The 111,807-nt window shown below is 55.0% G+C and carries 119 protein-coding genes, 1 tRNA gene and 2 pseudogenes (1 of these 122 only partly in view); 68 read left to right on the forward strand and 54 right to left on the reverse strand.

The genetic code is table 11. The features are described from left to right. Positions 1 to 422 precede the first annotated feature (422 nt). From ACR0CR_RS12615 to rplB, 12 genes are all read right to left on the reverse strand, one after another. A complete protein-coding gene (locus ACR0CR_RS12615; protein ID WP_480599587.1) occupies positions 423 to 1,913 on the reverse strand; it encodes a mannitol dehydrogenase family protein in 1,491 nt (496 codons plus the stop codon). Next, positions 1,913 to 2,686, reverse strand: a complete 774-nt coding sequence (locus ACR0CR_RS12620) for an L-iditol 2-dehydrogenase (protein ID WP_480599589.1) — start codon at positions 2,684 to 2,686, stop codon at positions 1,913 to 1,915. Before ACR0CR_RS12620 ends, ACR0CR_RS12615 begins: the two co-directional genes overlap by 1 nt. Continuing rightward, positions 2,683 to 3,687, reverse strand: coding sequence for an ABC transporter ATP-binding protein (locus ACR0CR_RS12625; protein ID WP_480599591.1), 1,005 nt, complete (start codon positions 3,685 to 3,687; stop codon positions 2,683 to 2,685). The genes ACR0CR_RS12620 and ACR0CR_RS12625 overlap by 4 nt, the downstream gene beginning before the upstream one ends. Before the next feature lie 12 nt (positions 3,688 to 3,699). Next, complete coding sequence (locus tag ACR0CR_RS12630; RefSeq protein ID WP_480599593.1) at positions 3,700 to 4,530, reverse strand: carbohydrate ABC transporter permease; 831 nt, start codon at positions 4,528 to 4,530, stop codon at positions 3,700 to 3,702. A gap of 12 nt (positions 4,531 to 4,542) precedes the next feature. Next, entirely contained in the window at positions 4,543 to 5,409 is an 867-nt protein-coding gene (locus ACR0CR_RS12635; protein WP_480599595.1) for a carbohydrate ABC transporter permease, read from the reverse strand. Positions 5,410 to 5,514: 105 nt separating this feature from the next. Beyond that, entirely contained in the window at positions 5,515 to 6,816 is a 1,302-nt protein-coding gene (locus tag ACR0CR_RS12640; RefSeq protein WP_480599597.1) for an ABC transporter substrate-binding protein, read from the reverse strand. A gap of 94 nt (positions 6,817 to 6,910) precedes the next feature. Then, complete coding sequence (locus ACR0CR_RS12645) at positions 6,911 to 7,936, reverse strand: LacI family DNA-binding transcriptional regulator (RefSeq protein WP_480599599.1); 1,026 nt, start codon at positions 7,934 to 7,936, stop codon at positions 6,911 to 6,913. 219 nt (positions 7,937 to 8,155) lie between these two features. Further along, positions 8,156 to 8,569 (reverse strand): 50S ribosomal protein L16, encoded by a 414-nt coding sequence (gene rplP / locus ACR0CR_RS12650; protein WP_058283513.1) that lies wholly within the window; start codon positions 8,567 to 8,569, stop codon positions 8,156 to 8,158. A 12-nt stretch (positions 8,570 to 8,581) separates the two neighbouring features. Then, positions 8,582 to 9,292: a 30S ribosomal protein S3 gene (gene rpsC / locus ACR0CR_RS12655; protein WP_170356687.1), complete on the reverse strand. Its 711-nt coding sequence runs from the start codon at positions 9,290 to 9,292 to the stop codon at positions 8,582 to 8,584. Continuing rightward, positions 9,292 to 9,672, reverse strand: coding sequence for a 50S ribosomal protein L22 (gene rplV, locus ACR0CR_RS12660; RefSeq protein WP_321249184.1), 381 nt, complete (start codon positions 9,670 to 9,672; stop codon positions 9,292 to 9,294). Before rplV ends, rpsC begins: the two co-directional genes overlap by 1 nt. Before the next feature lie 3 nt (positions 9,673 to 9,675). Continuing rightward, a complete protein-coding gene (gene rpsS / locus ACR0CR_RS12665) occupies positions 9,676 to 9,954 on the reverse strand; it encodes a 30S ribosomal protein S19 (protein ID WP_005980699.1) in 279 nt (92 codons plus the stop codon). Positions 9,955 to 9,957: 3 nt separating this feature from the next. Beyond that, entirely contained in the window at positions 9,958 to 10,800 is an 843-nt protein-coding gene (rplB, locus tag ACR0CR_RS12670; RefSeq protein ID WP_008757664.1) for a 50S ribosomal protein L2, read from the reverse strand. 288 nt (positions 10,801 to 11,088) lie between these two features. On the opposite strand from rplB, the gene ACR0CR_RS12675 reads away from it, so the two are divergent. The 3 genes from ACR0CR_RS12675 (at position 11,089) to ACR0CR_RS12685 (ending at position 13,539) form a co-directional block, all read left to right on the forward strand. Further along, the gene (locus ACR0CR_RS12675; RefSeq protein WP_480599601.1) at positions 11,089 to 11,853 is read left to right on the forward strand and encodes a phage minor head protein; all 765 of its coding nucleotides are present in this window, start codon (positions 11,089 to 11,091) and stop codon (positions 11,851 to 11,853) included. Between the two features lie 136 nt (positions 11,854 to 11,989). Further along, positions 11,990 to 12,385 carry a hypothetical protein gene (locus ACR0CR_RS12680; protein WP_480599603.1) on the forward strand — a complete coding sequence of 132 codons (396 nt, stop codon included), beginning with the start codon at positions 11,990 to 11,992 and terminating at the stop codon, positions 12,383 to 12,385. 533 nt (positions 12,386 to 12,918) lie between these two features. Beyond that, positions 12,919 to 13,539 (forward strand): 2OG-Fe(II) oxygenase family protein, encoded by a 621-nt coding sequence (locus ACR0CR_RS12685; RefSeq protein ID WP_480599605.1) that lies wholly within the window; start codon positions 12,919 to 12,921, stop codon positions 13,537 to 13,539. Positions 13,540 to 13,578: 39 nt separating this feature from the next. On the opposite strand, the gene ACR0CR_RS12690 is transcribed toward ACR0CR_RS12685, so the two are convergent. Next, positions 13,579 to 14,628 (reverse strand): cytochrome-c peroxidase, encoded by a 1,050-nt coding sequence (locus ACR0CR_RS12690; RefSeq protein WP_480599607.1) that lies wholly within the window; start codon positions 14,626 to 14,628, stop codon positions 13,579 to 13,581. Between the two features lie 373 nt (positions 14,629 to 15,001). Between ACR0CR_RS12690 and rpmC the strand changes: the two genes are divergently transcribed. From rpmC to rpmD, 11 genes are all read left to right on the forward strand, one after another. Next, positions 15,002 to 15,208, forward strand: a complete 207-nt coding sequence (gene rpmC, locus ACR0CR_RS12695; protein ID WP_037311745.1) for a 50S ribosomal protein L29 — start codon at positions 15,002 to 15,004, stop codon at positions 15,206 to 15,208. A 4-nt stretch (positions 15,209 to 15,212) separates the two neighbouring features. Beyond that, entirely contained in the window at positions 15,213 to 15,443 is a 231-nt protein-coding gene (gene rpsQ, locus ACR0CR_RS12700; protein ID WP_008757253.1) for a 30S ribosomal protein S17, read from the forward strand. Positions 15,444 to 15,519: 76 nt separating this feature from the next. Next, the gene (gene rplN / locus ACR0CR_RS12705; protein ID WP_039523372.1) at positions 15,520 to 15,888 is read left to right on the forward strand and encodes a 50S ribosomal protein L14; all 369 of its coding nucleotides are present in this window, start codon (positions 15,520 to 15,522) and stop codon (positions 15,886 to 15,888) included. Positions 15,889 to 15,890: 2 nt separating this feature from the next. Then, complete coding sequence (rplX, locus tag ACR0CR_RS12710) at positions 15,891 to 16,202, forward strand: 50S ribosomal protein L24 (protein ID WP_170419374.1); 312 nt, start codon at positions 15,891 to 15,893, stop codon at positions 16,200 to 16,202. Continuing rightward, positions 16,195 to 16,755 carry a 50S ribosomal protein L5 gene (rplE, locus tag ACR0CR_RS12715; RefSeq protein WP_480599609.1) on the forward strand — a complete coding sequence of 187 codons (561 nt, stop codon included), beginning with the start codon at positions 16,195 to 16,197 and terminating at the stop codon, positions 16,753 to 16,755. The genes rplX and rplE overlap by 8 nt, the downstream gene beginning before the upstream one ends. 19 nt (positions 16,756 to 16,774) lie before the next feature. Next, positions 16,775 to 17,080 (forward strand): 30S ribosomal protein S14, encoded by a 306-nt coding sequence (rpsN, locus tag ACR0CR_RS12720; RefSeq protein WP_010437098.1) that lies wholly within the window; start codon positions 16,775 to 16,777, stop codon positions 17,078 to 17,080. 13 nt (positions 17,081 to 17,093) lie between these two features. Beyond that, on the forward strand, positions 17,094 to 17,486 hold the full coding sequence (rpsH, locus tag ACR0CR_RS12725; RefSeq protein ID WP_010437099.1) for a 30S ribosomal protein S8: 393 nt from the start codon (positions 17,094 to 17,096) through the stop codon (positions 17,484 to 17,486). Positions 17,487 to 17,497: 11 nt separating this feature from the next. After that, positions 17,498 to 18,031, forward strand: a complete 534-nt coding sequence (gene rplF, locus ACR0CR_RS12730; RefSeq protein WP_480599611.1) for a 50S ribosomal protein L6 — start codon at positions 17,498 to 17,500, stop codon at positions 18,029 to 18,031. A gap of 11 nt (positions 18,032 to 18,042) precedes the next feature. Continuing rightward, entirely contained in the window at positions 18,043 to 18,402 is a 360-nt protein-coding gene (gene rplR / locus ACR0CR_RS12735) for a 50S ribosomal protein L18 (protein WP_170663171.1), read from the forward strand. 116 nt (positions 18,403 to 18,518) lie between these two features. After that, a complete protein-coding gene (gene rpsE / locus ACR0CR_RS12740; RefSeq protein ID WP_170419378.1) occupies positions 18,519 to 19,088 on the forward strand; it encodes a 30S ribosomal protein S5 in 570 nt (189 codons plus the stop codon). Between the two features lie 12 nt (positions 19,089 to 19,100). Next, a complete protein-coding gene (rpmD, locus tag ACR0CR_RS12745; protein WP_008757946.1) occupies positions 19,101 to 19,289 on the forward strand; it encodes a 50S ribosomal protein L30 in 189 nt (62 codons plus the stop codon). 92 nt (positions 19,290 to 19,381) lie between these two features. On the opposite strand, the gene ACR0CR_RS12750 is transcribed toward rpmD, so the two are convergent. Then, positions 19,382 to 20,185, reverse strand: a complete 804-nt coding sequence (locus ACR0CR_RS12750) for a class I SAM-dependent methyltransferase (protein ID WP_480599613.1) — start codon at positions 20,183 to 20,185, stop codon at positions 19,382 to 19,384. A 264-nt stretch (positions 20,186 to 20,449) separates the two neighbouring features. On the opposite strand from ACR0CR_RS12750, the gene ACR0CR_RS12755 reads away from it, so the two are divergent. The 17 genes from ACR0CR_RS12755 to ACR0CR_RS12835 all read left to right on the forward strand — a co-directional run bounded on the left by ACR0CR_RS12755 (position 20,450) and on the right by ACR0CR_RS12835 (position 36,230). Continuing rightward, entirely contained in the window at positions 20,450 to 20,665 is a 216-nt protein-coding gene (locus tag ACR0CR_RS12755) for a DUF1127 domain-containing protein (protein WP_480599615.1), read from the forward strand. Positions 20,666 to 20,877: 212 nt separating this feature from the next. Further along, positions 20,878 to 21,351, forward strand: a complete 474-nt coding sequence (gene rplO, locus ACR0CR_RS12760) for a 50S ribosomal protein L15 (RefSeq protein WP_480599617.1) — start codon at positions 20,878 to 20,880, stop codon at positions 21,349 to 21,351. A 109-nt stretch (positions 21,352 to 21,460) separates the two neighbouring features. Further along, positions 21,461 to 22,825, forward strand: a complete 1,365-nt coding sequence (gene secY / locus ACR0CR_RS12765; RefSeq protein WP_480599619.1) for a preprotein translocase subunit SecY — start codon at positions 21,461 to 21,463, stop codon at positions 22,823 to 22,825. After that, entirely contained in the window at positions 22,822 to 23,469 is a 648-nt protein-coding gene (locus ACR0CR_RS12770) for an adenylate kinase (protein WP_480599621.1), read from the forward strand. Before secY ends, ACR0CR_RS12770 begins: the two co-directional genes overlap by 4 nt. Before the next feature lie 210 nt (positions 23,470 to 23,679). Continuing rightward, entirely contained in the window at positions 23,680 to 24,048 is a 369-nt protein-coding gene (gene rpsM / locus ACR0CR_RS12775) for a 30S ribosomal protein S13 (RefSeq protein ID WP_008757392.1), read from the forward strand. A gap of 15 nt (positions 24,049 to 24,063) precedes the next feature. Then, positions 24,064 to 24,453: a 30S ribosomal protein S11 gene (gene rpsK, locus ACR0CR_RS12780; protein ID WP_008757289.1), complete on the forward strand. Its 390-nt coding sequence runs from the start codon at positions 24,064 to 24,066 to the stop codon at positions 24,451 to 24,453. A 114-nt stretch (positions 24,454 to 24,567) separates the two neighbouring features. Next, positions 24,568 to 25,584, forward strand: coding sequence for a DNA-directed RNA polymerase subunit alpha (locus ACR0CR_RS12785; protein ID WP_170377644.1), 1,017 nt, complete (start codon positions 24,568 to 24,570; stop codon positions 25,582 to 25,584). A gap of 118 nt (positions 25,585 to 25,702) precedes the next feature. Then, on the forward strand, positions 25,703 to 26,125 hold the full coding sequence (gene rplQ / locus ACR0CR_RS12790; protein WP_170654553.1) for a 50S ribosomal protein L17: 423 nt from the start codon (positions 25,703 to 25,705) through the stop codon (positions 26,123 to 26,125). A 189-nt stretch (positions 26,126 to 26,314) separates the two neighbouring features. Further along, positions 26,315 to 27,703: a trypsin-like peptidase domain-containing protein gene (locus tag ACR0CR_RS12795; protein WP_480599623.1), complete on the forward strand. Its 1,389-nt coding sequence runs from the start codon at positions 26,315 to 26,317 to the stop codon at positions 27,701 to 27,703. After that, positions 27,700 to 29,010: a replication-associated recombination protein A gene (locus tag ACR0CR_RS12800; RefSeq protein ID WP_480599625.1), complete on the forward strand. Its 1,311-nt coding sequence runs from the start codon at positions 27,700 to 27,702 to the stop codon at positions 29,008 to 29,010. The genes ACR0CR_RS12795 and ACR0CR_RS12800 overlap by 4 nt, the downstream gene beginning before the upstream one ends. Before the next feature lie 107 nt (positions 29,011 to 29,117). Then, positions 29,118 to 30,161: an RluA family pseudouridine synthase gene (locus tag ACR0CR_RS12805; protein WP_480599627.1), complete on the forward strand. Its 1,044-nt coding sequence runs from the start codon at positions 29,118 to 29,120 to the stop codon at positions 30,159 to 30,161. Further along, positions 30,158 to 30,829, forward strand: a complete 672-nt coding sequence (locus ACR0CR_RS12810; protein WP_480599629.1) for an HAD-IA family hydrolase — start codon at positions 30,158 to 30,160, stop codon at positions 30,827 to 30,829. The genes ACR0CR_RS12805 and ACR0CR_RS12810 overlap by 4 nt, the downstream gene beginning before the upstream one ends. A gap of 4 nt (positions 30,830 to 30,833) precedes the next feature. After that, on the forward strand, positions 30,834 to 31,541 hold the full coding sequence (locus tag ACR0CR_RS12815; RefSeq protein ID WP_480599631.1) for an ATP12 family chaperone protein: 708 nt from the start codon (positions 30,834 to 30,836) through the stop codon (positions 31,539 to 31,541). 209 nt (positions 31,542 to 31,750) lie between these two features. After that, the gene (locus ACR0CR_RS12820) at positions 31,751 to 32,767 is read left to right on the forward strand and encodes an amino acid ABC transporter substrate-binding protein (RefSeq protein WP_480599633.1); all 1,017 of its coding nucleotides are present in this window, start codon (positions 31,751 to 31,753) and stop codon (positions 32,765 to 32,767) included. A 124-nt stretch (positions 32,768 to 32,891) separates the two neighbouring features. After that, positions 32,892 to 34,124 carry an amino acid ABC transporter permease gene (locus tag ACR0CR_RS12825; RefSeq protein WP_480599635.1) on the forward strand — a complete coding sequence of 411 codons (1,233 nt, stop codon included), beginning with the start codon at positions 32,892 to 32,894 and terminating at the stop codon, positions 34,122 to 34,124. 3 nt (positions 34,125 to 34,127) lie between these two features. Then, positions 34,128 to 35,426 carry an amino acid ABC transporter permease gene (locus ACR0CR_RS12830; RefSeq protein WP_480599637.1) on the forward strand — a complete coding sequence of 433 codons (1,299 nt, stop codon included), beginning with the start codon at positions 34,128 to 34,130 and terminating at the stop codon, positions 35,424 to 35,426. Positions 35,427 to 35,438: 12 nt separating this feature from the next. Next, positions 35,439 to 36,230 (forward strand): amino acid ABC transporter ATP-binding protein, encoded by a 792-nt coding sequence (locus ACR0CR_RS12835; RefSeq protein WP_480599639.1) that lies wholly within the window; start codon positions 35,439 to 35,441, stop codon positions 36,228 to 36,230. A 45-nt stretch (positions 36,231 to 36,275) separates the two neighbouring features. Here the strand turns inward: ACR0CR_RS12835 and ACR0CR_RS12840 are convergent, their stop codons facing one another. From ACR0CR_RS12840 to ttcA, 8 genes are all read right to left on the reverse strand, one after another. After that, on the reverse strand, positions 36,276 to 36,773 hold the full coding sequence (locus tag ACR0CR_RS12840; protein ID WP_480599641.1) for a SixA phosphatase family protein: 498 nt from the start codon (positions 36,771 to 36,773) through the stop codon (positions 36,276 to 36,278). Further along, positions 36,770 to 37,447: a ferredoxin gene (locus ACR0CR_RS12845; protein WP_480599643.1), complete on the reverse strand. Its 678-nt coding sequence runs from the start codon at positions 37,445 to 37,447 to the stop codon at positions 36,770 to 36,772. The genes ACR0CR_RS12840 and ACR0CR_RS12845 overlap by 4 nt, the downstream gene beginning before the upstream one ends. Positions 37,448 to 37,465: 18 nt before the next feature. Beyond that, on the reverse strand, positions 37,466 to 38,329 hold the full coding sequence (gene argB / locus ACR0CR_RS12850) for an acetylglutamate kinase (RefSeq protein WP_480599645.1): 864 nt from the start codon (positions 38,327 to 38,329) through the stop codon (positions 37,466 to 37,468). Between the two features lie 60 nt (positions 38,330 to 38,389). Next, complete coding sequence (yihA, locus tag ACR0CR_RS12855; protein WP_480599647.1) at positions 38,390 to 39,043, reverse strand: ribosome biogenesis GTP-binding protein YihA/YsxC; 654 nt, start codon at positions 39,041 to 39,043, stop codon at positions 38,390 to 38,392. After that, on the reverse strand, positions 39,040 to 39,777 hold the full coding sequence (locus ACR0CR_RS12860) for an MOSC domain-containing protein (protein ID WP_480599648.1): 738 nt from the start codon (positions 39,775 to 39,777) through the stop codon (positions 39,040 to 39,042). The genes yihA and ACR0CR_RS12860 overlap by 4 nt, the downstream gene beginning before the upstream one ends. Next, entirely contained in the window at positions 39,774 to 41,603 is a 1,830-nt protein-coding gene (gene yidC, locus ACR0CR_RS12865; RefSeq protein ID WP_480599650.1) for a membrane protein insertase YidC, read from the reverse strand. The genes ACR0CR_RS12860 and yidC overlap by 4 nt, the downstream gene beginning before the upstream one ends. A gap of 123 nt (positions 41,604 to 41,726) precedes the next feature. Next, complete coding sequence (locus tag ACR0CR_RS12870) at positions 41,727 to 43,268, reverse strand: putative bifunctional diguanylate cyclase/phosphodiesterase (protein WP_480599652.1); 1,542 nt, start codon at positions 43,266 to 43,268, stop codon at positions 41,727 to 41,729. A 71-nt stretch (positions 43,269 to 43,339) separates the two neighbouring features. Continuing rightward, on the reverse strand, positions 43,340 to 44,233 hold the full coding sequence (gene ttcA, locus ACR0CR_RS12875) for a tRNA 2-thiocytidine(32) synthetase TtcA (RefSeq protein ID WP_480599653.1): 894 nt from the start codon (positions 44,231 to 44,233) through the stop codon (positions 43,340 to 43,342). 105 nt (positions 44,234 to 44,338) lie between these two features. Between ttcA and ACR0CR_RS12880 the strand changes: the two genes are divergently transcribed. Further along, positions 44,339 to 45,283, forward strand: coding sequence for an alpha/beta hydrolase (locus ACR0CR_RS12880; RefSeq protein ID WP_480599654.1), 945 nt, complete (start codon positions 44,339 to 44,341; stop codon positions 45,281 to 45,283). A gap of 7 nt (positions 45,284 to 45,290) precedes the next feature. Here the strand turns inward: ACR0CR_RS12880 and yidD are convergent, their stop codons facing one another. Genes yidD through rpmH form a run of 3 tightly spaced genes read right to left on the reverse strand, consistent with a single transcriptional unit; the run spans position 45,291 to position 46,128 of the window. Then, on the reverse strand, positions 45,291 to 45,545 hold the full coding sequence (gene yidD / locus ACR0CR_RS12885; protein ID WP_480599656.1) for a membrane protein insertion efficiency factor YidD: 255 nt from the start codon (positions 45,543 to 45,545) through the stop codon (positions 45,291 to 45,293). After that, on the reverse strand, positions 45,542 to 45,967 hold the full coding sequence (gene rnpA, locus ACR0CR_RS12890; RefSeq protein WP_480599658.1) for a ribonuclease P protein component: 426 nt from the start codon (positions 45,965 to 45,967) through the stop codon (positions 45,542 to 45,544). Before rnpA ends, yidD begins: the two co-directional genes overlap by 4 nt. Positions 45,968 to 45,993: 26 nt before the next feature. Then, entirely contained in the window at positions 45,994 to 46,128 is a 135-nt protein-coding gene (gene rpmH, locus ACR0CR_RS12895) for a 50S ribosomal protein L34 (protein ID WP_005980833.1), read from the reverse strand. 297 nt (positions 46,129 to 46,425) lie between these two features. On the opposite strand from rpmH, the gene ACR0CR_RS12900 reads away from it, so the two are divergent. From ACR0CR_RS12900 to ACR0CR_RS12935, 8 genes are all read left to right on the forward strand, one after another. Next, a complete protein-coding gene (locus ACR0CR_RS12900; protein ID WP_480599660.1) occupies positions 46,426 to 47,157 on the forward strand; it encodes a TVP38/TMEM64 family protein in 732 nt (243 codons plus the stop codon). A gap of 4 nt (positions 47,158 to 47,161) precedes the next feature. Then, positions 47,162 to 48,580: a dihydrolipoyl dehydrogenase family protein gene (locus tag ACR0CR_RS12905; RefSeq protein ID WP_480599662.1), complete on the forward strand. Its 1,419-nt coding sequence runs from the start codon at positions 47,162 to 47,164 to the stop codon at positions 48,578 to 48,580. Between the two features lie 18 nt (positions 48,581 to 48,598). After that, positions 48,599 to 49,981, forward strand: a complete 1,383-nt coding sequence (locus ACR0CR_RS12910) for a sensor histidine kinase (RefSeq protein ID WP_480599664.1) — start codon at positions 48,599 to 48,601, stop codon at positions 49,979 to 49,981. Positions 49,982 to 50,045: 64 nt separating this feature from the next. Next, positions 50,046 to 50,122, forward strand: a tRNA-Arg gene (locus ACR0CR_RS12915). Between the two features lie 491 nt (positions 50,123 to 50,613). Beyond that, positions 50,614 to 51,465 carry a hypothetical protein gene (locus tag ACR0CR_RS12920; protein WP_480599666.1) on the forward strand — a complete coding sequence of 284 codons (852 nt, stop codon included), beginning with the start codon at positions 50,614 to 50,616 and terminating at the stop codon, positions 51,463 to 51,465. A 254-nt stretch (positions 51,466 to 51,719) separates the two neighbouring features. After that, positions 51,720 to 52,325 (forward strand): hypothetical protein, encoded by a 606-nt coding sequence (locus tag ACR0CR_RS12925; protein WP_480599668.1) that lies wholly within the window; start codon positions 51,720 to 51,722, stop codon positions 52,323 to 52,325. A 177-nt stretch (positions 52,326 to 52,502) separates the two neighbouring features. Then, positions 52,503 to 52,874, forward strand: coding sequence for a hypothetical protein (locus ACR0CR_RS12930; RefSeq protein WP_480599670.1), 372 nt, complete (start codon positions 52,503 to 52,505; stop codon positions 52,872 to 52,874). Positions 52,875 to 53,151: 277 nt separating this feature from the next. Further along, positions 53,152 to 54,903, forward strand: a complete 1,752-nt coding sequence (locus tag ACR0CR_RS12935) for an AAA family ATPase (RefSeq protein ID WP_480599672.1) — start codon at positions 53,152 to 53,154, stop codon at positions 54,901 to 54,903. A gap of 31 nt (positions 54,904 to 54,934) precedes the next feature. Here the strand turns inward: ACR0CR_RS12935 and ACR0CR_RS12940 are convergent, their stop codons facing one another. Beyond that, positions 54,935 to 56,245, reverse strand: a complete 1,311-nt coding sequence (locus ACR0CR_RS12940; protein ID WP_480599674.1) for a hypothetical protein — start codon at positions 56,243 to 56,245, stop codon at positions 54,935 to 54,937. Between the two features lie 136 nt (positions 56,246 to 56,381). On the opposite strand from ACR0CR_RS12940, the gene ACR0CR_RS12945 reads away from it, so the two are divergent. After that, positions 56,382 to 57,290: a hypothetical protein gene (locus tag ACR0CR_RS12945; RefSeq protein WP_480599676.1), complete on the forward strand. Its 909-nt coding sequence runs from the start codon at positions 56,382 to 56,384 to the stop codon at positions 57,288 to 57,290. A gap of 53 nt (positions 57,291 to 57,343) precedes the next feature. Here the strand turns inward: ACR0CR_RS12945 and ACR0CR_RS12950 are convergent, their stop codons facing one another. The 7 genes from ACR0CR_RS12950 to ACR0CR_RS12980 all read right to left on the reverse strand — a co-directional run bounded on the left by ACR0CR_RS12950 (position 57,344) and on the right by ACR0CR_RS12980 (position 63,013). After that, on the reverse strand, positions 57,344 to 57,877 hold the full coding sequence (locus tag ACR0CR_RS12950; RefSeq protein ID WP_480599677.1) for a hypothetical protein: 534 nt from the start codon (positions 57,875 to 57,877) through the stop codon (positions 57,344 to 57,346). 455 nt (positions 57,878 to 58,332) lie between these two features. Beyond that, a complete protein-coding gene (locus tag ACR0CR_RS12955) occupies positions 58,333 to 59,505 on the reverse strand; it encodes an AAA family ATPase (RefSeq protein WP_480599870.1) in 1,173 nt (390 codons plus the stop codon). After that, positions 59,506 to 60,090 carry a hypothetical protein gene (locus ACR0CR_RS12960; RefSeq protein WP_480599678.1) on the reverse strand — a complete coding sequence of 195 codons (585 nt, stop codon included), beginning with the start codon at positions 60,088 to 60,090 and terminating at the stop codon, positions 59,506 to 59,508. It abuts the gene before it with no gap. Then, positions 60,087 to 60,911 carry a hypothetical protein gene (locus ACR0CR_RS12965; RefSeq protein WP_480599679.1) on the reverse strand — a complete coding sequence of 275 codons (825 nt, stop codon included), beginning with the start codon at positions 60,909 to 60,911 and terminating at the stop codon, positions 60,087 to 60,089. The genes ACR0CR_RS12960 and ACR0CR_RS12965 overlap by 4 nt, the downstream gene beginning before the upstream one ends. 70 nt (positions 60,912 to 60,981) lie before the next feature. Further along, complete coding sequence (locus tag ACR0CR_RS12970) at positions 60,982 to 61,215, reverse strand: helix-turn-helix transcriptional regulator (RefSeq protein ID WP_480599681.1); 234 nt, start codon at positions 61,213 to 61,215, stop codon at positions 60,982 to 60,984. A 221-nt stretch (positions 61,216 to 61,436) separates the two neighbouring features. Then, a complete protein-coding gene (locus ACR0CR_RS12975) occupies positions 61,437 to 62,741 on the reverse strand; it encodes a tyrosine-type recombinase/integrase (RefSeq protein WP_480599683.1) in 1,305 nt (434 codons plus the stop codon). Between the two features lie 11 nt (positions 62,742 to 62,752). Then, entirely contained in the window at positions 62,753 to 63,013 is a 261-nt protein-coding gene (locus ACR0CR_RS12980) for a hypothetical protein (RefSeq protein WP_480599684.1), read from the reverse strand. A gap of 675 nt (positions 63,014 to 63,688) precedes the next feature. Between ACR0CR_RS12980 and ACR0CR_RS12985 the strand changes: the two genes are divergently transcribed. Together ACR0CR_RS12985 and ACR0CR_RS12990 are read left to right on the forward strand one after the other, a co-directional pair. Continuing rightward, on the forward strand, positions 63,689 to 64,093 hold the full coding sequence (locus ACR0CR_RS12985; RefSeq protein WP_480599686.1) for a GFA family protein: 405 nt from the start codon (positions 63,689 to 63,691) through the stop codon (positions 64,091 to 64,093). Between the two features lie 187 nt (positions 64,094 to 64,280). Next, positions 64,281 to 65,228, forward strand: a complete 948-nt coding sequence (locus ACR0CR_RS12990; protein WP_480599688.1) for an ornithine cyclodeaminase family protein — start codon at positions 64,281 to 64,283, stop codon at positions 65,226 to 65,228. 241 nt (positions 65,229 to 65,469) lie between these two features. Here the strand turns inward: ACR0CR_RS12990 and ACR0CR_RS12995 are convergent, their stop codons facing one another. Beyond that, entirely contained in the window at positions 65,470 to 66,462 is a 993-nt protein-coding gene (locus ACR0CR_RS12995; RefSeq protein WP_480599690.1) for an NADPH:quinone reductase, read from the reverse strand. 162 nt (positions 66,463 to 66,624) lie between these two features. Beyond that, a complete protein-coding gene (locus ACR0CR_RS13000) occupies positions 66,625 to 67,350 on the reverse strand; it encodes an SDR family NAD(P)-dependent oxidoreductase (protein WP_480599692.1) in 726 nt (241 codons plus the stop codon). 481 nt (positions 67,351 to 67,831) lie between these two features. On the opposite strand from ACR0CR_RS13000, the gene ACR0CR_RS13005 reads away from it, so the two are divergent. The 3 genes and pseudogenes from ACR0CR_RS13005 to ACR0CR_RS13015 all read left to right on the forward strand — a co-directional run. Continuing rightward, the gene (locus tag ACR0CR_RS13005) at positions 67,832 to 68,869 is read left to right on the forward strand and encodes a hypothetical protein (RefSeq protein WP_480599694.1); all 1,038 of its coding nucleotides are present in this window, start codon (positions 67,832 to 67,834) and stop codon (positions 68,867 to 68,869) included. Positions 68,870 to 69,087: 218 nt separating this feature from the next. After that, positions 69,088 to 70,008, forward strand: a complete 921-nt coding sequence (locus tag ACR0CR_RS13010) for a hypothetical protein (protein WP_480599696.1) — start codon at positions 69,088 to 69,090, stop codon at positions 70,006 to 70,008. Positions 70,009 to 70,176: 168 nt separating this feature from the next. After that, positions 70,177 to 70,587 (forward strand): annotated as a pseudogene (locus ACR0CR_RS13015) (IS110 family RNA-guided transposase); the annotation flags it as partial. A 136-nt stretch (positions 70,588 to 70,723) separates the two neighbouring features. Here the strand turns inward: ACR0CR_RS13015 and ACR0CR_RS13020 are convergent. The 4 genes from ACR0CR_RS13020 to ACR0CR_RS13035 form a co-directional block, all read right to left on the reverse strand. Then, positions 70,724 to 72,028: a competence protein CoiA family protein gene (locus ACR0CR_RS13020; protein WP_480599698.1), complete on the reverse strand. Its 1,305-nt coding sequence runs from the start codon at positions 72,026 to 72,028 to the stop codon at positions 70,724 to 70,726. Between the two features lie 166 nt (positions 72,029 to 72,194). Further along, positions 72,195 to 73,523 carry a hypothetical protein gene (locus ACR0CR_RS13025; protein ID WP_480599700.1) on the reverse strand — a complete coding sequence of 443 codons (1,329 nt, stop codon included), beginning with the start codon at positions 73,521 to 73,523 and terminating at the stop codon, positions 72,195 to 72,197. Between the two features lie 455 nt (positions 73,524 to 73,978). Continuing rightward, positions 73,979 to 76,606, reverse strand: coding sequence for an AAA family ATPase (locus ACR0CR_RS13030; RefSeq protein WP_480599702.1), 2,628 nt, complete (start codon positions 76,604 to 76,606; stop codon positions 73,979 to 73,981). Between the two features lie 206 nt (positions 76,607 to 76,812). Next, positions 76,813 to 77,412 carry a hypothetical protein gene (locus ACR0CR_RS13035; protein ID WP_480599704.1) on the reverse strand — a complete coding sequence of 200 codons (600 nt, stop codon included), beginning with the start codon at positions 77,410 to 77,412 and terminating at the stop codon, positions 76,813 to 76,815. A gap of 291 nt (positions 77,413 to 77,703) precedes the next feature. Between ACR0CR_RS13035 and ACR0CR_RS13040 the strand changes: the two genes are divergently transcribed. The 7 genes from ACR0CR_RS13040 to ACR0CR_RS13070 all read left to right on the forward strand — a co-directional run bounded on the left by ACR0CR_RS13040 (position 77,704) and on the right by ACR0CR_RS13070 (position 86,042). Then, positions 77,704 to 77,943 carry a helix-turn-helix domain-containing protein gene (locus ACR0CR_RS13040; protein ID WP_480599706.1) on the forward strand — a complete coding sequence of 80 codons (240 nt, stop codon included), beginning with the start codon at positions 77,704 to 77,706 and terminating at the stop codon, positions 77,941 to 77,943. A 206-nt stretch (positions 77,944 to 78,149) separates the two neighbouring features. Further along, entirely contained in the window at positions 78,150 to 78,848 is a 699-nt protein-coding gene (locus ACR0CR_RS13045) for a hypothetical protein (protein WP_480599708.1), read from the forward strand. Continuing rightward, the gene (locus ACR0CR_RS13050) at positions 78,845 to 81,040 is read left to right on the forward strand and encodes a DDE-type integrase/transposase/recombinase (protein WP_480599710.1); all 2,196 of its coding nucleotides are present in this window, start codon (positions 78,845 to 78,847) and stop codon (positions 81,038 to 81,040) included. Before ACR0CR_RS13045 ends, ACR0CR_RS13050 begins: the two co-directional genes overlap by 4 nt. Beyond that, positions 81,033 to 82,028, forward strand: a complete 996-nt coding sequence (locus tag ACR0CR_RS13055) for a TniB family NTP-binding protein (protein ID WP_480599712.1) — start codon at positions 81,033 to 81,035, stop codon at positions 82,026 to 82,028. The genes ACR0CR_RS13050 and ACR0CR_RS13055 overlap by 8 nt, the downstream gene beginning before the upstream one ends. Beyond that, positions 82,025 to 83,872 (forward strand): TniQ family protein, encoded by a 1,848-nt coding sequence (locus tag ACR0CR_RS13060; protein WP_480599714.1) that lies wholly within the window; start codon positions 82,025 to 82,027, stop codon positions 83,870 to 83,872. The genes ACR0CR_RS13055 and ACR0CR_RS13060 overlap by 4 nt, the downstream gene beginning before the upstream one ends. Then, positions 83,869 to 85,545: a TniQ family protein gene (locus ACR0CR_RS13065; RefSeq protein WP_480599716.1), complete on the forward strand. Its 1,677-nt coding sequence runs from the start codon at positions 83,869 to 83,871 to the stop codon at positions 85,543 to 85,545. Before ACR0CR_RS13060 ends, ACR0CR_RS13065 begins: the two co-directional genes overlap by 4 nt. A gap of 143 nt (positions 85,546 to 85,688) precedes the next feature. Further along, positions 85,689 to 86,042 (forward strand): hypothetical protein, encoded by a 354-nt coding sequence (locus ACR0CR_RS13070; protein ID WP_480599718.1) that lies wholly within the window; start codon positions 85,689 to 85,691, stop codon positions 86,040 to 86,042. A 185-nt stretch (positions 86,043 to 86,227) separates the two neighbouring features. Here the strand turns inward: ACR0CR_RS13070 and ACR0CR_RS13075 are convergent, their stop codons facing one another. The 5 genes from ACR0CR_RS13075 to ACR0CR_RS13095 form a co-directional block, all read right to left on the reverse strand. After that, a complete protein-coding gene (locus ACR0CR_RS13075) occupies positions 86,228 to 86,749 on the reverse strand; it encodes a GNAT family N-acetyltransferase (RefSeq protein WP_480599720.1) in 522 nt (173 codons plus the stop codon). A 112-nt stretch (positions 86,750 to 86,861) separates the two neighbouring features. Beyond that, positions 86,862 to 87,368 (reverse strand): GNAT family N-acetyltransferase, encoded by a 507-nt coding sequence (locus ACR0CR_RS13080; RefSeq protein WP_480599722.1) that lies wholly within the window; start codon positions 87,366 to 87,368, stop codon positions 86,862 to 86,864. Positions 87,369 to 87,392: 24 nt separating this feature from the next. Beyond that, entirely contained in the window at positions 87,393 to 87,650 is a 258-nt protein-coding gene (locus ACR0CR_RS13085) for a YjhX family toxin (protein ID WP_480599724.1), read from the reverse strand. A gap of 351 nt (positions 87,651 to 88,001) precedes the next feature. Then, positions 88,002 to 88,391, reverse strand: coding sequence for a VOC family protein (locus ACR0CR_RS13090; protein ID WP_480599726.1), 390 nt, complete (start codon positions 88,389 to 88,391; stop codon positions 88,002 to 88,004). Between the two features lie 615 nt (positions 88,392 to 89,006). After that, on the reverse strand, positions 89,007 to 89,939 hold the full coding sequence (locus tag ACR0CR_RS13095) for a DMT family transporter (RefSeq protein ID WP_480599728.1): 933 nt from the start codon (positions 89,937 to 89,939) through the stop codon (positions 89,007 to 89,009). A 174-nt stretch (positions 89,940 to 90,113) separates the two neighbouring features. On the opposite strand from ACR0CR_RS13095, the gene ACR0CR_RS13100 reads away from it, so the two are divergent. The 5 genes from ACR0CR_RS13100 (at position 90,114) to ACR0CR_RS13120 (ending at position 93,695) form a co-directional block, all read left to right on the forward strand. Further along, complete coding sequence (locus ACR0CR_RS13100; protein WP_480599730.1) at positions 90,114 to 90,485, forward strand: PadR family transcriptional regulator; 372 nt, start codon at positions 90,114 to 90,116, stop codon at positions 90,483 to 90,485. A 51-nt stretch (positions 90,486 to 90,536) separates the two neighbouring features. Further along, positions 90,537 to 91,202: a glutathione S-transferase family protein gene (locus ACR0CR_RS13105; protein WP_480599732.1), complete on the forward strand. Its 666-nt coding sequence runs from the start codon at positions 90,537 to 90,539 to the stop codon at positions 91,200 to 91,202. Positions 91,203 to 91,214: 12 nt separating this feature from the next. Then, entirely contained in the window at positions 91,215 to 92,432 is a 1,218-nt protein-coding gene (locus ACR0CR_RS13110; protein ID WP_480599734.1) for a MalY/PatB family protein, read from the forward strand. Next, the gene (locus ACR0CR_RS13115; RefSeq protein ID WP_480599736.1) at positions 92,374 to 93,279 is read left to right on the forward strand and encodes an SDR family oxidoreductase; all 906 of its coding nucleotides are present in this window, start codon (positions 92,374 to 92,376) and stop codon (positions 93,277 to 93,279) included. Before ACR0CR_RS13110 ends, ACR0CR_RS13115 begins: the two co-directional genes overlap by 59 nt. A 62-nt stretch (positions 93,280 to 93,341) precedes the next feature. Next, positions 93,342 to 93,695: a DUF3088 family protein gene (locus tag ACR0CR_RS13120; protein WP_480599738.1), complete on the forward strand. Its 354-nt coding sequence runs from the start codon at positions 93,342 to 93,344 to the stop codon at positions 93,693 to 93,695. A gap of 76 nt (positions 93,696 to 93,771) precedes the next feature. On the opposite strand, the gene ACR0CR_RS13125 is transcribed toward ACR0CR_RS13120, so the two are convergent. Further along, positions 93,772 to 94,551, reverse strand: coding sequence for a hypothetical protein (locus ACR0CR_RS13125; protein ID WP_480599740.1), 780 nt, complete (start codon positions 94,549 to 94,551; stop codon positions 93,772 to 93,774). Positions 94,552 to 94,647: 96 nt separating this feature from the next. On the opposite strand from ACR0CR_RS13125, the gene ACR0CR_RS13130 reads away from it, so the two are divergent. Further along, a complete protein-coding gene (locus ACR0CR_RS13130; protein ID WP_480599742.1) occupies positions 94,648 to 95,115 on the forward strand; it encodes an Ohr family peroxiredoxin in 468 nt (155 codons plus the stop codon). 307 nt (positions 95,116 to 95,422) lie between these two features. On the opposite strand, the gene ACR0CR_RS13135 is transcribed toward ACR0CR_RS13130, so the two are convergent. Then, positions 95,423 to 95,935, reverse strand: coding sequence for a redoxin domain-containing protein (locus tag ACR0CR_RS13135; RefSeq protein ID WP_480599744.1), 513 nt, complete (start codon positions 95,933 to 95,935; stop codon positions 95,423 to 95,425). Between the two features lie 58 nt (positions 95,936 to 95,993). After that, on the reverse strand, positions 95,994 to 96,743 hold the full coding sequence (locus ACR0CR_RS13140; RefSeq protein ID WP_480599746.1) for a hypothetical protein: 750 nt from the start codon (positions 96,741 to 96,743) through the stop codon (positions 95,994 to 95,996). A gap of 114 nt (positions 96,744 to 96,857) precedes the next feature. Here ACR0CR_RS13140 and ACR0CR_RS13145 point away from each other — a divergent pair, with 114 nt between their 5' ends. Then, complete coding sequence (locus ACR0CR_RS13145) at positions 96,858 to 97,376, forward strand: MarR family winged helix-turn-helix transcriptional regulator (RefSeq protein WP_480599748.1); 519 nt, start codon at positions 96,858 to 96,860, stop codon at positions 97,374 to 97,376. Continuing rightward, complete coding sequence (locus ACR0CR_RS13150) at positions 97,373 to 98,071, forward strand: MOSC domain-containing protein (protein ID WP_480599749.1); 699 nt, start codon at positions 97,373 to 97,375, stop codon at positions 98,069 to 98,071. Before ACR0CR_RS13145 ends, ACR0CR_RS13150 begins: the two co-directional genes overlap by 4 nt. 701 nt (positions 98,072 to 98,772) lie before the next feature. Here ACR0CR_RS13150 and ACR0CR_RS13155 read toward each other — a convergent pair. The 7 genes from ACR0CR_RS13155 to ACR0CR_RS13185 form a co-directional block, all read right to left on the reverse strand. Continuing rightward, positions 98,773 to 99,963, reverse strand: coding sequence for a DUF3644 domain-containing protein (locus tag ACR0CR_RS13155; protein WP_480599751.1), 1,191 nt, complete (start codon positions 99,961 to 99,963; stop codon positions 98,773 to 98,775). A 36-nt stretch (positions 99,964 to 99,999) separates the two neighbouring features. Further along, positions 100,000 to 100,896: an HNH endonuclease gene (locus ACR0CR_RS13160; protein ID WP_480599753.1), complete on the reverse strand. Its 897-nt coding sequence runs from the start codon at positions 100,894 to 100,896 to the stop codon at positions 100,000 to 100,002. A gap of 280 nt (positions 100,897 to 101,176) precedes the next feature. Continuing rightward, complete coding sequence (locus tag ACR0CR_RS13165) at positions 101,177 to 101,857, reverse strand: HhH-GDP family DNA glycosylase (protein WP_480599755.1); 681 nt, start codon at positions 101,855 to 101,857, stop codon at positions 101,177 to 101,179. A gap of 13 nt (positions 101,858 to 101,870) precedes the next feature. Beyond that, positions 101,871 to 102,491 (reverse strand): 7-cyano-7-deazaguanine synthase, encoded by a 621-nt coding sequence (locus tag ACR0CR_RS13170; RefSeq protein ID WP_480599756.1) that lies wholly within the window; start codon positions 102,489 to 102,491, stop codon positions 101,871 to 101,873. Then, on the reverse strand, positions 102,488 to 103,819 hold the full coding sequence (locus ACR0CR_RS13175; protein WP_480599758.1) for a nucleoside 2-deoxyribosyltransferase: 1,332 nt from the start codon (positions 103,817 to 103,819) through the stop codon (positions 102,488 to 102,490). The genes ACR0CR_RS13170 and ACR0CR_RS13175 overlap by 4 nt, the downstream gene beginning before the upstream one ends. Beyond that, entirely contained in the window at positions 103,816 to 104,190 is a 375-nt protein-coding gene (locus ACR0CR_RS13180; protein WP_480599760.1) for a hypothetical protein, read from the reverse strand. Before ACR0CR_RS13180 ends, ACR0CR_RS13175 begins: the two co-directional genes overlap by 4 nt. 238 nt (positions 104,191 to 104,428) lie before the next feature. After that, positions 104,429 to 104,953, reverse strand: a complete 525-nt coding sequence (locus ACR0CR_RS13185; RefSeq protein ID WP_480599761.1) for a hypothetical protein — start codon at positions 104,951 to 104,953, stop codon at positions 104,429 to 104,431. A 385-nt stretch (positions 104,954 to 105,338) separates the two neighbouring features. On the opposite strand from ACR0CR_RS13185, the gene ACR0CR_RS13190 reads away from it, so the two are divergent. From ACR0CR_RS13190 to ACR0CR_RS13220, 7 genes and pseudogenes are all read left to right on the forward strand, one after another. Next, positions 105,339 to 105,419, forward strand: a complete 81-nt coding sequence (locus ACR0CR_RS13190; RefSeq protein ID WP_480599871.1) for a helix-turn-helix domain-containing protein — start codon at positions 105,339 to 105,341, stop codon at positions 105,417 to 105,419. A gap of 471 nt (positions 105,420 to 105,890) precedes the next feature. Beyond that, positions 105,891 to 106,040 (forward strand): annotated as a pseudogene (locus ACR0CR_RS13195) (Tn7 transposase TnsA N-terminal domain-containing protein); the annotation flags it as partial. Between the two features lie 33 nt (positions 106,041 to 106,073). After that, on the forward strand, positions 106,074 to 106,382 hold the full coding sequence (locus ACR0CR_RS13200; RefSeq protein WP_480599879.1) for a hypothetical protein: 309 nt from the start codon (positions 106,074 to 106,076) through the stop codon (positions 106,380 to 106,382). Continuing rightward, positions 106,379 to 108,517: a transposase gene (locus ACR0CR_RS13205; RefSeq protein WP_480599763.1), complete on the forward strand. Its 2,139-nt coding sequence runs from the start codon at positions 106,379 to 106,381 to the stop codon at positions 108,515 to 108,517. Before ACR0CR_RS13200 ends, ACR0CR_RS13205 begins: the two co-directional genes overlap by 4 nt. Next, entirely contained in the window at positions 108,456 to 109,505 is a 1,050-nt protein-coding gene (locus ACR0CR_RS13210) for a TniB family NTP-binding protein (RefSeq protein ID WP_480599764.1), read from the forward strand. The genes ACR0CR_RS13205 and ACR0CR_RS13210 overlap by 62 nt, the downstream gene beginning before the upstream one ends. Continuing rightward, complete coding sequence (locus ACR0CR_RS13215; protein WP_480599766.1) at positions 109,495 to 111,369, forward strand: TniQ family protein; 1,875 nt, start codon at positions 109,495 to 109,497, stop codon at positions 111,367 to 111,369. The genes ACR0CR_RS13210 and ACR0CR_RS13215 overlap by 11 nt, the downstream gene beginning before the upstream one ends. A gap of 182 nt (positions 111,370 to 111,551) precedes the next feature. Next, on the forward strand, positions 111,552 to 111,807 hold the 5' portion of the coding sequence (locus tag ACR0CR_RS13220; protein ID WP_480599767.1) for a hypothetical protein. The gene runs 5 nt beyond the window's last position; only the first 256 of its 261 coding nucleotides appear in the window; its start codon is at positions 111,552 to 111,554; its stop codon lies beyond the right edge, outside the window.

Raw genomic sequence — 111,807 nt, forward strand, 5'->3', positions numbered from 1 at the left:
ACCAGGTCGGAAACCTTCAAAGCAGCCCGTTCAGACTACAATTGATCCACTGGATCAATCGCCCGACAAACGCGCAACGCGCCGGACCGTAGGTTCAAATCCTCTCCCCGCAACCAAACTTCTAAATCGGATACCAAACGCATAGCGCCCATTGGGGCGCTTCATGCGTTCTAAGCCCAAGCGGTTGGTGCTACACTGAAAGCGTTGCAACTGACCCCCGCAGACATGCCTATCCTCCGAGAACGAAACACCCCATATTGGCGCTACGCGCCAATATAGAAACGGCTTCCTTTGCACCTTGCATTTTGGGGGCGCTCTGTCTCCTACGTCATTTTCTAATGAACCACACGCCTACAGTGTTTTGCCATTTATGAGATTTTGCATACTGTCCGAATGACTTGGTGTCGCGATGCAGACCATTTTTATTGTTGGGTGAAACGTGCGATCGCGGCTCGGGTTCCTTGGCTCCAGATGAAATCGAACCAATTTGAGAACTTCTCGGCAAAGTGAGGGGAACCGGACAGTCGCCCGTAAATGCCCTTGTTCCTGATCCACGCCTCTGGGTTTTCTTTGGCGACAAGCGCAGTGGCGTGTAGCTCGTTCCAAATCGGATCATTGGGTTCGATCTCTGTCCCGTCTTCGCGAATACCGGCGCACATTCGGGCCCAAAGGGCTTCGGCAAGTGCAAGGCCGTCAATGGCAGAGCCCGACTGAAGTGCATCCTGCAGTGTCGGTAACAGGAAGCCTGGGTGTCGAGACGAGCCGTCGAAGGCAACACGGCGTGTCGTGTCGTGTATTGCGGTGTTGGCAAAGCGTCGCTCGACCAGCTCAAGGTATTGCGTTGGGCTGGTTCCGGGCACTGCAGCAACAAGCGGGATGATTTCGTCAATCTGAACACGTCTAAAAAACGCTGATATGTCAGGATCTTGCATGCAATCCGAAATGGATGGAACGCTCAAAATCTCGCCGGCATTTGCCAGCAGCTGGTGACCTCCGTTCAGGATGCGCAGCTTCATCATTTCGTAAGAATGGACGTCGTTTGTAAATGTGACGCCCACGTCTTCCAATGATGGGCGCCCGTCGCAGAAATCGTCTTCGATCACCCATTGGCGGAAATTTTCATGTGTCACGGGGACTTGATCTTCGATCCCCAATGCGTGGGCGCGCGCGAACACCTCTTGCGTGGTCGCAGGAACGATGCAATCGACCATGGAATTCGGAAATGCACCGTTTTGGCCGATCCAACCAGCCAGATCTCGGTCTGACAACTGTGCCAATTCAACGACGCAACGCCGCAAGATGGATCCATTGCCTTGCAGGTTGTCGCAACTCAGAGCGGTAAAGGGCTTTGTCCCGGTTGCGCGGCGGATCTTCAAGGCCGCAACGATGGCTCCGAATACTGTACGCGGGGTTTCGGGGTTTTGTGCGTCATGGCGGATGTCCTCGTGATCCAGGTCAAATTCGCCGCTGTTTGCATCAAGGAAATAGCCGCCTTCGGTAACCGTAAGCGAGACAATGCGAATTCCGGGCTGTGCCATTTGGCGAATCAGCGAGGCATTGTCCGGTTCAATGGGCAGGTAGTCGACCATGGCACCGGTGATTTCCCCGGACGCACCTGACGGGTCGAGTTCGATCAGGGTTGTGAGGCAGTCCTGATCCAGCAGCTTTGTGCGCATCTTGGCGTCATAGGGGCGCACACCTGCACCAATGATTGCCCAGTCCAACGCCTTGCCTTGTTGCATCAATCGATGAATATACCAGGCTTGATGGGCCCGGTGAAAATTACCCAATCCGATGTGGACGATCCCAGGGCTCAGAGACTCTGACCGGTAGTTCGGGCGCTTGATATCGCGGGGCAAGCCGGCAAGGTTCGCGTGCCTGAGCCTGATCGGTGCGTTCGCCAGAGGTTCCATCAGCTCATCCAGTTTCCGCCGTCAACATTATATGTCTGCGCCACGACATAAGCGGCTTCGTCGGATGCAAGGAAAACTGCCATGCCGGTCAGGTCTTCGGCACGACCCATGCGCCCGAACGGGACGGATGCCGCCACTTCGCGCTTTTTCTGCCCGGGTTCTTTGCCTTCATATTTTGCGAAAAAGGCGTCGACACCGTCCCAATGCTCGCCGTCCACGACACCTGGGGCAATCGCGTTCACGTTGATGCCGTGTTCGATCAGGTTCAGCCCGGCAGATTGCGTGATTGAAATGATTGCGGCCTTGCTGGCACAATAGACGGCCACCAGCGGCTCACCGCGCCGCCCAGCCTGCGAAGCCATGTTGATGATGCGGCCCTTGGTCCCCTGTTTGATCATATGCTGCGCGACGGCCTGCAGAGTGAATAAAGTACCCCCGACATTGATGTTGAAAACCCGTTCATAGTCGGCGCGCTCAATTTCGGTGATCGGCGCGGCGGTAAAGATGGCGGCATTGTTGATCAGGATATCGATGGGCCCGAACTGCGCCGCGATTTGGGTAACGGCGTCGTTGATGCTCTGCTGATCGGTCACGTCCATCGAAACGGCCATGGCGGCATCGCCGAGTTCCGCTGCGGCTTCTCGCGCTCGGGGGACGTCAATGTCAGCGATGGCAACACGGGCACCTTCGGCGACATATGCTTTGGCAAAGGCCAGTCCAATGCCTCGGGCGGCTCCGGTGATCAGAGCCGTTTTGCCGGCCAACCGCTTCATTCGATCCGCAGCCCCTTTTCATTGAAACGATGAATGACGTCAGCGCGGGGTGTCAGGTGAATGCGATCGCCGTGGCGAAAGCCCACCTCTCCGTCCGCGCGGACCGTTATGGTTTCGGCTAGCCCGGTTTGCTGCACATGAAAGAATGTGTCTGACCCCAGATGCTCGGACACGCTGACAACACCGGACCAGTGGCCTTCGGATTCTGAAACGGAAATATGCTCTGGGCGTATCCCAATTGTATGAGCGCCATGTTTTGCGGCCTCTTCGCCGCCAATTAAGTTCATTTTGGGCGAACCAATGAACCCGGCAACAAACAAGTTGCTTGGTGTGCGGTAGAGGTCCAGCGGGGTACCGACCTGTTCGATCATACCGGCTTGAAGGACCACGATTTTATCGGCCATGGTCATGGCCTCGACCTGATCGTGGGTCACGTAAATCATTGTGGTCGCCAGACGTTCATGCAGTTCACTGATTTCCAGTCGCATACCGACCCGCAGGGCGGCATCAAGATTGGACAGTGGTTCATCGAACAGAAACGCCGCTGGCTCTCGGACAATGGCACGGCCAATGGCGACCCGCTGGCGTTGACCACCTGACAGTTGGCCAGGGCGGCGATCCAGATAGTCGGTCAGGTTCAAAACGCTGGCCGCGCCTTCCACCCGTTTGTCGATCTCGGCCCGATCCAGCTTGGCCATGCGCAACGGAAAGGCGATGTTCTTGCGCACTGTCATGTGCGGGTACAGCGCATATGATTGGAACACCATCGCCAGCCCGCGTTTTGCGGGTGGCACATCGGTGGCATCCGCCCCGTCGATCTCGATATGACCGCCTGTGATGTCTTCCAATCCGGCGATCAACCGCAACAGCGTGGATTTTCCGCAGCCCGATGGGCCGACAAAGACGGTGAACTCGCCATCTTCTATGGTCAGGTCCAGCGGGGGAATGACCTGCACATCGCCAAAGCTTTTGGTCACGGACTTGAGTTGGATGCGTCCCATGAATGGTCTTCCTTATTTCACAGCGCCGAAGGTGAGGCCGCGGACAAGTTGTTTCTGGCTGAACCAGCCAAGGATCAGGATTGGCGCAATCGCCATGGTCGAGGCCGCGCTGAGCTTGGCAAAGAACAAACCTTCCGGGCTGGAATAGCTGGCGATGAACGCCGTTAGCGGTGCCGCGTCGACGGCCGTGAGGTTGAGCGTCCAGAACGCCTCGTTCCACGCAAGGATAAAGTTCAGCAGCACGGTCGAGGCGATGCCTGGGATGGCCATAGGGGTGAGGACATATAGAATTTCCTCTTTCAACGTAGCGCCATCCATCCGTGCGGCTTCCAGGATCTCACCGGGAATTTCGCGGAAATAGGTGTAGAGCATCCAGACAATGATCGGCAGGTTGATCAGCATCAGGACGACGACCAACCCTCCGCGCGTGTCCAGCAGGCCCAGCCGAATGAACAGCAGATAGATCGGGTAGAGCACGCCGACCGCTGGCAACATCTTTGTGGACAGCATCCAAAGAAGAATGTCCTTAGTGCGTTTGGACGGAACGAAAGCCATGGCCCAGGCAGCAGGGACGGCGATGATGACGCCCAGAATGGTTGAGCCACCGGCGATGATGACCGAGTTCCAAAGGAACCGCATATAGTCGGACCGTTCCTGCACGATGGCGTAGTTTTCCAGCGTCCAGTCGAAGTTCAGGAACAAAGGCGGGCTGGCGATTGCCTGCGCTTCGGTTTTGAAGCTGGTCAGGATGGTCCAGAGGATCGGGAAAAAGATCAGCAACCCAACGGCCCAGGCAAGGGCGGTGTTCAGCGATTTGCGGCGGGGTGTGACAGCGCGGGCCATGGTCTTACCTCCTCACGCGTCCAGATTCTTGCCGACGATGCGCATCAGAAAGATCGCAACGATATTGGCAAGGATGATGGCGTAGACACCTCCGGCCGATCCCAGGCCAACATTCTGGCTTTCCAGCACGCGCTGGAAGATCAGGTAGGTGAGTGTACGGGTTCCGAACGCACCGCCGGTGGTCACGAAAATCTCGGCGAAGATTGACAAAAGGAAGATCGTCTGGATCAGGATCACGATGGTGATCGCGCGGCTCAGATGCGGCAGGACGATGTGGTAGAAGCGCTTCAGAACAGGCGCGCCGTCCATCTCGGCGGCTTCCAACTGTTCACTGTCCAGCGATTGGATTGCGGTCAGAAGGATGAGGGTCGCAAAAGGCAGCCACTGCCATGAGACGATCATGATGATCGAGGTCATCGACGCCTCGGACAGCCACGAGATCGGCTCGGCGCCGAAAAAGCGCCACAGATGGGCCAGCAGACCGTTGACCGGGTCCATGAACATGTTCTTCCAGACCAGTGCGGATACAGTAGGCATGACGAAGAAGGGTGCGATCACCAGGATGCGGACCACGCCCTGGCCCCACATCGGTTGATCCAACAGCATTGCCAGCACAACACCCAGAATGACCGTGATGACAAGAACGCCTCCGACGATCACAAGAGTCGCCTGAACAGCAGGCCAGAATGAGCTGGAGGAAACGAACCGCACGTAGTTGTCGAACCCGACCCAGCCCAGATCACCGCCACGCAAGGGCAGGTATTTCTTGAAGGAAAAATACAGTGTCATGGTCAGGGGCACCAGCATCCAGCCAAGCAGCAGGACAACTGCAGGAGCCATCATCATGCGGGCAACGGAACGGGAATGTTGGGTGGCCATGACGCAAACCTTCTCTGTTCAGACAATTCTAGCCTGCGAGAAAAACGAAGATTGTGGAAGTGGGGAGCGGGGGACAGTTGCCTGTCCCCCACCAGGAAGGATGCCTCAGTACCCTGCGGCTTCCATTTCTTCTGCGGTGAAAGCTTGCGCTTTGGCAAGTGCCTCTTCCACGGTTTGTTGCCCGGCATAGACCGCCGAGAACTCCTGGCTCACCTGGGTAGCGATACCCGCGAATTCCGGGATCGCGGCGAACTGGATGCCGACATAGGGCACCGGCTTCACGGTCGGATTGTTCGGATCAGCAGACAGGATCGAGTCCAACGTCATCTTGGCGAACGGAACCTTCTGATATTCGGGGTTCTCATACAGTGACGTTCGCGCACCCGGCGGAACATTTGCCCAGCCTTCGTTCTCGGCGACCAATTCGATGTAGTCCTTGGATGTTGCCCATTCAATGAACTGTTTGGCAGCAGCTTCCTGCTGTGTGCCCGCTGGAACAGCCAGAGCCCAGGCCCAAAGCCAGTTAGACCGTTTGCCCAGCCCAGTATCTGGAGCCAGAGCAAAACCGACCTGATCAGCTACTGTCGAGTCGTTGGGATTGGTCACAAAAGACGCAGCAACGGTCGCGTCGATCCACATGCCGCATTTGCCTTGTTGGAACAGCGACAAGTTTTCGTTGAAGCCGTTGGTGGCATACCCTGCCGGACCGGACTCGTTCATCATTTCGACGTAGAAATTCAGCGTATCTGCCCATTCAGGCTGATCGAACTGAGGCTTCCAGTCTTCATCGAACCAGCGCGCGCCGAACGAGTTGGACATTGCTGTGATGAATGCTCCGCCCTCACCCCAGCCGGCCTTGCCGCGCAGGCAGATTCCGTTGATGTCGGCATCGCGGTCAGTCATTGCAGCCGCCGCTTCCTTGATGAATTGCCAGCTTGGCGCCTCGGGCATTTCCATGCCCGCTTTTTCCATCAAGTCCGTGCGGTACATAATCATCGAGCTTTCGCCGTAGAACGGTGCCGCGTACAGCGTTCCGTCATGGCTCAGGCCGCCAGCCATCGCAGGCAGAATATCGCCAACGTCATAGTCGGCCGACATACCGTCCAGCGGAACCAACCAGCCGTTTGCGCCCCAGATCGGCGTCTCGTACATGCCGATGGTCATGATGTCGAACTGACCACCCTTGGTAGTGATATCGGTGGTCACGCGCTGGCGTAGCACGTTTTCTTCCAGCGTCACCCATTCAACCTCGATGCCGGTCGCTTCAGTGAATGTGTCAGTATAGCCCTGCATACGGATCATGTCGCCGTTGTTCACGGTAGCGATCGTTATGGTGTCCGCTTGGGCCGCTGCCGTGGCGACGAATGTCAAAGCAGTCGCCGCACGAAGTGCGTGTTTCAGATACATCCCTGTCCTCCCTGAGCTTGGATGTCGTACAGAGAGCGTAGTTGGAAACTTGTCGCGACGTCAATAAAAACTTTACGCGCGCAAAATTAAGAAGTCATGCAGATTCACGAAGCACCAGCCGCGCAGGGAAAAGCGTTTCCGACCTTGTGCCGAATTCCCCTCCGCTTTCAATGAGTTCAAACAGAGTCTCGACACTGCGACCTGCCACGTTGTCATAGTCATGCGCAGCAGTCGTCAAAGCAGGACATGTGAATTTTGAGAACGGATGATCGTCGTTCGAGGCGACTCGCAAGCTGCAATCATCCCTGCGTCCAACGCGAATCTCCATCTCGTAACAGGCGGCCAGAAAGCCAATCGCCAGCCTGTCGTTGCTGCACAGCACCGTGTCCGTTTTCAGTTTTTTCTGTTCAAGAACCTTGAGAGCGCCGCGATGGCCGATTTCTTCAAAAGCCCAACCCTCACCGTCGATCTTGATCACATGAGGCTCAAAACCCAATCGTTCCATCACGGAAATGTAGGCATTGCGCCTCTTGTTGGCGTTTGGGTTGGCCGGGGTTCGCATCTCAAAAAACGCGGGCGGTTCTCCGGTGCGCGTCAAATACTCGACCGTTTGCGAAACAAAGCTGAAATTGTCCGAACCAATGAAAGCTGCGCCCAAACCGTCCAGGTTACTGTCGAACAAGACGGTCGGGACATTTTTGCAGAACGCTTCGATTTGCGACTGATCAGAGGCGCGACCCAAAGGCGCAAGCAAAACACCCGCCGGTTTCAAGGAGCGCAGGCTATCCAGGATTTCATTCTCCAGCTTTTGTTCGCCGTGCGAACTGAACAGAGACGGGCGATAGCCAGCTGCGATGCAGCTTTGTTCAAGATATCTTGCGATTTCGGCAAAGAATGGATCGGCCAGATACGGGACAACGATACCGATATTCTTGGTCAGCTTTCGGTTCTGATTGATGGCGTAGATGTTTGGGCGATAATCAAAACGCTCCAGTGCTTCCTCAATCCGTGCGCGCGTGCTGGCACGGACGCTGTTAGGGTTGTGAAAGTATTTTGAGACAGTCGGGCGGGAAATTCCGCTGACCGCAGCAAACTCCTCCATGTTCCTAATTTTGGTCATGTCTTTTTGCCTGACAGGCCCTCAGATCGTGATCTTGTCATTCTTTACATTTTCTTTGCGCGCGGAAAAAATTCAATACCTGAAGGTAAACATTCTCGTCAGCGTGTCGCTGGGCAGACGGCCAATGGACGTGGCGGACATCGCGAATTCGCAAAAGAAAGCCCTCCACCAGACATCTGGTGGAGGGCTGATTTTTCGACCTGGAAGAAAGTCGCTTTCTTACCAGTCTTCGCGAACCACGACGCGGGTCTTGATCGGCAGCTTCATCGCGGCCAGGCGCAGGGCCTCGCGGGCGATGTCGTCATTGACGCCGTCGATCTCGAACATCACGCGGCCAGGCTTGACTTTGCAGGCCCAGCGGTCGACCGAACCTTTACCTTTACCCATACGAACTTCGATCGGCTTGGCAGTGACCGGAGTGTCGGGGAAGATGCGGATCCAGACACGGCCCTGACGCTTCATGTGACGCGTCATGGCACGACGTGCAGCTTCGATCTGGCGTGCAGTTACACGCTCAGGCTCAAGAGCTTTCAGGCCGTAGGTGCCAAAGTTCAGATCAGAGCCGCCCTTGGCGAGACCCTTGATCCGGCCTTTGTGCATCTTGCGGAATTTAGTACGCTTTGGTTGAAGCATATCTTTCCCTCCTTAGCGACGACCGCCACCAGCACCACGAGGTGCAGGGCCGTCCTGGAGTTCCTGTGCTTTACGGTCACGTGCCTGCGGATCGTGCTCCATGATCTCACCTTTGAAGATCCAGACCTTGATCCCGATGATCCCGTAGGGGGTCATCGCTTCGGCATGTGCGTAATCGATGTCGGCACGCAGGGTGTGCAGAGGCACGCGGCCTTCGCGGTACCACTCGGTCCGTGCGATTTCGGCGCCGCCCAGACGACCCGCGACGTTCACCCGGATACCCAGAGCGCCCATGCGCATGGCGTTCTGAACCGAGCGCTTCATTGCGCGACGGAACGAAACACGACGTTCCAGCTGCTGAGCGATGGACTCGGCAACCAGCTGCGCGTCAAGCTCGGGCTTGCGCACTTCGACGATGTTCAGGTGCAGTTCGCTGTCTGTCATCAGGGCGATCTTCTTGCGCAGAACTTCAATGTCCGCGCCTTTCTTGCCGATGATGACACCCGGGCGAGCCGTGTGGATCGTAACGCGGCACTTTTTGTGCGGACGTTCGATGATCACACGGGCGATACCGGCCTGCTTGCACTCTTTGTTGATGAACTCACGGATTTTGAGGTCTTCCAGCAGAAGATCACCGTAGTCCTTGGTGTCGGCGTACCAGCGGCTGTCCCAGGTGCGGTTGACCTGCAGGCGCATGCCGATCGGATTTACTTTATGACCCATTAGGCTTGCTCCTCAACTTGACGCACCTTGATGGTGATCTCCGAGAACGGCTTCATGATCTTGCCGAAACGGCCACGGGCACGCGGACGACCGCGCTTCATGACCAGGTTCTTGCCAACCCATGCTTCGGCGACGATCAGCTCGTCAACGTCCAGGTTGTGGTTGTTTTCGGCATTCGCGATTGCGGACTGCAGGCACTTTTTGACGTCCTGCGCGACACGCTTGTTGCTGAAAGTCAGGTCGATCAGAGCCTTCTCAACTTTCTTGCCGCGGATCATTTGCGCAACCAGGTTCAGTTTCTGCGGGCTGGTGCGAAGCATGCGGGTTTTCGCCATTGCTTCGTTTTCAGCCACGCGGCGGGGGTTCTTTTCCTTGCCCATGACTTACTTCCGCTTCGCTTTTTTGTCTGCGGCGTGGCCATAATAGGTACGGGTCGGCGAGTATTCACCGAACTTCTGACCAATCATGTCTTCCGAGACGTTTACGGGGATGTGTTTCTGGCCGTTATACACACCAAAGGTCAGACCCACGAACTGGGGCAGAATGGTGGAACGACGCGACCAGATTTTGATGACTTCGTTGCGGCCCGACTCGCGCGCTGCTTCGGCTTTTTTCAGCACGTAAGCATCGACGAAAGGCCCCTTCCAAACAGAGCGAGACATGGATTAACGTCCCTTCTTCTTGGCGTGCCGCGAGCGGATGATCAGCTTCTGGGACGCTTTGTTCTTGTTGCGGGTACGCTTACCCTTGGTGTCCTTACCCCACGGAGTAACCGGCGTACGGCCACCCGAGGTACGACCTTCACCACCACCGTGCGGGTGATCGATCGGGTTCATTGCAACACCACGAACCGACGGACGAACGCCTTTGTGGCGCATACGACCGGCTTTACCGAGGTTCTGGTTCGAGTTGTCGGGGTTGGACACGGCACCAACGGTGGCCATGCATTCCTGACGGACCATGCGCAGCTCGCCCGAGCTCAGACGGATCTGAGCGTAGCCGCCATCGCGACCAACGAACTGAGCGTAAGTACCGGCCGCACGTGCGATCTGACCGCCTTTGCCAGGCTTCATTTCGATGTTGTGGACGATGGTACCAATGGGCATGCCCGAGAACGGCATTGCGTTGCCCGGCTTGATGTCGGCCTTGGCGGATGCCACGACTTTGTCACCAACAGCCAGACGCTGCGGAGCCAGGATATATGCCTGTTCGCCGTCTTCGTATTTTACCAGTGCGATGAATGCGGTCCGGTTCGGGTCATATTCGATCCGCTCGACGGTTGCCGCGACATCAAATTTGTTTCGTTTGAAGTCAACGATCCGGTAGAGACGCTTTGCGCCACCGCCGCGGCGGCGTGAAGTGATCCGTCCGGTGTTGTTCCGGCCGCCCGATTTGGTCAAACCCTCAGTGAGAGACTTGACCGGACGTCCTTTCCAAAGCTCCGAACGGTCGATCAGCACCAGCCCGCGCTGGCCCGGCGTCGTCGGCTTGTACGACTTGAGTGCCATGCTTTCTGTCTTCCGTTTAGCAAGTGCGGGGATTTCCCCGCTATGTGATAGGCCCCCGTAGGTGCCAAGGGTATAGGGCCCCGAAGGTCCCCGGTTACAAATATCAGAGGCCCCGGAACGAATCCGAGGCCGCAAGATTGGGTGCGTTTAGCAGTGTTGGGGGTGGGTGTCTATAGGGTGGAGCACCTATTTTGATCAACCGAGCAAAAAGCGCATCGCCCGCACCGTTTCAGATTTCTTAACCAACCACTCACAACTTCTTGGCAAACTTTCGCCGGGACATATGCAATGATCATCGACCAAAACACCTACCGGAAAGCCTTCGATGCCTACCTGAGAAAAGGCACACCAATTGAGCTTTCGATTAAACAAAACCAATCGACGGGGTTCTATATCTGGCGAACCCGCGGCGACAACAAAGTACGATCATCTCATGCCGCCCACGATGGTAAGGTTTTTGCTTGGGACAACCGGCCCTCTACAGGTCATCCTGGTGAAGGATTTGGATGTCGGTGCAAAGCTGAACCATATGTTCCAGCAATAAGTGAATCCCTGAACGTGCAAATGATAAGTGTGACCGACACTGGCAGACCATGGACCAACCGCGACTTCATCAATCACTATCGGCGCGGCAACGGTGCGCCCGTAAGGGTGCGAGATATTGGCCACCTCCGAAAAATTGTTGACGAGTATTGGAGCACCGTCTCTAACCGACTGCTTGGCCAAATCGCAGATGCCGCTCGAATACAGACATCTGGTCAATTCTCTTACCCGTTCACAAATATCTACCAGATGCAGCATATTGTATTCAGTATTGGACACACGACAATCGAAGGGGAAGCAAAGGGTAGCGTCACCTTCCAGAAGGACGGGACCCTGCGCATAAGCGGCGACTGCGAATTTGCACTTGTCGACGAATTTGCCGATCCGTTGGATATAGGAATTGAACTGCCGGGAGGTGCCCCATATCCAATTCTAGACAACTGGTCGGCGCGCATGTCAGGCACAATCGTCGCGGACAGAAACAAAAGCTGGATTCGTTTCGATGGCTAATATGAGTATAGTCATTTCACGGATGGCTACGGGTGCAAGGTACCTCCTTCTAACGATCAGTGCGCTTTTCATCTTTTTGGTGTTGGCTTATTCGGTTCTGTTTCTGCGTCACCGAATTGGAGAATTTGGAACTTGTGTGCGCTTGCCTAACGGCGTGATTGTTTCCTATCAAGCTCTGTTTGACCTCTCTCAGCCCTTTGGAACTCCGGTTCCGGTCGTCCGGGACCCGGACTTTCAAATTTTGTCCGTCGGCAACGATGAGAGACTCCTTTTTTCACAGACAACGGCTTTTTGGGTCGATATCGACGAACGTCAGGGCTCAGCGACCGGCCTAGTCTTCCAACCGAATGTCGGTCTCGTTACCCGCGCCGGGAACCCGGCTTTGTATTCTGATATGATCGGCGACGCCGGGGAATGGCTTGAACAAGGCAAACGGCTAAACAACACCAATGTTCTAGGTGTGCTTTATGCACTTAAGAATGACCCCGAGTACCGAGCGCCTTCCTGCCCAGTGCCATTGGTCATCTGGTAAAAACGAACAAAAAAACCCGCTTTCGCGGGGGCCTTTATCTCTCTTTAATGACGGGCTCGATTAGAGGCCGGTGGATACGTCAATGGGGGTCCCCTCATCCGGGGTCACATATGCTTTTTGAGGTCTTTTCGCTTGTTCGCTTAAGCGCGGGACAAGGCCGAAGGCCGCCGCGCCAGCGACTGCCCGTCCCGGCGGGCTGGCGCTTTGGGGACGTTTGCGCCTCGGCATGAGTTCGGATGTATCTGGCACCATAAAACGCGCTGATCAGGCGTCGCGGCGTCATCCCACGGGCAGTCGCTGGCGCGGCTTGCGTTCTTGTCCGCGGGATCGCCTGCGGCAAGGGGGAACGGACGCTACCGCAATCCTGTGCCCGAGCGTGATATGCCCCACACCCTCGGAAAACCCGGTCAAATTATCGTCGGTCTTGCCTATGCTGGCTCTGGTCGTCCGCTCTTTCGCTGAGCAAGAGATTGATCAAAAGCTGAGGTGAACAGGGTCTGGCTAAGGCTCTGCGCTTGGGCTATGCCCGGCCCATGGCACAGATTGAATCACTCTTCGTAACCCGTCTTTATCGCGCGTCCCTGTCCGAGTTCGATCCCAAGATCGACGCGGAGGAACTGGAAAGCTCCTGCCTTGTCATCGCCGAGGATGATGAGGCCGGGCAAGAATGGTGTGAAGAGAACGGATATCCCGGCTATACCAGCTATGCCTCGCTAACCGATCTGCCGTGGCGGTTTCCGATCTTTGCCGATCTGGTCTCGGCGCTCGACCAGCACGTCGCTGCCTTCGCCAAGGATCTGGAGTTCGATCTGGGCGAGGGGGAGTTGAAGCTTGAGGATCTGTGGATCAACATTTTGCCCGAAGGCGGGATGCACTCCAGCCACCTGCACCCGCACAGCGTGATCTCAGGCACCACATATGTGGCGATGCCCGAAGGCGCGAGCGCATTGAAGCTGGAAGACCCGCGTTCCGGCCGCATGATGGCCGCGCCGACGCGCCTGAAAGGCGGGCGGCGGGACCTGCAGCCATTCATCTATGTGAAACCGCAGGTCGGGGATGTTCTGTTGTGGGAAAGCTGGCTGCGCCATGAGGTGCCAATGAACATGGCCGAAGATGAGCGGATTTCGGTGAGTTTCAACTACAAGTGGGAATAAGGAAAGGCGGGCTCAATGACCCGCCTTCGTGTTTCGCACTTATTCGGCGATGATCTCACCCGAGGGCCGCGGTGTGCTCGCGGTTTCGGCGGGCAGAATCGGATAGGTGACTTCTGGCAAAGTGCCGGTCAGGCTGTCGAGGAAAGCCACGATCTGATTGGCCTCATCATCGCCGAGTTCTTCACCCAACTGCGATTCAGCCATGATCTGAACGGCAACCTTCAGGTCCCAGACCTTGCCCGAGTGGAAATATGGTGCTGTGACAGCCACGTTCCGCAGAGGCGCTGCACGGAAGACGTATTCATCATCCACGGTCTCTGTAACCGCAAAGCGGCCCTTATCACCGACCGGCAGGATGTCGGCGCCGGGCTTTTCGATCAGGCCGAAGGGATAATACCCGCTACCACCGACATTGACGCCCGAGTGGCACGCGGCGCAGCCCAGGTCGATGAATTGCGACATACCGGCCAGTTGCTCTTCGGTCATGGCATTGTCGTCACCGTTCAACCATGCGTCGAACGGGGCGGGGGTGATCAGAGTCGCTTCGAATGCCTCGATGGCTTTGGCGAAATTGTCGAAGGTCACGGGATCTTCTTCACCTTCAAACGACTGACCGAACCATTCGACGTATTGCGGCATCGAATTCAGGGTCTGCAGCAGGTTATCCTGCGTGTTGGCCATTTCGACACCTGCTTGTACCGGGCCTTTGGCCTGTTCCGCCAGATCCTCAGCGCGGCCATCCCAGAACTGGGCCTCATTGAAGACCGAGTTTAAAGCGGTCGGCGCGTTGCGCGGGCCGCGCTGCCAGCCGTGACCGATTGAGGTTTCCAGGTTGTCGTCCCCGCCGGTTGCCAGGTTGTGGCAAGAGTTGCACGAGAACACACCGGATGCCGACATGCGCGGATCAAAGAACAAGGCTTTGCCCAATTCGATCTTTTCGGGCGTGATCGGGTTGTCGTTCACGGCCGGGACAGTCGAGGGCAGGGGTTCGAATATATCTAGGGCTTCTTCACGCAATTCATTGGCCTGAGCACCTGCGGCCAGGACCGCGATCATCGCTGCGTGGGCGAGACTGGATTTCAGTTTCATCGTTGGCTCCAATAGCTGTTCGCTCCCCGTTGTACCACATAGGCAACTTGGCAGGAGATATGTTGATTTAGATCAATTCTAAAAACTATTTTTACAAAACTTGTTCTTTTCGTAATTTTCCTTGCGAAATCGTCAAAAGGACGTAAGCAATGGATGCAGGGCAAGCACCGTGATCCCTTGACGCGCGCGCCAATCAATAGGCTAAACGAGCTCTAAAACTTTCGCTTGCCACCTACATCCCAAACCCTTATACGGCGGCATCCTGCGATCTCCCGGCGTTGTCGGGCGATTCGTATGTCTATCATTCATCCACCAGGTCAAAGGTGACCCTGCTAAGGGGGCCTTCTGGTGTTTTGAGCAAAGGAAAAAGGCGATGAACGCCCAAGAACTGCGTGACAAGACCCCGGACCAGCTCCGCGAGGAACTGGCCAACCTGAAGAAAGAAAGCTTTAACCTTCGCTTTCAACAGGCAACCGGTCAGCTGGAAAGCACTGCTGGTATCAAAGCGGCCCGCCGCAATGCCGCTCGTGTAAAAACCATTCTGAACGAAAAGGCCGCTGCTGCGGCATCGGAGGAGTAATCCTATGCCCAAGCGTATCCTGTCCGGCACCGTAACAAGCGATGCCAACGAACAGACCGTAACCGTTTCCGTCGAGCGCCGCTTTACGCATCCGGTTCTGAAGAAAACCATCCGTAAGTCCAAGAAATACCGGGCTCACGATGAAAAGAACGCCTTCAAGGTCGGTGACACCGTTCGCATCATCGAATGCGCACCGAAATCGAAGACGAAACGTTGGGAGGTTCTGGAGGCGTAAGCCTCCGGGATTTTCCCATTTGTCGAAACCCTGGGGGATCTAACGAGACCAGCCCCCACAGGTCGGGAGAAACCACATGATCCAGATGCAGACCAATCTGGATGTCGCTGACAACTCCGGCGCCCGCCGAGTTCAGTGCATCAAGGTCCTGGGTGGTTCCAAGCGTAAATACGCCTCCGTTGGCGACATCATTGTCGTCTCGGTGAAGGAAGCCATCCCGCGCGGCCGCGTAAAGAAAGGGGACGTCCGCAAGGCCGTCGTCGTACGCACCGCCAAGGAAGTCCGTCGCGAAGACGGCACCGCGATCCGCTTCGATCGCAACGCCGCCGTCATCCTGAACAACAACAACGAGCCGATCGGTACCCGTATCTTTGGCCCCGTTGTTCGCGAACTGCGCGGCAAGAACTTCATGAAAATCATCTCGCTGGCCCCGGAGGTGCTGTAATCATGGCTGCTAAACTCCGCAAAGGCGACAAGGTCGTCGTGCTGGCCGGCAAGGACAAGGGCAAAGAGGGGACTATCACCTCGGTTGACCCGAAAGCCGGTAAAGCTGTTGTTGATGGCATCAACATCGCCATCCGTCACACCCGCCAGACCCAGAACAGCCAAGGTGGCCGTTTGCCTCAGGCAAACCCCGTTGAGCTGTCGAACCTGGCGCTGCTGGACAAGAATGGCAAAGCAACTCGTGTTGGCTTCCGCATGGAAGGTGACAAGAAGGTTCGCTTCGCCAAGACCACGGGGGACGTGATCGATGCTTGATACTGCAAACTACACCCCGCGTCTGAAAGCTCAGTACGCTGAAACCATCCGGGCCGCTCTGAAAGAAGAGTTCGGCTATAAGAACGACATGCAGCTGCCCAAGCTGGACAAAATCGTTCTGAACATCGGTTGTGGTTCTGAGGCTGTCAAAGACTCGAAGAAAGCGAAAGCTGCTGTCGAGGATCTGACAGCGATTGCTGGTCAACAGGCTGTTGCAACCAAGGCGAAGAAGTCGATCGCGGGTTTCCGCGTCCGTGAAGACATGCCGCTGGGTGCGAAAGTGACCCTGCGCGGTGACCGGATGTACGAATTCCTGGATCGTCTGATCACAATCGCGATGCCGCGTGTTCGTGACTTCCGCGGTGTGAAGCCGTCTTTCGATGGTCAGGGCAACTTTGCCATGGGCATGAAAGAGCACATCGTGTTCCCGGAAATCGACTTCGACAAGGTCGACGAAGTCTGGGGCCTGGATATCGTAATTGCCACCACAGCGAAAACCGACGCTGAAGCAAAGGCACTGTTGAAAGCGTTCAACATGCCGTTCAACGCATAAGCGCCGGGAGGATTGAGACATGGCTAAAAAAGCAATGATCGAACGCGAGAAGAAGCGCGAACGCCTGGTGGCCAAATATGCCGCAAAGCGTGCCGAGCTGAAAGAAATCGCGAATGACGAGAGCAAGCCGATGGAAGAGCGTTTCAAAGCGCGTCTGAAACTGGCGAAACTGCCGCGCAACAGCTCGGCTACTCGTTTGCACAACCGCTGTCAGCTGACCGGTCGTCCCCACGCTTACTACCGTAAGCTGAAGGTCAGCCGTATCGCGCTGCGCGAGCTGGGTTCTGCTGGTCAGATCCCCGGCATGGTGAAATCGAGCTGGTAAGGGAGACATAGATATGAATGATCCTATCGGCGATATGCTCACCCGTATCCGCAACGCGCAAATGCGCGGCAAGTCCACCGTTTCCACCCCGGCTTCCAAGCTGCGCGGTTGGGTTCTGGACGTGCTGGCGGACGAAGGTTACATCCGTGGCTACGAGGCGACGACCGGTGAAAACGGTCATCCGGCCATCGAAATCAGCCTGAAATACTACGAAGGCACCCCTGTCATTCGCGAACTGAAGCGGGTTTCCAAGCCTGGTCGTCGCGTCTACATGGGCGTCAATGACATCCCACAGGTCCGTCAGGGTCTGGGTGTGTCGATTGTCAGCACTCCGAAAGGTGTGATGTCGGACGCAAACGCTCGCTCCAACAATGTTGGCGGCGAAGTGCTCTGCACCGTCTTCTAAGGAGGTCTGCAATGTCTCGTATTGGTAAAAAACCGGTCGAGCTGCCCAGCGGCGTTTCCGCCTCTGTGTCGGGTCAGACCATCGAAGTCAAAGGTCCGAAAGGCACCCGCAGCTTCACCGCCACCGACGACGTGACGCTGTCGGTTGAAGACAACGTGGTCAAGATCGACCCCCGTGGCATGTCCAAGCGTGCCCGCCAGCAGTGGGGCATGAGCCGCACCATGGTTGCCAACCTGGTTACCGGCGTGACCGAAGGCTTCAAAAAAGAGCTGGAGATCCAGGGTGTTGGTTACCGGGCGCAGATGCAGGGCAACACCCTGAAGCTGAACCTGGGCTACAGCCACGATGTTGATTTCACGGCTCCGGAAGGTGTCACCATCACTGCACCGAAGCAGACCGTGATCATTGTGGAAGGTAACGACCAGCAGCAGGTTGGCGAAGTCGCGGCGAAAATCCGCGAATGGCGCCGTCCCGAGCCGTACAAGGGCAAGGGCATCCGCTACAAGGGCGAGTTCATCTTCCGCAAGGAAGGCAAGAAGAAGTAAGGACGCAGACAATGGCAAACAGCAAAAGAACCCTGTTTCTGAAGCGCCGCCTGCGCGTTCGGAACAAACTTCGCAAAGTCAACGCCGGCCGTGTACGCCTGTCGGTTCACCGTTCGAACAAGAACATCAGCGTTCAGCTGATCGACGACGTTCGTGGCGTGACCCTGGCTTCGGCCTCGACCCTGGAAAAAGATCTGGGTGTTGTTGGCAAGAACAACGTCGAAGCGGCCACCAAAGTGGGCGCGGCCATCGCCGAGCGTGCCAAGAAGGCAGGCGTCGAAGAGGCCTATTTCGATCGTGGCGGCTTCCTGTTCCACGGCAAAGTGAAGGCTCTGGCCGACGCTGCGCGTGAAGGTGGTCTGAAGATATAAGACTTGCGGGCAGCTTTGCGGCTGCCCCGATGATCCGGGGGCCTCGGCACTAGTCGGGGCTCACTTGGATTGAACAAACGGCGCCGAGAAGCGCCACATGAGAAAAGGGATGCCAAATGGCAGAACGTGAAAACCGTCGGGGCCGTGGCCGCGACCGTGAAGAAGCACCGGAATTTGCAGATCGTCTGGTTGCGATCAACCGTGTGTCGAAAACCGTAAAAGGTGGTAAGCGCTTTGGCTTCGCCGCTCTGGTGGTTGTCGGCGATCAGAAAGGCCGCGTCGGCTTTGGTAAAGGGAAAGCGAAAGAAGTACCTGAAGCCATCCGTAAGGCGACTGAGCAAGCCAAGCGCCAGATGATCCGCGTGCAACTGCGCGAAGGTCGTACTCTGCACCACGACATCGAAGGCCGTCACGGCGCTGGTAAAGTGGTTATGCGTACCGCACCTGAAGGTACTGGTATCATCGCCGGTGGTCCGATGCGTGCCGTGTTCGAAATGCTGGGTGTTAAGGACGTTGTGTCCAAGTCGCTGGGCTCGCAGAACCCGTACAACATGATCCGCGCCACCATCAACGGCCTGCAGAAAGAGCAGAGCCCGCGTTCGGTCGCACAGCGTCGTGGCAAAAAGGTTGCTGACATCCTGCCCAAGCGGGACGAAGCACCAGCTGCTGCTGAAGCAGAAGCGTAAGGAGAGCGAACCATGGCAAAAACCATCGTCGTCAAGCAGATCGGTTCCCCGATCCGCCGCCCCGCCGAACAGCGCGCAACCCTGATCGGTCTGGGCCTGAACAAGATGCACAAGACCCGCGAACTGGAAGATACCCCTTCGGTCCGCGGCATGGTCAACAAGATCCCGCATCTGGTTGAGATCATCGAAGAGCGCGGCTAAGCGTAGCTTCTGTGAAGGCTTAGAAACGCCTCCGACCTTGGTCGGGGGCGTTATTTTTATGTCATTGGGCCTGAAAAGATTGAAACCAAGCGTTAGGATTTATAGGCGATTTGACTGACATATGACATGTAGCCAAAGAAAGTATTGGCAGCGATACGTGACTTCGCTTCGGCTTTCAAAGCTTCTGCGGTATCGGGAAACAAGACCCCTGTTTCGACCATCCTATCCGCACCTCTTTCGATCACCGTCAGAAAATAGGCCGCATCGCCTTCGGCGACATAGCCATGCCCTTTTCGTGGTCCCAATACGAACCCCTCGTTGGTCAGGATGCCCGAAATCTGACGCATGACCCAAAGGTTTGTGGTGTTTTGGTTTACCATGAACCGCACGAGTTGATCGAGCGGGTCATAGTCGGCGATTTGCGTCGTCGCAGTATCGTAATCCCCATCGCATATCGCCAGGATGCCACCCCGTTTCAGAATTCGGAACGCTTCCCGCACCACATCCTCTGGTCCGGGGACGTGGCAAAGCAACGTATGTAGCAAAACCAGATCGACCGAGTTGGCATCCCATCCTGTGTCCCGCGCATCGCCGACTTCAAAGGTCAGCCGAGGATCATCGGAAAAACGCATCCGAGCACGTTCGACCATTACGGGGGACGGCTCAATGCCATGGGCTGTCGCTGCCCCGGCCATTGCGAGCAGATCATTGGTCACGTGACCCGTTCCCGACCCCAGTTCCAGCGCCTTGGCACCATCGGGCAGGTCGAGTGGTTCCAGATAGGCCCGTCTGATCGCCGTCTGCGAAGCGTCCAGACACCGTGCCTCCATTGCGTCAGCGATGCGCTCCTGCAAGGCCGTATCTTGCGTGCCGAGGTCGGAATAAGGATCAGACAAAGCAAATACTCCCCTCAATACAAGGGTAAAGCATAGCAAGACTTGAACGATTCTTCATCTTAACGGCGACGCAAGGATTGGCTTATGGATGGGGCGGCGCGGTAAGAAGCCATAGCGTCCCATTCGCCATTCCGCTAACGCATACCGGCTAGACCGAAACTTCCGTTGTTAGCGGTACCCACCACCCTTATCTGAGCCCTGTCCCAAAAAGGAACGCAATCAATACCCGAGGAATGCGCCTCGGGCTCAGAAAGGAATAGAACCATGGCAAACACAGCTACATTTTCCCGCGAAGGTCTTGGCCTGAGCGACCGCATCGCAACCCTGTTCGCTCGCGCCAAAGAGGCATACGCCCTGCGCGCAGATTACAACCGGACCTATTCGGAACTGCAGGGTCTGAGTGATCGTGAACTGAACGACATCGGAGTACGTCGGTGTGACATCGCCGATATTGCCCGCGATCACGTTTACTGCTCGTAAGTTCTGGTCATCGGAACTTCCCGTGTGAGGCACCAAACGGTGCCTCTTTTGGGTTTTGGGGCTGAGCAATAGAAACGCGATCATTGCTTGCAAACAGCTCGTCAACGCTGTACGTCGCCCCGGTGGCATTGTGGCCACGAGAATCAAAACCAAGAAATGCCGTGGTTGGCCCATCACGCTTCGGGGGTCACATCCGGCTTAGGAGAAGCGAAATGAAACTGCACGAATTGCGCGACAATCCTGGCGCCGCACCGAAACGCACTCGCGTTGGCCGTGGTCCCGGTTCCGGCAAAGGTAAAATGGGTGGCCGTGGTATCAAAGGCCAGAAATCCCGTTCGGGTGTGGCCATCAATGGCTACGAAGGCGGCCAGATGCCGCTGTACCAACGCCTGCCCAAGCGTGGCTTCAACAAGCCGAACCGCAAGGCATTCGCCGTTATCAACCTGGGCCTGATCCAGAAATTCGTCGACGCCGGCAAGCTGGACGCCAAGGCTGCGATCACCGAAGATGCGCTGGTTGCATCCGGTCTGGTCCGTCGCAAGCTGGATGGTATCCGCGTACTGGCCAAAGGCGAGATCAGCGCCAAAGTGAACCTGGAAGTGACAGGTGCTTCGAAAGCTGCCGTTGAGGCAGTTGAGAAAGCGGGCGGTTCATTGACGGTCACAAAACCTGCTGCGGCAGAGTAAGCGCTTGTGAGCGGGCCAAGACCCGCTTACATAGACCTCAGAGTTTTCCAAGACGCCGCCCGAGCCGGAAAACGGTTCCGGGCGGTGTTTGCATAAGAGAGACCGATTTATGGTATCAGCAGCAGAACAAATGGCAGCCAACACAAGCTGGGCTGCTTTGGGCAAAGCCACCGATCTGCGCAACCGCATCCTGTTCACGCTGGGTTTGTTGATCGTCTATCGCCTGGGCACCTTTATTCCGGTGCCAGGGATCGACGGGCAGGCCCTGCGCGAGTTCATGGAACAGGCGGGGCAAGGCATCGGCGGCATGGTTTCGATGTTCACCGGCGGGGCGCTGGGACGGATGGGTATCTTTGCCCTCGGCATCATGCCCTACATCTCGGCCTCGATCATCGTGCAGCTGCTGACATCGATGGTTCCAGCGCTTGAGCAACTCAAGAAAGAGGGCGAGCAGGGCCGCAAGAAGATCAACCAATACACCCGTTTCGGCACCGTGGCACTGGCCACCGTTCAAGCCTATGGTCTGGCCGTTTCGCTGGAATCGGGTGATCTGGCCACCGATCCGGGCCTGTTCTTCCGCATGTCGACCATGATTACGCTGGTTGGCGGAACCATGTTCCTGATGTGGCTGGGTGAACAGATCACCGCGCGCGGCATCGGCAACGGTATCTCTCTGATCATCTTCGTTGGCATCATTGCCGAGGTTCCGGCTGCGCTGGCGCAGTTCTTCGCGTCGGGTCGTTCGGGTGCGATCAGCCCGGCCGTGATCGTCGGTGTGATCGTGATGGTCATCGCCGTGATTACCTTTGTGGTCTTCATGGAGCGCGCCCTGCGCAAGATCCACATTCAGTATCCGCGCCGTCAGGCCGGTATGAAGATCTATGAAGGCGGCTCCAGCCACCTGCCGGTCAAAGTGAACCCGGCCGGCGTTATCCCGGCAATCTTTGCGAGCTCGCTGCTGTTGCTGCCGGTGACGATCTCGACCTTCTCATCAGGTGCCACAAACGGTCCGGTTATGTCGTGGCTGCTGGCCAACTTCGGACCCGGACAGCCTCTGTACCTGCTGTTCTTCGCGTCGATGATCGTATTCTTTGCCTATTTCTATACGTTCAATGTGTCATTCAAGCCGGACGATGTGGCGGACAACCTGAAAAAGCAGAACGGCTTTGTGCCGGGTATCCGTCCGGGCAAGAAAACCGCTGAATATCTGGAATACGTGGTCAACCGCGTGTTGGTTCTGGGCTCGGCCTATCTGGCGGCGGTCTGTCTGCTGCCTGAAATTCTGCGGGGCCAATTTGCCATTCCGTTCTATTTCGGCGGCACCTCGGTTCTGATTATCGTCTCTGTGACCATGGACACGATCCAACAGGTTCAGAGTCACTTGCTGGCGCACCAATACGAAGGGCTGATCGAAAAGTCCCAATTGCGCGGCAAAGGTAAGAAACGCGGCAGGAAGGGATCCGCTCGTCGATGAATATCATTCTTTTGGGCCCCCCAGGCGCCGGTAAAGGGACGCAGGCGCGTCATTTGGTGGAAACTCGGGGCATGGTGCAACTGAGCACCGGAGACATGCTGCGTGAAGCCAAGGACAGCGGCACCGAAATGGGCAACCGCGTGGCCGAAGTGATGGCCAGGGGTGAGTTGGTCACGGACGAGATCGTAATCGGCCTGATCCGCGAAAAGCTGGAAGCGGGTGCCGAGGGTGGTTTCATCTTCGACGGCTTTCCGCGCACTCTGGCCCAGGCTGATGCGCTGGGCGAATTGCTGAACAGCACCGGCGAGACGCTGGATGCTGTCATCGCGATGGAGGTCAACGACGATGCTCTGGTCGCGCGGATCACGGCCCGGTCGACCTGTGGCGGCTGCGGCGAGGTCTATAATGACATCACCAAGCCTATTCCTGCAGACGGCAAGTGCACCAATTGCGGCAAAGAGAACGACTTCAAACGTCGCGCGGACGACAATGAGGAAAGCCTCAAGACCCGTCTGATGGAATACTACAAGAAAACCTCGATGCTGATCGGCTATTACCATGCCAAGGGCAACCTGTCCTGGGTCGATGGTCTGGGCGAAATCGAAGAGGTTCAGGGCGCGATTGCGGCTGTTCTGGACGCCTGAGCAATCGGCATTTGAATATGGGCTTGACGACACGTTCAAAAGCCCATATCGACCCCCATCCCCAAAGGGAATCAAGACCGCGCGCGGGATTCGTCCCAACCGCCCCGACCACCTCGAATAATACTGGACCCTCTGGCGTCACTGCCACGGTCAGGTGTTGTGAAAAAAGGTTCCGGAGCTACGGAACCGCAACAAAAAGGAAAGTGACACGTGGCACGTATTGCCGGCGTAAACATCCCGACTGCAAAGCGGGTACCAATCGCCCTCACATATATCACCGGTATCGGCAACACCTCGGCCAAAGCGATCTGCGAAGCCGTGGGCATTGAAGCGCACCGTCGCGTCAACGAACTGTCCGACGCCGAAGTTCTGGCCATCCGCGAGCACATCGACGCAAACTTCACCGTCGAAGGTGACCTGCGTCGTGAAGTTCAGATGAACGTCAAGCGCCTGATGGACCTGGGCTGCTACCGCGGTCTGCGTCACCGCCGCAACCTGCCGGTTCGCGGTCAGCGCACCCACACCAATGCTCGTACCCGCAAAGGCCCCGCAAAGGCCATTGCCGGTAAGAAGAAATAAGGGAGGGTCTGACCGATGGCACGTGACAAGACTCGCGTTAAGCGCAAAGAGCGTAAGAACATCGCATCGGGCGTCGCCCATGTGAACTCGACCTTCAACAACACCAAGATCCTGATCTCGGACGTACAAGGCAACGCCATCTCGTGGTCGTCTGCCGGTACCATGGGCTTCAAAGGGTCGCGTAAATCGACACCTTACGCCGCTCAGATGGCTGCAGAAGACGCAGGCAAAAAGGCGCAGGAACATGGCGTCAAGACGCTGGAAGTCGAAGTTCAGGGCCCCGGTTCGGGTCGTGAATCGGCTCTGCGTGCGCTGGCTGCCGTGGGCTTCAACATCACGTCGATCCGCGACGTGACTCCGATCGCTCACAACGGTTGCCGCCCGCCGAAGCGCCGCCGCGTCTAAGCGATTTTGAATTCAGCTGGGGCTGCGTTTTTGCGCGGCCCCAGCACGTCATTTTGAACCTCGGGCGTCTGCACCTTGTTGGTCATGGGGCGCGGACAGGAATGGAGGGATTACATGATCCACAAGAATTGGGCAGAATTGATCAAGCCGACCCAGCTTGACGGCAAGCCGGGCAACGACCCTGCACGTCAGGCAACCCTGGTTGCTGAACCGCTGGAGCGTGGCTTTGGTCTAACCCTGGGCAACGCCCTGCGCCGCGTTCTGATGAGCTCGCTGCAAGGCGCGGCCATCACCAGCGTTCAGATCGACAACGTCCTGCACGAGTTCTCTAGCGTGGCGGGCGTGCGTGAAGACGTCACCGACATCATCCTGAACCTCAAAGGCGTGTCGCTGCGCATGGAAGTCGAAGGGCCCAAACGCCTGTCGATCAATGCCAAAGGCCCCGCCGTTGTCACCGCTGGCGACATCAGCGAAAGCGCCGGTATCGAGGTTCTGAACCGCGATCACGTCATCTGCCACCTGGATGATGGCGCCGACCTGTTCATGGAACTGACCGTCAACACCGGCAAAGGTTATGTCTCGGCTGAAAAGAACAAGCCCGAAGACGCACCCATTGGCCTGATCCCGATCGACGCGATCTATTCGCCGGTCAAAAAGGTTGCCTATGACGTTCAGCCGACCCGTGAAGGTCAGGTTCTGGACTATGACAAGCTGACCCTGAAGATCGAAACTGATGGTTCGATCACGCCGGAAGACGCGCTGGCCTATGCCGCTCGTATCCTGCAGGATCAGTTGTCGATCTTCGTCAACTTCGACGAGCCGGAATCGGCTGGCCGTCAGGACGAAGACGATGGTCTGGAGTTCAACCCGCTGCTGCTGAAGAAAGTAGACGAGCTGGAGCTGTCGGTCCGTTCGGCAAACTGCCTGAAGAACGACAACATCGTTTACATCGGCGACCTGATCCAGAAGACCGAAGCCGAGATGCTGCGCACCCCGAACTTCGGCCGCAAGTCGCTGAACGAGATCAAAGAAGTGCTGTCCGGCATGGGTCTGCACCTCGGCATGGATGTCGAGGACTGGCCGCCCGACAACATCGAAGATCTGGCGAAGAAATTCGAAGACGCGTTCTAAACGCGTCTTCCCAAATGCCCGGGCGTCCGGGGACAAAATGGGCACTTCCGCCCCAAGGAGAGCCGGTGACACGCATCGCCGGCCAGACAAAGCAAAACGCGAAAGAAGGAACTAGAAAATGCGTCACGCACGTGGTTACCGCCGCCTGAACCGTACTCATGAGCACCGTAAGGCTCTGTTTGCGAACATGGCTGGCTCGCTCATCGAGCATGAGCAAATCAAAACAACTCTGCCCAAGGCAAAAGAACTGCGCCCGATCATCGAAAAGCTGGTCACTCTGGGCAAGCGCGGCGACCTGCACGCCCGCCGTCAGGCCGCATCGCAGCTGAAAGAAGACAAAGACGTCGCCAAGCTGTTCGAAGTTCTGGGCCCCCGCTACGCCGAGCGTCAGGGCGGTTATGTCCGCATCCTGAAAGCTGGCTTCCGCTATGGCGACATGGCCCCGATGGCGATCATCGAATTCGTGGATCGTGACGTCGACGCCAAAGGCGCGGCTGACAAGGCCCGCGTTGCTGCCGAAGAGGCTGCCGACGACGAATAAGCGTCATCGATACCTGATCAGAAACCCTCGCTTTTCAGAAGCGGGGGTTTTTCTTTTTTGGCATCCGATTTTGCCCATTTACATTCTGACCTATTCCCAAGCTTACGATCGTGGATCGCCAACCGACAGCGATCTTGCAAACGGTCCTTCTTGCGGACATATCAGTCGGTGAACATAAACGAGGGTCTCATGTTCCGCACGCTTCTGCTTTGCTTGTCCATTGTATGTCTGAACGGGCCCGCAATGGCCCAGACAAAGGTGCCGCAATCCCAGGCCGAGATTTCGCTGGGTTTTGCACCGGTGGTCAAAGAGGCCTCACCAGCGGTCGTTAATATCTATGCCAAGATCGTGCGTCAGGGTCGGGCGAACCCGTTTTTCTCGGACCCGTTCTTTCAGGACTTCTTTGGCCGCGGATTTGGCGAGCCGCGTCAAAGGGTTCAAAACTCGCTGGGATCAGGGGTGATCCTGTCGGCGGATGGCTACGTAGTCTCGAATTACCACGTGGTCGGAACGGCAACGGAAATACGTGTGGTGACCACAGATCGGCGCGAGTTTTCGGCTGAGGTCGTACTCGGCGACAAGGAAAGCGATATCGCAATTCTGCGGCTGCAAGAGGCCGAGGACCTACCTTACCTGCAAATGCGCGACTCTGATCACGTTGAGGTCGGGGAACTGACCCTTGCCATTGGTAACCCGTTCGGGGTGGGGCAAACGGTGTCTTCGGGCATTGTCTCGGGCTTGGCGCGTACCGGAACGGCCACCGGCAATGCGCGGGGTTACTTCATTCAAACAGACGCTGCGATCAACCCCGGCAACTCGGGCGGAGCGTTGATCGATGTGAACGGGAACCTGATAGGGATCAATACGTCAATCCTGACGCGGTCGGGCGGGTCTAACGGGATTGGTTTTGCCATTCCCGCCAACTTGGTGGCCGAATTCCTGCGTCAGGCGCAGGCGGGCAACGAAAGTTTCGTCAGTCCGTGGGCCGGAATGGCGGGCCAGCACATGAGCGCCGACATCGCCGAGTCGTTGGGGATGGTAATCCCGCTGGGTGTCGTGATTTCTGACCTGCACCCACTTAGCCCTTTGGCTGAGGCCGGGTTGCGTGTGGGCGATGTTGTGACCCATGTGGATGGGGATGAGGTGAATTCTCCTGCCGAGATGAAATTCCGCATGTCCGTGGCTGGTGTTGGCGGTACATCCGTAGTCACTCGCCTGCGCGGCGGAGATCAAACGGATGTCGAAATCGCCCTTGTCCGCGCACCCGAGACCCCGGCTGCAGAGGAAACAACCCTCGACGAGGGCACGGTTATGCCAGGACTGATTGTCTCGCGTGTGAACCCAGCGGTGATTTCGCGCCTAGGGTTGTTGCTGTCGCAAACCGGTGTGGTCGTGGTTGATGCTGGTCGGTATGGCGGGCGGTCGGGGCTGCGCGCGGGCGATGTGCTCAGCAGCATTAATGGCGAGAGCATTGCACATCCTACCGATGTTGTTGAAGCGCTGACTGATCCGGGCCGCAGGCTGACCTTTGATATCTTGCGCGGAGGGCGGTCTGTATCGCTGCGGTTCCGTCTGTGAGCGACCTTTTCGACACCGGGGCTCCACCGCCTGAATCTTCGGCGCACCGTCCATTGGCGGATCGATTGCGACCGCAGTCCTTGTCTGAGGTCATCGGACAAGAACAGGTCTTGGGACCGGACGCGCCCTTGGGTGTAATGCTGGCGTCTGGCAGCTTGTCCAGTCTGGTTTTCTGGGGCCCGCCGGGGGTGGGCAAGACAACGATCGCTCGGCTGTTGGCGCAAGAGACGGATTTGCATTTCGTACAGATCAGCGCAATTTTCACCGGTGTGCCGGACCTGAAGAAAGTGTTCGAAGCGGCCAAGATCCGACGCCAGAACGGGCAGGGGACGCTGCTGTTCGTCGATGAGATTCACCGCTTTAACAAGGCCCAGCAAGACGGGTTCCTGCCGCATATGGAGGACGGGACGATCCTGTTGGTGGGCGCCACGACCGAAAACCCCTCGTTCGAACTGAACGCGGCTGTTCTTAGCCGGGCGCAGGTTTTGGTGTTGGAACGGCTCAGCCTGTCTGATCTGGAGCGGTTGACCCAACGTGCCGAGAAGGAACTGAATCTGGCGTTGCCGTTGACCGGAGCGGCGCGGGAAGCCTTGCAAGAGATGGCGGATGGGGACGGTCGAGCGCTGTTGAATCTGATCGAACAGGTTGCGGCTTGGAAGGTCGATGCGCCCTTGGACCCCGACGCTCTGTCGACGCGGTTGATGCGCCGTGCGGCAAAGTACGACAAATCGGGGGACGAGCATTACAACCTGATTTCGGCCCTGCACAAATCAGTGCGCGGGTCGGACCCGGACGCGGCGCTGTATTGGTTCGCCCGGATGTTGAATGGTGGCGAAGACCCAAGGTATCTGGCCCGCCGGATCACCCGGATGGCGGTTGAGGATATCGGTCTGGCCGACCCGCAGGCACAGGCGATCTGCCTGCAATCCTGGCAAACCTATGAACGGCTTGGCAGCCCCGAGGGCGAATTGGCGCTGGCGCAGGCATTGGTCTATTTGGCTTTGGCGCCCAAATCCAACGGGGCCTATATGGGCTACAAAGCGGCGATGCGGTTGGCCAAGCAATCGGGCAGTGAACCGCCGCCCAAGCATATCCTGAACGCGCCGACCTCGTTGATGAAAGATCATGGCTATGGCGCGGGCTATGCCTATGACCACGATGCCGAGGATGGCTTTTCAGGTCAGAACTACTTCCCGGACGGAATGGAAAGGCCCGAGCTTTATCAACCGGTCGAACGCGGGTTCGAACGCGAGTTGAAAAAGCGGCTGGATTACTTCGCCAAGCTGCGCGCGCAACGGAACGCTTAGCTGTCTTGACTCTTGCAGTGCGGCACGCCACAGACGCGCATGTTTTCTAAGGCACTGACAGACACGCAATCCGTGCGGATCACCTGCGCGGCGCAGAGGGTATCGCTATGAGCGGCGTACAAATGATCACCGTGGCAGAAGGTGACGGCGACCAAAGGGTCGACCGATGGCTGCGCCGTTTGTTCCCGCATGTCAGTCAGGGGCGCATCGAAAAGATGTGCCGCAAGGGCGAGCTGAGGGTCGAGGGCGGACGGGTCAAAGCTTCGACCAGGCTTGAAGTCGGTCAGGTCGTGCGCGTACCGCCATTGCCCGACGCCGATCACAAACCGGTCGAGGTCACGCGGCGGGTCTCGGATGCCGATGCAAAGATGATCCAGTCCTGCGTGATCTACCGCGACGATCACGTTTTGGCGCTGAACAAACCTCATGGGTTGCCAGTTCAGGGTGGCAGCGGTCAGACACGGCACGTGGACAGCCTGTCCGAGGCGCTGCGCTTTGGCTACGAGGAAAACCCTCGGTTGGTGCACCGGCTCGACAAAGATACCTCGGGCGTATTGCTCATGGCTCGCACCCGTGAAGCCGCCAAGGGTTTGACCGCTGCATTCCGGCATCGGGATACACGAAAGATCTACTGGGCTTTGGTGGCCGGTGTTCCGACACCCTATTTGGGCGAGATCAAGACCGGGCTGGTCAAGGCTACAGGTCACGGCAAGCACGGTGAGGGCGAAAAGATGATCCCCGTCCACCTGAACGAGATCAACGACACACCCGGCGCGAAACGGGCGCATACGCTCTATGCCACGCTCTACCGTGTGGCCGGGCGCGCGGCCTGGGTGGCGATGGAGCCGATCACCGGCCGAACCCATCAATTGCGGGCGCATATGGCGGCGATTGGGCATCCGATCATTGGCGATGGCAAATATGGTGGATCAGGGCAAGAGAACCTTGGCGATGGCTGGGGTGCGCAGCTGGGCGGTGTCATCAGCAAGAAGCTGCACCTTCATGCACGGCAAGCTTCGTTTCAACACCCAGTGACGCGCAAGACCGTGACAATCACCGCGCCCTTGCCCGATCACATGAAACACAGTTGGGACACGTTCGGCTGGACCGAAGACTTGGCCGCAGACGACCCGTTTGAGGAATTGCAATGAGCGCGCCATTGCGGCTGGTGTTGTTCGACGTGGATGGAACTCTGGTTGACAGTCAGGGCAGCATCGTTGCGGCCATGACCGCCAGTTTCCAGGCCCTGTCCCTGCCGGTGCCTGATCGTAAAGCAATCCTGTCCATCGTGGGTTTGTCCTTGCCGAAGGCTTTGGCACAATTGGCTCCTGAGCACTCGGAAAGGGATCAAGGCCGATTGGTCGAGGGGTACAAACAGGCGTATCACGCCAACAGGCTTTCGCAGGGCGTTACCAACTCTCCGCTTTATCCGGGTGCGCGTGAGATTATCGAGCGTCTGCACGCCATTCCTGAAATTCTGTTGGGCGTCGCGACCGGAAAATCTCAGCGCGGTTTGGATGCTCTGATCGAAGGGCATGGGTTGGACGGGTTTTTTGTGACGCGTCAGGTCGCGGACCATCATCCGTCAAAGCCGCATCCGTCGATGATCGACACAGCGCGGGGCGAGACAGGCGTTGACGCAGCCAACACCGTGATGATCGGAGACACGCGGTTTGACATGGAGATGGCTGCCGCTGCGGGGGTTCCGAGCGTCGGGGTGACATGGGGCTATCACGCCCGACCTGCGTTGCAATCCGCGACGACAATTATCGAAACATTCGACCAGTTGCCCGGAGCACTGGATCATATCTGGGCTTAAAAACATGAGCGACTGGAAACCGAAAAGATTCTGGACCGACTGCGCGGTTGTTGAAGCCGACGGAGGCTATACGGTCGAATTGGACGGACGGCGGGTCAAGACTCCGGCCAAGGCCGCTTTGATCCTGCCAACCCGCGCCATGGCCCAGGAAGTTGCCGCTGAATGGGACGGACAAGAAAAAGAGGTCGACCCGAGCGTAATGCCGTTCACTCGCTCAGCAAATGCAGCGATCGACAAAGTGCGCCACCAGCACGCCGAGGTTGCTGACATGTTGGCCGACTATGGCGATTCGGATTTGCTGTGTTATCGGGCGACGCACCCCCAAGCGTTGCAGCAAAGGCAGGCCGAACAATGGGATCCGGCCCTTGACTGGGCGGCTGAGGCGCTGTCGGCCAGACTGTTGCCGATTGCAGGGGTGTCGCATCAACCGCAACCCGCCCCATCGCTGGACGCGCTCAGAAAACGTGTGCATGCGTTCAACGACTTTCAGATGGCTGCCTTTCACGATCTGGTCAGCCTTTCAGGATCATTGATCCTGGGTTTCGCCGCTGCCCAAAACTGGCGCAAAGCCGATGAAATTTGGACTTTTTCCAGACTTGATGAGCTTTGGCAGATCGAGCAATGGGGGCACGACGACGAGGCCCACGCTGCAGCCGAAACCAAAAAAGCGGCGTTTCTGCACGCAAAGAGGTTCTTTGATCTCTCCGTTTGAGCCTTTGCAGCCAGAAATTCGGATTGCCGGGCAAAAATTGCCAAAACGGACCTATCGATTTCCCTGATCCGACCCTTGACGTTTGTTTATGAATGCGACCAAACTCAAGCCCACTAAAGGGGAGACACCTTTGGGGAAACCTTTCTGGTGCCAAAGGTGCCGGACAGAGCCGTCCCATGAGCGGGGCGGAAAAACAGGAAGAGGTAAAAATGAAAAAATCCGTAATCTTCGGCGCGGCTACAGTTGCCGCTCTGGCCGCAGGTGCTGCCATGGCGGGCACAGTGGACGACGTCAAAGCCCGCGGTAAGCTGAACTGCGGTGTGACTACCGGTCTGGTTGGCTTTGCCGCACCCGACGCGAATGGCGAATGGCAAGGCTTTGATGTCTCGCTGTGCCGTGCTGTCGCTGCCGCCGTTCTGGGCGATGCAAGCGCTGTTGAATTTGTTCCGACCACCGGTAAGACACGCTTTACCGCGCTGGCCTCGGGCGAGATCGACATGCTGGCCCGGAACACCACCTGGACCTTCAGCCGCGACGTCGACCTGAAATTCGAATTTGTCGGCGTGAACTACTATGACGGTCAAGGCTTTATGGTTCCCAAGGCACTGGGCGTAAGCTCGGCCAAGGAACTGGACGGCGCGACTGTCTGCATCCAAACCGGAACCACCACCGAGCTGAACCTGGCGGATTTCTTCCGCTCGAACAACATCAGCTACGAGCCGGTTCCGATCGAAACCAACGCCGAAGCGCAGCAGCAGTATCTGGCTGGCGCATGTGACGTTTATACCACCGACGCATCGGGCCTGGCCGCAACGCGCGCCACGTTCGAAGATCCGTCGGCACACGTCCTGCTGCCCGAAATCATCTCGAAAGAGCCGCTGGGCCCGCTGGTCCGTCATGGCGATCACGAGTGGGGCGACGTTGTCCGTTGGACTCTGAACGCACTGGTTTCAGCTGAAGAGCTGGGCGTGACCTCGGCGAATATCGACGAGATGTCCGCTGGCACCAACAACCCAGAAGTCAACCGCCTGCTGGGTACCGAAGGTACTCTGGGTGAGATGCTGGGTCTGGATGCTGACTGGGCCATGAAGGCGATCAAGGCCGGTGGTAACTATGGCGAAGTCTTTGCCAAGAACATCGGTGAGGAAACTCCGATCGGTCTGGCGCGCGGTCTGAACGCACAGTGGACCGAAGGTGGTCTGCTGTACTCACCGCCGTTCCGCTAAAATCACGGAAAAGGGCGCAGGATAACCTGCGCCCTTTTTTCCATCAAAATGCTAAGGGCGGCTCGAGAGTGGGGAAAACCCTGCCGGTTTACGAAGCGCCTGAAATGCACGGGGATTCCAAAATATGTCGACTATGACTGACCCGCCGAAAGCTGACTTTCGGTTGTCTATGCTCATAAACGATACCCGCTATCGCTCACTGACGTTTCAGGTGATCGCGGCCGTCGTTATTGCGCTTTCAATCTGGTATCTGGGTAACAACCTGATCCAGAACCTCCGGGCCGCTGGCCTCAATATTTCTTATTCCTTCCTTGGCGACCCGTCGGGGTACGATATCAACCAGCGTTTGATTGACTATGACAGCCAGTCCTCGCATGGTCGGGCGGCGGTTGTAGGCATCCTCAACACCTTGCTGGTTGCGTTTCTGGCCTGCATTACCGCAACAGTCTTTGGTGTAATCGCCGGGGTTTTGCGCCTGTCGAACAACTGGCTCGTTTCAAAACTGATGGCGGTCTATGTCGAGATTTTCCGGAATATTCCGGTCCTGATCTGGATCATTATCATTTTCACCATCATGACGGCCGTGCTGCCGGGCCCGCGTGAGTTCCGGGGGGATAATCCAACCTCAAGCATGGTTCTGGATCTCTTCGCGTTTACCAACCGTGGCGTTTACGTCCCGCGCCCGGACTTCTCCAACGGGTTGTTCAGTTCGACATTCCTGAACTGGATCGTGGTACTTGCAGTTCTTGCCGGGTCCTGGTTCGTCTCGAAAGAGATCGAAAAACGAGCCACGCATAGGCAGGAGGAAACGGGTGAACGTCCGAAGACCTTGCTGCCCAAACTGGCGGTTTGGCTAGGTCCTCTTGTCATCCTGATGTTCCTTATGGGGCTGACTTGGAATGTCCCCGAACTGAAGGGCTTTAACTTTAGCGGTGGTATCAAGGTTGGTGGTCCGCTGATTGCACTGTGGTTTGCGTTGTCGATCTATACCGGCGCGTTTATCGCGGAAAACGTGCGGGCGGGTATTCAGGCGATCAGCAAGGGTCAGACCGAGGCCGCCGCAGCGCTGGGCCTTCGTCCCGGTCGGATCATGAACCTTGTGATCCTGCCTCAGGCCCTGCGGGTGATCATCCCGCCGTTGATCTCGCAATATCTGAACATCACCAAGAACTCGTCTCTGGCAATCGCGGTCGGCTATGCGGATATCACCGCAACGCTAGGTGGCATCACGCTGAACCAGACCGGACGTGCAATCGAATGTGTTCTGTTGCTGATGCTGTTCTATCTGACAGCCTCGCTACTGATCTCGATGGTGATGAACGTCTATAACGCGTCCGTCAAGTTGAAGGAGCGCTAAGCCATGGCTGATCAAACAACCAATCCGATCGCCTTCGTGGCCGAGGGCACCATCCCGCCGTCTCCGCCACCCGCAAATGAAACGGGTGTCGTCAAATGGCTGCGCCAGAATCTGTTCTCGGGCGTGACAAACACGATCCTGACACTTGTCTCGCTGGTGCTGATCTACCTGATCCTTCAGAACACGTTGCCGTGGATTTTGAACGGGGTCTGGAACGCGAACTCTCTGGCGGAATGCCGTGAGATTCTTGCTGGCAAGACGGGCGCCTGTTTCGCGGTTCTGACGGAACGCTGGCCCCAGCTGATCTATGGCTTCAAATACCCGGATGAAGCCTACTGGCGCCCGAATCTGGCCTTTGTACTGATGCTGGTGGCGTTGGCGCCGGTTCTGTTCTTTGACCTGCCGCGCAAACTGCTGGTGTTCACAGCGCTTTACCCTTTCATTGCCTTTTGGCTGATCTGGGGTGGCACCATTCTGGTTCCGATCGTGGCGCTGGTTGGCTGCGTGGCCGGCGGTGCCGTATTCCAGAAATTCGGCAAGAACAGCTTTGCGGCTGGCTTCTTCGGCGCCATCATCGTTGCGCTGGTCGTTTGGAAGGTTGGTGGCGCGCTGATCCCGGAAGGGGCGTCAGAGAATGCAATGCTCTCTGCCGTTCCCAGCCGTGATCTGGGTGGTTTCATGCTGAACATGATGCTTGGGCTAACCTGTGTGTCTTTGTCGGTCCCTCTGGGGATCGCGTTGGCCTTGGGTCGTCAATCGACCATGCCGCTGATCAAATGGGTCTGTGTCATCTTCATCGAATTCATCCGTGGCGTGCCTCTGATCACGCTGCTGTTCGTGGCTTCGGTGATGCTGTCGTATTTCTTCCCGCCTGAAAGCACGGTCGACCTGTTCCTGCGCGTTGTGATCATGATCACCATGTTCTCAGCCGCCTATATCGCCGAGGTGATCCGCGGCGGTCTGGCAGCGCTTCCACGTGGACAGTACGAAGCGGCAGACAGCCTTGGTCTGGATTACCCGCAGGCGATGCGTCTGATCATCCTGCCGCAGGCTCTGAAGATCTCGATCCCCGGTATCGTGAACGTGGCCGTTGGCCTGTTCAAGGACACCACACTGGTTTCGGTCATTTCGATGTTCGATCTGGTGGGCATGATCCGGGGGCCCATCCTGGCGTCGACCGAATGGAACGGCGTCTATTGGGAGCTTCTGGGCTTTGCCGCGCTTCTGTTCTTCGTCGTCTGCTACGGCATCTCTCAATATTCTCAGTGGCTCGAGCGTCGCCTTGCCACCGATCATCATTAAGGAGTTCAACACATGTCTGAACTTGCAATCGAACGCGAAATCGACCGCTCGAAGATGCAGGTGAGCGACGAGGTCGCCATCGACATCAACGCAATGAACAAGTGGTACGGGTCCTTCCACGTGCTGCGTGACATCAATCTGACCGTCAATCAGGGCGAGCGGATTGTTATTGCCGGCCCATCGGGCTCGGGCAAGTCCACCCTGATCCGCTGCCTGAACGCGCTGGAAGAACACCAGCAGGGCAAGATCGTGGTGGACGGGATTGAACTGTCGAATGACCTGAAAAACATCGACAAAATCCGGTCCGAGGTTGGCATGGTGTTCCAGCACTTCAACCTGTTCCCGCATCTGACCATTCTGGAGAACTGCACGCTGGCCCCGATCTGGGTGCGTAAGACGCCCAAGAAAGAGGCCGAAGAGCGCGCGATGCATTTCCTGGAAAAGGTGAAGATCCCCGAGCAGGCGGACAAGTACCCCGGTCAACTTTCAGGCGGTCAGCAGCAGCGTGTGGCGATTGCGCGATCCTTGTGCATGATGCCGCGGATCATGTTGTTCGATGAACCGACCTCGGCGCTGGACCCCGAGATGATCAAAGAGGTGCTCGACACCATGATCGAACTGGCCGAGGAAGGCATGACCATGCTGTGCGTGACCCACGAGATGGGCTTTGCCCGTCAGGTCGCCAACCGCGTGATCTTTATGGATGCCGGTCAGATTGTGGAACAGAACGAACCCGAAGAGTTCTTCAACAACCCAAAAAGCGAGCGGACCAAGCTGTTCCTCAGCCAGATTCTGGGGCACTGATTTCGGTACGATTTTGGAAAGGCGGGGCTGTGGCCTCGCCTTTTTCTATGGCGTCAACTCGCGTGGAATGGCGAAGCCCAAAACCTCGCCACTGCCCCATTGAATATCGGCCCAATCGGTGATCGGAAACCGGATCACCGTTGTTGCGCAAGTGGGGTAGTCGTGAAAACGGGCGTGGTTGGGGGTGTCGCGTAGGATGCGGTTGGCAAACCCGGCAATGCCGGGATTGTGGCCCAGCATAAGCACAGTGGGTTCCGTGGCCCCCGACAGCTCGATCAGCATGTCTTCGGGTGCCGCATGATACAGGCAGCGATGAAAGCAGATTTTCTCGGCCTTCAGCCCCATACGGTCCCAAGTCTCACGGGTCCGGGCCGAGGTTGAACTCAGCACCTCATCCGGTAGCCAGCCGTTGTCCTGCAGCCAACCGGAAATCGCCTGTGCCGATCTGCGCCCGCGTTTGGTCAGGGGGCGGTCGTGATCCTCGAGCATCGGATCGTCCCAACTGGATTTGGCGTGGCGGGTCAGGATCAGGGTCAGGCTCATGAAGGGTGAAAGGCTTTCATATGATGGGCGGATTGCTCTGGGTCGCGACCAGCGCCCGCGCTAAGCGGACAGGATAGGCGGGCGAGGCAGCCACCGGTCATGCAGGTTTGTCCTTGCTCGGTCGACAGGTGGTCATGGCAGATCGCGACGTCGTAGAAACTCTGACTGTTCAGCGCGCCGACCGGACAAGCCGTCGTGCATGGGGCAGGGCAGCTCGTACAGGGAGACAGAGCCGTTGCTTCCGGGATGGTGAACTCTTCGCAGAAATGTAGCGCGCCGCGGAGTGAGATCATCATACCAACGGTGTCATGTACCAACGCGCCGACCGGGCTGCTGAATGTGCGCCCAGACTTTAAGGCCCAGTCTATAAAGGGCGCATAGGGCGGCCCGCCGAACGGGAAGTGCGCCTGCGCACCGAGGTCTTGCGCCAATTGCCCGACAACCCGGCTGGACCAACGGTCCACAGGGTCAGCGCCCGACCATTCTGTTGAGGCCTTCAATACTGGCCAGAACCCCGGACCTGCACCCAAAAGGATCAACGTACCGCCGTCCAGTTGCTGCGCCTCCACCACGCGAGGATGCAGCGCTCCCATGACAATAAGCCCGGCATCATGCGCCGCGCGTTCGACGATGTCATAGGTGTCACAAGAGGAGGGCAGGGTGTGTCCGGTCATGTCTCCTCGGGTCTTGGGTCAATCTGGGCGGATCAGGGACCCGGCCCCGTGTTCGGTGAACAGCTCTAGCAATACTGCGTTGGGCGCGCGCCCGTCCAGGATCACGACCGCCCGCACGCCGCTGTGCAAAGCGTCCAGCGCTGTTTCGGTTTTGGGGATCATACCGCCCGCAATCGTGCCTTCCAACGTCATCTCGCGGATCTGACCGGCTTTCAACTCGGTCACCACCTCTCCGGCGGCATTCTTGACGCCTGAGACATCGGTCAGCAGCAGCAGGCGATCGGCTTTCAGCGCCGAGGCAATCGCGCCGGCTGCCGTGTCGCCGTTGACGTTGAAGGTCTCGCCTTCGCGGCCCGCCCCCAAAGGAGCAATCACCGGAATCACGTCATGCGCAAACAGATCGTGCAGGATTTTTGGGTTCATTTTTGAGGGCGATCCCACAAATCCCAATGACGCATCCGTCTGATCGCAAATCATCAGGTTCGCGTCCTTGCCAGACAAGCCCACGGCCGAGCCGCCCTGACCATTGATGGCCTGCACGATGCGCTTGTTGACCACGCCAGACAATACCATCTCGACCACTTCGACGGTGGCTTTGTCGGTGACACGCTTGCCGCCGACAAAATCGGATTGAATATCCAGCTTGTCCAGCATCGCGTTGATCATCGGCCCGCCGCCATGCACAACTACCGGGTTCACGCCAACCTGGCGCATCAACACGACATCGCGCGCAAAGCTCTCCATCGCTTCGTCGCTGCCCATGGCGTGCCCGCCCAGCTTGATGACGACGATTGCGCCGTCATACCGCTGCAGGTAGGGCAGTGCGCTGTTCAGTGTGGCGGCGGTGGCGATCCAGTCCCGGTTCATGTCTCGTGTCTTCATGGCTTAGGTCCCTCTGACGTTCCGTGTTAGGGCCTTTGCGTGGTGCTGCCAAGGGTGAAGCTATTCCAGATGCGCAATGATCGAGCGCAGGGTCGGAATACCGTCGCCCTTTTCGGACGAAGTCAGCACGATTTCCGGGAAGGCGGCGGGGTGCTTGGACAAAGCGCCGCGCACCTGATCCAGAACCTTTTCGCGCTCGTTGGCTTTGACCTTGTCGGCCTTGGTCAGCACGCATTGGAACGTCACGGCGCTGGTGTCCAACAGCTTCATGATCTCGGCATCCACCGGCTTGACCCCGTGGCGCGCGTCGATCAGCACGAAAGCTCGGCGCAGGGTTTGACGACCGCTCAGATACTGTTTCAGCAGCCGCTGCCACTTCTCGACGACCTTGACCGGTGCATTGGCATAGCCATAGCCGGGCAGGTCGACCAGATAGAGGTCCGGGCCTTGGGTGAAGAAGTTGATTTCTTGTGTGCGGCCCGGTGTGTTCGAGGCGCGCGCCAGCCCCTTGGTGCCGGTCAGAGCATTGATCAGGCTTGATTTGCCAACGTTCGAACGGCCCGCAAAGCAGACCTCAAGCCGGTCGGGGGGTGGCAGGCCATCCATGGCGACAACGCCTTTGACGAATTCGGACTGCCCGGCAAAGAGTTTTCGACCGGTTTCCGCCGACAAATCATCGGGATCTGGCACCAAGGGAAAGGGCAGGGCCGTCATAGCACTTGGACCTTGTCACCGGGCTTGACTTCGCCCGCGCGGATGACTTCGGCATAGACACCGAAATCCTGGTGACCCCAATGGCTCAACGCCCCCAGCGTATCTGCGTCGCGGATGCCAGTATCGGGGTTCGCTGTCGTAGCCAGACAGCGTGTGATCCGTTCACGTACGTGCAGAATTGCCTCACCGATCTGGACGTCGCGCCCAAGCCATTCGAACTCTTCCCACAGCGGAAGGCCATCGAACCAGATGTTGCCGCGCCAGCGATAGGTTGAAAGGTCCTGACCAAGCCTTTGTTCTACCGCGCGATGCGACGCCATGTTGTTCAGGCTGATCGATGGAAAATCGCTGTCGGTCATGCCGCGCCCCGGCACCCGAACGATCCGGGCCGAGGCCGCCCGATCCGTGGGCATCAGCGGTTTGACCCAGTCCAGAAATGCCTGCTGTTCGCTGTCAGGGGCAAAGGTCAGGTCCGGCCTCTCCGGATGCGACAGTGTCAGCGTTTCGCCGGCCGATTGCGCCGAAATTGCCATCAGCTTCGGGGCTTTGGCAACACGGCTGAAATTGGCACAGGGCACCCATTCCGAGCCATCAGCCTTGGAGGCTTCGTGCGCGACCGCCCATACGCGATCCCCGGGCATGGTCTGCCCGGGGTTTAACATGATGGTCTGCACGATCTCGCGACCATGGCTCTTGATCGGGTGCCGACACAGGCTGATGACTTCACCGGTCATTTGTCATCCGTCTTGGGCGTGCGCTTGAACCCGGATTTTATGTTGCCGAACACGTCAGGCTTATACCCCTGGCTGCGCATGATCAGATATTGCTGCGTGAACGTGATTGTGTTGTTCGCGATCCAGTAGACGACCAGACCACTTGCAAACCCACCCAGCATGAACATGAAGACCCATGGCATCCAGGCAAAGATCATCGCTTGCGTGGCGTCGGTTGGGGCTGGGTTCAACTTTTGTTGCAGCCACATCGAAATCCCAAGCAGCAGCGGCAGGATTCCGATAAAGACCAACGCCAGCAGCGTATCCGGTTGCGGACCGGCCCATGGTAACCAGCCAAAAAAGTTCAGGATCGAGGTCGGATCCGGCGCGCTGAGGTCCTGGAACGGGCCAAACCAAGGGGCCTGTCGCAGTTCGATTGTGACGAAAATCACCTTATACAGCGAGAAGAAGATCGGAATCTGCATCAAGATTGGCAAACAGCCCGCAGCGGGGTTCACCTTTTCTTTCTTGTACAGCTCCATCATGCCTTGCTGCATCTTCTGACGGTCGTCGCCCGCAGCCTCTTTCAGGGCCTCCATCTGCGGTTGAAGCTCTTTCATCTTCGCCATCGAGACGTAGGATTTGAAGGCCAACGGGAACAGGATTGCCTTGATGATCAGGGTCAGGCCGATGATCGACCAGCCCATGTTGCCGATCAGAACGTTGATGTTATGCAGCAGCCAGAAAATCGGCTTGGTCAGGAAGAAGAACCAGCCCCAATCGATGCTGTCGATGAATTTCTGAACACCCTCGGCCTGGTACTCGCGAATGGCCTCCCATTCTTTCGCACCAGCAAACAGTCGTGTTGTGACCTGTTCGGTCGCCCCCGGCGCTACGGTCAGCGTCGGCAGAACGGTCTCGGTCTGATAGATTTTGCGACGCGCGTCGTATTTCGCGGCAGCCTTGAACGCGGACCCCGGCTCGGGGATCAGCGTGGTCATCCAATAGTGGTCGGTGAACCCGATCCAGCCGTCCTGCTTGACCTGATAGACCTCGGCCTGGGCGCGCTCATTCGGGTCGATGTCGAAATCGCGCACATCGCCATAGTCGACCTCGGCCAGAGTGCCGTCGGCCATGCCGATGACACCTTCGTGCAGGATGAAAAAGTTCTTCAGTCCGGGCAGGTCCCCATCTTCGCCGATACCGTGGCGGGCAAGGATGCCATAGGGGGCCATGCTGACTTCGGACCCGGTGGTGTTTTCGACCGATTGCGTGACCGTGAACATGTAATCGGCGTCAATGGCGATGGTGCGGCGGAAAGTCAGGCCTTTGCCATTGTCCCAGGCCAGGGTCACAGGGGTGTCCACCCCGAGCGTTTCACCCTGTTGCAGCGACCAGATGGTGTTTGGTCCGGGAACATCCTCACCCGCGACACCCGCACCGGGGGCCCAGCCGTACAAGGCATAGTAGGCAGAATCGGACCCGACCGGCGACAGCAATTCCACAATGGGCGCGCCTTCATCGATCGATACCTTGTAGTCTTTCAGGAACAGCTCATCGATGCGGCCTCCGGACAATGACAGGCTGCCGGACAGGCGCGGCGTGTCGATCGGCACGCGCGGTGCTTCTGCTTCGGTCTGAACCTCGTCGGCGGCCACCGTTGCCTCACCCACGGTGCCGGAATCAGCGGCGCTTGGCGTTTGCAGCGCTTCGCCTTCGGCGGCTGCAATTTCGGCTTGTTCCGACACGGTTGTTTGCTCCGGCGGAGGGAACAAAACGAACCACACGAGGATCACCAAAAAGCTGAGCGCGGTTGCGAGGATGAGGTTCTTGTTCTGATCGTCCATCTGGGACAGCTACCTTGAGCAGTGAAACACACCCGCTGGGTTCAACAGAGTGCAGCCCCAAAGGTCAAGTGGATTCGCCCAGAATTAACCTCGACACTGCGACAGGCATGCTGAAACCACAGTTTATCCCGCTTTGCCTCCGATTTTAGGGGCACCCTTCATCTTCGCGCGATGCGATGCGATCCAGGCGGACGTCTTTTCGAAGGGCATTGGTTTGCCAATACCGAAACCTTGAACATGGTTGCTGCCCAACTGTGCCATCAGCGCATGTTCGCCGGGGGTTTCAACGCCTTCGGCCAGTGTTTCAACATTCAGCCGTTCAGCCATGGTCAGGATGGCGCTGACCAACTGTTGTTGGCTTGGGTCCTTATCCGCCTTCGCGACAAAGGTCCTGTCGATTTTAATCCGAGACACGTTAAACCGCTTGATCGAGGCAATTGACGCATGCCCGGTGCCGAAATCATCCAGATCAATGCAGCATCCCATTTCGGCCATGGTTGTGACATTGCGGGTGACGACATCTTCCGGCCCACGGGCAAAAACAGTCTCCAGAATTTCGATGGCAAGCCGATCTGGTGTAAGGTCGAACTGATCCAGTTCCCATTTCAGTCGATCCGTCAGGCCGGGGTTGCGCAGCTCATCCGGCGAGAAATTCACCCCAACCCGAGGAACCACGAGCCCGGCGCGATCCCACGCGCGCATCGCCTCAAATGCGCGGTGCCGCATGGTTTGGCCCAGCCGTTCCATAAGCTCTGCCTGTTCCGCGAAGGGCAGGAAGATCTGGGGGCCAAGGACGCCCTTGGTCGGATGCTCCCACCGGGCTAGCGCCTCGAAACCTGTGATCTCCCCCGTATCCGTGGATTGCTGTGGCTGAAACCAGGGGCGAATTTCACCATTCTCCAGCGCAGCCTCAAAATCCTTGCGCAGATTGGCGCGGACCAGCGATCTGCGCCTTGTGTCGGAAGAAAAGGCGCGGATCGTCGAAGGTCCGGTTCTTTGCGCCTCTGCCAAAGCGGCTGTGGCCGCTTCGATCCAGTCCGGAGCATCAGCATCCGGCAGGTTTGACAACTGGCAGAACCCGACCGAGCAAGACAGATAGACGCTTGCCCCGTTCAGCGTGATCGGCTCCTCAATCGCGCCTTGAATGCGACCGGACATCTGAATGCAGGCCTCAAGATCCAGATTGGCCGAGGGTGCCATCCCGATCAAAAATCTGTTCTGGCCCAATTGGGTAAAAAGGTCCTGGCTGCGGATGATCCCCAGGATGCGTTCGCTGAATTGAATCGAGAGGTGACTGGCGGCCACCTGCCCGTGCAGATCCAGCATGCCAATAAAATCATCCAGCGATACCGCGATGCAGGCCGCGTGTTCGCCGGACCGGCGCGCCGCGTCCTGCAGCGCTTGCAATTCCGTTTTGAAGACATCGTTGGGCACTGCCCCGCTGGGTCTGACCCCTTTGCTTGTTGCTGTATAGGACCGGCTGCCCAGAAGACCGGTGGCCGCAAAGGCATGCGGAAGGCCTAGCGCGGCGCCAGCCAACGCAGTTTCTCCACCCAGCCAAAACGAAGCCAGGCAGACCGCCGGTACAAATGCCAATGCCTGAGGGCCGGTCAAAGCAGTGCGTGACGTGTTGAGAATACGTTCGACAGAAAAGTGTTTCCGCATCGGTTCCTACGGCCTTTGACTTGGGCGGGGATCGCTCAACCCGACCCTAGGGAACCATTCTGAGTCAGTCGTTAACGCAACTGCGGAATTTCGTCTGAATTTTCATCTATTTGACTCGGCTTTAACGCCAATCCAGCGAAATCGAACAATTTCGGATCCAGCAGATGTGAAGGCCTTGCATTGGTCAAAGCCCGGAACATGACCTGCCGCCGGCCCGGCGCGTTCTTTTCCCACTGGTCCAGAATTTGCTTGACCTGTTGGCGTTGCAGCCCGTCCTGACTGCCACACAGATCGCACGGGATGATCGGATAGTTCATCGCCTTGGCAAATTTCTCGCAATCTGCTTCGGCCACATGAGCCAGCGGGCGGAAGACGAACAGATCGCCTTCTTCGTTTACCAGTTTCGGCGGCATCGTCGCCAGACGTCCGCCGTGGAACAGGTTCATGAAGAAGGTTTCGAGGATATCGTCGCGGTGATGGCCCAGAACCACGGCCGAACAGCCTTCTTCGCGGGCTATTCGGTACAGGTTCCCCCGCCGCAGCCGCGAACACAGCGCGCAATACGTCCGGCCCTGAGGCACCTTGTCCATGACGACGGAATAGGTGTCCTGATATTCGATGCGGTGGGGCACCTCCATGCGCTGCAGAAACTCAGGCAGAACCGTTGCGGGAAAGCCCGGCTGTCCCTGATCCAGATTGCAGGCCAGAAGGTCGACGGGCAACAGGCCGCGCCACTTCAATTCGTACAGCACAGCCAACAGCGTGTAGCTGTCCTTGCCACCCGACAAGCAGATAAGCCAGCGCGGGGGGGTGCCATCCTTGGCATGGGCAGAAGGGTCCACCATCCCGTATTGCTCGATCGCTTCGCGGGCCTGGCGCACGATGCGTTTGCGCAGCTTCTTGAACTCGGTGGTCGAAGGCGCGCCAGCAAAAAGCGGGTGGATATCGTTGGCTTCATCAAACATGCGCCGTGGTTACAGCCGATCGGGAAGCCGGGCAAGCGCGTTGAGGCGGATTTTGGGGCTGCGATGTCCTGTGCTAAAAGGACGTCATTCATCGAGGAGAGTATTATGGACTATGCCTTTGTTGCCCGCGGCAAAAGCGGAGACGGATTTTCGAACGAACCGGCGGCCAGCCACTTCCTGGAAATCCCGGTAGGCGACGACGATATGAAATTGTCGCACAAGATCACAAAGCGAGAGTGGCGCGACAAGGTCATGCTGGCCGCGCAGGGTGGAACGCCAAATCCCAATACCGAAGGGGACATCGTGTTCTACGTGCACGGGTTCAACAACTCACAGGCCGAGGTTCTGTCGCGGCACCGCAAGATCAAATCGGGATTGCAGGCGCACGGGTTCAATGGGGTTGTTGTCAGTTTTGACTGGCCCAGCGCGGATTCGGCGCTGAATTATCTGGAAGACCGGATGGACGCCAAGCAATCCGCCTTTCGTCTTGTTAAGGATGGTGTCGCGATGTTTTCCGAGATGCAAAGGCCCGAGTGCCGGGTTGACCTGCACGTTCTAGCGCATTCGATGGGCAGTTACGTCGTACGCGAAGCCTTTGATGACGCCGATGACCGGGCCCGGATCGCCAGCAAAAGCTGGTCGGTCAGTCAGGTCATGCTGGTTGCGGGGGATTTGTCTGTGGGCTCGCTTGACCCGGATAGCTCAAAATCGTCTTCGCTGTACCGGCACTGTGTGCGATTGACGAACTACTACAACACCATGGATGACGTGCTGTCGATCTCGGCGGTGAAACGGATCGGGGTCGCGCCACGCGTCGGGCGGAACGGGATGAACAAGCCGTTTCACAGCAAGGGCGCAAATGTCTATTGCGGAGCGCGGTTCAAGCAGGGTGGGTTCGATGACGGTATCAACTCTGGTCACACGTTCTATTTCGACGATCCGTTGTTCCTTGAAGACGTGTTTCACACCATTTCCGGAAAACTGGATCGAGAAGAAATCCCTACCAGAACGCACACGACGCAGGGCAACCTAGCCTTACGGCCCGGCTGAGTCGCTCTTAGGCATCGGAACCGGTTTTTGACTTAGGCGACTCGCCTGGTACGGGATCATACCCGTCTCCGCCCCAGGGATGGCAGCGACCAATTCGGCGCGCTGCCAGCCACGCCCCTTTGATGGCTCCGTGTTTTTCCAAAGCTTCCAACGCGTAGGCCGAACAGGTGGGTTGATACCGGCAATTGAACCCAACCCAGGGGCTGAAGATCAGGCGATATGCCCGCACGGGCAGGGCAAACACGTGAGACAGCAGGGTCATGTCCGCTCACCATGCAGTTTGCGCAACGCATGGCGCAGATCGTCCAGCAGCGCCTCGAACGGACGCTCTGCGGTCACATTGGCGCGTCCAATCAGCACATAATCCCAACCTGCACGTCCCATCTGGGGCAATACGGCGCGCGCGGCCTCGCGCAGCCTGCGCTTGGCCCGATTGCGCGCAACGGCGTTGCCGACCTTTTTCGAGCAGGTGAAGCCAACCCTGATGCCCGGCGCTTCGTCAGGCGCGCGTTTGCGGGCCTGAACCATCACGGACGGTGTGCCTTGCCTGCGGGCGCGGGCGGCTTTCAGAAAATCGGATCGCTTTTTGAGGACGTTCAGAGTACCGGTCGCACAAACAGAAACCGCCGGGGGCGTTCCCCGGGGGTGGTTCTTACCATCCTCAGGGGCCTCCGGCGGCGTCATGTTCATAACCTGACTGGTCGAGCGGTTTACGCGCTCAACGATTTGCGGCCACGAGCGCGGCGCGCGTTCAGGATTTTGCGGCCGGCCTTGGTGGCCATGCGCGCGCGGAAACCGTGGCGGCGTTTGCGAACCAGGTTCGAAGGCTGATAGGTGCGTTTCATCGCTCCGTCTCCAATCTATTGCGGTCGGGTGCGGCGCGGATTCGCCTAGCCCTAGTGTTCGAAGCCCGTCCTCTACTGGGTCGTCGGGCCTAAGTCAAACCCCTAGGTGGGTGTTTTGCCGCCTTTTGCAACAATTCTGTAGCAGCATCTCGCAAAAGGTTTCAAAAAGGCGGCATTCCGGCCCCGAACCCTCACATTACCTGCCGTAAATATCAACGCAGCGTGATGACCCTGTTGCCGGAGCGTCTGGCAGCGCATGTTATGGGCAGAATGAAACAAAGAAAACCGGACAGCCCCATGAGCGATACAACTCAGGCCCCGCGCAGCGGGTTTGCGCGACATATTCCTTTGCTGGTGATCCTCACCGTCGCTGCGGCAGGGTTCTTTACGCTGGGTGATTACCTGACGTTTGAGACCTTGCGCGACAATCGCGAGTCGCTGCTGGCTTGGCGTGATGCGAATTACTGGGCCATGGCGGGTGCGTTTGTGGCGATCTATATCGTCATCGTGGCATTCTCGCTGCCCGGCGCCGCCGTCGCCTCGATGACCGGAGGGTTTCTGTTCGGTCTGTTCGCAGGCACGGTATTCAACGTCGTCGCAGCTACTATTGGTGCCTCGGCAATCTTTCTGGCGGCCCGTTGGGGTTTGGGTGAGTCGTTGACGGCCAAGCTGGAATCATCCGAAGGCACGGTTAAGAAGCTCAAGGACGGGCTGCGTGAGAATGAAATCTCGGTCCTCTTCCTGCTGCGGCTCGTGCCCGTCGTGCCGTTCTTTGTGGCCAACCTTGTACCCGCGCTTGTGGGCGTGAAATTCCGCAACTTCCTGTTTACAACCGCGCTTGGCATCATCCCTGGCGGCATCGTCTACACCTGGATCGGGGTTGGATTGGGCGGCGTGTTCGACCGGGGCGAAACCCCAGACGTCTCGCTGCTGTGGGAGCCGTTTGTGATCGGCCCGATCATTGGCTTGTGTGTGCTGGCGGCGTTGCCGATAGTCATCAAAGCCGTGCGCGGTAAAAAGGACGCCTGATCTCATGCAAAACGTGAAAACAGATATCCTGGTGATCGGGGCCGGGTCGGGTGGCCTGTCTGTTGCAGCCGGTGCCAGCCAGATGGGCGCAGATGTGATCCTGCTGGAAGGCCACAAGATGGGTGGCGATTGCCTGAACTTTGGCTGCGTGCCGTCGAAGGCTCTGATCGCCAGCGGCAAAGCAGCGTATGGGCAGGCGCATTCATCCGCGCTGGGTGTGGCAGATGTGGTGCCTCAGGTTGACTACGCCGCCGCCAAGGACCACGTCCGCGACGTAATCGCGCAAATTGAGCCAATGGACAGCCAAGAGCGGTTCGAAGGGTTCGGCGTCAAAGTCATCCGCGAATTTGGTCACTTCGTTTCGCCCACTCAGGTACAGGCGGGCGACACCCTTATCACCGCGCGGCGCGTCGTGATCGCGACAGGCTCATCCCCGTTGGTTCCGCCGATCCCAGGTTTGGATCAGGTGCCATATTACACCAACGAAACGATCTTTGACCTGCGGGACAAGCCCGAACATTTGCTGATCATCGGCGGTGGCCCCATCGGGATGGAGATGGCACAGGCCCATATCCGTCTGGGCAGCAAAGTCACCGTGATCGAAGGTATGCAGGCGCTGGGCAAGGACGACCCCGAGGCGGCTGCGATTGTGCTGGACAGCCTGAAGGCAGAAGGCGTGGATATCCACGAACAAGCCATGGTGGCCCAGATCCGCGGGGTTGAAGGCAAGGTCGAGGTTGTGACTGAAACCGGAGAGATTTTCTCGGGCTCGCATCTGCTGCTTGCAGCGGGGCGCAAGGCCAATACCGACCGGCTGAACCTTGAGGCCGCGGGGATCGAACCCACGCGCACCGGGATCAAGGTCGATGATGCTCTGCGCACGACCAACAAGAAAGTCTATGCCATCGGTGATGTCGCGGGTGGAATGCAATTTACCCATGTCGCGGGGTATCACGCAGGGATCATCATTCGATCCGCCCTGTTTGGTCTGCCGTCCAAGGCAAAAACCGCGCATATCCCCTGGGCGACATATACCGACCCCGAATTGGCTCAGGTCGGTCTGACCGAGGCGCAAGCGCGCACCCAACATGGCGACAAGATGGAGGTCGCTCGGTTTGACTACCACCACAACGACCGCGCCATCGCCGAGCGGAAGACCAAAGGCTTTATCAAGGTCATGGTGGTCAAGGGCCGTCCGGTCGGTGCCACAATCGTAGGCCATCAGGCCGGAGAACTGATCAACTTGTGGTCGCTTGCGCTGGCCAATAACCTGAAGATGGGACAGATCGCCGCGATGGTTTCCCCCTATCCGACGATCGGAGAGCTTAACAAACGGGTGGCGGGCGCTTATTTCTCGCCAAGGCTGTTTGAGAATCAAACGGTTAAACGGGTGGTTGGGTTTGTCCAACGGTGGATTCCCTGACCTGAGGAGGAGCGCAACGTGAACTCGCTGTCGGGCCGATTTCTGATCCTGACCACGGTCTTCGTCATGTTGGCCGAGATTTTGATCTTTGTCCCCTCGATCGCGCGGTTTCGCGAGGATTTTCTTCTGAACCGACTGGAACGGGCGCAGATCGCCTCTCTGGCGCTGCTGGCTGATGATATGCTGGCCGATGATCTTGAGGCCGAGCTGCTGGCCAACGCGGGTGTCTACAACGTCGTGCTGCGCCGCGATGAGGTCCGTCAGCTGATGCTGTCGTCGCCCATTCCCGATCAGATTACCAAAACCTACGATCTGAGGGAGGCCAGCGCCTGGGTTCTGATCCGCGATGCCACGATCCGCCTCTTTACACCGGGAAATGAGATCATTCGCGTCATTGGCGCTCCGGTCAAGGAGGCTGGATTGCTGATCGAAGTTACCACAGACAGTGACCCGTTGCGCATGGCGATGACCGACTATGGCCTTCGCATTCTCGGCCTGTCCTTTGTCATTTCGATTATCACTGCTTCATTCCTGTTTCTGGCGGTTCGGGTTGTGCTGGTGCGTCCGATCAAAGGTGTCGTTGGCTACATGCAGCGCTATGCAAGCGCACCGGAAGACGCGCGCGGCATTATTTCGCCCAACTCGAAGGTGACCGAATTGCGCGAAGCGGAAGAGGCGCTGCAGATGCTACAGACCGATCTGACGCAAGCCTTGAAACAACGAGAGCGATTGGCGCAACTTGGCGGTGCGGTCGCAAAGGTCAGCCACGACTTGCGCAATATCCTGACCTCAGCCCAACTGTTTACCGATCGAATTGAAGCAAGCGACGATCCACTGGTGCGCAGGATGGCCCCGAAGCTTGTCAATTCAATTACCCGCGCCGTGTCTTTATGCGAAAGCACTCTGGCCTTCGGCCGGGCAGAAGAACCCGCACCGACGCTTACCATGGTTCTGGTTCGCGATGTGGTGTCCGACGTGGTGGCAAGCGAACGACTGGCGATTGCTGATGCCTGTTTCGAGATTGTTAACGAAGTCCCTGAGGGCCTTGTGGCGCGGGCGGACCCTGAACAGTTGTTCCGCGTGATCATGAACCTTGTGCGAAACGCGCGACAGGCGCTCGTTACATCGGGAAAGCCCGGCCAGATCACCGTGTCGGCCTCAGAACACGAGGCGGACTGGCGGATCGAGATCAGCGATACTGGTCCGGGTCTGCCCCCCAAGGCGCGCGAGAATCTGTTCACTCCGTTTCAGGGCGGCGTCCGCAAAGGGGGTTCGGGTCTTGGGCTCGCAATCTCTCAGGAACTGGTGCGCGGCCATGGTGGGGATCTGCTGCTGAAAGACACCGGTCCCAAGGGAACCACCTTTGAAATAAGGCTGCCACGCGGCGACGGGACTTTTTGAGAAAATTTTGCAGAATCCGCTTGCACGCGCGGAAAGCCGGGTCTACATAGCGCCTCACCAACGCGGACCGATAGCTCAGCTGGATAGAGTACTTGACTACGAATCAAGGGGTCGGGGGTTCGAATCCTCCTCGGTCCGCCACTTGGTGCTGAAAACATTGAATAAATTCCCATCAGTGTATTCCTGCCCCTGATCTGCCACTAAAATCAAATCGCTTGCCGGTTCTGCGGCCCGATACCCGATTGAGTCGGAATGTCGCACCCCACCCCACGGCCTCACCCGGACGCAGCGCAGTTTTGTTTATACCCCATGCTTACCAAGCGCGGGGTATTTGGACTTTTTGACTAGTGTGTCAGACGAAACGAGGGCAGATGTTCTGCGAGGCTATTTGGACGTGTGTAAGATAGCACGGCAAACAGGCAAAGGTGGCGAATTCTGCATCTTACTCAAATGAGGTATGGTTAAGAGCCGAAGTCTACCAATAGCTCTGGACGCAGTGCCCCGGCACGTCCGAACAGACTATTGCCAGACCGAAAATCCGCAGTCCTCGGAAACTAACGCTGAAACATGCCTTCAATTGAAAGCTATTCTTGGTCAATATCGATACCCATGAACGCTCGCGTGGGGACTAGATGATCAATTTGAAACCAACAATTTTACAGATTGAGAAACTCCTCGAAGAAAATACTGAAGCGAGTGTGACTTATGCCGCCCTTGAGTGCCGTCTGGCTATCGAAAGAATTTGCTATGAACGTCTCCGTTTAGCGCATGACTACATTTCACACGATGATCTGAAGAAATGGCAGCCGAGTGATATTGTGAAGACGCTCATTCAAGAGGTTGACGCCAATGCCGCCGAGACCTTTACGTTATCTATCGCGCGGGAACCCATGCCAGAAGGTTCCCCTCCGCCAACTCTCGAGGATTACAAGGCGATGGAGTGGCTTCCCGTCGGCACCCAAGTCGGCTTTGCACCCAACAAACTTGGAAAGCTATGGAACGGACTTGCAAAACTCGCGCTGCATGTCAAAACCCCAACCTCGAAAGATGCGACCGTTAGACAATACGGCGACATTCAAGCGATTGCGTCCAAGGTCAAACAGGCACTTGCGGAAATAAACCGAGTTTCCGAAGGCACATTGATGTCTTCTGGCATGGGCGAGACAGTTTCTTTTCAATGTCGCTGTGGTTCAAAGAACAAACGACGGCTTGAGTTGTTGACTGACGGGCAGACCATCAATTGCATAAATCCTGATTGTGATGAAAGCTATAGCTTCGTGCAGTCTGACATGTCTTTCGGGCGCAGAACCTTTGAGATTGTCTGTCGCACCTGTGGAACATCCTGCGACATTCCTAAGCGGGTGGTTGAAAAGCTCAGGACTGATCAACACATTCACTTCGATTGTGACGGCTGCGGCGAGACCATTTATGTGTCGTGGCGTCCCATGCAAGCGCAGCGAACAAAGCCGCCCGAAAATGGTTGAAGTGGCTGTCTGATCGACCGCCCGTTGAATGCCCAATTTAGGCTTGCAGCCGACATTGAAAAGGGAAAAACAAGCGGCAGAAAAATCTGCTCAGCGAACCTTGGGCCAGCTTGTTGCTTCGTCCGAAAACATAATTGATGTATGATATTTGTGTGCACCTATGCCGTTGGATTGGGCTCGCTTTTAGCTTTCCCGCTATGGGTCGATTTCGGTAAATACAACCTTTGTTCTAGTAGACCGCCAGAAATAGACCTGTGCTGAATACGGCGACGTCCGCAGCTGGTGCGGCTGTGCTTGGCGGCGGCACACTGGCGCAGGAATTCGGGTCCAGCGTGAACGAATTCTTTGCTGAACAAGGCGTGTCGCCCCGGACGCCAGAGGAAGCCGAAGCCCTGATCCGCAATCCGGAATTCATGGCGGCTGCATCCCGGCGCGGCCTCGGACGTGGCGTCGTGATCGCGCTTGCGGAAATGGCCGGGCAAGGTGCAGCTGCAACCCAGCTGTTCAAAGGCCCGGTCAAGGAAGCGGGCAAAGACGTGACCGCGCAAATGGCGGCGGGTGCTGGTGGCGAAGCTACAGCCCGAGCGGCCACCGGCCAAGAAATGTCCGCCCGCGAAATCGTAACCGAGGCGTTGGCTGAGGGCGTCGGAACGCCCGTCGAAGTCGGCGCTACCGTCTATCAATCGCGGAAGAACGCACGGCAAGCTAATCAAATCCCTGCATTGCCGCCGGTCTATGTTTTGGACGGCGAAAGTGCCGGTCAGGTTGGGAGTTCGAACGACGAACCTGTAAGTGCACCAACGGGGTTTCCTGACGCAACCCGTCCAGCGCAAACTATGAGGCATGGGGCCGGTATTTAAGGGAATCTAAGCGCCGGGCAACTGCGGACGTCTGACGTGCAGCCTCTTGAAGCGTCAACGAAAGTTCCTGACACCACCCGGCTTTGACAAACTACGTTTGAGGCCGACGCTTCGCAACCAGCAACTGCACGCTTGGGGCATGAAGGTCGGTTGCCTTTGCGTGAGCGGATCAATTCGGTGAGTGATCCAGCAGACCGTTTAGCGTTGCATCAACAATGGTTCAACGATGTACAGACTGACGTGTTAAAGCGGGTGTCTCACCCTCAGTTGAGAACGCATGAACGACGAACCAGCACCAAGCGGATGCAAGAGGTATTGAACGAGTTGCAGGCCGCAATGCGCGCGCCGGTGCCTGATACAATGCTGATTGAAGACCGCATGAACTGGTTGGAGATGAAATTAACGAACGACCGCCGTGCGACTGCTTTGGATCGGATGGAACGCCATACATCGCTTCTGCTACCTCACGCTGCTACAAAACGCTTGCTTGAACATCGACTTAACAACCCTGCTTTCGGTTCGCCGGACGAACAAGCGAACCTAACGTGAAACCTGCGGGTGATTGAGGCACTCGATCGGGCTGACGAGACCCCAAAAAGTACGCTGCATCAGACCAAATCAACGCCAAGTTAAAGTGTGATTTGGGTGCGCTTGATGAGGAGTTCGCCGTCAAGCGAAAGCCGCGCAACTGATTGTTGTGGAATAGCATTTGACTGACGCTAGGAATTGAGTTGGTGTGTGGTGATAGCCCACGACGCACTGATGGTCCTGTTAAGCTATGTTGGCGAGCGGATAGGGCGAAGCACAAATTGTACTTGAGGTTTTGATGCCCGTTTTTCTTCACGGCTTAGCGCTACAGTATTACCGGGGCATTGGCCCCGAAATGCAATACATCGCGCCTTTCAGCGATATGAACATCTTTGTTGGAGCTAACAACGCAGGTAAGTCAACTGTATTGAACTTTATCGCTGAGCAGCTAGTTTCACGCGATCATGGCGGGAGGTATAGCTCAAAGCTGTCTCCTGTTGAAGCTTATCAAGGCAAACCTAGCGGGAACTTGGCGTTCGCTCTGGGCATTCCGAAAAAGAAAGTTGTAGAGGCTGCGATTGCGACCTGCGAGAGTGAATCGGTTGGGTCCGGTGGCATAAAGGTGATCCGACAGGTTGTGGATGCGCTTTCCGAGAGTGAGGCTTTTTGGTTTGTGCCGCCCACTTCGGCTGATAGAGATGCCAAACCGTTGCGCACAAAAATCCCAGAAGAAAAGTACAAAGGACTTCACACGGGGTCGTTGCAGCGGGTCGGCTGGGCTTTGACAAAAGCTCGCCGATCTAACCCCGATGATATGGTATATGCGCTCGCGTATCACTTCCACGCGATGTCAGAACCTGTCGATGCGACCATCAGCCTAATCCCGGCAAAGAGAGTGCTAGGCCCCAAGACAGATGAATTTGAAGGCTTTGGAGGCAAAGGGCTGATCAATCGTCTAGCTGAACTTCAAAACCCCAGCTTGCACAAGTTGGACGACAGAAAACGCTTTAGGAAAATCAACGACTTCCTGCGCGATGTGACGGATAAGCCAGATGCACAGATAGAAATCCCGCACGACAAAGAACACGTGCATGTTCATATGGACGACAAAATCTTGCCTCTGTCGTCACTGGGTACCGGCATCCATGAGGTCGTTCTGATTGCTTCGTACTGCACGCTTCAAGAAAACGCGATTGTTTGTATTGAAGAACCAGAAATCCACCTACATCCACTGCTGCAAAGAAAGTTGATCGAATACCTAAAAGAAAACACTGAGAACCAGTATTTCATAGCCACGCATTCTGCTGCGTTTATCGACAGCGCAGACGCCTCAGTGTTCTACGTTGCCAATGACGGCAGCCAAACCCGTGTGCGAAACGTCAGCCTGAAAAAGGAAAGACGTCAGCTTTGCAGCGACCTCGGTTACAAGGCGTCGGACATAGTGCAGGCGAATGCTGTGATCTGGGTGGAGGGGCCGTCAGATCGCATCTATCTGCGCCATTGGATAAGCGCGGTCGATAGCTCTTTGAAGGAAGGCACGCACTATTCCATCATGTTCTATGGTGGACGCCTACTAAGCCATCTAAGCGCGGATGAGGAAGGCGTTGAGGGTTTGATAGATTTGCGCGCGCTGAACAGGCACAGCGCTGTTGTGATCGACAGCGATCTAGCGAATTCCGCAGGAACAATCCGGGAAACCAAACAGCGTCTTGTGGAAGAATTCGCGGACGCAGAGGGTTTGGCGTGGGTGTCGGACGGGCGAGAGATTGAAAACTACGTTGATCATGAAGTTTTGCAGGCAGCCGTTCAGCAAGTTCACGCAACTCGGTACTCTAAACCTCACAGAGGTGGGAAGTTCGACCATGCTCTGCATTTCCTACGCAAACGTACAAGAGGCGACACAGGCAAGGCGGATAATGAGCTTATCTTCAAGGACGCGGACAAGGTAAAAGTTGCGCGGCTGGTGTGTAAATCACCAGCCAACCTGGGCGTGCTTGATCTCAAAGAGCGAATGAGCGAGTTGGTAGAGTTCATTCGCGAAGCGAACTGATTTCAAGCTAGGTAGAAACTGCAAACTTCGCCTAGCCGTCATTTTCTTCGAGCGGCACGTAGTGCTCCAAATTGTGTTCGTTCATTAGCTCAATAACTCGTGCTCTTTTTCCCGGGTCACTATCGAACAATGCTTCTAAGAATTCTTCAAACCCGATACTGCCTTGAAGGTCTGCATCACGACTGTCTGCCGCCAAGAAAACCGTTTTTAGGTCGTCTTCCGAAAGGCTTAGTGCGAGTTTTACAGCGAATTGTTCGGCAAATTGGTTGGCTTGCGCCCAGTTCTTTGCTGACGCGAATGTTGTAGCCGCGTGGGTCAAAACTTGAGGTGGAATTTCAGGGACAGAAATCTTACCAAGTTCTTTTGGATCAAGTTTCGAAAGAACATTTTGCAATGTCTCGCTGAGCCAGCTTACCGAAAAACCGCGACAAATCATGTTCCCGATATTGGTGTCAGGTGAGGACTTCACCCACGCCTTGACGACTGCTCGTTCCGATTCATCTAGTTTTTCAGCAACTTCGGTAGTTCGGAAGGCAAACACGCATGCCACGTAAATCGCATCGGGTTCACTGGTTTTTAATAGCTTCCCTACATTTTTTGCTAGTCTCGGCAAAGCAATTGCTCTGTACATGTCCACGGCTGCTTCGACTGCAATTTGGGCAGAACGTTTCCTAAACAGTGGATCACCTTTTGTTGCCGCGCCAAAACAAAACCGGTCCATATATGCGTGTATCAAGGCTGGACGAGCGTTCTTGAACTCGGAACCGTTCAACCGTTTTATGGCTTCGCTAGTCTCCGAAGGAAAGTGCTTTGAAGTTATTAGTGTTTCGAGACTATTAAGCGCGGCTTTTCCCTGTCTTGGATGTTGGGTCAGTACGTGCACAAGTGCGTTTCGTAGGTGCAAACGCGCCAACTCAGCCGAAGGAGCAAAGGGTAGGGATGATTTGGAGAAGGTTGGGTGTGCGCACCGGTTACGATCTTCTTTCAATCGGTTCAATTCATCAAACTCATTTATTCCGAAGAATTCGAACTCGGTACGAAAAAGCTCCAAAAGGTTTCGCTCAAACTTAAGTAAACCTGTGATCGCGCCTGAATTCCCTTCATCGTTTTGTTTTTGTAGTCGGTTTAATTCATCCTCTGCTGATTTTGCTGCGCCGTCCCCAGCCGCAGCCAGAATTCTTAGTTTTTCGATAAGGTCGAAGCAAACAGCAACATACGCGTTAACGATTGCTGAACGATACGCGCCGCTTTGATAGCATTTGATCGCTTCATTTATGTTGGCGCGTGCGCTTTCATCTGTGCATCCGAGGGCGAGTTCGTCTAAATCTGCAATCATGTTCATGCCTCAAATTTCTTTGATGCATCAGCTATAAGTTGATTGCGACGAGGGCAACGCAATTTAGCGAGCTCTTGAGGCTGCAATACCCGATAGAGTGTTATAAGGTAACATCCCATGCGTGCAGTCAGAGCAATCGTCCATGCCCAAGCAGAAACACACCGGGTTCGTTTCGTCCGAACATAGGATTGAATTCCTAGAAAAGGCGCAAACCTTTCAGCGTGGGTCGCCTGCGGCCCGGATTTGCGGTGCCAAGAGCCGATCAGGTGCGTCCTGCCTGCACGCACCGATCAAGGAAAGCAAACAAGGCCGATGCCTTAGCCATTGCGGACCCCATGCCGCGCAGGCCTATCGTGCGCGCCAGAAACGCCGGTTTGAATCGGGCAGTTTGTCTGCCGAGGAATGGAACCGCGCCGAGGCCCGCCGCGCGGCGAACCGGCTAGGGGATCAGTGGAAGAAAAACCCGTGGTTGCCGGGAAGCACGATTGATCTGGGCGAACATGAATGCGTGTTTCGTGGTGCGCTGGGCGAGGTGGACGCAGACGCTTTGCCTCCTGCGGTCGCGGATTGGCTTCGGTGGCGGTATCGGCGGACACAAATCGACCGGCAGAACGGGGCGGCTTGGCACCAAGCGTTAACACAAGACTTGCCCCGTCGGGTTTCTACGGCTGGCCCACGTCCGGTAGAGGTTCGCGGACGTGACTCAAAACCCGATGCTACGCCCCGGACGTGGAAAGTGGATCATGGGCAAGACACTCCACACTCAAAGCGCACCATGCCGGACAAACCCAAGGCCCCAAAAGCCTCGCGCGGGAAAGGTTTCGGACGTCGAGGACGTCCAAGGACGCAGCCTGCCGGTGAGGATGAACTGGCACAGTTGTCGCGGGTGTATCGTGAGAATGCAGCCGTTCTGGAACCGATCATGGCGGCGGCACAAAACGAAACGAAGCAACTGGCGGTGCTACGGACTCTGCGGGGCTATCTGGCCCGTCCTACGGACGCAGAGGCGTGCAAATGTTGGCTGGCGCTAGTCCACGGCGCACAGACCTAATGGTGTATCAGCGGCGCTGCGAGCGCCGCTGACGTGTTTGTTGTCCGCTTCAGCTAGGCGAAATCAAGGCTGAGTTCTTCGGTCAGCGTGCAGGTTTCGGGGACAACCAGCTTTTTCAGCAGAACGCCGACCTGCGAATGGATTTCTGCCTCGCACCAAAGCAAGCCCAAAGCACAGTCATTCACCCAGCGGGCGCTTTTCATGCCTTTCTTGTCGGGCCAGCCGACTGCGGTAGTTTGAAACGATGCGGGTTCGCCTTTGTGGAATTCCACGATCCCAACACGCCATGCCCCTTTCTTCTTATGGTCAGTGACGCGAATGACAGCCGCATGGCCGTCTACTGTGAAACCACGCCACCGCACCGGCAGGCGAAGCAAGTGGGCGGCGAACTTTGTGTTTTTCTCCAACCATTCTTGTTCGGCGTCGAGGTCGATCCGACGAGCTAGGTCCGGTGAACACCACGCGTAATTCGCCGGTGCTTTAGTTTTGGCAGGGATTTCGCGGGGTAGTTCGCCGCAATATTTCAGGAATTTGCGGGCGCGTGCTTGTTTGTTTCGTGCGCTGGGCGCTGTGCGGGTATGAGACATTTGATTTCCTTTTCCATATCTCATTTCCTCATCCACAGACCGGAACGTCGTCTGAGGGTGCGCGTCGTGCGCACTTTTGCGAATTGTCGTTCCTGCGGGACAGCGGCCCCCGCGTGCTTATCGCTGCGATACGGTCTGACTGTTCGTAACGTTTGCAGTCAGATTGAATGACGGTTCTGTGTTTCACCTTTCAACAGTGGTCCCATCAGGGGCAAAAAATCGAAGTCATTTCCACAGTTCGGCAGAGGCTTTGTGTGGTTCACCCAGCACGGGTGAATTCTTCCACCACAGTAGTTGTTCCCTAAGTAAAACAACTGTGGTGGTGGGGCGCTTCTTGAAAGCGCGCCCCACTACCTCGTGCAGTTTTACGCACAGTCCCACAGTTCCCCACAGTCCAACTGTGGAACTGTGGAAGCCCACCGTCTGTGCAGTCAAAGAGGGGTTCAACGTGCTCATTACGTAGTGCCTTCGGCGTCATTTCGAACCACTGCCGGTTCGCCTGCGGCGATGCAGTTTACATCGCGACCAGTGCGCTGGTCGCGTTCTGCCTCTGCCCGCAGACCACCGTCCGCTAGCCACCCTTCCAGCATGTCGGAAACCGCGCTGTAAGCCCGTGCCTGTTCCGGCGTTCGATCCGCTGCTTTGGTGCCGGGCGCACCGACGTCCATGCCCAGCGCATCCGCCACCAGATAACCCACCCAAGACGGCGACCGCTTGTCCGCGCGGGGTTTAGCTACGGCAGAATGAATGGCGGCTTGGACGCGGTGAAGGTCGCTGGGTGTTCCGACCGTAGGGCCGGGGGGCATCCAATCTTCCACGACCGCGACCGTATCCCCTGCCGGGTACTCCGACGTCCCGTTGTGCAGCTTTACCGAGACCAAACGCCCCCAGCGCGCTTTCATGGCTGGGGCCAAATTACCCTTACCGTTGGCAATGCGGACGTATTGGTAGCGTTCATCGTCTGCGATACCGAGTTTGCGGCCTTCGGCCTCGGTCATACGCATCAACTGGCGAACAACGCGCGCACCGTCGACGATGGCAGATGCCCCGCGCGCAGCACTTGCTCCTGCCGAACCCATATCAGCGCCCGCTGCTTTCCCTACGTGGTGAACCAAAACGATAGCAGCGCCCGTGCGGTCCGCGACTTGGCGCAATGCACTCATCAACGTGTTGATTGCCTGATTGTCATTCTCCGGCAGGCTGTGGATAGCGCCCAGAGGGTCCAAAACCAGCACGTCAACGTTCGCGCCCAGCATCATGTTTACTAAAGCGTCCACGACGCCCGGCACGACTTCTGGCCCATCGCGCCCCATCCGCGCCAGACACAGTTGCAAGTCGCGTCCAGAAGTCATGAACAGCCGTCCGCCAATATCTGCGCCCGTGATGCTGTAGTGCGCTTGGGCGGCTGCAAGACGTCGCAATTGCTCATCCTGCGGGTCTTCGGCGTTGTGGCTCCATACATTCAACGGGCGGATCGGTTCGTCACCCTTGAACAGTGTTTTGCCGGTCGCCATAGCCAGCGTTTCAGCCGTGGTCAGCGCGCTTTTGCCCGTACCGCCGGGTGCGACCAGTACGGACACGAAGCCAGCGATTACGCTGCGCCCATACAGCCAGCGGCGCGGCGGGATTTATCCCGGTGCTGGTGCATTTACAGGTGTCAGAGAAAACGCAGCCAAAGCCCGTGCAATCGCGCTACCTGCAGCGACGTGTGCCGAAAGAGAGTCCACGTCCGCCGATTTCACAGGGCTTGCACCGAAAACGGCTTGTGCTTCGGCGTGGGCTACGCGCTCGCCTAGGCCCGGGTCCAATCGCCCTGCGAAGCCGCGCAACCAAGTCCAACCCGTCCGGGTATCGCGGATTGTATCGTAAAGCTGCGCGTCGTGCGCTGCATCGCCGCCCCAAGCCCAGCGCGCAGACCAATCAAGAAACAGGGCGCGACCTTCGGCCTCAAACCCCGTGCCGTCAACTGCGCCGTGGACAGCATGGGCAACGGAAACTTGTTCGTCCCGGCCAATGCGGTCTGTGTTCGGCAAACCTTCCATGAGCAACTTGAACGGTTCAAGGAAAGCAACCTTATCCGGCGCTGCGTCCGCGCTAGGCGACGCGTCTGCGGACGTGGACGCGCGGCTGTGTCCGGGCAATCCCAGCTGGTCGGCAATTCCTATCAGAGAGTTTCGGAGTTCTTCGGGGGTTGGTGCCGGTGTGTGGATCATGCGGCAAGTTCCTGTTGGTTGGCGGGTTGCTCTACGGGCATTGCAAGGCGCAGAATGGCCCCCCGTCGCCGCTTGCGTTCGTTTGGAATATTGAGGGTGTAAGGCAGCCGCATAATCCGGGCCGGGTCAGCAACCGCGTCCGAACCAAGCGCGGCAAGCGCATCGGCTAATGGACCGGCTGACGATGCGCGCAGGGCCGCACCCGTTTGTTCATTTATCCGCAACCAGACTTGGTAGCCGTTGCCGCTGTGGACAGTCAAATCGGGGTTCAAATCGCCCAGCGCAGAAACAGTCCGAGTCCAAGTCGGGTCCACTTCCGGGGCGTCCTTAATGTCCAAGTCCGCAACCAGATGGCGGCGGCGAGCTACGTCCTCCGCTTTTGCGCGACGGCGCTCACCGGCCATGTGTTCTTTGCGCGGGCAGACGCCCAAGTACAGGTTACGGAACCCGAACTGTGCGTTGATGAATTCAAGCAGAGCGTCGTAGCCCTTGGCGTTATCCAGCTTTTCACAGAGCGCGACAACGCCGCCGTCTGTGCCGATTGCGCAGAGTTCGATCACGTCCCCCGCTACGAATAGTAAGGCAACCGCATCGAGTGCGCGCTTCGCGATGCCGCCAGCAATCAATGCGTCGCGGGCCGTCGAGAGTGCGTCGTCATAAGTAAGCCCGCCGAAAGCGAATTGCGCGGCCAACCGATCAAGCGCGGTATCACGACTATGCAAAAGGTTCAGCTTCTTCGCGCTTACCAACATACGTGTGACTTCTTCTGGCGAAGGCAATTCTTGCCCCCCGGTGGTGCGTTCGGTAGACGTTTTCTGCAAGATAAAGTTCCTCAATTGGCCCTGTTGTCGCGCTCTATCTTGGCGCGGGGTTTTATTTTAGGGGTGTGAGTTAAGCAGCTTTGCGAACGGCTTTGCGTTCTTCAATCCACTCGGCTAACTCTGTTTGGCTCCATCGCGAGGCCCGACCAATCTTAATGGGTTTGGGAAATTCACCGTTGTTCATCATTTCGTAGATTTTGGTTCGTTTGAAACCCACAACTTTCACGACTTCGGGGTAGGCCAGCAGTCGTTCTCCTGCGGGCTTGTCGTCACCAATCTGGTTCGGTTCGGGGGTGTTTTGCATAAGTGCCTCCATAGAAACTCGTCAAATAAGAACTATGGCGGTATTGAGCGAAATGCTACGGAAGAATTTGCCTAATATACTGATAAATATACATTTTCTGACTGCCTTGTCAGAGTAGAGGTCTATCTTTGTCTGGTATGTCAAAGGTTGTTGAGGCTTGCTGACGTGAAAGCCCGGCCAAAATGGCCGCGCTTGCTAATATTTCGAATCAAGTGGCTCTCCTAAGCCCGATCACGAAACGGAATGACGTGGGTGTCGTCTTGGGCTTTGCCGTCCACAAAGTCTTGCCACGCCAGCATTAAGGCGCGGCGACGTTCTACAGCTTGTTCGCGCCGGTAGGCTCTTTCGACGTCGTTCAACTGGTGCGCCAAAGCCTCCTCGGCCAATTCGCGCGGGAACTCGGTGTCGTTGGCAGCCCAGTCCTTGAACGCACTACGGAACCCGTGTGGGACATACTCGCCCAAATTCATCCGACGCATTACCGCACGAATGGTCATGTCGGACATCGGTCTGCCGGGTTTGGCACCTTCAAACACATAGTCGCCCGGCATTACGTCCGTGATCCGCATGGCCTTAACTTCCGAAAGAATTGCCAATGCTCTTGGGCACAAGGGTACCACATGAATTCTTCGTGCCTTCATGCGTTCCGCCGGAATGACCCAGAGTGCATTTTCCTCGTCAACTTCACTCCAAAGCGCCAGACGCACCTCACCTGAACGCGACGCGGTGAGGATTAGAAATTCCAAAGCAAGCGCACCCACGGACTTGTTTTTCCGAAGCTGTTGGACGAACGACGGGACGTCTTTTCTTGGCATTGCAGGGCGGTGCCCGCCGGTCAGTTTTCGGGGCGCTGACAGGGTGGCGTTAAACAGTTCCCAGCGGGCAGGGTTGTCCCGGTGGTACGCATCGTTTTGTATTGCGTGATCGAACAAGTCTTCAATCCGTGCCCGCAAGCGTGTAGCTGAAACATGCAACGCCTCCCACATTGGTTCGTCTACCGTTGTGCCGTCAGGCTGTTTAGTGGAGACAGGCTGATTTAGTACGTCATAGATATCTTGCCGCGTAATTTCGACCAACGGCTTGTCAGCAAGTGGTGCGGCGTATTTCCGCAGCGACATACCCCATTGAGCTATGTGCTTTGGATTTGAGAACCGCTTTGCTTTGATCTTCCGAGGTAGAAATATCTCGACATAGTCAGAGAAAGTAACGGTCGCAGCTTCGGCTTCCTCAGCAGCGATGCGTTTGGCTGAGGCTTCTTTGTCAGCTTCAACAATCGGGTCAAGTCCGCTTGCAATCAAGTCGCGCGCTGCCGTGGCTTTCTGGCGTGCCTGCGCGAGGGTGGTGCCCGGGAAGCCGCCCAAACCCATTTCCCGCTGTTTCTGCCCCTTGAGGGTGAAGCGAAACACCCAACGCTTTGTCCCGTTGGTTGTACAGCGCAAAGACAAACCGCCCCCATCATTGAGGGCGGTGCCGGGCGCGGCGTTTTCAACTTGTTTGACTGTTAGTCGGTGCATACCCCGCGCCATGTCTGTTCTCCTTAAGCTTGGATTGCCGCGCGGCAGCGCGTTGCAACACAGCACGGTACGTCCGCGATATTGGCGGCTTCTAGATCAGTCAGCTTCTCATCTTCCAAGAGCGTAACCATGAGAGAAGCCAAGTTGCGGAGCGGTTCTGGGCGTTTGAAGTATTCATCGTCTGAAAGGCTATACATCTCTACTACAGCCCTAGACAATTGGACGCCATCGGTACCGATCATGGCTGGGTTGTTGTGAAGCTTGGTTCGATTGGTGCGTTTCATTTGGGTTCTCTCTATTTGTCCGGGGCAATGAGTGCGGCCCCTAATCGCGCCCCTTGTGTGCCCCTAAATTTTAGGGGCAGTCAACGGAAAACAGCGGACGTGAGCGGACGAAAGAGCCAGTGCTTTCCACAAAGTATTTGAAAAATTATGAGTTTTAGGACTCCTGCGGATGTTGGCGAACACACGATGGCGGCTCCTCGGTCCGCCACTTGGTGCTGATGAACGTCACACGAACCTGACCCAACCGTCACAGTTGGACCAGAAACAAGGTGAATGTTCGACACTGGAAGGCACCCCAAAAATTTTCCTGTTGAAAACGAAAACAGAGCTTGAGCTGCAGAGCAGTTGCTGGAGCTAGAAATTAGTTCCAATTTCTTGGGTATTGGTTAGCTGTTACTCGCGGCCCAAACCGGAATTTCGCCCTATCATCAAGATGCTGCAGCCGCAGCCCGCATTGCTGCCGTTCGCTGCTGACGCAAAATTCGATTGCGCGTAGACTTACACTCTGCGGGACTAAACGGACATTCCTAGTACTCGCATCAATTTCCGCTTAGAGCCAAACTCAGGTAGTTGGGCCAATCCATCCAAAAGGCTCATCGGATAGACAAAGGTCCCTCATGATGTTTGTCTGGGACAAAGAAGCGACCTTTCAATTGTCAGAGCTGGAACGAAAATTTGCCATTCCGAGCACAATGCGCTTGCAAAGATGTATCGATAGATCTGGCCAACGAGCCGATCCAATGTTTTGTGTGCCACTGCGACTACTGTCAGCGGATGACCGGTTCAGTTGGAAATGCTGTCGCCCTCTTTCGAGAAGATGACGTGGTGGCAATGACAGATACGCACGAACTCGACCCGGAGATGGAGAATTGGCCAGGGCTCAAGCGATACGTTTGCACCAAGTGCTATTCGAACGTGCATTGGGTGAACCCCAAGGCGTTCCCGGGGATACGTCTTGTCTCCCTCGGGTGCCTCGACGATCCTTCGGCGTTCAAGGTTTCAAACACGGTGCAAAACCAGTATCGACCAACGTGGTGTCCTCAGCTCGACACGGATAACGCATATGATGGGTATCCGTGATTGAACTTCTCTCCCTGGCCATACGTTTCGCTCGCCTCTAAGGTTTGCGTCGCGGGACAACGCGGTCACTAAGTTCAAGTCGCGTGTCCAAGATTGCGGAGCCATACTTCTTTGCCTCGCATTGGATCGAGGGGTTTAGTGTTTCAGTTGTGCTAAATTGGAGAGGGTAACCCGGCAGGACGCAATCATGACTTCTGAAAGCAAACCAATTTATCTATCCGACAGAGATTTGGAAGCTTTAGGCATCCAAACTTCCGAAGTTACCGAAGCCATTGAGGCTGCCCTGATCGCCAAGGCAAGGGGGAAGCTTCATACGTCACCCAAGACGGCCATCCTGCCTGGGGATGGACGGTATGCGATGTCAACTTTGGCAGTGGGCGATGATGGATTCATCGTGACGAAACAGGTGACTGTGTGTCCTGAAAACCCCGCAAGAGGACTCCCCGCGATTAACGGCGCGATTATGGTTATGGACGCTCAAACCGGGCTTCTCAGAGCTGTCTTGGGGGCGAACTGGATAACGGCAATCAGAACAGCGGCTTTATCAATGGTGGCAGCGCGTCGACTTGCTGAACCTAATGCTGAGACGGTGGCATTTGTGGGTGCGGGTGTGCAGGCTCACTCCCATTTGAATGCGTTATCAGAGTTGTTTCCGCTGAAAAGAATCCGTGTATTTGGACGTGGCAAGAAGAATGCCGATAAGCTCTGTCTCCACGCACGGGATATGGGTCTCGAGGCCGAAACGGCCGCCAATGCCAGAGATACCTTGCGCGATGCCGATCTGGTGGTGACATCAGTGACACTGGACTACTCGATCAAACCCTTCCTGGATGCCCGATGGCTTAAACCGACCGCCTTTGCCACAATTACAGATGCCTGCATTCCGTGGGTTCCAGAGAGCATGACCGCTTTCAAAACTGTTATTGTTGACGATCGAAAACAGGAGTTTGAAAGCGACAAGCCGATGCTGCCGTATCAGCAAGTCGCCGGTGATTTGATGGAACTTGTCTCGGGGAAAGTCGACACTGCGGTACGCAAAACGCCGGCTGCCTTTGCTTTCAGAGGGATTTCATTGGGAGACTACGCTGCAGCGGTTCTTGCTGTTCGTAGGGCCTCTGAAATACGAAGGCAGTGAGGTTTGGGAATAGGACACGTTTTAGCAATTTCGTTAACCGCTCTGGGTTCGCTACTGACGTCCGACTGGTTGGTCGGATGGGCGGGGCCAACCCAAACCAGTCATTGAATACCAGCCCACGCTGGTCATCACGCGGACTTTGACGTCTTTCAGCCTCGGAACGACTTGCTCGATGGCGACGGCGAAGAAAGGGCCGGGATGCGACAGACGCGGCCACCACGACACGTTTTGATGCCGTGCGTCAGACCGTTAAAACAAGCTTGCCATAAGCTCCAGGCTCCATAACTCGCACATAGGCCGCGGCAGCTTCGGCGAGAGGCATTTCGGCGCCAATAGTCGGATTGAGTGACCCGTCCGCAAGCCCTGCAATAAGATCGTCCATGATTGCTTCTGACTGCGGACGACTCAAGTTGAACAACGCAAGCCCCCGAACGTCCAGCTCTTTTATCATCATGACGCGGGGGTTTATCGACACCTCTTCGCGCGCACCAATGATGACGACGCGCCCATATTTCGCAACCAACTCCAGATCAGTTGCGAGATTCACGTTGGCCAGCACCTCAATTATCAGCTGTGGACCGCCGTTGCTTGCTTCGCGCACTTGGTCGACATACCCCGCAACGCTATGATTGACCACGAGATCTGCACCGAGCTCTCGCACAAGTGCAATGCCCTTCTCGCTTCCAGCAGAGCCGATCACCTTCAAACCAGCTCTCTTAGCAAGTTGAACTCCTGCCGTGCCGACGGCACCCGAGGCTCCATGTATGAATACGGTTTCACCAGCCTTTCCACCGCCACGCAGAAATAGTGCTTGGTGGGCAGTCGTGTAAGGCACGCCAATCGAAGCGCCTTGTCCAAAACTAGCATTATCTGGCAGCCGTCGGATGTCGGCGGCTTTTCGTGCGACTTTTTCGGCAAAACACCCTGTGATACCAAGGTCGGGCAGGTCGTCCTGTTGGCCAAGAGCTGGGCACGTCAACACTCGGTCGCCAACAGCAAAGTCATCCACGCCGCCCCCCACCTCCGAGACGACCCCGGCGGCGTCGTAGCCTGGCACATAGGGTAAATTCGGAACCAGTACGTAGTTGCCACTCAGCATATAGACGTCTGACGGATTTACGCCTGCGGCTTTGACATCAACTACGACTTCTCCGCGGCCCGCGATGGGGTCGTCGATCACTTCCTCTTTCAACTGCTCTGGGCCGCCAAACTTGTGGGCGCGAATTGACTTCATCTGTCTTTTTTCTCACCCCCTAGTTCAGCGGCAAGGTAGCGCCTCAAAAGGCTCAAATCCATTTAAATTACCAAAACGCACGCGTCAGCATTGAGCAATCTGGCAAGTCTGCACCACAGACAAAGCCGCGGTTCAAGCTCTATGCGATCTACTTAGTACCACTTAATAGACCGCGCGTCCGCCAGATGCATCGAAGACCGCACCGGTGTTGAGTGTATTGTCATCCGCCGCGAGAAAAAGGACGATGCGCACAAGTTCCTCGACAGTCCCGGCCCTTTTCATCGGCGACTTGGCGAGCATCACTTCGAGGTCTTTGCTGTCCAATTGCTTCAAAAGCTCGGTCTCGATCGGGCCCGGTGCGATGCAGTTAACACGGATGCCGGTCAGGGCAAGTTCTTTCCCGAGTGATTTTGTCAAAGCAATTACCCCGGCTTTTGCGGCTGAATAGGCGGAGAGGTTGGGTGTGCCTTCTTTGCCAGCCAAAGATGCCATGTTCACAATGCGGCCGAAATCCTGGTTGATCATAAATGGTAAGATCTGTCGTGTTACTTCAAAAACACTCACCAGATTGATATCGATCAGTTTTCTCCATTGATCAGGATCCGTCTCGAGCACGGACTTGCTGCCTGCCCCCGACCCGGCGTTGTTGATGAGCACGTCAACATTTTGGTCTGATGAAACAACGGCTTGAATGGCACGGGTAATCGATTGGGTATCTGTCACGTCGCAAACATGTGACTGAATGCCGTCTACTTCTAACGCCTCGATATCAAGGACATGGACACTTGCTCCGGCACTTTGCAGGCTCAAAGAAATTCCATGGCCGATACCTTTCGCTCCACCGGTTACAACCGCCGTCTTGCCGTGAAAGTCAAAAGTTGTTGCCATGTTTCGTATCCACCCAGTCTCAACCTTCGGAAAGACTACAAGCTCATCAGAACTTTGAAAACCAGACCCCAGGCAAGTCTGTCAGCACTACATAGCACCCTCTTCGGTTCCCGAAGAGGCAAAGACGCTCATGTTATCTTGGCCTCACTGCTGCCCTCGGAGCCCATGCAGCATTGACGGATTAGGTCGTGCTGAAGGTTTCGAGGACGGCCCATACCGGAAGTTCGCCACGTTTGGAGTTGCTGCAACGCGTCATCCCCGAAGCAGACGTCCTTGAACGCGGTTAAAGCCAATATTCGGAAGGTACGGTCAACCGATCTTCGAGATTTCTTACTTCTGTTTTCCCGCTTGTGTAGGAGGTCAAAAACAGGGGAAGCTAGGATAGCCAGTGCGCCAACATCTCGCTTCGAATGTCTTACGCACGACTGCGGCAGTTATTTGATCCATCCTAGATAAGCCTCTTAGAATTCGAGAAAATACAATGATCCTATACAAAACGATCGCACTTAAGTTCGGTCACCATCTCGAAAACGAGAAACCTTTGGACATACGCGGCCCTGATGGGAAATGGGTCTCGTCCGAGGAAATCCGTCAGCACTGGCAAAGAGTTCTTAGCGATCTCTCCGCGGCAAGGATCTATTTGCTGGACCACAATGCGGCGATTTATCTCGACTCGTTGAGAATGGATGTCCAAGGAATGCCATGGGAGGATCGTCCTGAGTCTGACATTCAAGCCTATGTGCGCGATGTCGAGCTCCCGCGTGACCTCATTTGGATCGAATACGACGACCGCAACCTGTGGGAAGATCGTTGTGCGCGAGGAATAACGACTCTGGATGAAGAAGATCTGAGCAATCGGCACCAGCGGGGGTTCCTCTTTGACAATCGTTCTCCCGACAAACTGAGCGTGCGCCTTTTTTCAGCAGTGACGGACACCATTTTCTTTGATGCGCCATTTGTATTGGAGATATCCAAATCACCCGAAGGTCGAACTGATTTTAGCGGTGTCAGTTGGCAACCTCAGCGGGTCGTACTTGCTGGGCTTATGAGGGCAGGACTATTGCCCAATGAAACTTCATTGAGGGAACACTTCGAGGAACATAGAGGTCACCTAACTTACGAGATGGTGATCGGTTTCATGCTCTTCGCTGCTCTCGCAGCGCGTGAGGATGATTTAATGTCGCAAGAGGTTGCAAGCCTATCGACATCTCAGGCCAAAACAGCGCGGAAGTTTGGCAAGACTTGGATGACCGAAGTGCTCAAGTCTCACGTTACCATTCGAATTGGACCGGCAGGTGAGCGACATTTGACTGAGCAACGGGCAAGGCTTCGCTTTGAGCGAACACAGACCGCAAGCCGAGCCACGCCAACTGAGCATTGGGTGGCCGAACATGAAAGGCGGTACTCCAACGGGAAAGTAGTACGGGTTCGGGCGCACAAGCGTGGACAACCAGCAAGTAGGGATATGCCTACGCGCGTCGTGGGCCCAAGAATGAAGGGTGAGTTCTCTGAGAGTTAGTCAAGCTGCGCTGCCTAACTGGGCGGCCCAAAGGAGACGTCTGTACATTCACCAGGCGCTGCGGTGCAGCTCTCGCGTTGCTGCCATTCACGTTTCTTGCAGCATCTCTACAATTCAACAATGCCTGCCCTGAACTACCTTTGGGCTGGACCGAGTGTACCGTACATGTTTTCTGGCTGTGCTGAGCGTCAGATTAGCGCCTCATTGGGAGCGAGATTTTGTTAGATATTAACTCTTTAGCCGGAACAAGCTGGAGTTACGATTTCCATGAACTACCCAGCATAGATCGAAATACTGCAATCAGCCGTCCCGGTTTACCTGGATATGCCGAAAGAACTAAGCCTTTGTTCGCGAAGCTGTCTGAACGCTGGTCACCAGAATTGCATGCTGAGTGGCTCCAGCGTCAGTATATCGCTCTCAAGCTCATCATGGGTGCAACTTTGCAATTTGGATCCGCGGATCACGCCTATGATCAAAATCTTCAAATGGTTGTCCCATACCTTTCATACTATGGAATGTTCAACGCAGTGCGCGCCAACTTACTCACGTCCCCTCGATCGGGTTGGGGCAAGAAAAGTCTAACTATTGGCCACGAGAAGGCAATTGAACAGTACAAAACAGAGATTGAACTCTTGCTCTCGGCTGATGAAGTTGAAAGCGAAATTGATCTGTTTGTGGAAGCTAAGCGAGGTAGGGAGCTTTTTTCTTATAGGTTTCCAAGTGAGGGAGCGCCTGGGCGAGGTGGCTTCTTTGTCTACCGAGATCAAGCCGAACGCTTCGCGCGGGTCGCGGCAGAGCTTGCTTTGTTTAACTCATTTTGCCTCAGCGCTGCGATCGAGAAGAAGTTTGGCTCAATTGACGAATGGCCGGGTTTCCGAGCAGACAAGCGGCAGCTGTCGCAGCTTTGGAAACATGTTTTGCAAGGAGTACTCGGGGATGACGACTACATCCATGTAGACAAGGAAGATAAGTACAGGGTTGAACGAATGGCTAGCAATCTCAGTCGGCCATTGCCGTTTGTTTGGATGATAGGCGAAGGGGGAATTGAAGATTTTTTCGGTGCTTTTGTGTCTACTGTCGACGACCCTATCGGCTTTGACCCAGACGAGCATTGGAATCGGCTTCTTGAATTACCCTGATCAAGCAGCCGCTATTCCCAGCGCACGGCCCTAGGCTACCGCTGGCTGACAAATGGTTACGCTGCGACGCAGCCCGCCAAGCCTGATGGGGTGGATGGCTTCTGCTCCAACCGGCGTCGCAATGCGCCATAGTGCAGTTGCCATGACTGCTATGAGAGGAGCCACCCAATGCAGGTCACAACAATTGGCATAGATCTCGCCAAGAACATCTTGCAAGTCCATGGCATCGCTGAAAACGGCGATGTTGTTTTCAATCGCGCGATAAGGTGGGCGCAGCTTTTGGCTTTCTTTGAAGACCTTCCAGCTTGCTTGGTCGGAATGGAAGCTTGCAGTTCGAGCCACTACTGGGCGCGCCAATTGAGCGCTCTCGGACATGATGTCCGTTTGATCCCGGCCAATTACGTGAAGCCTTACGTCAAGCGTGGCAAATCTGATGCCGCCGATGCCGAAGCGATCTGCGAAGCCGTGACACGCCCGACCATGCGGTTTGTTGCAACCAAAACGGAAGAACAACAAAGCGTCCTGTTCCTTCATCGCGCTCGTGATCTTATCGTTCGCCAGCGCACTCAGATCGGCAACCGGCCATTGATCACGCTCTAGCACACCGCAATGGGGTTAACTGAATCGGCCATTCGTCGAACAAGCGAGACAAGCAGCCTTTGACGTAACTAAACAATAGAGATCTCGGACCCAAAGCCAGACAACCGTCGACGTGTCAGTCTGAAATGGCGCAATGTACGACCGCCCATGACGGCAGAGCGTCTAAGTAAAGCAATTCATCTCTCAGCAATGGATCTAGAGCCTCAGGCAATAGCTTTCTTAGCAACTGCCATTCGGGAGAGGACTCGTCCTTTTGCTCCGCCGTCGCGCGACGTAAATGCTGACCAACTGCTGTATCTAGAAGAGTATGCATCGCTGTGTTTCTTAGAAGGTGCGATAGGAGATCAGCGTATTGCGAAATGACGCCACCACGTCCACTAGGGCCCTCATTAAGTTGGCTATTTAGCATTGCCACAAGGTTTTGGCGGGTCTTTAGGTAGTTTTCTTCGCGGCCGTTTGCATGAGCGACGATTGAGAAAGCCGCCGCAACAAGAACGCTTGCGTCCCGGTCCAATCCGTTCAAAGGCGAGTACCGTTCCCAGTCATTCAGCGCGAGAAACCAAGGTCGGCGCAGCTGTTCAATGTCCCGAAGACGTGGCCCCACCAATTGGTCTTTAAAATAGGGCAGCTTGGACCGCGGAAAGATCAACTCATCGAACCGAACTAGCTCGGGACCAGAAAGATCAGCGCCCTCTGATATGTGGCAGCTCAAGACAAATGTGCCTTGCTCTCGCGACGCTTCAATGGCCGGAACATCCACTACAAATGCGTTTCCGCGATGCCTACGAATTACATCCCTAAAGCTCTGTGGCAGTGATGAGGCGGTATCCAACCCGAACAGCACCCAAATTAGCGGGATACCCTCTCTTTCATAGTGTTTGCATCTCGCAGAAACTTCGGTCTGAAATGTTCCTGACATCTGAAACTCTACAGCAAAAGGCCCAAAGTCCTCCCATTCAACGTATATGTCCGGAAACCGTCCGTGCTGGCTCTCGGTTGGCGCTAGGTATTCCGCGATCGTGTGGCCAATGTACCGTGAGTCCAGCTGAACAAGCTCCGCGATCTGTTCACACATAAGCCGATGGAACCGAGATTCTTGTCTACCTTGGTACTGAGAAGCTCTAACCATATCAGGATCTGAGTTTTTGCCATTGTACCAAGGGCAATTGGGATCGCTGTCACTGTAGTGTTGGAACAAGGGTTGGGGAACGCCGCCGCGCCGCGCACTGCGAATAAAAACACTGCTGTTGCACGCCATACAATGAGCCGACAGTCCCTCGGCTCCACCACGAGCATCGGTTATCCTGTCTCGCAACATCCCCCAGCGATCTTCAGCCATAGCTAAAAGATCCGAAGCGGTCGCGATACCAATGCCATCGATTATTGCCGCCTCAACTATTCGTTTTGGTTTGCCCGCCATGAGGCCGTCCGCCCGCTCTTTTTATTCATTACACATTTGTCCAACTTGCTTCAGTATCGTGCCCCGCGATATGGTGCGGGGCAATCTCTAGCAAGTTGGCTTCATACACCGGTGACAGGACCTAGCGAACCGCATTCCATGCGAGGAGCTGTCCTGCCGAGCCCAACTAGGTGATGCTGTCCATGATTGCTCGTACTTCATCCAAATGATGGGAAGCCCGCCTTGCATCTCGCAAAATCAAAGCCTCAACTGCCTGCTTAGGCCTTTCCGTTTCAACAGAGTATCCTGAGTTTTTCGCCCAACCATGCAGTCCAGCCGCAAACCGTTTTTCAGTTTCTTCGTCCAGCGACAATATCATTGGAGCTAACCCCGGTTCCATTTTTAGGACACGCCACCCCTTCACCATCCCGCCTCTCCAACCTGGCTCAATCCGGGCGTTTTTTGCGCGCTTAGGCTCTGACGTGAGATGAACATGCAAATAAACCTCTGGATCATCCACGTCGATGAGCGTGAGCGCCAGATCCAATGCCTCGCCAAGCTTCCCGTACTCACTGACACGCCTCTTCCACATGAAGTCACCGCCATGAGACCAATCACTCCGAGAGTTTGGCCTGAACAAATCTCTCCCGTCCAGCAGTTCTGGGGTCGGAAAATCTGCAGCCGTCCACACATTCATTCTTGGTTGTGATATCCGGAATTGGATTGGATCGGCCGAGGAAAATGCCTCGAGTTCAAGTCCTGGCAAGCTGGAGGACGCTAATCTCAGGCACGTGTCTATATCTTCGAGGCTGGGTAGCTCATTTGGATCGAATAGCAGACGCAGGCCTTGCGACTCTAAATCTACGCTCGCACGGCGATATCCACTACCGGGGAGAGCTGCGGCCCCATAGAACGGGCCAACCAAAATGCAAAGATGAGTACAATCCAATTGCGCATAAGTGGGATACAGGTTGGTCCATTGCAGGTTCTGAACCGCTTGAAGAACCAGATGTCCAACATTAGCAGACATCTCCCAAGCATGGGCGGTCTCAACTACAATTTCCCCGTCTTTCACCAACACAAATCGCGTGAAGATAGAAATGTCACAACTTCCATTTCCATCCCATGCGCTTAGCACGAGACCCACGATTGGATGCCCTCTGTGTGTCATCTCGAAAAGAGGTTTAACATCTTCGGACAACTCAAAGATGCTTGAACCGTAGTCCATTGCATCAATAGGGAACATCCGAGCCGGAAGCGTCCGCGCCTCCCGTCCAGGCCTTGGTATAAAGGCCATGTTGTTCTGTCTCGCCGGCTGAACTTCGCGTTGTTGCGATTTCAAGGCACCCCAATTCGCGCCCGGGCGAATGACCTGAGCGAGGTCGTTGAGTAACGATAGTTTGGACGGTTTATTGGGTTCCGGCCAACGCTTCAGAATTCTGTCGATCCCCTTGGACAGGGACTCGAGCGTTGTAGTGACGGGGTGTTTATGTGAACTATCACGGTCGTACGTCATTGATCTCTTTCCTGGCGCGCCTCGCAAGGATTCAGTGTTAGCCGTGAGCCCTTTGGCGAATCCAGCATGCGCAAGTCAGAGAGCAATTATTGGATCGGAACAGCCTGCATCACCAAGATCCAGTGGGCTCGGATCAGGTGATTTTGGGTTGGCTCCCGCCCGCTACGCCGACCTGTCAAAAACAGCGCGCCCGCCCCAGAAATTTGGCTTCTGGAAGGCTACCGCATGTAGATTCTGCTTTCAACCTGGCAAATGGTTGTTTCACCGGTTTGCCGCGCGCCGAGCGCGAAAAACAGTCCGATTTTCTCGCGATAGGCGAGAGAAGCTGCCTCGATAGGACACTGCAGTATACTCCGACGATGCATCGCAATCTGCCGGAGGAGACAATTACTTCGAAAGCAATGGGGTAAGGCGCTTGAGCTGAACTGTTGCAAAGAACTTCGATGAACAGCACCTCATTCCAGCGGTAGCCTTATCTTTGGCTGTGCTGGTTTAGGGCGAGATGTGAGATCTTGAATAAATTCATGAATGCAATCGACTTCCTTACTCAGTTGGATATGAGTGACTTCTTCAGGGTTCAAGGCACCTGCAACGTTGTGGAGGTCTTCCGACAAACGTCCTCGCGCTGCGTTCATGATCTCAACGTCGGCTTCAGTCAGGGCTAACAACTTGAACATGCTATTGCCTTTGATCTTGTTGTCGAAGCGGCCAAGCACCGGCTCGATGAAATCTGCAATGACCTGATCCCAAGCTTCTCGCAGCTGCTCAATGATCCCTTTGGTCCATGCCACACGCCGCATCTCCGAAACTGTATCGAATTGCCCTTTGAACGCTTTAAGCTCGCCACGAAGCGCATGAACACGTGCAGGTGCCAGTTTGGCCTTCAACGGCAAATCAGGTTCGATATGACCGGGCTTCTCTCCTCTCTTGCGAACATGCTGATAGTGAAGCGGCACATTGCGGGCTTCAGCCTCGCGCTTCACCTCAAACAGAAACCCAATATCGTGGGTAAAGATGACGACCTGACGGTGCTCCGCCTCTTCGGCCAATCGCCTGGCGACCCGGACCCGATACATGTGATCGAGTGAAGACATCGGATCGTCAAAGACAATTCCGGAATACTCTTTTGAGGTAACCAACTCCGCGAGAAACGCAGCAAGGGCCACACAACGGTGTTCGCCTTCGCTCAAGATGTCGCCCAAAGGTTCCCCAGGGAATTTGACAAACTCGACCTGAAAATAGGACTGACCCCTGCTGTCGCGTGTTTTGCGCAACTCGAGCGGATTTGAGTTCAGCCGCAGCTTTTGGATTTCCCGCGCAAATCGATCCCGTAGCGCGCCAGTGACCAGCTTCTCTGACAACTCTTTGTTCTTATTGGTCGACGGCCGGCGCGCTGTCGTCTTGATAACTTTTTTGAGTGCCGCGAGAGTTTTCAATCGCTCGATCTGAGCTACGACATCTTCCTTGATGTCAGCAAGTTTCAGGCGTTCATCCAGCTCGAGTTTTTCATGTACAAGTTTTGCTCGCCCTTCGGGATCCTTCATCGCGATTAGCTGTTCGATGCGAATTTGGAATTCTGTTTTTAGGTCACTAAGGGCCTTTGATGGTGACGGAGCATCAACTGCAATAATTGAACTTGTCTCTAGCGCAGCAGACAGGCGGTTCCGCATCTGCTCGATCCACGTACTTACTGCTGTTGCAACTTCCTCCAGAGCAAGCTCTTCCTTTAGAAAAGCAACCGCGGCGGCATGGGTTTCATCGGTGAACTTCACGCTCTCCACTGTCTGCACTCTGTCGTCGAAGCGACGCTTGCAGGCAGCTTCCGTGGTTTTGGTCGTACCTTGGACGAAGGCTTCAAAGGTTTTTTGGCGTTCGACAGCTTCTGCACTCAACGGTTGCTGACATAGGACGCATAAATCGGTCTGACTGGATAGATCTGGGAAGGTCTTATCCCTGTACACCCGCTCGTCTGAGTAGGCTCTTGCAGCCTCCCACAGAATTTTCCAAGCATCAGACCCAATGTCGGGCAGCGGAGATGCTTTAAACAGTTCTTGCGATGCCGATCTGGAAGCCTCCTGTGCAGCAGTCCACTCTGCCTTCAACCTCGATAGCTCGTTCAGCGATATCTCCGAACCTACGTCATCCATCTTGGTAAGCGACGCGATGATCTTTTCAACGCGTTCTTGCTGAGCGCGAAGTCTGCGAATGACCTGATCTGGATTTTCCGATAGATCCGCTCGAAGGGTTTCCAAACGCCGCGTCTCATCTTCTGACAACGTGGAGAGCATATCGAGAATGCTTATGTCAGACTTTGCTGTCAGACCGCCCAAATACTTACCTGCTGCAGTTTCTGCACTCAACGAATGATTGGAAATGATCTGCGGGGTTTGTGCTTCTATTGCCTGCGACTTTGCTTCCAAACGCAGTTTCAATTGATCACACAGGTCGCCCAAGCCCTCCAAAATCCGCATTGGCAATGGTGTGTAGGCAACCGCGTTTTCAGATTGGACGTGGGTATTTGCGCTTCTAGAATCGAAGATGCTCACAAGACCCAGATTGTCGTCGTCCGAACCATCTGGTGACCATGTCGCGGACCGGTTTTTACCACCCGACAAATAAGAGATCACTGCCGATTGTGGCGCATCGGAAGGTTCGTTGATGTCCCGATGGATCAGGAACTTTTCATCTCGTGACCGGCAGGCGTGTTTTAGAACCCGGCAATAGCCAGACTTTCCGGACCCATTGTCTCCGTAGATGATTGTGATGCCACTCGCACCAAAGGTAAGTTCTTGATCGCCGACAAGAGCATTTACTCCTGTGATATCGCTGACACTTGAAAGCGAGACGGCCTGTTCAATTGTCGTTTCGACGCCAAGGTGGTCACTAGTAAGCGGCTGCGCGTCTGTCTGTTCTCCCGCGCAAAGTGCCTCCAGTCGATCAAGGTCAATCTCAGCTATTGGTGTGCCTTGCATCAACTGACGCAGCGCGTCGCGTTGCCATACATTGCGGCTCTCGGACCATATGAGGATGTCGCGCAGCGCGTCACTATGACGATAATGCTCCGCTGTTTCGGGTTCAATCATATCGATCTAACTCCAAATATTGTACTAAAACCCAAAAATGTGCGCTCTTCCAAGTGAGCTGCAAATACACTGCATCACACGATTCTAGTATTAGCTAAAACTGCGTGCTTCCAACACTATGTCCCGACAGTTGCGTCCTTGGAATGTCTGCTTTCGCGACAATGAATTTGCCACGCTGCCCAAGCAGCGAACTTCCGCTTTCCGCCCTACATCTCAAGGCGTTTTGGTTTTGTACCCCAAGAAGTTGTCAACCAGGCGGGTATCACCAGGAGAAATGCGGTTATCAGAGAACCTGCAAGCAACAAGTCGTGGTACAATTGGTGCGTGTGCCACCCACCGATTGAGCGTTGAAACAGTTCGATTGCGATCACAGCTGCTGCGGTTAAATAGGCGGTAAAGATCGTGTTCTCAACTGCTCGCCGTGCAGGCGTAAGCTCATTCTTTAGCCTGTTTCGGCTGGAAACTCGAAAGCGCTTTATTCTAGCCAGCAGGTTTTCTTGCGCCGGAGTTTGATCGGGGGTCTCAGTCGGCTTTTTCGCCTTTTGCATTTCGCGGTATTGGACCAAAACTAAGTAAGGGTCTTCTTCCGGATCAAGTGGTTGAATATCAACGCCGGTCATCTTTCCAATTACTCTACGCCCCTGCAACGACACCTTCGTAACCCCGTTCTCGTTGTTTCGTATAGTTCTGTCAGTACATCCAATAATGCTCGCCAATTCGGTTTGTTTAAGGCCCATGACAGTTCTTACATTGAACAGTCGTTCGCCGTCCTTTGTGCGCGCTTTCGAATCGTCGTTGTCTGTCATGTAAGCCCTGATTTCTATGCCGGTAGGTGGAACCCGCTCATCGTGCATTAAGATACAGGTTCTCACAAAAAAAGATTTCGGACGGCGGCACGAACGTGGCGACAAATTTGCGTCATTGAATCCAAACGAATAATTACCCCTAACCGGAAAGAGCTTTCCTCCCAAATTTCCAGGGATGTTGAAGCTCGGCAATAAGGCATACTTCTCAGAGGCTTGCGAGGTCGCTCGGTTTACATGCAAAGTCCGATAAAGTTCGCATCCAAAAGCGAACGATGATGAGAGGGCATGTGAGTGACAGAAGAAGAACGAAAGAGGCTAGAAGCCCACGAGCGCCTTAAAATGTCACTTAGGCTGAACGGAACGAGCTTGGCGGCCGAAGCCCGCAAGCTCAATGTTTCCCGCACGACGCTGTCTCTTGTCGGTCTCCGCAAACTGAAAAATGCGCGGATCGAGCAGGCTCTGGCGGATGCCATTGGTGTGCCTGTCTCCGAGCTGTTCGAAACAACTCAAACAGAGGAGAGCATTAAATGAGCCCGTAGAATAGGCAAAGCCCCCGAGAGTTGCAGCTCTCAAAGGGCTTCGTGCAAATGATTTGAACCTGTTTGCACCTCATTCATGACCCAATTCTGGCGACCCGTCAACCGCGCTGATCACTTTAGCGGGCGGGTCACCTTTTGCCTTGATCAATGAAGAGGAGCCGAACGGCGCGGGCAACAACCGCAGCCACGGCTAGAGATATGTCTAAAGATGATGACGACGACGATTTCTATCGTCCCCCCGCACCCACCACGGCGGGGCTGATGTTTCCTGCGCGCTCAAAATTCACAGTGCGCGGATTTACCTTGGCCATGACGCCCGCCGAAATGAACTGGCGGCAGTTCATTTCAGCCAGTCAGCTTGAACGGGTAACCTGCCTACTCGCTCTCGCGGATCCAAATCTTTGGAACCTGCACGATCAGCCGCGTCCCGTTAGCTATATTGATGCCTCGGGGCGTCAGCGCACGCATCGCTTTGATTGGCTGGCGGAGTACCGAGATGGATCACGTGTTGCGATGGCCGTCAAACCTGGCGAACGGGTCGAGCGGCTGAACTTCCGGAGCACACTCGCGGCAATTCGACGTGATCTGCCCAAAGGATTTGCCGACAAAGTCTGCCTTATCACAGAGCGCAACCACCACCCGAAAGAAGTGCAAAACGCAGAGCTTTTGAATTTCTTTCGACGCTGCCCGGACGAAGAGGCCGATCTTCTCGTTGTTGAATCCATCGCAGGTCTCACAGACGAGTTTTCCATCGGTGATCTTATCAAACCTCTGGGCTTGGGTGCGCGCGGCTTCCGCGCTGCCTTCAGAGCTATTTACGCGGGGCTTCTGCAAGCCAACACGCGTGAACGCATTTCCACCAACACAATCGTCGCCCCCCGAAAGGACAGGTCATGAAAGATATCCAGTTTCAGCTCAACATCAGCCTCGAAGATGCGGTGATTGGGAAAGGTGAGATACACTTTGTTCAAAAGGTCACGGAAGACACGGTTGCACTGCTCGCAAAACAGGCTGGCGCTGTTCCCCTGACGTTCACCCATGAAGAACTCGCCATACTGCTCGAAGGCGGGCATTTCTCGATCGAGTATGGCTATTTCTCGGATCGTCAGGCCGCGCGTCGTGCGCGGGCAGGGCGGGCGTTGCTCTCGCGCTTATCTCTCAAAACCCAGCTACTGGCTTTCCAAGGCGAAGCCTGGTGTGACGCGATGCGCGAAGGGGAAGAAGAAGGGTGGTTCAATCGATCTTCAAAGCGGTGGTTTGAATTTCTGCCGCAACTGCATGAGCGCGTGAAGCAGAAACTTCAGGATGGGGTTCTCAAAGCCATGAATGGTGAGCTGGTTCCCCCAGACCTCCTTTCACATGTTCCCGGACGCAGCACAATCATGCAAAAGTACCGGATCTGGGTAGAGACCCGGGACCCAATGATCTTTGTCAAAAGATCTATTTTCAACGGTCAGAACGGCAAGAGGGTACATCCGCATGTCGAAGCGATCATTCAGATCGAACTTGCGAACTATCTACATCCCAACGAGATTTACCCCTCGCAAGTATTGGATGCCGTAAACAGCGAGGTGCGCCGAAAGAACATTACCCTTGGGATCGCTGGTGAGGATCTTCTTCCGGAAGTCTCGCTGAGCACGATCGAGCGCCGCATCAATGAGCTGGATCGGTTTGAGGTGTTGGCTGCGCGCAAGGGTGTCGCATATGCCAAGAACAAGCTAGGTGCCCATGTCGGAGGCATTAGGCTCCAAGCCCCTTTGTTTCGCGTGGAAATGGACGAATGGGAAATCGACCTCATTTCGATCCTGAAGAGCGCAGGGATCGACATCACGCATACTAGCCTGCGTGATCTTGAACTTGGGCGGTACTGGGTATGCGTGGCAATGGACACCGCCAGCCGTTCAATTTTGGGTCTCAAGCTTTCGACTGCGCCAAGTGCAGAAGATGCGAAAGCAGTTATCTGGATGGCAATGCGGAACAAGACTGCGCTTGCATCCGAGCTGGGATGTGAAACGCCCTGGTCGCAACACGGGCATGTCTATCATGTTGTGGTCGATAACGGCCCGGCTTTTGTCAACGCTGACTTCAAGGCTGTTCTGTCCGATCTGGCGATTGACTATTCGGTTTTGCCCGCCGGTGTTCCCAGATTGAGAGGGATCATCGAGCGCGTATTCCGCACGATAGCGACCTTGTTGATGCCCTATCTGACAGGTCGTACGTTTTCTAACCCGCAGCAAAGAGGCGACTATCCGTCGGAAAAATATGCGGTGCATACCGCAGAGAGCATCTTGGAGCTGCTGGTCCGGTTCACAGTTGACGTTTACCATAATCGCAAGCATCGCGGCCTGGAATACGCGACACCCAACAACATGTGGGACAAGCTCGTCTCCGAGTTTGGTTGGTCTCCTCCAATGAGTGCGCACAAGCTGCGTCACATCCTGGGACTGAAATTCAAACGCCAGACGGGCCCGCATGGCGTGGTGATGAACGGTGTAAACTATCATTCCAAACGCCTCGCCAGGCACTTTCAGAAATACGGTCAGCAGACTGTCGAAGTCAGTATCGATCCCGAAGATATGGGTCATATCTCAGTTTGGTTGGAACGTGGAAATAACAGCGGGTGGTCAACGCTGGAGGCAAAGGTCGAAGGGCTCGAAGGGGTATCGTTCGCCTCCTGGGAGCGGTCGGTCTTTGAACTGCGCCAGAACAATCGTGCGGCCGCCAGCCTGACGCAGGGTGTCGTAGACCGTGCAATTCGTCGGATTAAGGAAATTGACGCTGAGCAACGCGCGGCGCGACAGCTTGGCCCGATCAAACTTACCAGCGATCAGATCAAACGTGCACAGAAAGAAACGTTCTGGGGCCTTTCTCTCGGGTCCGATCCGGACAGTACCACCGACACAAACGCTCCGAACCCGGATCAGGACATGGGATTCCTTTCGGATGAAATTCCCTACCTTCCCGGCCCGCTGCCCGAAGAAGAACCAATACTGCCAGAGGAGAGCGAAAGCGAGTGGCTCTTCAGTGACGAGTTGGACGACGGCGATCAGAGCAGATCTGACGAAACCGAGGAGACGGACGATGAATAAGCACGCCAAGAAGTTTTGGACTGACAAGGACATCCGCAAAATGGTGCAGAGTCTGAGGAAGCTTTACATCCCGCGGCCAGAATTTAACAAACTTGATGCGCGCTTTGGCTCCCTCCTTGAGCAGCGCCGCGCAGACGATGCGGACGGTGTGATGTTCACGGCCAGAAGCATCATGCTGGTGGGGCCGTCGGGGAGCGGGAAAACCACTGCCGTGCGGCATCTCAAGCAAAAGTACAGGCACGCAATGGCGACGAACCCAGAGGAGGAAATCTGCGAGTTTATTGGGCTTCAGGTGCCCAGCCCGGCCACGATGAAGTTTGTTGGTGCGGCTACGCTGCGGGCGCTGGGATACCCGTATTCTGGTAATAAACAGGGCCCGGCAATCTGGGATCAGGTCAAAGAGCAACTCCGGCTGCGTCGAACGCTCTTTCTTGGCTTCGACGAGGCGCAGGATTTGGCTCGTTTCCAAACTGACAAGGAACGGCAATCAGTGGTCAACACCCTAAAATCTCTGATGGAAAACTCCGTCTGGCCAGTGGGGCTGTTGCTGTCCGGAATGCCTGACCTCAAGAAGATTGTAAATCAGGACGCGCAGCTGGCACGTCGAGTTGATCCGATTGAAATCGGGCGGCTGCACGCGGTGCGCGATGTCGAGCAGGTCATCAAGATCGTTCAAAGGTATGCTGATCGGGCGCAGATTGATGTTGATGCCTCGGTGAAGAATGAAGCCTTTGCCATGAGGCTGATGCATGCAGCGGACTATCAGTTTGGACTGATGGCCGAGATCGTGGTCCTGGCGGTGTCGCATGCGCTGTTTACCCAAGGGTTCGAAGCCAATCTAAGTATCCGGCATTTTGCTGAGGTCTATAGCGAGCGTAACGGAGCTGAAGCGTGGATGAACGTCTTCGTTGCCGAAGACTATGGGCGCCTCAACCCCAGAAAGCTCCTGGACGATGGGGAAGACCCTGACGACGGAGAAGATGCATGAGATCCGCCCTGAACCCCATTCTCCCCCTTATCGAGGGGGAGACACCCTCAGGTTACGTCAGTCGAGTGGCGCGGCTCTATCGAACCACGCCGCGAGACCTGTGCTCTGATCTTGGAATGCGGTGGCCATTTCTCTGCTCCGGGCATGAGGATCAATTGGAGCATCTTGCATGGCTGTCAGGACAGGATTATTCGGCGTTGAAACTGTGGTCAGCGACAAAGCTCGCGGCTGGCCGATATCGCGTGGGGCATACACATTCCTCAACTGGCGTATTTCGCAGGACGGCTTCTCGGTTTTGTCCTCTCTGCGTGTCGGAAGCGCGGACACAGACAGGCGAACACGGCATTTATGAGCTGTTGGAATGGAAGGTCCTAAGCCTGCATCGCTGCGAAAAGCACGGGATAGGGCTGCGAACACTGCCCGCTGCGGGTCACTCCCACGAAGCCTATGATTTTGCAACACAGGCGATCAGGCACTGGGACGTGATTGCGAAGGCCGCTACCGAAGCAACCATTCTGCTGCCGACCAAGTTCGAAAACTATGTCCGCGAACGCATCCGAACTGGCCCTCAAGCAGACTGGCTCCACACGTTGGATCTAACCAGCCTGCATGCGGCTTGCGTTTCTCTTGGAGCAGCGTTGGAACGGGGTGGCGTTACGAAAATTGCAAAGAACCTTGGTGGGTCAGATATGCCTCGACTGGCTGAGCTGGGGCATTCCTACCTGTCAGATGGGCCAGAAGGATTGTCACGAGCGCTCGACCTGCTGCATAAAAACCGCCGGAGTGAGCGCCCGTATTTCAGTTCCGATCTGGGGCCGTTTTATGAGTGGCTTCATCACGCCCAGGACGAACCAACGCTGCACGATGTGCGGACGAAAACGCGCGAGCACATCTTTGAGACTTATCCAGTTCCTTTGGACAAGGAGGTTCTGGGGCAGAAACCACAACGTGAAATCTGGCTCACGATGGAAGAGGCCCGCAAGCGTTCGGGTTTTGGCGCAGTCTTTTTGAAAAAGTTGTTGGGGCATCTCGATGGCATCAACCCAGATGAGGCCTTGAAACGCACGGATGTGCGCGTATCAGAGCTTGCCAAAGTTCAAGCGTTTTGGGCGGATCTCGTCAACCTGTCACAAGCCGCAAGTCTTTTGTCGATTCGGACTGAGCAAGTCAAAGCTCTCATGTGTTTGGGGGTTCTTACTGAGGTCCAAATAACGTCAGCCTTGCGATATGCGCGGCGTCAGGAAATCCAGTGTCTTCTGCGGCGCATTGAGAGCCTGCCTCATGTTTCCAACGAGGTCGGTTACCTACCACTTAGAGCGTTTTGCCGTTCAAGGGGCATTCCTCTGGCCCGGGTTGTTGCGGCTTTTGGGTCGGGTGAATTGGAGGGGCACTTGCGGCAAGGGACGGGCGCCGGTGTTCATGCGATTGAGGTTGCTGAGCGGGCTTTCGCTTCAAAGGATACCATCGGCCTAGAACGCGATTTGACCCTCGCTGAGGCGGCAAAGTTCCTCAAGATCAGTGTCATCTCAATCCGCAAACTTCGCGATGCAGGCTATTTGGCTGTTGTCAACAAGCTCAACCCGGATACCAACCACATCAAGACTTACATCTCGTGCGACAGTATTAGCGTCTTCCAGGCTCAGTATGCCACGTTGGGCCAGATAGCGATGCATCGCAATGTAGCCCCGATCCACCTCGCACGGCAACTCGATCGCGAAGAGGTTTTGCCCATTTCTTGTAATGGGAGTCTGGTGCGTGTCTATGACAGGGAGGCCGTATTGCCGGATGGAAATTGGCTTTCCAATTCCGCAGTTGATCGGCGGGCGCCGGAAGAAGACCAATGAGCAAGCTTGCGCTTTCTCTGCGTCCCGAAGCGCTGGAAACTCCCACATCCTTTCTGTCACGATTGGCTGCGCGAAACGGTTGCCCAGATGTAGTGTCCTTTTGCGCTGATGTCGGGTTGGATCTGCTTGCAATATCGAACGGAGAGGGGGATGCTCTAAAGAATCTGTATCTCCTTGCTGGTTTGCCGAAAGATTCATTTATCAAGACGGCCGTAATCAAAACGGCGAGGAATGGGTGTCGGATCGGACAAGAGACGTTTGAACCCCTGACTTTCAATTGGGCTCAGGTTAGGGTCTGTCCAAAATGCCTTTTAGAGCCGCATCAGCTGTTGCCAGAAATCTGGGAAAAGACACATCAGTTTCACTGGCAGATACGCCAAATTGAATGCTGTTATCTGCACAATGAGAGGCTGCTTACCATATCGCGCAAATCTTTGCGTTTGAGGCGCTTTGATACCAGCCTGGCAATCAAAAAAACGTGGAATGAAATTCAATCTGCGGACAATCCCACGATCGCGGATAGCTTTGATCGCTATCTTTCCGAGCGGTTGATCAGAAGACGCGGCCGGTCTTTGTGTGACCAAATGAGTATTCCGCTGCTTTGCAGAATTGCGGAGGCCCTTGGCATCACTCTGGCCTATGGCAGGTTGCAACGTCGGGGCGATCTCGATTCCCATGCAAAACGGCAGGCTCTTTTGAAAGGATTTGAGCTCCTGATGGAAGGAGAAAATGCTATATTTGGTGCCTTGACGGAATTCGCTGAAAAAACAGCGCGAAATTCAAATCGCTACAGCTGGCCACATTTCGGCGCATTACGCAACTTTCTATATAGAGACCTGAGTTACTGCGAAGGTCTGGATGCCTTTCGAGAATTGATGCACCGCTACGTCGTAGATCGGTACCCCATTTGGCCGGGTACGGTGGTCTTCGGAATAAAAGTAAAAAAGCGTCGGGTTCACACTCTCACATCCGCGAGAAAATACCTGCACGTTCGTCGGGACTTATTCGAAGAGATTCTGATCGATAGCAGTCTCGGTCATCGGGATGGGAACGGTACGCTAGTGCTTGATGGCATCCTGACTGTTGAGATTGTCGAAGGTTTGAAAGAGGTAACGTCCAAGTTTCTCTCCAAGAAAGACGTCGCAGGATTTCTTGGTATTTCGGAAAAGGTGGTCAAAGAGCTTCAAAAACGCAGAATCTTGCGACCTAGAACCGGTCAGGATCAATGGGAGCGCAAAGGATATGATGCCGAGTACCTGCAAGAGATGCTGGACAGTATTTTCGAGGGGACGCGCGTGTTTCGAAATGCTCCTGATGGCTCCTGTACACTACCGGACGCGACACGACGTGCCCAATGCAATGTTGCAGACATCGTGGAGTTGATCCTGTCAGGCCAAGTGAAGGTGACCGGGCGTATTGGCCAGGATTTTGCGCTCAAGAACTTACTGGTTTCCCAAGCTGAGATTTCCAAAGCTTTGTCGAAGCCCTCTCGAAACGGATTTACAAAGCAAGAGCTTGTTCGAAGATGGTCCATGAGCCGGCTGACTCTTAATCGATTGATCGAAACTGGCGTCCTTCGTCAGAGGCGGATGAAGCACAACCAAAGTCGCGTGACAGGAATGCTTGTGCCCGTTGAGGACGTTGAGGCTTATGAGCGGGACAGGTGCAAGTAGAGTGTCAGGTGTTCACTGCACCAGCGACGACAAACGAATGATGCGAGTTCCACTCTGAGCAATGCCTGATTGAGGGCTGGCAAGTTCATTCGTAATAGTTTGGGCCGAGCACAGATGGATGCTCAAATGGGAGGCATGGAGTAATGACTGATGGTGAAAAAAGTCTTTTCGAGAGGCTGAAACCGCTATGGGAAGCTGCGGAAAAATTGGGTGGGGTAGATCCCGATTTTGATACGAAGGCCTTTCTCGATGAGATGTGGGGAGAAGACTATGCGCAGTCCGACGCATCGGGGGAGCGCAGAGGCAGCCTGGGTTCTAGTGACGCGGAACTCGCCGAAGACGTTGAAAAGCAGTTTAAACTGATTGCGGCCGCTTTTGCCACAGGAAACGCGGTTAAGATCGATAAGGTCATAAATCAAATTTTAACCATTAGGCGTCTGAAAAGGCTGGGGTTTTATGAGCCAGGAGACCCGAATGATGAAGGCCGAGTTGGGTGACGATACAACCAGAGATCGCTTCACATAACACCCGTTCAACGATGTTCGCGGTTTGTTGTGACGTTGCCAATCATCCGTTGGTTGCGAAAACCTGCCATTTGAGACGTAGTTCGAAGATGACCGCAGTGCGGACAAACCAACCATTCGACCTGCAACGCCGAATGGCTGGTTCAGGACAGGAGGTGTTACCCGCGTCCGGAGGTGTCCCACCAATGCGTGTGCATGAACTGTGGTATCGCCTTTGTTTTGCCGTTCAGACTGTTGATCGTTCCGGCCGTCAGCTCAAGTGCCATCCACGCTTCATGCGCGGTCAGCAGATCCGGGTAAGGCGTTTGTTTGTCTGTCGGGACAAAACCATACCGAGGATAGAAGGTCGGGACGCCCAGAACAAACACAGCGTCTGTTCCAATCGACTTTAGATGCTCAATGCTGTTTTCCATCAACTCCTTACCGACGCCACGACCTTGATACTCCGGCGACACTCCACAGGGCGCGAGAAGGTAGCATTTTGCGTCTCTGTGATCTTCGAAGACAAACGGGGTGAACAGCACGTTGCCTGCGATCCGCCCATCACGGTTCACACTGATCGAGATCGTGTCCGGGTGATCAAGGAAATCTTTGGCAAGTTCAGCGGTTTCTTCACCTTCTGCTTCCCCAAACGCCAGTCTGTGGACTTCCAAGACCGCGTCGATTTCTGATTGGTTCATAGTTCATTCCTATCTTTGGTAAACTTGTCCGCGCAGCAGATGACCCTAAAGTCGGAGGCTCGTACTCCCGTGCGCGAAACAACGATTCATTGTCTGTGTTTTAAAAACTCGGCTAAACTTGCTCGCTTGGGTGCCCCCACATAAGCGGGGCTGCATATGGGCCGGTCACGCTTGATGTGGATTCTCCGATGCCATCCAAAGCGCCCGGAGTCAGTTCGCGTGCAAACCAACACTCAAGCGGCGCCTGAGTTCTTACAGGCGGCAGGACTTTGTGGGGCGTGTTGTATCTGTTCCCATAGTGGAAAGGTTCCCCCATGACGAAGATCACATCTGCATCAAGTTGCTGTTCCGCCTCCTCCATCAGGCGCGTGGCATAGCCTTGTCTCTGATACTCGGGCAACACAGCCAGAGGAGCGAGAACAAAGCACTTCAGGTGTGGTGCCTCATCGATTGTGAGCGGGGTATAGCAGGCATGCGCAACCCCCTCATAGACGATGGAAAAGCTGCCATCTGCGATCAGGTCATCCGCAAAATCGGCATACAGTTTGGCATGTCGCTCATCGTACAGGCCTCCGGCAGCAGCGAAAGCCTCGTATTGGATTTGGTGAGGCGTTTTCATAGAAAACTCTCCTTCTTGATTTGATTATCTTTGGTTCATTTGCGCGCGCACGGATTGGTTCCCTAAGTGGGTAATCCGATACGGGCGGCCATTTTTTGATTTGATGAAGCGCTTGTCTTTGAGGCGTGTGAATACGTCCATCGTGCACGCAGGGAAGGCGAAGCCGTCACGTGTATAGCATTCGACGGATCGCACCTTGCCATTGTCGGCGCGCACGTATTGTATCTCACCACCTAAGGCGAGTTCATGCAAAACACGTTGCTCGTGCTTTGAGATGTTCATTGGGATGTCTCGATTTTAAGAAAGTACAGAAACAGGACACTCAGCGTCGCGCGTGAGTGTGCCTATCAATGTTGGTGTTCCCGAATTTGCTTCGCTGGGAACGGGCGTTAGGCCCGGGTCTCTTTCATAAAATCTCCATTGCGAGAGGCGACTCACCTCAAGCGTTCGCCGTACCTAGTCTTCGATTTTAGAAACGTCAACCGGAATACCGCAAACTAGCAATGCGGCGCGAAGAAAACGGACCTCCGCAACCCAGCAAACTGACGATGGATTTGGTGGAGGTTGTTGATACTTCGGGCGTTGCCGCGAATGGCAACTTCAAAGTACAGGCAAAATTTCTATAGAAGGCAATCAAACATGCAGTTCAACTAACTGGATGAGATTTCCGCAGGTGTCTTCAAAGACTGCCATTGTCGCGCCACCTGCCTTCACTGGAGGTTGTGTAAACTCAACGCCTGCCGCCTCAAGTTTGGCGACCTCAGCCTCAATGTCGTCAACACGGAATGCCGAAACGGGAATGCCATCAGCCATAAGTGCTTCCTGATAGGCGCGAGTTGCTGGATGCGCGTTCGGTTCTAAACCCAATTCCACACCTTCGGCCTCCTCCGCAGACACCAGAGTTAACCAGCGGTGCTCGCCGAGTGGAATATCGTGCTTCACTACAAACCCAAGTTTGTTGGTGTAGAAATCCAGAGCCTTGGACTGATCGTCCACAGAAATGCTCTTCATGTACATTTTCATTGTGCGTCTCCTTGAGAATATAGGTCCACCCAGGGATTGATCGCATCCGCGATCGGCGCGGCCACCAGAGTGTGAATTTTTGTGCGCCCCCGCCAGGTCGTGGAGATCAAGCCTGCATGTTCCAGCGTATTCAGATGTCTTGTGATGCCTTGTCGGGAAATTGTGACTGAATGCTCATCGAACAGACGGGCGCAAAGTTCAAAAAGCGTCTGGTCGTGACGCTTTCTCAGCTCTTCAAGGATCAACAACCGCGTTGTGTCAGCAAGGGCACTGAAAAGAATACTTAACTGCGGGTCGAATTGAACACTCATGCCTCTTTATGCAACAATTTTGTTGCATGTCAAATCGAACCTACTGTTCGTTTAATTTGCAGCATCGGTCAATTAGGGCTCTCTCCCGCCGTTCTCCGCATGCTGCACAAATGGCGGGTATAGAAACTGCGAATGCCCGTTCTCGAGGAAAGCTACTGCGACTCTGCGAGACTTTGCCGCCATTTGGGTGTCCACACTGAAAGTTCGCAAATCGAAAAAAGACCCGACGCTTGGCCGGGTCAATTGGTGACGACGGGGATCGTCGCTCCCAAATGTGGTGATCTGAGAAATTCCCAAATGCATCTCACTCAGCTTGTTGGGGCTTTCGTTTAGAGAAGCGGGAAAAAAGCCGTCCGTCAGTTACGGCAAAGCCCAAAGCAATGATGGCAAATCCAATCCACGCATTCGGCTCCATCTTTTCACCCAGGAATGTAACACCAAGACCGATGGCGAACGGTGGGATCAGCAGCGTAACCAAAAGCAGATTGGCGGCACCGGCGCGCGCAAGGATTGCGAAATAGAGAACATAGGCCAGTGCGGTTGATAGTGCGGCCATCCCGATGAGCGCCGCCCATACTCCAGCAGACAAAGTGAAGCTTGGGGGCCCATCGATCACGAGAACAATTGGGATCATAAGCACTGTGCTGCCGATCAGCATACCAAGCGCATTCACGAGCGGTGGTTCGCCCGAAAGAGCAGTTCTGCCCCAGACACCGGCAAAAGCATAAGAGAGCGTCGCCCCAAGGATAGCCAGCTGTGCCAGATTGCTCGGGTTGAACTCGGTCAATGCGCTTGGCCCCATAATGAAGGCCACCCCTAAAATACCCAGGGCCGCACCTGCTATCTTCTTAGGAGTCAACGGCTCGTCCTTCAGAAGCAAACCCGCCACGACTGCTGCGAACATTGCTGTCGTTGCATTTAGGATTGAGGCCAGCCCGCTGTCTATTTGCGTTTGCCCCCAGAAGATCAACGAAAACGGGATTGCGTTGTTGAGTGCACCCATAACGAGATAAGCGCCCCATACCCGAGGGGTGCGTGGAACGCTCAATCCTTTGAACATGACGATTAGCGCAAGAATAGGAACCGCCCAAATAACCCTGTGCAATGTAATTGTAAGTGGTGGCACCTCGGAGAGTGCAACCTCGCCAAAGAAGAAGGACCCGCCCCAAACAGCGGCGAGCAGAAGCAGCATGATGCTGGCTCTCAAATCCAATGTTGGTCCAGGTAGCGGTGTCATGTTTTACTTTTCCGTCACTAAAGTCTCAGTAACGGACTAACTTGGGCGGCCTGATACCGCGACCCGTATCTTGCGGAAAAGGCCCTATGCGAGACTAATCGCCCCACGAAACTCGCAATCCCACGGTTTGCATCTTCGCTTGACACATCGAAGGTCGATGTATAGATGCGCGCCATGAGCAAAAAAGCAGATACCCCTGACCTGACCAGTTCCGAGTATTGGAACAATACAATCAAGATGAGCCTGTCCAAGTTCTTCATCCTGTGCGTTTTGCAGGACAAGGAACTGCACGGCTATGACATCGCCAAAGAGGTCGAACGCCGCACCGAAGGGTGCTGCACGCCAAAAGAAGGCACGATCTATCCGGTTCTAAAGCAGTTCATAGATGGCGGCTACGCCACATTCGAAACTGAGGTTGTCTCTGGTCGTGAGCGGAAGATCTACGCTGTCACTGAAAAGGGCCGGAGGGCGTTTCAGGTGGCATTGGCAGAGTGGATGAAAATCACCCGTTGCTTGCAGGACTGTTCCTGCTTGGCAATTAAATAGGAAAAATTTTGACCCCATACTTAGAGGGTCGATGCATCGAAAGGCAAAGTTATGAAAATCGTGAGCTTCAAAATCTGTCCATTTGTTCATCGCGTGACAGCGCTGCTGGAAGCCAAGAACATTCCCTATGAGCTGGAATTCATCAGCTTGAGCGACAAACCGCAGTGGTTTCTGGATGTCTCGCCCAATGGGCAGGTGCCTGTGTTGATCACAGAAAATGGATTCGCTCTTTTCGAAAGTGACGCGATTTTCGAATACATTGAGGAGGCGTATCCCGCTCTTCAGCCTGACCTTTCTCTGGAACGGAAAGCCCATAACCGCGCTTGGAGTTATCTGGCGACGAAGAATTATCTGGTTCAGTGCGCGTCGCAACGTAGCGCCGATAAAGACGTGTTGACAGAACGGCGCGCCAAACTGGACCAGGCCTTTGATCGCATCGAACAGCAGCTGGGCGACACGCCGTTCTTTTCCGGAGATACGATCAGCACCGTGGATGTCTCCTGGCTGGTCTTGTTGCAGCGCGCGGCCATCATCCAGAAATACAGTGGCTTCGACTTCATTGGCGACCGCCCGAAACTGAAAGCCTGGCAACAAAATCTGATGGAGTCCGGCTTGGCGGAAAAGTCTGTTGCAGACGGGTTCGAGGAAGATTTCAAGGCATTCTACCTGTCTGACCAAACCCATCTTGGTCGCGCGGCTGCGCAACTGGCTGCGTAAAGGACACCTCACATGAGCAAATTTGACCAAGCACCCGCCAAAATCGGCGACCACTTTGTGCGTCACGATCCCAAATATCTGAACATGTTTTATGGGACAGATGATGTCATGCCCATGTGGGTGGCAGACATCGATCTGCCAATAGCCACACCGATCACGGAGGCTTTGCAATATATCGCAGGCCGCGGTCAGTTTGCTTACGAGTTCAACTCAGAAGGTATATTCAAGGCGATCTCAGATTGGCACATACGCCGAAACGACCTGTCCTTAAATCCTGACAACTTCGTCCCCTTTCCCGGTGTGCTGACCGCCATTTCACTTCTCATTCGCGAGCTGACCGATGAAGGCGATACCGTTTTGATGCAGACACCGGCCTACCACCAGTTTGGCAAGGTCATTACCTCGGCAGGTCGGTCTGTGCTCAAATCCCGGTTGATCAATTCTGACGGTGCCTATGAAATAGACTTCGCGGATCTGGACGCGAAACTGAGAGCGTCCGACGTGACCGCCATGCTGCTGTGCAATCCTCACAACCCGGTTGGTCGCGTCTGGCGCGCGGAAGAGCTAAGAAAAGTTGTTGAAATCGCCGACCGGCACAACGTGACCATTATCAGCGATGAAATCCATGCCGACATCATCTACAAGGGCCACAAGTTCACCAGTCTAAGCACTCTGGATGGTGACAGACATGTTTCTGTCATCGGCTCTCCAGCCAAGACATTCGGGATGCAGAGCATTTCCAATGGTTACGTCTACACGAAGAATGAAGACATCCTGAAGCGCATGAAAGCTTTGGAAGATGGCATGTATCTCGGCCATGGGAATGCCTTCACCACCTACGCCACCATCGCAGCATATGAAAAGGGCGATGCATGGTTGGATGAGTTTTTGGTTTATTTGCAAGGCACGGTCGACTGGATCGCAGACTTCGTTGCGACTGAACTACCGGCACTGAAAATGACCCCGGTCGAAGGCACCTACCAGATTTGGTTCGATTGCTCGGCAACAGGATTGGCGGAAGATGAGCTGAAAGCCAAGCTGGGCGAGGCAGGCTTTGGCGCGACCCCGGGCACGTGGTTTGACCAGGACGCGACCCAGTTCATTCGCATCAACATCGCGGCCCCGCGCAAAGACATCCAGGAAGCCTTTCGCCGGTTCAAGGTTGCGCTTGATGCGGGTGGAAAAACCCGCGGAACCACAGAGCCCTCTGCTTCGAATGGTTGTTGCTGAGTTCTCATTTCATCACGTCTGCTCGGCGAAGCATATCGAGAAGCACGAGACCGCAAACTGGCCGGGAAGACTGATAGGAACAAACCAAATGAGAACATGCAAAATGTTGACCAATAAATTCGCACTTATAACTGGTGGCTCAAGCGGGATTGGTTTTGCGGCTGCCAAGATGCTGCAAGACAATGGCGCACGTGTCGCAATCACGGGAACAAACGCGGACAAGCTGAAGCTTGCTCGCGACAAGCTCGGTTACGACGCTATCGCGATCCAGGCAGACATCAGCAAACTGGATGATCTGGACCAAATGCGATCTGAATTGCAGCACTCTTTTGGCAAACTGGATATCCTCTTTGCCAATGCTGGCGTCGCCTTTAACACGCCGCTCGGGAAGACCGATGAAACGATGTACTATCGGATGATGGATGTGAACGTGAAAGGCACGTTCTTCTCGGTCCAGTCCGTGCTCCCGCTGATGCCGAAAGGGGCGTCTATCATCTTGAATACGTCGTGGCTCAACCAGATCGGAACTCCCAATAAGGCGCTGCTGTCGGCATCCAAAGCCGCTGTACGATCATTTGCCCGCGTCATGTCGGCCGAGCTTGTAGATCGGGGCATTCGTGTGAACTGCGTAAGCCCAGGCACTATCGAGACACCGATCCATCGTGGACCGGATGAAACCGATGAGCATTTCCGTGCCTATGTCGATCGCGTTGGACAGCAAGTGCCGGTGGGTCGCATGGGAAAACCAGAAAACATCGCTTCGGCGGTATTGTTTCTGGCAGGTGATGCGTCCAATTACATGCTGGGCACAGAGATGGTCATCGATGGCGGCCGTGCTGAACTCTGATATTCCATCGGACAGCTCAGGCGTAGAAACTCCTGCGCATACAATCTTGAAATGACGGAACCATGACGAGCACCATCCTCTATCTTCTGAGATCCGATTTTATAGACACCCAAGCGGGCAACACAGCGTTCTATTGTCCCCAATGCCTTCTGGTCGAAGGGCTTCTTGCTGTCTTCCCACAAGTCCGCCAGAACCTCGATATTCGGTACGTTGACTTTGATAGGCCCAGAGGTGACATGTTCAGCTATGTAGGCGAGAACCAGTCCTGCCCGCAGCTCGTATTCCCCGATGGGGATGACCATCATTCAAACGGACTTAGCAGATCAGGAGTTTCCCCGATGCGTCGGATCGAAAATGTTGACGACATTCTCGCCTATCTGATCAAGCGTTTTGACTTGCCCCGACCGCATCCATAGTATGTTTTGGGTGCTACTTCAGCGATCAAGGCAATCATGATGGCCGTGCAGGGTAACAGGCCATTTCTATAATGGCTTACGATCCAAAGGAGATTTCCAGAACAAATTCCTGAAGATCGTTGAGCAAGACTTGATCAGCGTCGTGTGCCATGCGTATCGCGCCGCGCAAAGCGTCAGGATTTAGATTTACCGGCCCTTCGGTTTTTGAAGGACTTTCAAGACTACGGGCTAGGCTTTGACACAAACGTACCCGACCGCTCTCAAACTTGGTGACGAATTTGTCTACTTTGAGCGCGCCGTCTTGAGAAGTCAGGGCCACAAGTTGCGCTTCAAGCGTGCTGTCGCGTGATGCAGTCGTAGATGTGCCTTCAATCCTACCGTAAAGCTCGAAATCTTTGCTAATCATCTCAACAACACGGTTGGCAATGGGCATGCGCCCGTCTTGTAAATCGATTTGTAGGAAGCGGGTGGGGATACTATCTAACATTGCAGATACTTTCGTGGGCAAACCGCTCATGCTTTGGACAATTTGGGCAAAGTCCTTTTCGACCGGAAATGGTTTCCACACCGTTCCGTACGTAAAGAGGTTTCCGGGGACACGGCCTCTGGGCCTCAGTATCTCATGACCAGCGTCCCTCATAACCTCTCCAACAACAGCGCCACAAAACTGTCTGGCCGCCTGATCCGATTTTACTATCGGAAATAGCTCTTCAAGCTCATGCACCGCAGCTGTGATTGCCGGTAGGCCAGCACGAGATAGCGCCGCATATTCCACATACTTTTTTTGGCTACTCAAAAGGCTCTCTAAACCCTCGCCGAGCTTGGTCTTCCGAAGTTCGTTGAATCTGGAATGCATTTGCTTCCTAACAGCACATATTGACACGTTACATTTTTTAACATTATAAATCGTGAGACTCGGTTAATCAACGAGAGTTCTAAATGGGAGAGAGATATGTCGGCCTTGGAACCAGCAATTTACATCACAACTGCTACCGCATCAGGAGGGCGTGCAGGACGCGTGTCCACCGCTGACGGTACACTCGACCTCGATCTAGTCATGCCATCGGCAGTCTATGACATGTTGCCCGAGGAGATGCAGGAAGCACCCGCCACATCTGACCGCGCGCGTGTCGACCCTGAAATGCTCTTTGCGGCAGGTTACGCTGGCTGCTTCATATCTGCACTTCGGTATACCGCACTTAGCATGGGAGTTGATGCTTCAAAGGCCTCTGTTGCTTCAAGCGTCGCGCTCAAACCTGGATCAAATGGCGCGGCGTTCAAACTCGGTGTCCGCCTTGAAATAGACCTACCAGACATAAACAAAGAAACCGGGCAGAAAATTGTCGATGGCGCCCACAAGATTTGCCCCTATTCAGCCGCGGTTAGGAACAACATTGATGTTGAACTAGCGCTGAAGTGATTTGTTGATGGGTGGCGTCAAGCAAGGTTGGATTGGCCGCAGTACAGTGCGGTTAAGCAGCCGCCCTGTGTGACGCCGCCCACCTGAAGGTACATTGGATCGTAGTTGGCTTGAGTGCAAAACAGATGCGAATAAAGTTTAGGTATCTACACTCTGCGAACCGATGTCCGATATTAATCTGAAATGAGCCGGTAATCCAAAACCAGTGTATACCAACTGTTAGAGGAGTGTTTCAAAGTCGGGGAATTCACCGCTCCCGCAGAACCCGTCAGAATGGACTCGAAACAGCAGTTCTCCGCTTGCAGGATCAATGACTGCTATCCAGCGATTGACCGACAGTGACGGTGCCGCCTTTGGTCGACACGACATCCTGTGTCAGAAGACTGCCAATCTCGGACCCCAATTGCAGTTCAGAAACCTGTCCAAGGTGATGCGCAACAATCCGCCCTGCCTGATCCAATAGAACAAGGCTTGGTGTACCGCGCATGCCAAAGCGAGACATCGTGTTTGGCAACGGTCCTGCGCCCTGTTTGTCCACGCCGACAGGGAACGTGATGCGATATTCATGCAGGAAAGCTTGCAAAGACACCGGTGTCATAGCGTTGTGATGCTCGAACACGGTGTGCAGGCCAATTACGGCTACCTTCTCTTCAGGAAACGTCCTCTGAATCGACTGTGCTAAGGGAATACCGTGCAGGACACATCCTGGGCAAAGCATTTGAAAGGCCTCAATGACGACAACCCGTCCTTTTAGGTTATCTAGGGTTAGGGGAGTGTCTGTGTTGAACCATTCCGCGACGTCTAACTCTGGTGCTTGCATTTTCTTTGTCCTCAGTAGCAGGCAGCCGCCGTGGGTCCGGCGGCCGCGCATTCGAATGCTAGTGAAGCTTGCCAGGTAGGCTCAGATCCCCTGATGCGACGTCGAAAACATCTGTGACGCAAAGCAAGGGCGCATGGATATTCGCGTTAACCCTCAAGGCGGATGTGACGCCGTCATAAGCGACACCATCCAGTTCAACGTCGCTGGCGAAGCCTGCGTTCACCACAATTTCGGGCCCGTCGAACAGCGGTGTAAACCCTGGGCTGTCCAGAAAGATCGGAAACCCTGGCCATGTCGCAGGTAGCTTGGGTGTGGAACCTTCGGGGATGTCACGTACGGCAAGCGCGTCGGGTCCGCACGCTTCGGTCGGGGTCAACACAACCCAGTGGCTGTGCCATTCGATGCCGTCATTGGTCGGGTCTCCGTCGCCGTTTTCGTCAAAAAGCGGTGTGTCATCAAAATCCGGATGACTGGTTGCGGCCATTGCAAGGATACCTGTGCCGCCTTCGAACCCAACGGCCGAAGGGTCCAAAGACGTAGGCCAGACATATGACCAGACGTCTGATCCACCGACCTCTCCGGTTGCCACCGGAACCGAGGCGCCAGCCGATCCATTCGTTGTCATGTGAAAAGTGACCGTGTTTCCATTGCGGTGCGCGTGTGCGGCCAGAATGTCAAAATCCGCGACTTTACTTACGTCAGCAGAAGACATGATCGCGCCCTCCTGATGAATGGCATGATCTCCCCCTGCAAGGGCGGTGCTGCCAAGTATCAACGCAAGTGTTGAAGTGAACGTGGTGAGTTTCATGGGTGCCTCCAATTAATAAGATAGCGAGTCGCTACTATAATGAGAAATGCATTGCAACTATAATATCGAGTCGCTACTAAAAGTGTTATGAACACAGATCATCGCATACGCACATTGATCAACCGCCTGGCCCGGATTGATGCGTCCGAAGGATGGGCAGGTGATTTGAATCCGACCCAGAAGATGGCGTTGGAGTATCTGGCAGAGGCCAACATGTATTCGCGCTCGCCGTCGCACGTCGCAGAGTACATCGGTACAACCCGTGGAACGATGTCACAGACGCTCAAAGCTTTGGCGCGCAAGGGCTATGTAGAAGAGCACCGTAAAGAACATGATCAGCGGTCGATTTCCTACGATCTCACAAAAGAAGGGGCCGAGATCGTACGTCAGCCAAACCCTGTTGCTCGGGCAATTGGAGAAATGTCCAAAGAAAACAAAGCCATGCTTGAACAGGGCCTGACGCAAGGCCTCAACTTGGCGTTGCTGGCTAATGGAGGGCGATCATTCGGCCAATGCAAATCCTGCACTCATCATGACGGCACGACGAACAGCGGTTTTTGCAAATTATTGGGCGTCTCCTTGGAGGCCGGCGAAAGAGAAAAGATCTGCATCGAGCACGAGGAAGCTAGATGAACTATCCAGACCTGTCGGCGACCATTGACGGCATATTCATCGGAGCGGTCAAAGATCGCTGGGAGGGTAAACCACCGTCTGCCATTCAGAAAGACTGGGTGGACGGGCGGCAAGCCATTACCTCGCTTGGATTTTCCGGGGACGCTCAGGCGGACCTGACCGTGCATGGTGGCGAAGACAAAGCCATCCATCACTATGATTTTGGTCACTATTCGGCTTGGCAAGCAGAGGACCTAATGGCACCTGGCACGATGCCAGCGGCATTTGGCGAGAACATTTCTACGACGGGACTGACCGAGGAAAACCTCTGCATCGGCGACATCCTGTTACTCGGGACGGCGGTAGTTCAAATTAGCCAGGGACGGCAGCCGTGCTGGAAACTTGGGCTACATACAGGGCGCAAGGGAATGCCCTACCAGTTTCAGAAGACGGGCCGAACCGGATGGTACTATCGTGTGCTCGAACCTGGCGAAGTTGAGGCCGGTGATCGGATCACCTTTGCTGAAAGGCCAAATCCGAATTGGTCTGTATTGGCTGTTACACGCGCACGGCTGACTCGTCGCATATCGCCAGAAGATGCCGAGGTTTTGTCTCAGATGAAAGAACTTGCTGAAGGTTGGCGACAAGCTTTTGGCAGAATGGCTGAGGGCAATGCCAAGGAGGATACATCGGCAAGGCTTGGAGGCTCAGGATAAGACTTCCAACGCGCGTTCAGTCGTGACGTAGTTTCCTCGAGCTTAGTAACCTTCTCAACTCCATGATGGTCAAATCCGCGTTTGTCAGTCGCTGGGTGGAGCAGGCAAGAAATGAGACATCAACTTCAGCATCGATGAAATGCCATTAATCACATTGGGTCAGAAATGCTTGACGTTTGGGTCAGAATTGAATGACGCGATTTGAACTTTTCTTGAGGTTTTGGCTGTCGATTGAGTCAAATATCAGTGACGTTCCACAGGTGCTCATGTGGGACGACACATAGTTTTGCCATTTGGCACCCAAAGTCGTTCCACTGGTTATAGACCTATCATTTTTTCGTTGTTTCGCTTTGTGCCAGTCGGTGAAGGCTTGCACCGGAATCCGATTAGACAGAGGTGGTTGGGTCTGGTCTCATTTTTACAACCTCGGGTCTGGTCACATAAGGTACGGGCGCGTAACGACGATCTGCCGAAATTTTTTGACTGAACTTGGCTGGTTGAATTTCGTCACAACTAACGAAATTTTCTCGATCACTACTTAGTGGCTATTCGCCACACTTGCCTCATTGAACACTTTGGACGGCGGCTTAGCGCAGGAAGCGGACTTTGCAGACTTAGGTGGACCGTCTGGTCCAAGCACTTATTTCCCAATTTGTTTTGGCGGTCCAACATTCCATACCCTCAGTTTGGGAATTAAACCGCTAGAGTTTGAACTTCTTCAACTCCTTGTAGTTTGCGTCAGCCGCTAGGTACGAAACCAAGAAATCTACCCACTTTTCTGAGTATGTGTAATCGCCGTGAGCTAAGTGGTAGATGCAATAGTCCTTATTGGTGTTTTCCGGTTGGCCGACATTTGCACGGGGCCTAACGTCAAACTTTCTCCATGCTTGCGTGTGGTTGTGTGTGTTGAACTGCCGTCCTGACCGCTCTTGCACCAAGCCTGCAACAACCGCAGCCTTATGGGGAAAAAGTTTGTCAGATATCTCCCGCTTGATCAGCACGTTCCTTACTTCATCTGCGCCTTCGTCATCAGGATGGACGAATTTGATGTGTGACTTCGATTTTGTTGAGTTTTCGAATGTGTAGACAACTCGAAATCGGTATTCGATATCGGACAACCGTTCTTCACCCAATTCTTCATCGAGTTGCTTCTCCAATGTCCGAATGTGTTCAGGCACATCAAAGTCCTGCACTTGGACCAGTTGATCAAAATCCATCTTCGCAAACTGAAGTGAAAAGGATAGATCATTGCTCAGCGCTACATCGGGTCCGAAAAGCATGCAAATCGTCTTTTCGAAGTTTAGACAACACGCTTGAAAAATCGAAAGAAACCGGTTGTCTGCTCTTCGAAAGAGCGTGTGCTCAACGGCATCTCTGATTTGTTTGAGGCTTTCTAAATTATCTTTGATCCCCTGCGATAGCGGGCAGTCTTCCCGGACGATCATCTGGCTCAACAGAAGTGATCTTCCGTCTTCCTGGATTATTTGTGTGCCCTCGCGCAAGTAGAACTCGTGCAGCAAGTAAGTCCAAGCGATGTTGGCTTGAACAGCAAATACCTCTGCTTTGAACCTAAGTGTCGGACTGTTGAATACCTGAACGGCCAGAAGCATGGCCTCTCGTGCTCGGATCAATCGCTCATCGTCGTATAGGTTCAAGCCAGTTTGAGGGTCGTAGCACTTCTTTTTCTTTTCAAAAAAATCCAAGTCCGCGTCAGATGCCGGAACGATTGCGTCGTCCTGCTTGACTTCAGTGACTCGGGCACCGTTGATCGTCGCCTTGCGTCCAAGATTGACCAAAGCTTGGATGTCCTGATTTCGATCACCTCTTTCCAGAAACCCTTTTACAATTCGCTTCTCGTCATCTGTGAGTGCCCCCTCTGGTTTTCGTGCCATAGATTGCCTTTCAATTGAGTTTTCAAAGAATAGGTCTCAGTTCTTGAAGCAGTGCTCCCGGTGCCAAGAAACAAATTCAGCTCTTGGTCTTTCTGATGCTCGCGTTGGTGCGATTAGGCGCCCATCTTCGTTGATCATCTTTTGAATTGCTTCGGGGTCATTTGAATGCCTAGACACGATGATCGTAAGATCATCGGCTAACCCAATAAGTCCTCTGTCGAACATCCAATGAGCAGTCCCCGACAATGCGACACCGTTGCTGATAATATCGGGCCCGCCATACTCTACAGGCCTAATGTGAGCTGCCTCCACTTCTGCTCTACCGCCGCCATTTATGAGGCGAAGGCCCGTAATTGCACATCTTTCACCATATGATCTAAGGACATTCTTTCTGAAATTACGATCCCGAACTACCCGGTTGGTTAAGCGAGTGACACGATCTCGGGAGCTAAGGTGTTCGAAACCAATCGGTTGTTCGTGGAACCCGTCCGACGCAGATCTTTCTGTCCGAGGAAGTATGTGATCTTCATCGACCAGCCCAAGATCCACGATTCTAGAGAAGTCGGCTGTGGATACCGTGCGGACTGCCGACTGTGCCCTTCCAGACATCTTGCCTTGGTCATTCAGCAGACCGGTCTCTACAATGCTTGACTCGTCTCGGAATGGCACCGGGTCACCGAAGTCGAGATAAGTTCCAGGCTCAATGATGGCGAAGTACATATCATTGCGTCTTGGATCGACGATGATTTCTTGGACCTTTGCTATCGCGAAATAGCCTTTTGAAAGTTTGACCTTGCTGGGCTCCAGATAGACAATCCAGTCTCCTTCACATTGCTGAGCACGTGACAGGTACTGCTTCGGAAACTGATACTGCTCTGACGGAATATCGTCGTAGATTGAATCAGTACGATGGATGAAAACACCGAACGCCATGACTTAGACGATGGCTGGGTTTTTTCCGTTTGCCAATCTCCCAGTTGTTCCATCCGCGAGAGTGATGATCGAAATCTGATATTGTGCCTGCATAAGCCGTCTTATCGCCAGACTTCTTTGTCAAAGAGGCAGATGATAACAACTGCAACTCACTCAAGCTGCTGATCGTGCAAGTCCCCTAAGGGTTGCACCCAGTCATTGATGTCATAAGCAGCAAAACGCAACAACTACGTGTTCAGCGCCACCAGGGAAAAACGGGGCCGCGCAGTACGTAGGATACTCAATTTGCAAAACTGGTGTCACAACCGAAGTCGAGCATCATTTGGCGAGCATTTTTTGAGGCTTGATAGTGCCATATTGAAGCATCGAATTGACGACGGGAGATACTCAAGAGGTCTGCGGCAAAGTTAAAGACGTCGCGTAGATAATCGTAGCCGTCGTCTGTTACTCCGGCCAACTCAGCAAATCCTCGTATGTGTCGGTCAACGGCAATGCAATCGACTCCGACTAAACATGCCATATAGTCCACGGTTTTGGGGCCGATGCCCTTAATTTCACGAAGATCCGAGCGAAAGGCGTTATCCAGCAGTGCTTCACACAAGTCTGTGGTGTCTTCGATGCGAGTGCTAACCAAGAACCGCACCAACTCATCAAATCGCGATACTTTCTCTTCGTGTTGCCACTGAAGAAATCTACTGCTTCCTTGCGCTTCAATAATCTTGGTTACCGCATCCAAGGTCGTCGCGTGCGGGAAAACTTCGATTATCGCCTGCACACGCGGCCGCACAATTGTAGAATAATTTAGACCTGCTTGGAGGACAGAGTCTGCAAGAACGGCTCCCATATGGTGGTATACCGGGCGCATTGGGACACTGGCTTTCAGAATACCCTCGCCGACAGCGTGATCCGCAATGCACCTTGCGGCATGCAAGGCTCCGTAGTGCTCACCCTGTTGTTGCATGTGCGTCCCCTATTCACATAACCCCAGCCTCGTTGAGAGCTTTAAGCCTCTCTACGCAGTTCGGGCAAGCCCCACAAGGAAATGAGCTTGATGCCTGGCAAGAGAATGTACGCCCAATCGGCACGCCTAGCTCTACGGCTTTGCGCACGACGTCACTCTTTGAACTGGTTCCGAAAGGTGCGTGAAATCTAACCGCGCCAACGCCAGCGGACAGTTCGTCGAGGCCATTCATAAACTCTGTGCTGCAATCGATTTCTTTGGCGTGATTGCTGTTTATGAAACCAGAATAGACGTCGAGTATTCCAAGGGTTTGTGCGCGGGCCGCAGCGGAAGCAAAAAATAACATCGTTCGGTATGGGATATATAGATCATCATCCGCCACCTCTTCGGCCCATAGGTCTGCCTCGACAATCATTCGCGACGTTGAACCCTTGAAAACGTCTGAGAGATCGATTCTCTCGGGTTCCATTACTTCTGGCGGAAGTACTTCATTGACTTTTTCCCATTCCGTCTCTGCGCAATGCTGACCGTAGTCGAAGAACATGGGATGAACTTCAGTGCCCTGATTAACGAGCAAGTGACAAACAGTGGTCGAGTCCAGCCCGCCTGAAACCATAGCGATTGCGCGCTTCATTGGTCGGACGCTCTAAGGTTGGACATGGCATCGAAAAGCCCATTGAGGCAGATGTCGAGGTTGTCCGAGTACGCGTTACTACCCGCTACCACCATCGTGTTCGTGTTCTCCCTCAACGGATCGTATGTAATGACGGGGATGCCCGCGGCCATCGCCCATCCCATTTCAACTAAGGTGCCTGGGTCACGCTTCTCTGGCAGCGCAAATACGAGACTACACTCCTTGAGCATCGTGACGTCAGAGGTGAACATTTGGTGCATTTGCTCAAAAGTGCTGCCCTTTTTGAGTTCGCCATTCTCAAATACAGGGCGCCTGACTTTAAAGTTATGATAGGTAAGCGCCTCAAGAGCCTGATCTATGAAAGTTCGGTCAACGTAAGTGAAGTCCGGAGCTGCAAAGTAGATTTGGAACTTTTGGCGATCATGCCAAGGCACAACAGTCCCACCGAGTCCACGCATTTGATCGATAGAAAGCCCGAGGCTACGCCCCGTATCCCTTCTCAGGTCATCTGGATAAGTGGTTTGGGCATAGCATGTTGCAACGCGCGCAGCTTTCCATGCCGCATCTCGAATATCGGGACCGACTAGCGACACGAAAACTGCAGAGTACACGTCCCCAACGCCAACTGAGTTGACTGTCTCCCCGAGCAATGCAGGAATCTCATCTATAGTATTGCTCTCAAGATCGAACAAACGGCTGCCACCTCGGTTTTCTTTCAACAAAACACAATTGGGAGAAAGTGGCCGGAGGTCATCTATTAGCCGTGTAACGTCGTCTGCGGCATTCTCCAAAAAAAGATCGGACGACGTGGAGGTTATTAGCGCAAGGATACGGCCTTTAAATGCAGTCAACGCTTTCGGGTTCGACAGGTCGTATGCGATATCAAAACTGATCTCCGCTTCGTCGGAGAGTAGTTCGGCCAAAAAAGGTAAATCAAACTTACCGGGAAAAACTAAGCACTTGTTGAATCGCGCCAAGCTTCCGTTTTGTGCCTGAAATTCAACATACTTTTCGTCTCTGAGAATGTCTTCGTACCCTTGATGGGAAATCTCAGTCGGATCGCCTATCGCCATGACATTGGGCGAGCCTTTTACGTCAGCTAACCAAATGAATTCAGCGCATCCTAGATGTTCTAGATACTTTTGGGCGTTTTCTACCAAGTAGGCAGGACATACTGCGGCAACGGAGAAACTCTGCTCCGCCGCCCATAAGCCACGTGCGGCGTGAACTACGCCGCCCAGCCGTAATTTGCTATCTGCGTTCGCCTTGGGCAGAGTGAAGTCGACGAAAATCTCCCCAATGAGGAGCAGATGATCCTCTACAGTCATGGTTGACGCGGTAGGAAGTCCACGTTCACCGAAGCTACGGCACCTGTATTTGAGGCAACGACCCTTCCGTCGTAGGCAAATCCAGCATTCATGCAATCAGCAAGAAAATTTAAACGTGTTGGAAGCGCGCCAACGCTTAAACCATTTGCATCCACAGCCATTAACCGCCCGCGAAGTTCCAATGCTAGTGGAGTATTGGCTGGAGGCACATCCTGGTTCGCACCAAAATACTCGCACTGCTCGACCTCTTCCAAAACACAGGTAAACGCTCTGTTGCAGCGATCTTCGCCACTTGATCCACCGCCGCCGGCCCCGCCTTTGCTGCCGGTTCCCGAGTAGTCTGAAAAACTTCCTGATCCTGTGCTGCCCATGTTAAACCTCAAATCAATATCTTGTACCTAAACACAATCAATTCACTAGGCGATCTCCTAATGCAAGGCACAATTTAAGGTAGTTTCGAAGGGCGTGCCGGTTGTGGTAGAGCGTAGTCTAGTTTGGACTGCGACCTGCCAACTGCGTTCGCAGTGCACAGATAGGCCTTGGGGATGACCTAAAGGGGCTCACGGCCTGTTTTTTTGGGGAGATGCCGTGAATTTCTATTAACGTCCACTAAGTGGGGCCTTCGAGGGCCTTGTTGCGCAGGCGGAAGGAAGCGGACTTTACCGTTTCGATCAACCCGAAATTCTCTAAAATCCTGCGGCCGGTAGTCCAGTGCGTATCGAGCGCCTGAGAAAACTCGTTGATTGTACGGCAAACGGCCCAAATTCTAGCTGCTGCCGTCATCTTAATATTCGGGCGTTTTCGACCTCGAGACACACTTAGGTTTCTTGCGGCGAACAAGGCCGTAAGCGTCGCCACTTTCATCCCGTTTTCGCGAGCAATTTCTGTGCAAGTTTTGCCAGTTTCATACTGGCCATAGAGATCTAGTACGTAGTCGATCTTGGCGAGTCTCAGCAACTTGCGGACAAGAACCCGGCTAACTCCAAAGCGTTCGGCCAATTCACGCAAGTTGGTGTCTCTTCGATATAGCCGTTTGATCTGCGCGGGTCGGTATACTTCACACTCGCAGTCGCCTGTGGCCACCGCAATGACATGCCCGGAGCGCATTTTCACGGGAAAAACCTTGCTGTACATGCTGGTATCTCCCCCAAATCAATAAGTTGTCGTGACTGTAACGTGAGGAAGATGATGTTGCCAGCAACAGCTTTTCGCAATCACGGCGCTTTTTTCAGAAAATAGGCGATTTCCAAAACAGGTGAAACAAGGCAGTTTAGTGTAAAATATTGTAAAAAAACAATAATATTGCGCTTTGGGTGAGTTTCGCAGTACCAATTGGACGAAAGGCTCGGTCGGAGGACTTGGCTTGGCACTTCCATTGGTTGTGGATCTTGAAAAACACGAACGCATCAAATGCGCTCTGCGCATTTCTGGAAGCTCGTTGGCCATACTGAGCCGGGAGCTGGGGCTCTCCATCAGTTCGGTATCTACCGTGTCTCAGGGATAACGAAGATCGCGACGTATCCAGAAAGCTATCGCGGAACAGCTCGGAAAGTCACCCGAGGAGCTTTGGCCTGAACGGTATCAAACAGAGGAGGATTGAGAATGACGTAGCCGTGAAAACCTAAGCAGCAACACAAGCTGTCAGGGAAAAGAGTAAGGCCCCGAGAGCGGCAACTCTCTAGGGCCTTTGCAATCAGTATCGATAACGAACCGATACATCTTCTTCCCTCTTGTGACCCCAAAAGTCAACCGCTTCATCGCTCGAACGGGCGATGGACATGGATTGGTTTTGCAATTCGACACTCAGAAGAAGGTGGCGGCGGTTTGGGCTGCACAACGCATGGCAAACCGCCCCAAAAGTAACATGAGCAACATCGACGATAACTTTGAGGGCGGGGACCGTGCCCCACTACCAAGCCGCGCAACGCGAGACATACCCAAACGATCCCGTGCCAGTTCACGGGGCGCAATCCTTGCGCGACTGCCATCCGACAATCATGCACGCGTCATCCAATATGAAAGCAAACTCGAACAGCGGGTGCTTTGGCTGTTCCTGGCCAACAAGGATGTTATGGATATCAGAGAGCAGCCGGTTCCTGTTTTCTATACGGATCATCTAGGGCGTCGCAGATCTCATGTCTTTGATTTCTGGGTTCAGCTCAGATCTGGGCGACGGCTCGCGGTTGCAGTTAAGCCCGCCAAACGTGCACTCAAGCGAAACTTTGCGAGAGAACTTCGGCACGTTCGGCGGTCTATGCGCAAAACATTTGCCGATGATGTCGTGCTGATTACGGATCAAGACTTTCAACGCGGAGAAGCGATCAATGCCCAACGGTATTGCGAGTTTTCGTGGCATCGATGTAGGCAGACGGAAATTGAGCTTCGCGAGCTTTTGACATCGGTCGAGCTGCCAGCGCGGATAGGTGCGCTTTGTGGTCAGCTTGCCAAAGGTGGGAAGGGATTCCGAGCGGTCTTCCTGGCAATCTATGATGGCCTGCTGGTGGCTGACCTTACCCGACCTATTGGCATGGACACGCTGGTGACTGTGGGAGGTGCAGCATGACTGCATTTATGCGGCTATCGCGCTTCGATCGGCTTGTCGTTGACGGCATCAGCTATCAGTTCAAAGCGCAATCTGATGTCGAGGCTGTATTTGAACGAACGGATTCAGCATTTGGGACACGGATATTTTCCAACGCTGAGCTGAGGGAAACCTTGAAGCTCCCGACAACAGTGTTCGAGCGGGACTACTTTAGACCGGAGGCGGTCAAACAAAGAAGAAACGCCAATGTCGACGCCATCGGCGATCTCCCGGAGAGTATGCGGGGCCAAGTGCTTTGGAAGCTGGCCTATTGCCAGGCTTTCCATGCCCTCGAAACCGAGGGCCGCGTGAACCGCACTGACACCTCTATCGAAGCAGCCTTGCCGCTGATGATGGCAATCGTTGACCGGCAAGATGTCGTCAATCAGTACCAATGGAAGCGTCCCAGAGCGGGGCGAGAGATAACACGCCGAAAGCCACCTTGCGCCACATCGCTCCGGAAATGGCTGAAAAAATACGAAGAAGGTGGCCAATCGCCTCTCAATCTGATCCCGCGCTACCATCGGTGCGGGAACAGATCAGACCGTTTTTGTGGTGTTGGTCGGCGCATCATCGCGGAGGCCTTGAATGAGTTCCTGACGCAGCAGCAAGTGTCGGCGAAGATCGTCTACGATGAGTGTAAAAGGCGCTTTAAAGAAGAGAACCAGCGACGTCAGAACGCGGGCCAGGCTGAACTTAGACTACCGTCGAAGCGCAAGATAGAGAGGGCGATTAAGGCACTCGATCCATATTTTACTCGGGTTCAGAGGCGCGGCGCGGCGGAGACCAATCGCGACTTGGTGATCTGGAAAAACGGATTGGATGCAACATACCCGCTTGAGCGTGTGAAGATAGATGAATGGAACGTCGATCTCATCGGTATTCTGGCCGATAGAGGCGCGCTGGATTCCCTGTCACCTGAAGAGCTGGCGCAAATCGAACGGGGACGTCGTTGGCTGTATGTCGCTATTGATTGCGCCACGCGGTGCATTGTCGGCATGCGACTGGCAGTCCAGCCGAATACAGCGGATGCTATCGCCACTTTGGCTGACATCACACGCGACAAAAGCCAACTCGCCATAGCTGCGGGCTGTTCGAGTAGCTGGGACCAAAGTGGCGGCCTCGTCTCCGTCGTGACCGATCAAGGCGCTGCGTTTGCAAACGATGTGTTTCACACAGCCGTTCACGATGCAGGCGGCCATGTGGAGACGCCCACTGCGGGTGTGCCCAAGCTTCGTGGGAAGGTGGAACGGGTTTTCGGGACATTTGGCACGGCGCTCATGCCGCGCCTGATCGGGAGAACCTTCGGCAATCCCAAAAGCCGAGGTGATTATCCGTCAGAGGATGTAGCATCTATTTCAGACGACGCTCTCATGCAGATGCTCGTTTTGTATGTGGTGGATGTGTATCACAACCAGCCGCACAAAGGGCTGAAGGGCGAAACGCCGCGGAATTGCTGGCAGCGTTTGTCGGCGGAAAAAGGTGTTGCACCCGACATTTGCGATCGAACACGCAAGCGGGCATTTGGTCTCAAATTAACCCGAACCGTCACCGGAAAAGGTGTGTCGGCATTTGGTATTGATTATACCTGCGCCGCCCTTCGGCATTTCTTCCTGCATGATCATGACACTGAAGTCGATATCCGTGTTGATCCAATCGATCTGGGCTGGATTATGGTTCGTATCAGAAAAGATTGGTTTGCGGCCATCGCGTTGCAGCGATGTTTTGAGGGTGTCTCTCTGGAAGACTGGCGCGCGGCGGCACTGGAACTCAGACTGAAACACCGAAGTGAAGCCGCGCTTTATGAAGATGTCGTCGCGGGCGCGCTGAAGCGGATCTCTCAAATCAATGCACAAGAACAAGACCGGTTCGGCAACCACCTTTGCCGTCTGACACCGCAAGGATTACAGCACGCGCATGATGATTTGTTCCTAGGCCTGAGCATTGAGGCCGAACATCCAGGTGGCTTTGATCTTCCCCCCGAGAAAGACCTGTTTGGTCGACTGATCCCACTCTCAGAAGAAGGTGAAGAAAATTTCGAGGAGCTGACGACTGATGACCGTTCGAACGAAAGCCAAGCGCGCGATCAACAAGATTGGAGCTGGGAAGATGATTGATCATTCCGACATTCAGAGTGTCGATATTCAACTGGCTAAACTGAGGACGCGTTTTATCACGCATCAGCCCTACCGGGACCTTCAGGAGCAGTTTGACCGATTGTTGCGCCGTCGTCGTGCAGTCTTGTCTCTCGGCACGTATCTTGAAGCAAAAGGCATTGCGGTTGTGGGCGCGTCAGGGAGTGGCAAAACCACTGCCGTAAACAGGTTGATCAGCAGGTACTCAGGCCAAACTGACCCTCATGACAGAAATGCAGTTGCCGAGATTGTCAGCTTACAGATCCCGTCACCCGCGACGCTTAAGTACGTTGGATCTTCAATGCTGCATGCCTTGGGGTATCCTTTGCAGCGAGACAAACCTGCCGCATTCATCTGGGATCAGGTTCGCCATTTGCTCAGGGAACGCCGAACTCTTTTTGTGCATCTTGATGAGGCGCAAGACCTCTATTCCAATACCAGTCCGATGGCGCGTGACGCGGTCGTGAATACGCTCAAATCACTGATGAACAACAAGGACTGGCCGGTCGGTTTGATCTTGTCAGGCATGCCAAAGGTGATCGACATGATCAATGTAGATGACCAGCTCAAGAGGCGGATGAGTATTGTTCAGTTGAAGGCGGTGTCGGTGTCGTCCCATAGTAATGAGATCGCGACGATGCTGGAGCGGTATTGCCAAGTGGCTGAGCTGGCAATTGGCAAAGACCTTCAAAGTAACGACTTTCGAGCGCGCCTGGTTCATGCGGGGGCCAATGAATTTGGCTTGATCATTGAAACCGTTTTGGCAGGCGTCGAGGACGCGTTGCTCGCCGGTCACGCTGAGCTTGGCATCGGACATTTCGTGACCGCGTTTCAGCGTAAATCCGGCTGTATCCCTGCGCTCAATCCCTTCCTGGCTTCAGACTATCTCGCAATCGATCCGCGTGCCGTCATGGGGACAGTGAGTTTCAATGTAATGTTGACAGAGAGTGGAGGCAAACATGGAGCATAAGCTTGCATTTCCGCTGAATCCTTTTGAGACTCCCACGTCATATTTGTCACGATTGACCCGTTACTGTGGTCTCAGTTCTCCAACCACTCTTTGCGTCGATCTTGGGTTCAAATGGCACGATTATGTTCGTGGAGATGAAACGCTTCTGGCACGTATTTCGGCGGTCGGAGGTGCAGACCCTGATTTGTTGTCGCGATGGTCCATAAAAACAATCGGAAACGGGCGTTACATGATCCGGGGGCACCGATGCGCCAAGGGGACACTTTACAGGACGCGTGTGCAAGTCTGCCCGAAGTGCCTTCGCGAGGATGTTGAACAGCACGGTGAAAATGGTGCTTACCGCCGCTACTACTGGCAACTGACATCCATTCGTTGCTGTGCAAAGCACTCAGTGGGGTTATTGCAGCTTCCGACCGAACAATATTCGATCAACGCCTATGATTTCGTCGGGCAAGCAAAGAAGAACAGGAATTTGATTTGGGCTGCTTCGGAGGGCCCGGAGCCGCGCGAACCATCCGAGTTTGAACAATATGTCTTCGATCGATTGGAAGGGGTAAGGCAGCATCCGTTTCTGGATGGTCTGTCACTTCATGCGGCTACGAAACTCTGCGAAACGCTCGGGTTTGTGATGCTCTTGGGGCCACTAGCCAAACTCAGCAAGGCCACGGAAGCGGAAATGCATCGAGCAGGGAAGGTGGGGTATGATGCCTTGAAATCTGGTCAGGACGGGTTGGTGAATACGTTGGGAACGTTGATCTCTGATCAGGCACTATCAACGATACGTCAGAAGTCAGATCTTGGTGCATTCTATGAATGGATGCGTCAGACCCCGTTTCCGGAGGAAGTGGAGCCTGTCCGCCGCATCGTGCGAGAGTACATCTTTGAGCACTACCCGGTACCGGATGGTTACGAGGTACTTGGTCGCGCGTGTTCGAAACGGTCTGTTTATACTGTCGAGGCGGCCTGCAAAACGCTTGGAATGGAACGCAAACGTATCAGTCGATACCTTATCTTCAACGGCTTGGCTGAACGTGGTGGGAGCGTTGATGGCATATCTTTGAAGCGCGCAATCGAACATAAGGACGTGGCTACGATGTCCGACGAAATTCAAGGGCGGATAACGGCCACCGAAGCTTTGAAGATGCTCCATACAAAACAAAAGATGCTTCAGGATTTGTGCGAGCTGCGTTTGGTAACTCAAGAGCTTGATGCTCTGGATCATCGGCCAAAATACGATCGCGCAAAACTTCAGGCATTGATGAATTCGGTGGCAGACCGTGCTGCCAACACCTCCGGCAGTGTCGCAAATCTACTGCCTCTGGCGAACGTGGCGCAGCGATTGAGATGCCGATCGGCAGAGATTCTGGCGCTCATCTTGGCTGGTAAGCTCAAGGCTGTCTCTGCTGACACCGATCGCACCGGTCTTGATGGTATTGCGATTGATCTCGACGAAGTTCGCTGTGCTTTGCCCAAATTGGTGATGCCCGGCATCACGCGTTCCGATGCTGCGACAAAGCTGCGGGTGACCCACCAGACGATCAACTATCTGATTGATCAGAATTTGGTGATGTCCGCACGTTTGCGCAGTCCAAAATCCCGACAATCGGTCACCGCTATTTCTGAGGCTAGTATTGAGAGGTTTCTGTGGACATACGACACTCTGGGGCTCATGGCATTTCGATACCGAAGAACGCCCGGGCCATTTGGGTGTCACCTCGAAGCCCGGGGCATTTACCCACTGGATAAGCCGCCAGGTGTCAGTCGGCTCTACAAGAGGCGTGGATTGGAAGCGCGATTGCGCAAGATCGGACTTGTTGTTCCAACAAGCAAAGAAACCCAAAGTGCGGATCGTACTGCGGAGTGACTGCACGGTTTTATTGACTAGGGAAGCACCAACAAAAATGCAAAACTGTGGTATCGTGGGTGCATGCAAGCTGGCTGGTCAAGACAGAGTGGTCGCGTTGCTGACGATCGGAAATCCTCCAACTGGAAAAGGTGCTAGATTTTTTCGCAATGGATAGGAACCAGCCTCAGCAAAGAGTGCCAATGACCAGCGCGCGAGAGCTCAAAGCTGAGGTTCACGAGCTGGAGCGCAGCGGCGCAGTTTCGATACCAGCGGGGCAAGCGAGGTTGCGAGAAATTCTAAAGATTCTTGGCGTAAACCTGAACCCACCCGAGGGCGAAGATATCGACCGAATGCTGGTCAGAACTGAGCCCTTCTCTGACGAGGAGGCGTGGCAAAACACGCCTCCGTGTTTCCGGCATATGCTGCCACCGGAGGTGATCCAGAAGTTTGACAAAG

It is taken from the genome of Ruegeria sp. AM2, assembly GCF_056540685.1.

Coding starts and splice junctions, on each gene's coding strand:
- ACR0CR_RS12615 (WP_480599587.1), bottom strand. CDS start 1,913: ATGGAACCTCTGGCGAACGCACCGATCAGGCTCAGGCACGCGAACCTT.
- ACR0CR_RS12620 (WP_480599589.1), bottom strand. CDS start 2,686: ATGAAGCGGTTGGCCGGCAAAACGGCTCTGATCACCGGAGCCGCCCGA.
- ACR0CR_RS12625 (WP_480599591.1), bottom strand. CDS start 3,687: ATGGGACGCATCCAACTCAAGTCCGTGACCAAAAGCTTTGGCGATGTG.
- ACR0CR_RS12630 (WP_480599593.1), bottom strand. CDS start 4,530: ATGGCCCGCGCTGTCACACCCCGCCGCAAATCGCTGAACACCGCCCTT.
- ACR0CR_RS12635 (WP_480599595.1), bottom strand. CDS start 5,409: ATGGCCACCCAACATTCCCGTTCCGTTGCCCGCATGATGATGGCTCCT.
- ACR0CR_RS12640 (WP_480599597.1), bottom strand. CDS start 6,816: ATGTATCTGAAACACGCACTTCGTGCGGCGACTGCTTTGACATTCGTC.
- ACR0CR_RS12645 (WP_480599599.1), bottom strand. CDS start 7,936: ATGACCAAAATTAGGAACATGGAGGAGTTTGCTGCGGTCAGCGGAATT.
- rplP (WP_058283513.1), bottom strand. CDS start 8,569: ATGCTTCAACCAAAGCGTACTAAATTCCGCAAGATGCACAAAGGCCGG.
- rpsC (WP_170356687.1), bottom strand. CDS start 9,292: ATGGGTCATAAAGTAAATCCGATCGGCATGCGCCTGCAGGTCAACCGC.
- rplV (WP_321249184.1), bottom strand. CDS start 9,672: ATGGGCAAGGAAAAGAACCCCCGCCGCGTGGCTGAAAACGAAGCAATG.
- rpsS (WP_005980699.1), bottom strand. CDS start 9,954: ATGTCTCGCTCTGTTTGGAAGGGGCCTTTCGTCGATGCTTACGTGCTG.
- rplB (WP_008757664.1), bottom strand. CDS start 10,800: ATGGCACTCAAGTCGTACAAGCCGACGACGCCGGGCCAGCGCGGGCTG.
- ACR0CR_RS12675 (WP_480599601.1), top strand. CDS start 11,089: ATGATCATCGACCAAAACACCTACCGGAAAGCCTTCGATGCCTACCTG.
- ACR0CR_RS12685 (WP_480599605.1), top strand. CDS start 12,919: ATGGCACAGATTGAATCACTCTTCGTAACCCGTCTTTATCGCGCGTCC.
- ACR0CR_RS12690 (WP_480599607.1), bottom strand. CDS start 14,628: ATGAAACTGAAATCCAGTCTCGCCCACGCAGCGATGATCGCGGTCCTG.
- rpmC (WP_037311745.1), top strand. CDS start 15,002: ATGAACGCCCAAGAACTGCGTGACAAGACCCCGGACCAGCTCCGCGAG.
- rpsQ (WP_008757253.1), top strand. CDS start 15,213: ATGCCCAAGCGTATCCTGTCCGGCACCGTAACAAGCGATGCCAACGAA.
- rplN (WP_039523372.1), top strand. CDS start 15,520: ATGATCCAGATGCAGACCAATCTGGATGTCGCTGACAACTCCGGCGCC.
- rplX (WP_170419374.1), top strand. CDS start 15,891: ATGGCTGCTAAACTCCGCAAAGGCGACAAGGTCGTCGTGCTGGCCGGC.
- rplE (WP_480599609.1), top strand. CDS start 16,195: ATGCTTGATACTGCAAACTACACCCCGCGTCTGAAAGCTCAGTACGCT.
- rpsN (WP_010437098.1), top strand. CDS start 16,775: ATGGCTAAAAAAGCAATGATCGAACGCGAGAAGAAGCGCGAACGCCTG.
- rpsH (WP_010437099.1), top strand. CDS start 17,094: ATGAATGATCCTATCGGCGATATGCTCACCCGTATCCGCAACGCGCAA.
- rplF (WP_480599611.1), top strand. CDS start 17,498: ATGTCTCGTATTGGTAAAAAACCGGTCGAGCTGCCCAGCGGCGTTTCC.
- rplR (WP_170663171.1), top strand. CDS start 18,043: ATGGCAAACAGCAAAAGAACCCTGTTTCTGAAGCGCCGCCTGCGCGTT.
- rpsE (WP_170419378.1), top strand. CDS start 18,519: ATGGCAGAACGTGAAAACCGTCGGGGCCGTGGCCGCGACCGTGAAGAA.
- rpmD (WP_008757946.1), top strand. CDS start 19,101: ATGGCAAAAACCATCGTCGTCAAGCAGATCGGTTCCCCGATCCGCCGC.
- ACR0CR_RS12755 (WP_480599615.1), top strand. CDS start 20,450: ATGGCAAACACAGCTACATTTTCCCGCGAAGGTCTTGGCCTGAGCGAC.
- rplO (WP_480599617.1), top strand. CDS start 20,878: ATGAAACTGCACGAATTGCGCGACAATCCTGGCGCCGCACCGAAACGC.
- secY (WP_480599619.1), top strand. CDS start 21,461: ATGGTATCAGCAGCAGAACAAATGGCAGCCAACACAAGCTGGGCTGCT.
- ACR0CR_RS12770 (WP_480599621.1), top strand. CDS start 22,822: ATGAATATCATTCTTTTGGGCCCCCCAGGCGCCGGTAAAGGGACGCAG.
- rpsK (WP_008757289.1), top strand. CDS start 24,064: ATGGCACGTGACAAGACTCGCGTTAAGCGCAAAGAGCGTAAGAACATC.
- ACR0CR_RS12785 (WP_170377644.1), top strand. CDS start 24,568: ATGATCCACAAGAATTGGGCAGAATTGATCAAGCCGACCCAGCTTGAC.
- rplQ (WP_170654553.1), top strand. CDS start 25,703: ATGCGTCACGCACGTGGTTACCGCCGCCTGAACCGTACTCATGAGCAC.
- ACR0CR_RS12795 (WP_480599623.1), top strand. CDS start 26,315: ATGTTCCGCACGCTTCTGCTTTGCTTGTCCATTGTATGTCTGAACGGG.
- ACR0CR_RS12805 (WP_480599627.1), top strand. CDS start 29,118: ATGAGCGGCGTACAAATGATCACCGTGGCAGAAGGTGACGGCGACCAA.
- ACR0CR_RS12810 (WP_480599629.1), top strand. CDS start 30,158: ATGAGCGCGCCATTGCGGCTGGTGTTGTTCGACGTGGATGGAACTCTG.
- ACR0CR_RS12815 (WP_480599631.1), top strand. CDS start 30,834: ATGAGCGACTGGAAACCGAAAAGATTCTGGACCGACTGCGCGGTTGTT.
- ACR0CR_RS12820 (WP_480599633.1), top strand. CDS start 31,751: ATGAAAAAATCCGTAATCTTCGGCGCGGCTACAGTTGCCGCTCTGGCC.
- ACR0CR_RS12825 (WP_480599635.1), top strand. CDS start 32,892: ATGTCGACTATGACTGACCCGCCGAAAGCTGACTTTCGGTTGTCTATG.
- ACR0CR_RS12830 (WP_480599637.1), top strand. CDS start 34,128: ATGGCTGATCAAACAACCAATCCGATCGCCTTCGTGGCCGAGGGCACC.
- ACR0CR_RS12835 (WP_480599639.1), top strand. CDS start 35,439: ATGTCTGAACTTGCAATCGAACGCGAAATCGACCGCTCGAAGATGCAG.
- ACR0CR_RS12840 (WP_480599641.1), bottom strand. CDS start 36,773: ATGAGCCTGACCCTGATCCTGACCCGCCACGCCAAATCCAGTTGGGAC.
- ACR0CR_RS12845 (WP_480599643.1), bottom strand. CDS start 37,447: ATGACCGGACACACCCTGCCCTCCTCTTGTGACACCTATGACATCGTC.
- argB (WP_480599645.1), bottom strand. CDS start 38,329: ATGAAGACACGAGACATGAACCGGGACTGGATCGCCACCGCCGCCACA.
- yihA (WP_480599647.1), bottom strand. CDS start 39,043: ATGACGGCCCTGCCCTTTCCCTTGGTGCCAGATCCCGATGATTTGTCG.
- ACR0CR_RS12860 (WP_480599648.1), bottom strand. CDS start 39,777: ATGACCGGTGAAGTCATCAGCCTGTGTCGGCACCCGATCAAGAGCCAT.
- yidC (WP_480599650.1), bottom strand. CDS start 41,603: ATGGACGATCAGAACAAGAACCTCATCCTCGCAACCGCGCTCAGCTTT.
- ACR0CR_RS12870 (WP_480599652.1), bottom strand. CDS start 43,268: ATGCGGAAACACTTTTCTGTCGAACGTATTCTCAACACGTCACGCACT.
- ttcA (WP_480599653.1), bottom strand. CDS start 44,233: ATGTTTGATGAAGCCAACGATATCCACCCGCTTTTTGCTGGCGCGCCT.
- ACR0CR_RS12880 (WP_480599654.1), top strand. CDS start 44,339: ATGGACTATGCCTTTGTTGCCCGCGGCAAAAGCGGAGACGGATTTTCG.
- yidD (WP_480599656.1), bottom strand. CDS start 45,545: ATGACCCTGCTGTCTCACGTGTTTGCCCTGCCCGTGCGGGCATATCGC.
- rnpA (WP_480599658.1), bottom strand. CDS start 45,967: ATGACGCCGCCGGAGGCCCCTGAGGATGGTAAGAACCACCCCCGGGGA.
- rpmH (WP_005980833.1), bottom strand. CDS start 46,128: ATGAAACGCACCTATCAGCCTTCGAACCTGGTTCGCAAACGCCGCCAC.
- ACR0CR_RS12900 (WP_480599660.1), top strand. CDS start 46,426: ATGAGCGATACAACTCAGGCCCCGCGCAGCGGGTTTGCGCGACATATT.
- ACR0CR_RS12905 (WP_480599662.1), top strand. CDS start 47,162: ATGCAAAACGTGAAAACAGATATCCTGGTGATCGGGGCCGGGTCGGGT.
- ACR0CR_RS12920 (WP_480599666.1), top strand. CDS start 50,614: ATGATCAATTTGAAACCAACAATTTTACAGATTGAGAAACTCCTCGAA.
- ACR0CR_RS12935 (WP_480599672.1), top strand. CDS start 53,152: ATGCCCGTTTTTCTTCACGGCTTAGCGCTACAGTATTACCGGGGCATT.
- ACR0CR_RS12940 (WP_480599674.1), bottom strand. CDS start 56,245: ATGAACATGATTGCAGATTTAGACGAACTCGCCCTCGGATGCACAGAT.
- ACR0CR_RS12945 (WP_480599676.1), top strand. CDS start 56,382: ATGCCCAAGCAGAAACACACCGGGTTCGTTTCGTCCGAACATAGGATT.
- ACR0CR_RS12950 (WP_480599677.1), bottom strand. CDS start 57,877: ATGTCTCATACCCGCACAGCGCCCAGCGCACGAAACAAACAAGCACGC.
- ACR0CR_RS12960 (WP_480599678.1), bottom strand. CDS start 60,090: ATGATCCACACACCGGCACCAACCCCCGAAGAACTCCGAAACTCTCTG.
- ACR0CR_RS12970 (WP_480599681.1), bottom strand. CDS start 61,215: ATGCAAAACACCCCCGAACCGAACCAGATTGGTGACGACAAGCCCGCA.
- ACR0CR_RS12975 (WP_480599683.1), bottom strand. CDS start 62,741: ATGGCGCGGGGTATGCACCGACTAACAGTCAAACAAGTTGAAAACGCC.
- ACR0CR_RS12980 (WP_480599684.1), bottom strand. CDS start 63,013: ATGAAACGCACCAATCGAACCAAGCTTCACAACAACCCAGCCATGATC.
- ACR0CR_RS12990 (WP_480599688.1), top strand. CDS start 64,281: ATGACTTCTGAAAGCAAACCAATTTATCTATCCGACAGAGATTTGGAA.
- ACR0CR_RS12995 (WP_480599690.1), bottom strand. CDS start 66,462: ATGAAGTCAATTCGCGCCCACAAGTTTGGCGGCCCAGAGCAGTTGAAA.
- ACR0CR_RS13000 (WP_480599692.1), bottom strand. CDS start 67,350: ATGGCAACAACTTTTGACTTTCACGGCAAGACGGCGGTTGTAACCGGT.
- ACR0CR_RS13005 (WP_480599694.1), top strand. CDS start 67,832: ATGATCCTATACAAAACGATCGCACTTAAGTTCGGTCACCATCTCGAA.
- ACR0CR_RS13020 (WP_480599698.1), bottom strand. CDS start 72,028: ATGGCGGGCAAACCAAAACGAATAGTTGAGGCGGCAATAATCGATGGC.
- ACR0CR_RS13025 (WP_480599700.1), bottom strand. CDS start 73,523: ATGACGTACGACCGTGATAGTTCACATAAACACCCCGTCACTACAACG.
- ACR0CR_RS13030 (WP_480599702.1), bottom strand. CDS start 76,606: ATGATTGAACCCGAAACAGCGGAGCATTATCGTCATAGTGACGCGCTG.
- ACR0CR_RS13035 (WP_480599704.1), bottom strand. CDS start 77,412: ATGACAGACAACGACGATTCGAAAGCGCGCACAAAGGACGGCGAACGA.
- ACR0CR_RS13045 (WP_480599708.1), top strand. CDS start 78,150: ATGTCTAAAGATGATGACGACGACGATTTCTATCGTCCCCCCGCACCC.
- ACR0CR_RS13050 (WP_480599710.1), top strand. CDS start 78,845: ATGAAAGATATCCAGTTTCAGCTCAACATCAGCCTCGAAGATGCGGTG.
- ACR0CR_RS13055 (WP_480599712.1), top strand. CDS start 81,033: ATGAATAAGCACGCCAAGAAGTTTTGGACTGACAAGGACATCCGCAAA.
- ACR0CR_RS13060 (WP_480599714.1), top strand. CDS start 82,025: ATGAGATCCGCCCTGAACCCCATTCTCCCCCTTATCGAGGGGGAGACA.
- ACR0CR_RS13065 (WP_480599716.1), top strand. CDS start 83,869: ATGAGCAAGCTTGCGCTTTCTCTGCGTCCCGAAGCGCTGGAAACTCCC.
- ACR0CR_RS13070 (WP_480599718.1), top strand. CDS start 85,689: ATGACTGATGGTGAAAAAAGTCTTTTCGAGAGGCTGAAACCGCTATGG.
- ACR0CR_RS13075 (WP_480599720.1), bottom strand. CDS start 86,749: ATGAACCAATCAGAAATCGACGCGGTCTTGGAAGTCCACAGACTGGCG.
- ACR0CR_RS13080 (WP_480599722.1), bottom strand. CDS start 87,368: ATGAAAACGCCTCACCAAATCCAATACGAGGCTTTCGCTGCTGCCGGA.
- ACR0CR_RS13085 (WP_480599724.1), bottom strand. CDS start 87,650: ATGAACATCTCAAAGCACGAGCAACGTGTTTTGCATGAACTCGCCTTA.
- ACR0CR_RS13090 (WP_480599726.1), bottom strand. CDS start 88,391: ATGAAAATGTACATGAAGAGCATTTCTGTGGACGATCAGTCCAAGGCT.
- ACR0CR_RS13095 (WP_480599728.1), bottom strand. CDS start 89,939: ATGACACCGCTACCTGGACCAACATTGGATTTGAGAGCCAGCATCATG.
- ACR0CR_RS13100 (WP_480599730.1), top strand. CDS start 90,114: ATGAGCAAAAAAGCAGATACCCCTGACCTGACCAGTTCCGAGTATTGG.
- ACR0CR_RS13105 (WP_480599732.1), top strand. CDS start 90,537: ATGAAAATCGTGAGCTTCAAAATCTGTCCATTTGTTCATCGCGTGACA.
- ACR0CR_RS13110 (WP_480599734.1), top strand. CDS start 91,215: ATGAGCAAATTTGACCAAGCACCCGCCAAAATCGGCGACCACTTTGTG.
- ACR0CR_RS13115 (WP_480599736.1), top strand. CDS start 92,374: ATGCGGGTGGAAAAACCCGCGGAACCACAGAGCCCTCTGCTTCGAATG.
- ACR0CR_RS13120 (WP_480599738.1), top strand. CDS start 93,342: ATGACGAGCACCATCCTCTATCTTCTGAGATCCGATTTTATAGACACC.
- ACR0CR_RS13125 (WP_480599740.1), bottom strand. CDS start 94,551: ATGCATTCCAGATTCAACGAACTTCGGAAGACCAAGCTCGGCGAGGGT.
- ACR0CR_RS13130 (WP_480599742.1), top strand. CDS start 94,648: ATGTCGGCCTTGGAACCAGCAATTTACATCACAACTGCTACCGCATCA.
- ACR0CR_RS13135 (WP_480599744.1), bottom strand. CDS start 95,935: ATGCAAGCACCAGAGTTAGACGTCGCGGAATGGTTCAACACAGACACT.
- ACR0CR_RS13140 (WP_480599746.1), bottom strand. CDS start 96,743: ATGAAACTCACCACGTTCACTTCAACACTTGCGTTGATACTTGGCAGC.
- ACR0CR_RS13150 (WP_480599749.1), top strand. CDS start 97,373: ATGAACTATCCAGACCTGTCGGCGACCATTGACGGCATATTCATCGGA.
- ACR0CR_RS13155 (WP_480599751.1), bottom strand. CDS start 99,963: ATGGCACGAAAACCAGAGGGGGCACTCACAGATGACGAGAAGCGAATT.
- ACR0CR_RS13160 (WP_480599753.1), bottom strand. CDS start 100,896: ATGGCGTTCGGTGTTTTCATCCATCGTACTGATTCAATCTACGACGAT.
- ACR0CR_RS13165 (WP_480599755.1), bottom strand. CDS start 101,857: ATGCAACAACAGGGTGAGCACTACGGAGCCTTGCATGCCGCAAGGTGC.
- ACR0CR_RS13170 (WP_480599756.1), bottom strand. CDS start 102,491: ATGAAGCGCGCAATCGCTATGGTTTCAGGCGGGCTGGACTCGACCACT.
- ACR0CR_RS13175 (WP_480599758.1), bottom strand. CDS start 103,819: ATGACTGTAGAGGATCATCTGCTCCTCATTGGGGAGATTTTCGTCGAC.
- ACR0CR_RS13180 (WP_480599760.1), bottom strand. CDS start 104,190: ATGGGCAGCACAGGATCAGGAAGTTTTTCAGACTACTCGGGAACCGGC.
- ACR0CR_RS13185 (WP_480599761.1), bottom strand. CDS start 104,953: ATGTACAGCAAGGTTTTTCCCGTGAAAATGCGCTCCGGGCATGTCATT.
- ACR0CR_RS13200 (WP_480599879.1), top strand. CDS start 106,074: ATGCGCAAAACATTTGCCGATGATGTCGTGCTGATTACGGATCAAGAC.
- ACR0CR_RS13205 (WP_480599763.1), top strand. CDS start 106,379: ATGACTGCATTTATGCGGCTATCGCGCTTCGATCGGCTTGTCGTTGAC.
- ACR0CR_RS13210 (WP_480599764.1), top strand. CDS start 108,456: ATGACCGTTCGAACGAAAGCCAAGCGCGCGATCAACAAGATTGGAGCT.
- ACR0CR_RS13215 (WP_480599766.1), top strand. CDS start 109,495: ATGGAGCATAAGCTTGCATTTCCGCTGAATCCTTTTGAGACTCCCACG.